Annotated in this window: 96 protein-coding genes and 1 tRNA gene (1 of these 97 running past the window's edge); 35 read left to right on the forward strand and 62 right to left on the reverse strand. The window is 53.6% G+C overall.

Features of this window, described 5'->3' with window-relative positions; all coding sequences use genetic code 11:
• Nucleotides 1–53 precede the first annotated feature (53 nt).
• On the reverse strand, nt 54–926 hold the full coding sequence (locus tag ACT3RP_RS00005; protein WP_441685974.1) for an ion transporter: 873 nt from the start codon (nt 924–926) through the stop codon (nt 54–56).
• A 173-nt stretch (nt 927–1,099) separates the two neighbouring features.
• Here ACT3RP_RS00005 and ACT3RP_RS00010 point away from each other — a divergent pair, with 173 nt between their 5' ends.
• The 6 genes from ACT3RP_RS00010 to ACT3RP_RS00035 are packed head-to-tail and all read left to right on the forward strand — an operon-like array spanning nt 1,100 to nt 6,973.
• The gene (locus tag ACT3RP_RS00010; RefSeq protein WP_483392998.1) at nt 1,100–3,940 is read left to right on the forward strand and encodes a monovalent cation/H+ antiporter subunit A; all 2,841 of its coding nucleotides are present in this window, start codon (nt 1,100–1,102) and stop codon (nt 3,938–3,940) included.
• Nucleotides 3,940–4,272 carry a Na+/H+ antiporter subunit C gene (locus ACT3RP_RS00015; RefSeq protein WP_096280926.1) on the forward strand — a complete coding sequence of 111 codons (333 nt, stop codon included), beginning with the start codon at nt 3,940–3,942 and terminating at the stop codon, nt 4,270–4,272. Before ACT3RP_RS00010 ends, ACT3RP_RS00015 begins: the two co-directional genes overlap by 1 nt.
• The gene (locus tag ACT3RP_RS00020) at nt 4,269–5,792 is read left to right on the forward strand and encodes a monovalent cation/H+ antiporter subunit D (RefSeq protein WP_096280928.1); all 1,524 of its coding nucleotides are present in this window, start codon (nt 4,269–4,271) and stop codon (nt 5,790–5,792) included. Before ACT3RP_RS00015 ends, ACT3RP_RS00020 begins: the two co-directional genes overlap by 4 nt.
• Entirely contained in the window at nt 5,789–6,286 is a 498-nt protein-coding gene (locus ACT3RP_RS00025; RefSeq protein WP_096280930.1) for a Na+/H+ antiporter subunit E, read from the forward strand. The genes ACT3RP_RS00020 and ACT3RP_RS00025 overlap by 4 nt, the downstream gene beginning before the upstream one ends.
• Nucleotides 6,280–6,549 carry a K+/H+ antiporter subunit F gene (locus ACT3RP_RS00030; RefSeq protein WP_096280932.1) on the forward strand — a complete coding sequence of 90 codons (270 nt, stop codon included), beginning with the start codon at nt 6,280–6,282 and terminating at the stop codon, nt 6,547–6,549. The genes ACT3RP_RS00025 and ACT3RP_RS00030 overlap by 7 nt, the downstream gene beginning before the upstream one ends.
• Nucleotides 6,550–6,586: 37 nt before the next feature.
• Entirely contained in the window at nt 6,587–6,973 is a 387-nt protein-coding gene (locus ACT3RP_RS00035) for a Na+/H+ antiporter subunit G (RefSeq protein ID WP_441685969.1), read from the forward strand.
• 68 nt (nt 6,974–7,041) lie between these two features.
• Here ACT3RP_RS00035 and serB read toward each other — a convergent pair whose 3' ends face one another.
• The 4 genes from serB to pgi form a co-directional block, all read right to left on the reverse strand.
• The gene (serB, locus tag ACT3RP_RS00040) at nt 7,042–7,971 is read right to left on the reverse strand and encodes a phosphoserine phosphatase SerB (protein ID WP_483392999.1); all 930 of its coding nucleotides are present in this window, start codon (nt 7,969–7,971) and stop codon (nt 7,042–7,044) included.
• A 3-nt stretch (nt 7,972–7,974) separates the two neighbouring features.
• On the reverse strand, nt 7,975–10,227 hold the full coding sequence (gene parC, locus ACT3RP_RS00045) for a DNA topoisomerase IV subunit A (protein ID WP_193062458.1): 2,253 nt from the start codon (nt 10,225–10,227) through the stop codon (nt 7,975–7,977).
• Nucleotides 10,228–10,233: 6 nt separating this feature from the next.
• The gene (parE, locus tag ACT3RP_RS00050) at nt 10,234–12,129 is read right to left on the reverse strand and encodes a DNA topoisomerase IV subunit B (protein ID WP_441685963.1); all 1,896 of its coding nucleotides are present in this window, start codon (nt 12,127–12,129) and stop codon (nt 10,234–10,236) included.
• A 138-nt stretch (nt 12,130–12,267) separates the two neighbouring features.
• Nucleotides 12,268–13,950 (reverse strand): glucose-6-phosphate isomerase, encoded by a 1,683-nt coding sequence (gene pgi / locus ACT3RP_RS00055; RefSeq protein ID WP_444624765.1) that lies wholly within the window; start codon nt 13,948–13,950, stop codon nt 12,268–12,270.
• Nucleotides 13,951–14,048: 98 nt separating this feature from the next.
• Here pgi and cmoA point away from each other — a divergent pair, with 98 nt between their 5' ends.
• Together cmoA and cmoB are read left to right on the forward strand one after the other, a co-directional pair.
• Nucleotides 14,049–14,792 (forward strand): carboxy-S-adenosyl-L-methionine synthase CmoA, encoded by a 744-nt coding sequence (gene cmoA, locus ACT3RP_RS00060; protein ID WP_444624764.1) that lies wholly within the window; start codon nt 14,049–14,051, stop codon nt 14,790–14,792.
• 1 nt (nt 14,793) lies between these two features.
• A complete protein-coding gene (gene cmoB, locus ACT3RP_RS00065; RefSeq protein ID WP_483393000.1) occupies nt 14,794–15,801 on the forward strand; it encodes a tRNA 5-methoxyuridine(34)/uridine 5-oxyacetic acid(34) synthase CmoB in 1,008 nt (335 codons plus the stop codon).
• 58 nt (nt 15,802–15,859) lie between these two features.
• On the opposite strand, the gene ACT3RP_RS00070 is transcribed toward cmoB, so the two are convergent.
• Both ACT3RP_RS00070 and ACT3RP_RS00075 read right to left on the reverse strand, forming a co-directional pair.
• On the reverse strand, nt 15,860–16,534 hold the full coding sequence (locus tag ACT3RP_RS00070) for a zinc metallopeptidase (protein ID WP_483393001.1): 675 nt from the start codon (nt 16,532–16,534) through the stop codon (nt 15,860–15,862).
• A gap of 46 nt (nt 16,535–16,580) precedes the next feature.
• Entirely contained in the window at nt 16,581–17,696 is a 1,116-nt protein-coding gene (locus ACT3RP_RS00075; RefSeq protein WP_483393346.1) for an App1 family protein phosphatidate phosphatase, read from the reverse strand.
• A 267-nt stretch (nt 17,697–17,963) separates the two neighbouring features.
• Here ACT3RP_RS00075 and ACT3RP_RS00080 point away from each other — a divergent pair, with 267 nt between their 5' ends.
• The 3 genes from ACT3RP_RS00080 (at nt 17,964) to ACT3RP_RS00090 (ending at nt 20,322) form a co-directional block, all read left to right on the forward strand.
• Nucleotides 17,964–18,668: an ABC transporter permease gene (locus tag ACT3RP_RS00080; RefSeq protein WP_483393002.1), complete on the forward strand. Its 705-nt coding sequence runs from the start codon at nt 17,964–17,966 to the stop codon at nt 18,666–18,668.
• Nucleotides 18,665–19,411: an ATP-binding cassette domain-containing protein gene (locus tag ACT3RP_RS00085; RefSeq protein WP_483393003.1), complete on the forward strand. Its 747-nt coding sequence runs from the start codon at nt 18,665–18,667 to the stop codon at nt 19,409–19,411. The genes ACT3RP_RS00080 and ACT3RP_RS00085 overlap by 4 nt, the downstream gene beginning before the upstream one ends.
• Nucleotides 19,412–19,512: 101 nt before the next feature.
• Nucleotides 19,513–20,322: an ABC transporter substrate-binding protein gene (locus ACT3RP_RS00090; RefSeq protein ID WP_441686556.1), complete on the forward strand. Its 810-nt coding sequence runs from the start codon at nt 19,513–19,515 to the stop codon at nt 20,320–20,322.
• 107 nt (nt 20,323–20,429) lie between these two features.
• Here the strand turns inward: ACT3RP_RS00090 and cysN are convergent, their stop codons facing one another.
• The 6 genes from cysN to ACT3RP_RS00120 all read right to left on the reverse strand — a co-directional run bounded on the left by cysN (nt 20,430) and on the right by ACT3RP_RS00120 (nt 25,734).
• Nucleotides 20,430–21,872 carry a sulfate adenylyltransferase subunit CysN gene (gene cysN, locus ACT3RP_RS00095; RefSeq protein ID WP_483393004.1) on the reverse strand — a complete coding sequence of 481 codons (1,443 nt, stop codon included), beginning with the start codon at nt 21,870–21,872 and terminating at the stop codon, nt 20,430–20,432.
• 26 nt (nt 21,873–21,898) lie between these two features.
• Nucleotides 21,899–22,891, reverse strand: coding sequence for a sulfate adenylyltransferase subunit CysD (gene cysD / locus ACT3RP_RS00100; RefSeq protein WP_412767929.1), 993 nt, complete (start codon nt 22,889–22,891; stop codon nt 21,899–21,901).
• Nucleotides 22,892–23,067: 176 nt separating this feature from the next.
• Complete coding sequence (locus tag ACT3RP_RS00105) at nt 23,068–23,817, reverse strand: phosphodiesterase (protein ID WP_444671717.1); 750 nt, start codon at nt 23,815–23,817, stop codon at nt 23,068–23,070.
• A complete protein-coding gene (locus ACT3RP_RS00110; RefSeq protein WP_096280962.1) occupies nt 23,817–24,263 on the reverse strand; it encodes a DUF1249 domain-containing protein in 447 nt (148 codons plus the stop codon). The genes ACT3RP_RS00105 and ACT3RP_RS00110 overlap by 1 nt, the downstream gene beginning before the upstream one ends.
• A 40-nt stretch (nt 24,264–24,303) precedes the next feature.
• The gene (locus ACT3RP_RS00115) at nt 24,304–25,002 is read right to left on the reverse strand and encodes an NUDIX domain-containing protein (RefSeq protein WP_441686553.1); all 699 of its coding nucleotides are present in this window, start codon (nt 25,000–25,002) and stop codon (nt 24,304–24,306) included.
• 72 nt (nt 25,003–25,074) lie between these two features.
• Nucleotides 25,075–25,734 (reverse strand): TRAP transporter TatT component family protein, encoded by a 660-nt coding sequence (locus ACT3RP_RS00120; protein WP_444671716.1) that lies wholly within the window; start codon nt 25,732–25,734, stop codon nt 25,075–25,077.
• Nucleotides 25,735–25,894: 160 nt separating this feature from the next.
• On the opposite strand from ACT3RP_RS00120, the gene greB reads away from it, so the two are divergent.
• Entirely contained in the window at nt 25,895–26,425 is a 531-nt protein-coding gene (gene greB / locus ACT3RP_RS00125; RefSeq protein WP_441686551.1) for a transcription elongation factor GreB, read from the forward strand.
• An 18-nt stretch (nt 26,426–26,443) separates the two neighbouring features.
• Here the strand turns inward: greB and ACT3RP_RS00130 are convergent, their stop codons facing one another.
• From ACT3RP_RS00130 to ACT3RP_RS00170, 9 genes are all read right to left on the reverse strand, one after another.
• A complete protein-coding gene (locus ACT3RP_RS00130) occupies nt 26,444–27,172 on the reverse strand; it encodes an SIMPL domain-containing protein (RefSeq protein ID WP_441686550.1) in 729 nt (242 codons plus the stop codon).
• A gap of 170 nt (nt 27,173–27,342) precedes the next feature.
• Complete coding sequence (locus tag ACT3RP_RS00135) at nt 27,343–28,626, reverse strand: TRAP transporter large permease (RefSeq protein ID WP_096280972.1); 1,284 nt, start codon at nt 28,624–28,626, stop codon at nt 27,343–27,345.
• Nucleotides 28,627–28,638: 12 nt separating this feature from the next.
• Nucleotides 28,639–29,112: a TRAP transporter small permease gene (locus ACT3RP_RS00140; protein WP_096280974.1), complete on the reverse strand. Its 474-nt coding sequence runs from the start codon at nt 29,110–29,112 to the stop codon at nt 28,639–28,641.
• A gap of 58 nt (nt 29,113–29,170) precedes the next feature.
• A complete protein-coding gene (locus ACT3RP_RS00145; RefSeq protein ID WP_444671715.1) occupies nt 29,171–30,157 on the reverse strand; it encodes a C4-dicarboxylate TRAP transporter substrate-binding protein in 987 nt (328 codons plus the stop codon).
• A 75-nt stretch (nt 30,158–30,232) separates the two neighbouring features.
• A complete protein-coding gene (locus ACT3RP_RS00150; RefSeq protein ID WP_441686549.1) occupies nt 30,233–31,345 on the reverse strand; it encodes a mannitol dehydrogenase family protein in 1,113 nt (370 codons plus the stop codon).
• Nucleotides 31,342–32,979 (reverse strand): UxaA family hydrolase, encoded by a 1,638-nt coding sequence (locus ACT3RP_RS00155; RefSeq protein WP_444671714.1) that lies wholly within the window; start codon nt 32,977–32,979, stop codon nt 31,342–31,344. Before ACT3RP_RS00155 ends, ACT3RP_RS00150 begins: the two co-directional genes overlap by 4 nt.
• On the reverse strand, nt 32,976–34,013 hold the full coding sequence (locus ACT3RP_RS00160) for a zinc-binding alcohol dehydrogenase family protein (protein ID WP_444671713.1): 1,038 nt from the start codon (nt 34,011–34,013) through the stop codon (nt 32,976–32,978). Before ACT3RP_RS00160 ends, ACT3RP_RS00155 begins: the two co-directional genes overlap by 4 nt.
• Nucleotides 34,014–34,282: 269 nt before the next feature.
• Nucleotides 34,283–35,125: a fumarylacetoacetate hydrolase family protein gene (locus ACT3RP_RS00165; RefSeq protein WP_193062437.1), complete on the reverse strand. Its 843-nt coding sequence runs from the start codon at nt 35,123–35,125 to the stop codon at nt 34,283–34,285.
• 22 nt (nt 35,126–35,147) lie between these two features.
• A complete protein-coding gene (locus ACT3RP_RS00170) occupies nt 35,148–35,888 on the reverse strand; it encodes an SDR family oxidoreductase (RefSeq protein ID WP_193062435.1) in 741 nt (246 codons plus the stop codon).
• Nucleotides 35,889–36,197: 309 nt separating this feature from the next.
• On the opposite strand from ACT3RP_RS00170, the gene ACT3RP_RS00175 reads away from it, so the two are divergent.
• Entirely contained in the window at nt 36,198–36,953 is a 756-nt protein-coding gene (locus tag ACT3RP_RS00175) for a FadR/GntR family transcriptional regulator (RefSeq protein ID WP_193062433.1), read from the forward strand.
• Nucleotides 36,954–36,976: 23 nt separating this feature from the next.
• On the opposite strand, the gene ACT3RP_RS00180 is transcribed toward ACT3RP_RS00175, so the two are convergent.
• Nucleotides 36,977–37,996 (reverse strand): methyltransferase, encoded by a 1,020-nt coding sequence (locus ACT3RP_RS00180; RefSeq protein WP_444671712.1) that lies wholly within the window; start codon nt 37,994–37,996, stop codon nt 36,977–36,979.
• Nucleotides 37,993–38,832 (reverse strand): methyltransferase domain-containing protein, encoded by an 840-nt coding sequence (locus ACT3RP_RS00185; protein ID WP_441685039.1) that lies wholly within the window; start codon nt 38,830–38,832, stop codon nt 37,993–37,995. The genes ACT3RP_RS00180 and ACT3RP_RS00185 overlap by 4 nt, the downstream gene beginning before the upstream one ends.
• Before the next feature lie 136 nt (nt 38,833–38,968).
• Here ACT3RP_RS00185 and ACT3RP_RS00190 point away from each other — a divergent pair, with 136 nt between their 5' ends.
• From ACT3RP_RS00190 to ACT3RP_RS00205, 4 genes are all read left to right on the forward strand, one after another.
• Complete coding sequence (locus tag ACT3RP_RS00190) at nt 38,969–39,985, forward strand: LacI family DNA-binding transcriptional regulator (RefSeq protein WP_444671711.1); 1,017 nt, start codon at nt 38,969–38,971, stop codon at nt 39,983–39,985.
• 104 nt (nt 39,986–40,089) lie between these two features.
• The gene (locus tag ACT3RP_RS00195; RefSeq protein ID WP_483393005.1) at nt 40,090–41,073 is read left to right on the forward strand and encodes a sugar kinase; all 984 of its coding nucleotides are present in this window, start codon (nt 40,090–40,092) and stop codon (nt 41,071–41,073) included.
• Between the two features lie 29 nt (nt 41,074–41,102).
• Nucleotides 41,103–42,077 (forward strand): 2-hydroxyacid dehydrogenase, encoded by a 975-nt coding sequence (locus tag ACT3RP_RS00200; RefSeq protein WP_441685035.1) that lies wholly within the window; start codon nt 41,103–41,105, stop codon nt 42,075–42,077.
• Nucleotides 42,068–42,763, forward strand: a complete 696-nt coding sequence (locus tag ACT3RP_RS00205; protein ID WP_441685033.1) for an HAD-IA family hydrolase — start codon at nt 42,068–42,070, stop codon at nt 42,761–42,763. Before ACT3RP_RS00200 ends, ACT3RP_RS00205 begins: the two co-directional genes overlap by 10 nt.
• Nucleotides 42,764–42,788: 25 nt before the next feature.
• Here ACT3RP_RS00205 and ACT3RP_RS00210 read toward each other — a convergent pair whose 3' ends face one another.
• The gene (locus tag ACT3RP_RS00210; RefSeq protein WP_441685032.1) at nt 42,789–43,997 is read right to left on the reverse strand and encodes an amino acid deaminase; all 1,209 of its coding nucleotides are present in this window, start codon (nt 43,995–43,997) and stop codon (nt 42,789–42,791) included.
• A 137-nt stretch (nt 43,998–44,134) separates the two neighbouring features.
• Here ACT3RP_RS00210 and ACT3RP_RS00215 point away from each other — a divergent pair, with 137 nt between their 5' ends.
• From ACT3RP_RS00215 to ACT3RP_RS00230, 4 genes are all read left to right on the forward strand, one after another.
• Complete coding sequence (locus tag ACT3RP_RS00215; RefSeq protein ID WP_096282385.1) at nt 44,135–44,998, forward strand: MurR/RpiR family transcriptional regulator; 864 nt, start codon at nt 44,135–44,137, stop codon at nt 44,996–44,998.
• Nucleotide 44,999: 1 nt separating this feature from the next.
• Nucleotides 45,000–46,487, forward strand: a complete 1,488-nt coding sequence (locus ACT3RP_RS00220) for an N-acyl-D-amino-acid deacylase family protein (protein ID WP_441685030.1) — start codon at nt 45,000–45,002, stop codon at nt 46,485–46,487.
• Entirely contained in the window at nt 46,484–46,876 is a 393-nt protein-coding gene (locus ACT3RP_RS00225) for a RidA family protein (RefSeq protein WP_096281009.1), read from the forward strand. The genes ACT3RP_RS00220 and ACT3RP_RS00225 overlap by 4 nt, the downstream gene beginning before the upstream one ends.
• Before the next feature lie 143 nt (nt 46,877–47,019).
• Nucleotides 47,020–48,516, forward strand: a complete 1,497-nt coding sequence (locus ACT3RP_RS00230) for a sodium:solute symporter family protein (RefSeq protein WP_444671709.1) — start codon at nt 47,020–47,022, stop codon at nt 48,514–48,516.
• Between the two features lie 71 nt (nt 48,517–48,587).
• Here the strand turns inward: ACT3RP_RS00230 and uxuA are convergent, their stop codons facing one another.
• The 8 genes from uxuA to ACT3RP_RS00270 form a co-directional block, all read right to left on the reverse strand.
• Nucleotides 48,588–49,766, reverse strand: a complete 1,179-nt coding sequence (gene uxuA / locus ACT3RP_RS00235) for a mannonate dehydratase (RefSeq protein ID WP_444624739.1) — start codon at nt 49,764–49,766, stop codon at nt 48,588–48,590.
• A 10-nt stretch (nt 49,767–49,776) separates the two neighbouring features.
• Nucleotides 49,777–51,249: a mannitol dehydrogenase family protein gene (locus tag ACT3RP_RS00240; RefSeq protein ID WP_444671708.1), complete on the reverse strand. Its 1,473-nt coding sequence runs from the start codon at nt 51,247–51,249 to the stop codon at nt 49,777–49,779.
• Between the two features lie 2 nt (nt 51,250–51,251).
• The gene (locus ACT3RP_RS00245) at nt 51,252–52,535 is read right to left on the reverse strand and encodes a TRAP transporter large permease (protein WP_096281017.1); all 1,284 of its coding nucleotides are present in this window, start codon (nt 52,533–52,535) and stop codon (nt 51,252–51,254) included.
• A gap of 2 nt (nt 52,536–52,537) precedes the next feature.
• On the reverse strand, nt 52,538–53,254 hold the full coding sequence (locus tag ACT3RP_RS00250) for a TRAP transporter small permease (protein WP_483393006.1): 717 nt from the start codon (nt 53,252–53,254) through the stop codon (nt 52,538–52,540).
• Entirely contained in the window at nt 53,223–54,191 is a 969-nt protein-coding gene (locus ACT3RP_RS00255; protein ID WP_483393007.1) for a TRAP transporter substrate-binding protein, read from the reverse strand. Before ACT3RP_RS00255 ends, ACT3RP_RS00250 begins: the two co-directional genes overlap by 32 nt.
• A 142-nt stretch (nt 54,192–54,333) precedes the next feature.
• Complete coding sequence (locus ACT3RP_RS00260) at nt 54,334–55,356, reverse strand: Zn-dependent oxidoreductase (RefSeq protein WP_483393008.1); 1,023 nt, start codon at nt 55,354–55,356, stop codon at nt 54,334–54,336.
• Between the two features lie 46 nt (nt 55,357–55,402).
• Nucleotides 55,403–56,614 (reverse strand): D-mannonate dehydratase ManD, encoded by a 1,212-nt coding sequence (manD, locus tag ACT3RP_RS00265; protein ID WP_483393009.1) that lies wholly within the window; start codon nt 56,612–56,614, stop codon nt 55,403–55,405.
• Nucleotides 56,615–56,630: 16 nt separating this feature from the next.
• Nucleotides 56,631–57,365 (reverse strand): GntR family transcriptional regulator, encoded by a 735-nt coding sequence (locus ACT3RP_RS00270; protein WP_483393010.1) that lies wholly within the window; start codon nt 57,363–57,365, stop codon nt 56,631–56,633.
• 249 nt (nt 57,366–57,614) lie between these two features.
• Between ACT3RP_RS00270 and ACT3RP_RS00275 the strand changes: the two genes are divergently transcribed.
• Genes ACT3RP_RS00275 through ACT3RP_RS00290 form a run of 4 tightly spaced genes read left to right on the forward strand, consistent with a single transcriptional unit; the run spans nt 57,615 to nt 60,764 of the window.
• On the forward strand, nt 57,615–58,508 hold the full coding sequence (locus ACT3RP_RS00275) for a beta-keto acid cleavage family enzyme (protein WP_483393011.1): 894 nt from the start codon (nt 57,615–57,617) through the stop codon (nt 58,506–58,508).
• The gene (locus tag ACT3RP_RS00280; RefSeq protein ID WP_483393012.1) at nt 58,505–59,458 is read left to right on the forward strand and encodes an L-carnitine dehydrogenase; all 954 of its coding nucleotides are present in this window, start codon (nt 58,505–58,507) and stop codon (nt 59,456–59,458) included. The genes ACT3RP_RS00275 and ACT3RP_RS00280 overlap by 4 nt, the downstream gene beginning before the upstream one ends.
• A complete protein-coding gene (locus ACT3RP_RS00285) occupies nt 59,458–59,913 on the forward strand; it encodes a thioesterase family protein (RefSeq protein ID WP_096281040.1) in 456 nt (151 codons plus the stop codon). Before ACT3RP_RS00280 ends, ACT3RP_RS00285 begins: the two co-directional genes overlap by 1 nt.
• Nucleotides 59,914–59,942: 29 nt before the next feature.
• Nucleotides 59,943–60,764 carry an alpha/beta hydrolase fold domain-containing protein gene (locus ACT3RP_RS00290; protein ID WP_483393013.1) on the forward strand — a complete coding sequence of 274 codons (822 nt, stop codon included), beginning with the start codon at nt 59,943–59,945 and terminating at the stop codon, nt 60,762–60,764.
• A gap of 57 nt (nt 60,765–60,821) precedes the next feature.
• On the opposite strand, the gene ACT3RP_RS00295 is transcribed toward ACT3RP_RS00290, so the two are convergent.
• The gene (locus tag ACT3RP_RS00295) at nt 60,822–61,760 is read right to left on the reverse strand and encodes an ABC transporter substrate-binding protein (RefSeq protein WP_483393014.1); all 939 of its coding nucleotides are present in this window, start codon (nt 61,758–61,760) and stop codon (nt 60,822–60,824) included.
• Nucleotides 61,761–61,911: 151 nt separating this feature from the next.
• Entirely contained in the window at nt 61,912–62,874 is a 963-nt protein-coding gene (locus tag ACT3RP_RS00300) for a GlxA family transcriptional regulator (protein ID WP_483393015.1), read from the reverse strand.
• Nucleotides 62,875–63,019: 145 nt separating this feature from the next.
• On the opposite strand from ACT3RP_RS00300, the gene ACT3RP_RS00305 reads away from it, so the two are divergent.
• Complete coding sequence (locus tag ACT3RP_RS00305) at nt 63,020–63,337, forward strand: hypothetical protein (RefSeq protein ID WP_483393016.1); 318 nt, start codon at nt 63,020–63,022, stop codon at nt 63,335–63,337.
• 77 nt (nt 63,338–63,414) lie between these two features.
• Here the strand turns inward: ACT3RP_RS00305 and ACT3RP_RS00310 are convergent, their stop codons facing one another.
• Nucleotides 63,415–63,714: a DUF333 domain-containing protein gene (locus ACT3RP_RS00310; RefSeq protein WP_225734260.1), complete on the reverse strand. Its 300-nt coding sequence runs from the start codon at nt 63,712–63,714 to the stop codon at nt 63,415–63,417.
• A gap of 239 nt (nt 63,715–63,953) precedes the next feature.
• Here ACT3RP_RS00310 and ACT3RP_RS00315 point away from each other — a divergent pair, with 239 nt between their 5' ends.
• Nucleotides 63,954–64,442, forward strand: coding sequence for a pyridoxamine 5'-phosphate oxidase family protein (locus ACT3RP_RS00315; protein ID WP_193062404.1), 489 nt, complete (start codon nt 63,954–63,956; stop codon nt 64,440–64,442).
• Nucleotides 64,443–64,553: 111 nt separating this feature from the next.
• Here the strand turns inward: ACT3RP_RS00315 and ACT3RP_RS00320 are convergent, their stop codons facing one another.
• The 6 genes from ACT3RP_RS00320 to hutI form a co-directional block, all read right to left on the reverse strand.
• The gene (locus ACT3RP_RS00320) at nt 64,554–65,027 is read right to left on the reverse strand and encodes a CreA family protein (protein WP_483393017.1); all 474 of its coding nucleotides are present in this window, start codon (nt 65,025–65,027) and stop codon (nt 64,554–64,556) included.
• A 234-nt stretch (nt 65,028–65,261) separates the two neighbouring features.
• The gene (locus tag ACT3RP_RS00325) at nt 65,262–66,806 is read right to left on the reverse strand and encodes an HAL/PAL/TAL family ammonia-lyase (protein WP_483393018.1); all 1,545 of its coding nucleotides are present in this window, start codon (nt 66,804–66,806) and stop codon (nt 65,262–65,264) included.
• Entirely contained in the window at nt 66,799–68,394 is a 1,596-nt protein-coding gene (locus ACT3RP_RS00330) for a BCCT family transporter (RefSeq protein WP_441684994.1), read from the reverse strand. The genes ACT3RP_RS00325 and ACT3RP_RS00330 overlap by 8 nt, the downstream gene beginning before the upstream one ends.
• Nucleotides 68,395–68,519: 125 nt before the next feature.
• On the reverse strand, nt 68,520–70,196 hold the full coding sequence (gene hutU / locus ACT3RP_RS00335; protein WP_483393019.1) for a urocanate hydratase: 1,677 nt from the start codon (nt 70,194–70,196) through the stop codon (nt 68,520–68,522).
• Between the two features lie 78 nt (nt 70,197–70,274).
• A complete protein-coding gene (gene hutG / locus ACT3RP_RS00340) occupies nt 70,275–71,273 on the reverse strand; it encodes a formimidoylglutamase (RefSeq protein ID WP_441684991.1) in 999 nt (332 codons plus the stop codon).
• Nucleotides 71,263–72,477 (reverse strand): imidazolonepropionase, encoded by a 1,215-nt coding sequence (hutI, locus tag ACT3RP_RS00345; RefSeq protein ID WP_441684989.1) that lies wholly within the window; start codon nt 72,475–72,477, stop codon nt 71,263–71,265. Before hutI ends, hutG begins: the two co-directional genes overlap by 11 nt.
• Before the next feature lie 311 nt (nt 72,478–72,788).
• Here hutI and ACT3RP_RS00350 point away from each other — a divergent pair, with 311 nt between their 5' ends.
• Nucleotides 72,789–74,111 carry a YjiH family protein gene (locus ACT3RP_RS00350; RefSeq protein WP_483393020.1) on the forward strand — a complete coding sequence of 441 codons (1,323 nt, stop codon included), beginning with the start codon at nt 72,789–72,791 and terminating at the stop codon, nt 74,109–74,111.
• Between the two features lie 71 nt (nt 74,112–74,182).
• Here the strand turns inward: ACT3RP_RS00350 and hutC are convergent, their stop codons facing one another.
• From hutC to ACT3RP_RS00370, 4 genes are all read right to left on the reverse strand, one after another.
• Nucleotides 74,183–74,896 (reverse strand): histidine utilization transcriptional repressor HutC, encoded by a 714-nt coding sequence (gene hutC / locus ACT3RP_RS00355; protein WP_441684986.1) that lies wholly within the window; start codon nt 74,894–74,896, stop codon nt 74,183–74,185.
• Nucleotides 74,897–75,613: 717 nt separating this feature from the next.
• Nucleotides 75,614–75,690 (reverse strand) — tRNA-Arg (locus ACT3RP_RS00360).
• Nucleotides 75,691–75,755: 65 nt separating this feature from the next.
• Nucleotides 75,756–76,703, reverse strand: coding sequence for an AEC family transporter (locus ACT3RP_RS00365; protein ID WP_441684984.1), 948 nt, complete (start codon nt 76,701–76,703; stop codon nt 75,756–75,758).
• Between the two features lie 149 nt (nt 76,704–76,852).
• Complete coding sequence (locus ACT3RP_RS00370; protein WP_483393347.1) at nt 76,853–78,760, reverse strand: sensor domain-containing diguanylate cyclase; 1,908 nt, start codon at nt 78,758–78,760, stop codon at nt 76,853–76,855.
• Nucleotides 78,761–79,154: 394 nt separating this feature from the next.
• Between ACT3RP_RS00370 and ACT3RP_RS00375 the strand changes: the two genes are divergently transcribed.
• The 7 genes from ACT3RP_RS00375 to rfaH are packed head-to-tail and all read left to right on the forward strand — an operon-like array spanning nt 79,155 to nt 94,152.
• Nucleotides 79,155–81,170 (forward strand): capsule polysaccharide biogenesis protein, encoded by a 2,016-nt coding sequence (locus ACT3RP_RS00375; RefSeq protein ID WP_193062398.1) that lies wholly within the window; start codon nt 79,155–79,157, stop codon nt 81,168–81,170.
• Nucleotide 81,171: 1 nt separating this feature from the next.
• On the forward strand, nt 81,172–82,410 hold the full coding sequence (locus ACT3RP_RS00380; RefSeq protein ID WP_193062396.1) for a capsule polysaccharide biogenesis protein: 1,239 nt from the start codon (nt 81,172–81,174) through the stop codon (nt 82,408–82,410).
• Complete coding sequence (locus ACT3RP_RS00385; protein WP_483393021.1) at nt 82,407–83,219, forward strand: SDR family NAD(P)-dependent oxidoreductase; 813 nt, start codon at nt 82,407–82,409, stop codon at nt 83,217–83,219. Before ACT3RP_RS00380 ends, ACT3RP_RS00385 begins: the two co-directional genes overlap by 4 nt.
• The gene (locus ACT3RP_RS00390) at nt 83,212–84,837 is read left to right on the forward strand and encodes an LTA synthase family protein (RefSeq protein WP_483393022.1); all 1,626 of its coding nucleotides are present in this window, start codon (nt 83,212–83,214) and stop codon (nt 84,835–84,837) included. Before ACT3RP_RS00385 ends, ACT3RP_RS00390 begins: the two co-directional genes overlap by 8 nt.
• Nucleotides 84,834–92,276 (forward strand): SDR family NAD(P)-dependent oxidoreductase, encoded by a 7,443-nt coding sequence (locus ACT3RP_RS00395; protein ID WP_483393023.1) that lies wholly within the window; start codon nt 84,834–84,836, stop codon nt 92,274–92,276. The genes ACT3RP_RS00390 and ACT3RP_RS00395 overlap by 4 nt, the downstream gene beginning before the upstream one ends.
• Complete coding sequence (locus ACT3RP_RS00400; protein WP_444671692.1) at nt 92,273–93,586, forward strand: aminotransferase class I/II-fold pyridoxal phosphate-dependent enzyme; 1,314 nt, start codon at nt 92,273–92,275, stop codon at nt 93,584–93,586. Before ACT3RP_RS00395 ends, ACT3RP_RS00400 begins: the two co-directional genes overlap by 4 nt.
• A 32-nt stretch (nt 93,587–93,618) precedes the next feature.
• Nucleotides 93,619–94,152 carry a transcription/translation regulatory transformer protein RfaH gene (rfaH, locus tag ACT3RP_RS00405; RefSeq protein ID WP_483393024.1) on the forward strand — a complete coding sequence of 178 codons (534 nt, stop codon included), beginning with the start codon at nt 93,619–93,621 and terminating at the stop codon, nt 94,150–94,152.
• A 6-nt stretch (nt 94,153–94,158) separates the two neighbouring features.
• On the opposite strand, the gene rnk is transcribed toward rfaH, so the two are convergent.
• From rnk to ACT3RP_RS00485, 16 genes are all read right to left on the reverse strand, one after another.
• The gene (gene rnk / locus ACT3RP_RS00410) at nt 94,159–94,572 is read right to left on the reverse strand and encodes a nucleoside diphosphate kinase regulator (RefSeq protein WP_096281131.1); all 414 of its coding nucleotides are present in this window, start codon (nt 94,570–94,572) and stop codon (nt 94,159–94,161) included.
• A gap of 151 nt (nt 94,573–94,723) precedes the next feature.
• Nucleotides 94,724–96,076: an NADP-specific glutamate dehydrogenase gene (gene gdhA, locus ACT3RP_RS00415; protein WP_483393348.1), complete on the reverse strand. Its 1,353-nt coding sequence runs from the start codon at nt 96,074–96,076 to the stop codon at nt 94,724–94,726.
• A 283-nt stretch (nt 96,077–96,359) separates the two neighbouring features.
• Nucleotides 96,360–97,220 (reverse strand): UTP--glucose-1-phosphate uridylyltransferase, encoded by an 861-nt coding sequence (locus tag ACT3RP_RS00420; protein WP_096281133.1) that lies wholly within the window; start codon nt 97,218–97,220, stop codon nt 96,360–96,362.
• Nucleotides 97,221–97,319: 99 nt separating this feature from the next.
• The gene (gene rfbC, locus ACT3RP_RS00425; RefSeq protein ID WP_192535888.1) at nt 97,320–97,874 is read right to left on the reverse strand and encodes a dTDP-4-dehydrorhamnose 3,5-epimerase; all 555 of its coding nucleotides are present in this window, start codon (nt 97,872–97,874) and stop codon (nt 97,320–97,322) included.
• 59 nt (nt 97,875–97,933) lie between these two features.
• A complete protein-coding gene (rfbA, locus tag ACT3RP_RS00430; RefSeq protein WP_096281137.1) occupies nt 97,934–98,863 on the reverse strand; it encodes a glucose-1-phosphate thymidylyltransferase RfbA in 930 nt (309 codons plus the stop codon).
• A gap of 84 nt (nt 98,864–98,947) precedes the next feature.
• Nucleotides 98,948–99,841: a dTDP-4-dehydrorhamnose reductase gene (gene rfbD, locus ACT3RP_RS00435; protein ID WP_442346141.1), complete on the reverse strand. Its 894-nt coding sequence runs from the start codon at nt 99,839–99,841 to the stop codon at nt 98,948–98,950.
• 138 nt (nt 99,842–99,979) lie between these two features.
• Nucleotides 99,980–101,044: a dTDP-glucose 4,6-dehydratase gene (gene rfbB, locus ACT3RP_RS00440; protein ID WP_483393025.1), complete on the reverse strand. Its 1,065-nt coding sequence runs from the start codon at nt 101,042–101,044 to the stop codon at nt 99,980–99,982.
• On the reverse strand, nt 101,037–102,641 hold the full coding sequence (gene pgm, locus ACT3RP_RS00445; protein ID WP_483393026.1) for a phosphoglucomutase (alpha-D-glucose-1,6-bisphosphate-dependent): 1,605 nt from the start codon (nt 102,639–102,641) through the stop codon (nt 101,037–101,039). Before pgm ends, rfbB begins: the two co-directional genes overlap by 8 nt.
• Nucleotides 102,642–102,782: 141 nt before the next feature.
• On the reverse strand, nt 102,783–103,949 hold the full coding sequence (locus ACT3RP_RS00450; RefSeq protein WP_193062382.1) for a nucleotide sugar dehydrogenase: 1,167 nt from the start codon (nt 103,947–103,949) through the stop codon (nt 102,783–102,785).
• 40 nt (nt 103,950–103,989) lie between these two features.
• The gene (locus ACT3RP_RS00455; RefSeq protein WP_427047016.1) at nt 103,990–105,084 is read right to left on the reverse strand and encodes a glycosyltransferase family protein; all 1,095 of its coding nucleotides are present in this window, start codon (nt 105,082–105,084) and stop codon (nt 103,990–103,992) included.
• Nucleotides 105,081–107,288, reverse strand: a complete 2,208-nt coding sequence (locus ACT3RP_RS00460) for a glycosyltransferase family 2 protein (protein ID WP_427047015.1) — start codon at nt 107,286–107,288, stop codon at nt 105,081–105,083. The genes ACT3RP_RS00455 and ACT3RP_RS00460 overlap by 4 nt, the downstream gene beginning before the upstream one ends.
• Nucleotides 107,285–109,552 (reverse strand): alginate O-acetyltransferase AlgX-related protein, encoded by a 2,268-nt coding sequence (locus ACT3RP_RS00465; RefSeq protein WP_483393027.1) that lies wholly within the window; start codon nt 109,550–109,552, stop codon nt 107,285–107,287. Before ACT3RP_RS00465 ends, ACT3RP_RS00460 begins: the two co-directional genes overlap by 4 nt.
• Before the next feature lie 79 nt (nt 109,553–109,631).
• Complete coding sequence (locus ACT3RP_RS00470) at nt 109,632–111,068, reverse strand: glycosyltransferase family 4 protein (protein WP_483393028.1); 1,437 nt, start codon at nt 111,066–111,068, stop codon at nt 109,632–109,634.
• 122 nt (nt 111,069–111,190) lie between these two features.
• Nucleotides 111,191–113,116 carry a glycosyltransferase gene (locus tag ACT3RP_RS00475; protein ID WP_427047013.1) on the reverse strand — a complete coding sequence of 642 codons (1,926 nt, stop codon included), beginning with the start codon at nt 113,114–113,116 and terminating at the stop codon, nt 111,191–111,193.
• Nucleotides 113,117–113,313: 197 nt separating this feature from the next.
• Nucleotides 113,314–114,681, reverse strand: a complete 1,368-nt coding sequence (locus tag ACT3RP_RS00480) for an acylphosphatase (protein ID WP_483393029.1) — start codon at nt 114,679–114,681, stop codon at nt 113,314–113,316.
• 74 nt (nt 114,682–114,755) lie between these two features.
• Nucleotides 114,756–115,343 carry the 3' portion of an ATP-grasp fold amidoligase family protein gene (locus ACT3RP_RS00485; RefSeq protein ID WP_483393030.1) on the reverse strand. The gene runs 300 nt beyond the window's last position, so 588 of the gene's 888 nt are visible here — the last part of the coding sequence; the start codon falls outside the window, past its right edge — the gene reads right to left on this strand; it ends in the stop codon at nt 114,756–114,758.

Raw genomic sequence — 115,343 nt, forward strand, 5'->3', positions numbered from 1 at the left:
TTTTCATTCAAACGCCCCACCCCGCTTTGCTTTCAAACGGCAAAAAAATATCATCAATGGTCAGTATGGTTACTAACTGAATCCTTCTGTGGCGAGTGCCCGTCGCGCTGAGCCAGCGCTGATTCCATTCGGTCAAGCTGCGCGCGTAAATCCCGCACATCGCTACGCAGCCCCTTCATTTGGGCAGCATCACCGTCATCATTCTCTAAATCGAGTAGCGCACTCTCCTTCTGCATCACGTCCAACACGATGCCAATCATCATGTTGAGGAAAATAAAGGCATTCAGAAAGATAAACGTTAAAAAGAAGATCCAGGCATAGGGATAAACTTCCATGGTGGGATAAAGCACGGCCGTCGCCCAGCTTTCAAAGGTCGCCACCTGGAACAGCGTTAGCATCGCCAGCGAAATATTGCCCCACAGCCCCTCATCAACGGTATGAAATAGAAAGCTGCCAATGGCGGCATAAATATAGAAAATGATAAACATCAGCAGAACGACATAGCCCATCCGCGGCACCGACTTCACCAGGGCATTGAGCAGCATCTGCAGTTCAGGAATCATCGACACCAATCGCAGCACTCTGAAAATACGCAGCAGCCGCGCCAACAGGACCATTTCAGAGTCATCCATAGGGATTAAACTGGCGGTCACAATCAGAAAATCAAAAACGTTCCAGCCCTTTTTGAAGAAGCTCAGAAGAGTGCGCTCAGCGGCCATCCTGATTAAAATTTCTATCAAAAAGAAGATAGTGACGGCGACATCTAAATACAGCAGCCACTGCTCAATCCGAGAGGTTTCTTCATAGGTTTTGGCCCCTATCACTAAGGCCGAAATAACGATAATGGCAATCACTACGGCTTCGAAAAGCTTGTTTGATCGCAGCTTTTCAAAACGGGCTTGCCAGGTATTAAAGGGTTCACTCATGGAACAAAAAATCTCTCATCGGTTGACCGGCACACTTTATACTAAAATTACACAGCTACTGCACAAGTGATATCCTCTTGTTCCACTTGATGTATCCTGCACCACCAGAACCCTCTCCAGGCGCTCAGGAGGTGTTCTTTTGACTTTTTTAACTTAGCCGCTGGATGACACCCATGACATTGCTTTGGATAGCCTTGTTGCCTTTGCTAGGCGTACTGGTGCCGCTACTCACCGCACGATTTGGTCGCAGTGTCTGTTCACTGACAACCGCCGTGCTACCAGCGACCGCGCTAGCAATGACGCTACTCAACGTGCCGGCGCTACAAGATGGCGAGCAGCTGCGTTTTTCAGCCACCTGGATGCCGGAACTAGCGCTAAACTTAGCGTTTCGGCTGGACGGGTTATCGCTGCTGTTTAACCTGCTGATACTGGGCATTGGGCTACTGATTATACTTTATGCCCATTACTATCTCGCAAAAGATGAGCCGTTTGGCCGATTTTACGCCTTCTTGATGCTATTTATGGCATCAATGGTGGGCATTTCAATGTCGGACAATTTGATTCTGCTCTGGTTTTTCTGGGAGTTAACCAGCCTCTCGTCATTCTTACTTATTGGTTATTGGTCACATCAATCAGATGCTCGTAAGGGCGCCCGAATGGCGCTAACGATCACTGGTGCCGGTGGGCTTGCCCTGTTGGCGGGCTTGCTACTGCTTGGCAACATGGCGGGCAGTTTCAGCATGGGCGACGTATTAGCAAGCGGCGACGCAATTCTTGCCGACCCGCGCTACCCACTGATGCTGTGCTTAGTATTACTCGGCGCGTTTACCAAATCAGCGCAGTTTCCTTTTCATTTTTGGCTGCCCCACGCAATGGCCGCTCCCACGCCGGTGTCGGCCTACCTACACTCTGCCACCATGGTTAAAGCGGGCATTTTCCTGATGGCGCGACTGCATCCTGCGATTGCCGGCAGCGAGCTATGGAGCGTGGTTGTCTCGCTGGTCGGCATTATAACGATGCTGTATGGCGCGTGGTTTGCACTGATCAAGAGCGACCTGAAAGGCATATTAGCGTTTTCCACGGTTAGCCATCTCGGCTTGATTACCGTGCTACTGGGCATTGGCAGCCCAATGGCAATTTTGGCGGCCCTTTTTCATATTCTCAATCACGCCACTTTCAAAGCCGCACTGTTTATGAGTGCGGGCATCATCGATCACGAAGCCGGCACCCGCGAACTTAAGCAGTTGGGCGGGCTGAGAAAAGCCATGCCGGTCACGGCGCTATTAACCACTCTAGCGGCAGCGTCCATGGCGGGCGTCCCTCTTTTCAACGGTTTCTTATCCAAAGAAATGTTCTTTACCGAGACGTTGGCGACCCCCGTGTTCGGCGGAATAAGCTGGCTATTACCCGCGCTAGCAACAATCGGCGGCATTCTATCGGTCGCCTACTCGCTGCGCTTGGTTCACGCGGTCTTCTTCAAGCCCGCTCGCGAAGCACCGCCTAAATCACCTCATGAGCCGCCTCATTTGATGCGCCTGCCGATGGAAATACTGGTTGCCTTGTGCGTAGTGGTGGGATTATTTCCCGCAGTGATGGCCACCAACATCTTAGAACTTGCCAGTATGGCCGTGATTGGCAGCCCTCTGGATATCCACCTGGCGATCTGGCATGGCGTCAACCTGCCGCTGATGATGAGTGTGCTCGCTTTTGTAGCCGGCATTGCGCTTTATTGGCGCTACGGCAACGTTCAACGTTTTACCCAGCAGTTTGTGGGCGTGGATGCTCGCCGCATATTTGAACGTATTCTTATTGCCATTAGCTTCCGCGCCGAACAGCTTATTACTACGCTCGACAGCAACTCCTTACAGCGCTATGTAGGCTGGCTATGGTTAGCGGCGCTATTAATGGGCGGCATAGGCCTCGTTCAAATACCCGATTTAACTGGCGCGGCGGGCAATCAACCCTTAGACGGCGTGCTGATTTTAGGTGCGGGAATGCTGATGTTCGGTGGCATAGCGACCGCTGCCACTCACCGCTATCGGCTTATTTCGCTGCTAATGCTATCGGTGGTGGGCCTGTTTGTTGCTCTCACCTTTGCCCGTTTCTCAGCGCCCGACCTTGCCCTGACACAGCTTTCGGTCGAAGTTGTGACCATGATTCTGCTGATGCTGGCGCTATTTTTCTTACCGCAGAAAACCCCCAGAGAATCCAGCCCGCTGCGTAATATTCGCGATATGCTGCTGGCGGGGTCGCTAGGGTTAGTCGTTGCTAGCCTTAACTATGCGGTCATGACCCATGATACCCAGTCAATTTCTAGCTTCTTTTTAGAAAACAGTAAGCCTGGCGGCGGTGGCTATAACGTAGTCAACGTTATATTGGTCGACTTCCGTGGCTTCGATACCCTGGGTGAAATTACCGTGCTGGCCATCGCGGGCTTAGCGATATTTAAGCTATTGAATCGCCTGCGTCTGTTTATGCCGCACAGCGACGGCGAAGGCCGTGTATGGTCCCCTGACCGTTACCCTGCGGTGCTTACCTCCATTTCAATGACGCTGCTTCCGTTGGCGCTGCTGGTCTCTGCGTTTATTTTCTTGCGCGGCCACAACCAGCCAGGCGGCGGGTTTATTGCCGGCTTAATTACCGCCGTGGCGCTTATTCTGCTGTATATGGCGCGTGGCGTGGCGTGGGCACAGGAACGTTTGGATTTCCCATTCCAACCAGTGGCGGTTATCGGGGTGGCCGTGGCCACGCTCACCGGACTAGGCAGCTGGCTGTTTGGGCATCCGTTCTTAACCTCCGCTTTCGGCTATTTTAGTCTTCCACTGATCGGCACGTTTGAGCTGGCCACCGCACTGCTGTTTGATCTGGGCGTGTACTTGGCCGTCGTCGGGGCCACGCTGATGATTCTTGCCAACCTTGGTAAAGTCACCACCGCGCATCGCCCGGTGACCGAAGCGACGGAAAAAGATATCGACGCCCCCCCAGCCTCTTCAGCTACTCAGGAGCCCCGTTAATGGAATTGCTTTACGCGATGACCACCGGTGTATTGACCGCTTCTGGTCTCTATCTCACGTTAAGAGGCCGTACCTTTCCCGTCGTGGTGGGCCTTACGCTGCTCTCTTACGCGGTAAACCTGTTTCTGTTTTCGATGGGCGGACTGACTACTGACGGCGCTGCGATTGTGTCCGAGGGCGGAAACGTTGCCGACCCTCTTCCTCAAGCGCTGGTGCTTACCGCCATCGTTATCGGCTTTGCAATGACGGCTTTTGTGGTGATCCTGGCAATGCGGGCACGCAGCGAAGTGGGCAACGACCACGTCGACGGCAATAAGGAAGACCGAGAATGATGCAGCACCTGATTGTTTTTCCTGTTGTCCTGCCACTGATTGCGGGCATCTTAATGCTCTATCAGCGCCAAGGATTAGTGCGCTATAAGCGCACGGTTAGCGTGGCGGCTACGCTGCTGTTACTACTGGTGGCAATAGGCTTAGTACGCCAAGCCGCCAGCGGCGACGTGACTTACTACGCGCTGGGCGATTGGCAGGCACCCTTTGGTATCGTGCTGGTGCTGGATCGCCTCTCTGCGTTAATGGTGCTGTTAACCGCCACCCTAGCAGTGGGTGCCGTGGTGTTTGCCTGCGCGGGTGACGACGAAAAAGGCAGCAATTTCCATGGTCTTTTTCAATGGCAACTGCTGGGGATAAACGGCGCCTTTTTAACCGGCGACCTATTCAATCTTTTCGTCTTTTTCGAAGTACTGCTGCTGGCGTCTTACGCGCTGCTGCTGCACGGCGGTGGCAAAGCGCGCATTCAAGCCAGCGTGCACTATGTGGTGCTCAACCTAGCGGGTTCTTCGCTGTTTTTAATCGCAGTGGGCATACTCTATGGCGCAACGGGCACCCTCAATATGGCCGATATGGCGATTCGGGTGGCTGACCTGCCGGTTGAGCGCGAAGGCTTAGTCACCGCTGGCGCACTAATGCTGCTGGTCGTTTTTGCTTTAAAATCCGCTATGCTGCCGCTGTATTTTTGGCTGCCCAAAGCCTATGCGTCAGCGCCGGCACCGGTCGCCGCCCTTTTCGCCATTATGACGAAGGTGGGTGTTTACGCCATCCTACGTGTCTATTCGTTAATTTTTGGTGATAGTGCGGGCGATTTGGAAGCACTGGAGCAGCCCTGGGTTTGGTGGCTGTCGCTGGCCACTATTGCAGCCGCAGGCGCTGGCGTAATGGCCGCACGCGACTTACGCCTATTGGTTGCGTATTTAGTGCTGGTATCAGTGGGTACGCTGCTGGCCGGCATCGGCATAGGCACGCCTCAAGCGATCTCGGCACTCTTGTACTACTTGATACATACGACGCTGATTACCGGCGGACTGTTTCTGTTAGCAGAAATGATCGGCCTGCAGCGTGGCAAAGCCGGTACCCGACTAGTTAAGGGCCGCCCCATGGTGCAAGGTACCGCGCTAGGGATTCTTTTTTTTGCAGGCGCGATCGCCGTAGCGGGCATGCCGCCACTGTCAGGCGCCATTGGCAAAGCTCTGATGCTCAATTCAGCAGAAGGCACTCAGCGGCTATGGCTATGGCCGCTGTTACTGGTCGCGGGGCTGTGTTCCATGGTCGCCCTGGCGCGCGCTGGGTCTACGTTGTTTTGGCGCAGCTACCGCGGCAACATTAGCGGCAGTCCGCTACCGTATCGCCAGTGGTTTGGCGTTATCTGGCTACTTAGCGCGGCTCCCCTGTTAGTGGCATTGGCTGGGCCAGTGAGTAGCTATACACAGGCCACGGCTGAGCAACTCGCTAATCCGCAGGTGCTTATCCGCACGCTACTGCCTGATCAAGCTACTGATGCAGGAGAAGCACAATGATTGCTCCACGCGCCTGGCTGCCCACGCCTGTTTTATCCCTATTACTGCTGGTAGTTTGGTTGCTGTTAGTGCGCAGCTACGCCATTGGTCAGTTTGTGTTAGGTGGCTCCTTAGCCATTTTGATTCCCCTGCTGACCCACCGCTTTTGGGATGCACGCCCAAGGATCGCCAAGCCTTTCGCTCTACTGCGCTTTTTCTTTCGAGTGCTCGGCGATATCGTCATCGCCAACTTTGAAGTGGCTTACTTAATTACCAACCCTTGGCGCAAGCTTCGCCCCCATTTTATTGAATACCCGCTGATACTTGAAGAACGATTCACCATCACCCTACTGGCCAGCACTATTAGCCTGACGCCGGGCACCGTCTCGGCTAACTTACGCCTGGACGGTAAATCACTGCTGATTCACGCCTTAGACGTGGATGATGAAGAGGTGCTGATCGAGCAAATACGCGAGCGCTATGAACGCCCCCTTAAGGAGATTTACGAATGTTAAGTATTGCACTCTACATCACCTTAACCCTGGTCGTGATGGCACTACTGCTGAACCTTTATCGGCTCACCATCGGTCCTAGCCTGCCTGATCGGGTATTAGCGCTGGATACCATGTACGTAAACTCAATTGCGCTCATTGTGCTCTTGGGGCTATGGCTTAACAGCAAAACGTATTTCGAGTCAGCGCTATTGATCGCCATGCTAGGGTTCATCAGTACTGTGGCAGTGTGTAAATATATTTTGCGCGGAGATATTATCGAATGACGCACATAATGGACGCCGACAACAGGGAGCAGTGGCTATGTCGATAATAGTGGAAGGGATTATTTCACTGCTGTTGATCGCGGGCGGTGTGTTCGTTTTTATCGGTTCGCTGGGCATGGCTCACCTACACGATTTTTATATGCGCCTGCACGGCCCTACCAAAGCCACCACGCTAGGTATCGGCTGCATGCTGATTGCTTCGATGCTGTATTTCTGGAGCGTGGACGGTAAGCCGGATATTCAAGAGATGCTCATTACGCTATTTTTGTTTATCACTGCCCCCGTGAGCGCCCACCTGCTGGCTAAATCCGGCCTGCACATGCGCTTAAAACATACCGATAAAACCCAGGGCAAACCGTTGGAACTGAAGACCGAAGAAGTCGGCGAAAAACCGGTGCCACATCCCGACAAGGGCCATGGTTAAAAGCAATCCCATAGCGTCTCGCACCAACGACATAAGGCGGTGCTGAAAAGCACCGTCTTATATGCATTTTAAGGCGTTAAATCCTGCTGACGATAGCCCATCACGTACAGCAACGCATCAATGCCTAGCGTTGAGATTGCCTGACGTGCCTGGGCACGCACCACGGGTTTGGCATGAAACGCGACGCCCAAGCCAGCACTAGCGAGCATTTTTAGATCGTTCGCACCATCGCCCACCGCAATGGTTTGATTCAAGGTAAAGCCTTCACGCTCCGCAATGGCGGCTAATAGCTCCGCTTTGCGCTCGGCATCGACAATAGGCTCGCGAACGTCGCCGGTCACCTTGCCTTTCTCAATCACCAGTTCGTTAGCATGGATTTCGTCGAAGCCTAACGTCTCCTGCAAGTAGCGAGCAAAGTAGGTAAAGCCGCCGGAGAGAATCGCCGTGCGGTAACCCAAGCGCTTTAGGTTGGCCATCAAACGTACAACGCCATCCATCAGCGGCAGTTCTTTAGCGATATCCGCCAGCACCGACTCATCCAAACCGGCTAGCTTACTCATGCGCTCGCGAAAGCTCTGCTGAAAATCTAGCTCACCACGCATGGCGCGCTCGGTAATCGCAGCGACTTCGTCTCCTACCCCGTGACGACGCGCAAGCTCGTCAATCACTTCGGCTTTGATAAGCGTGGAGTCCATGTCAAAGCAGATCAAGCGTGGTTGAACCTGGCCACGCAGATCATCCTGGATAACGACATCCACGCCTAGAGTCTCACCCAGTGCTAATGCTGCTTTACGTACCGCCTCAATATCAACGCTGTCACCGACCAAACGGTACTCGATGCAATCAATTATGTCGCTCTGTAGCAGTGAGGCATCGGCAAGCCGCTGGGTACTTTTCTGCTCAAGGCCAAATTGTGCCACTAAAGCGTCTACTTGCGTTTGAATATCCACAGTCAAACGCGACCCTAAGGCGGTTAGAATAAAATTACCGCGTGCCATTACTTATTCCCCTGCCTCTAAACGATCTACTTTTTGGAAACCCCGCGGTAGTTTACTGCCACGCCGTCCGCGCTCACCGCGGTAATAGGCCAAGTCATCGGCTTTAAGCGTCAGTTTGCGCTTACCGGCATGCAGCATCAGTGCATCGCTGGCAGCTAATACCACAATCCCACATACAAACTCTTCCCGGCGTGCCGCTCTAGGGCCAGGTATATCCAGCATTTTATTGCCTTTGCCTTTGGACATCTCGGGCAATTGAGCCAAGGGGAAGAGCAGTAAACGTCCTTCATTTGATACCGAAGCAACCCACAGCTCCTCACCTTCCGGCACTTCAATCGGCGCCATCACGTTACAGCCCTTGGGCAGGCTCAGTACCGCTTTACCGGCTTTGTTTTTACCGGTGAGCGTATCGAGCCTAGCGACAAAACCATAGCCGCCGTCAGTGGCCAGCACGAAACGCCGCTCGGGCGGTGCAAACATCAACCCCGCCATTTTCGCCCCAGCCGCCACATTGGCGCGCCCAGTCACCGGCTCACCCTGGCCCCGAGCACTGGGAAGATTATGCGCTGACAGCGTATAGGCACGGCCGGTATCATCCAGCAAGACCAGCGGCTGATTGGTTTTGCCCCGCGCCGCAAGCTGGAAACTATCACCCGCTTTATAGGAAAGCCCCTCGGGATCGATATCATGCCCTTTGGCTGCTCGAATCCAGCCTTTGTCTGATAACACCACGGTAATGGGGTCAGCGCCCAGCAGCTCTACTTCCGAAAGCGCTCTGGATTCTTCACGCTCAACGAGCGGTGAGCGGCGCGCATCGCCGTGCTCTTTACCGGCGGCGCGAATTTCTTTTTCAATTAGCGTGGTGAGCTTAGCTTCGCTGCCCAGCAAGCCCTGCAAGTACTTACGCTCTTTTTCCAGCTCATCCTGCTCGCCACGAATTTTCATCTCTTCGAGCTTGGCCAGATGACGCAGGCGCAGCTCTAAAATGGCTTCTGCTTGTCGATCAGAAAGACTAAACGTGGAAATTAGCGAAGCCTTGGGATCATCCTCCTCACGAATGATGCGGATTACTTCATCGAGATCCAGATAGGCAGTCAGCAGGCCTTCCAAGATGTGCAGGCGGTCTTCGACTTTACCTAATCGATGCTCTAAACGCCGACGTACGGTGCTGCGACGAAACTGCAGCCATTCGCCGAGCATTTCAGGCAGCGGCATCACCCGTGGCCGACCATCCAGGCCGATCACGTTCATATTCACGCGTACATTCTTTTCTAAATCGGTCGTGGCGAACAGGTGCGCCATCAGCGACTCAACGTCAATGCGGCTGGAGCGCGGTTCAATCACCAGGCGCGTTGGCTCTTCATGGGTCGATTCATCGCGCAGGTCGGCCACCATGGGCAGCTTTTTAGCCTGCATTTGAGCGGCAATCTGCTCAAGCACCTTGGCGCCACTAACCTGATAAGGCACCGAGGTAATAACGATATTGGCTTCTTCACGAATATAGCGCGCGCGCAGTTTCACCGAGCCACGGCCTGATTCATAGAGCTTACGCAGGTCCGCAGGCGGGGTGATAATTTCCGCGTCAGTAGGAAAGTCAGGCGCGGGCACGAATGCCATTAAATCAGCGGTGGTCGCCTTTGGATTACGCAGCAGATGACAGGTCGCCTCGACAATTTCAGCTACGTTATGCGGCGGAATATCGGTGGCCATACCCACCGCAATGCCCGTACCGCCGTTTAGCAATACGTGCGGCAATTTGGCGGGCAGCACCAGCGGCTCCTGCATGGTGCCATCAAAGTTGGGCGCCCAATCAACGGTGCCTTGGCCTAGCTCGCCTAACAGCACTTCGGCAAACTTGGAAAGCTTCGCTTCGGTGTAACGCATGGCGGCAAACGACTTAGGGTCATCGGGGCTGCCCCAGTTGCCCTGACCATCTACCAGCGGATAGCGATAGCTAAACGACTGTGCCATGAGCACCATGGCTTCATAGCAAGCGCTGTCGCCATGAGGGTGAAACTTACCCAGCACGTCGCCGACGGTACGCGCCGACTTTTTATACTTAGCACTAGCGTGCAGCGCCAGCTCGCGCATGGCGTAAATAATTCGCCGCTGCACGGGTTTCATGCCGTCGCCGACATTGGGCAACGCACGGTCGAGAATCACGTACATCGAATAATCGAGGTAGGCTTTTTCGGTATAGTCGCGCAGGGACAAACGTTCGACGTCGCCCTCTGCTACTTGAATATCCATGGTCATCGGGGGTTATACCTCAATGTCTGCGAGGTTGCCGTAATCTTCCAGCCACTTTTTGCGGTCACCGGCACGCTTTTTGGCCAGCAGCATATCCATAATTTCCATGGTGCCGTCACCTTCGGTCAACGTGAGCTGAACCAGTCGACGGGTTTCCACCGCCATCGTCGTTTCACGTAGCTGTAACGGGTTCATTTCACCCAGGCCTTTAAAACGCTGCACGTTAGGCGTACCGCGCTTACTGGCCAGCTGTTTAAGAATCGCGGCTTTTTCGCTTTCATCTAGCGCGTAATGCACTTCTTTACCTAGATCGATGCGGTAAAGCGGCGGCATCGCGACATAAACGTGCCCGGCGTCTACCAGGCTTGGGAAATGACGAACAAAAAGCGCACACAGCAGCGTGGCAATGTGCAGGCCGTCGGAGTCGGCATCGGCGAGAATACAAATTTTGTGGTAGCGAAGTTTATCCAGGCCGTCGCTGCCGGGGTCAGCACCAATGGCGACCGCAATATCGTGGACTTCCTGAGAGCTGTAGATGTCATGAGTCTCGACTTCCCAGGTATTCAGAATTTTACCGCGCAGCGGCAGGATTGCCTGAGTTTCACGGTTGCGCGCCTGTTTGGCACTACCGCCGGCAGAGTCGCCTTCCACTAAAAACAGCTCGCTTTGCGCGGGGTCTTGCCCGGAACAGTCGGCCAGCTTACCAGGCAGTGCGGGGCCGGACGTGACCTTTTTACGCAGCACTTTTTTGGCTTTTTTCTGGCGATTTTGCGCTGCGCTAATCACCATTTCGGCAATCGCTTCGGCTTGATCGACGTGGTGGTTTAGCCACAGTGAGAAAGCGTCTTTGACAACGCCCGACACAAAGCCTGCAATGGTTCGCGAAGACAGCCGCTCTTTGGTTTGTCCGGCAAACTGCGGGTCGAGCATTTTCACCGAGAGCACAAACGAGGTGCGTTCCCACAAATCATCAGCGGTAAGTTTGATGCCACGAGGCAGCAGGCTGCGGTATTCGCAAAACTCGCGCAGCGCGTCCAGCAGGCCGGAACGAAACCCGTTTACGTGGGTGCCGCCTTGGGGCGTGGGTATCAAGTTCACGTAGCTTTCCAACAGCGCCTCCCCGCCTTCGGGTAGCCACTGAATTGCCCAGTCAACGCCGTGCTCATCATCATTGAAGTGGCCAACAAAAGGCTCGCGGGGCAGCACTTCATAACCGTCCGTTGCTTCTACCAAATAATCACGCAGGCCGTCAGCAAACTCCCACTCGGAGGACGTGCCATCCGGCTCTACTAGCGTAACTTTTAGCCCTGGGCAAAGCACCGCTTTGGCACGCAGCAAATGTTTCAGCCGCGTTAGGGCTAATTTGGGGCTATCGAAATAGCTTTCATCTGGCCAGAAACGCACCAAAGTGCCGCTCGCCCTCTTTGGCGCTTTGCCAATTTCATGCAGCTCTTCGACCTTCTCACCAAACTCAAAGGCCATGGCGTGGCGCGCGCCATTACGGGTCACTTCTACGTCTAATCGACGAGAGAGCGCGTTAACCACCGACACCCCAACGCCGTGCAGGCCACCCGAGAAGCGATAGCTTGTGGAGGAAAACTTACCCCCTGAGTGAAGCTTGGTAAATATCAGTTCAACGCCCGATACGCCGTGTTCTGGATGCAGGTCGATAGGCATACCTCGGCCGTTATCCTGCACTTCAATCCCGCCATCGCTTTGCAGCACAACGTTGATGATTGAGGCGTGACCTGCCAGCGCTTCGTCGACGCTATTATCAATGACTTCCTGAACAAGATGGTTGGGGCGTGAGGTGTCGGTATACATACCGGGACGCTTACGTACCGGTTCGAGCCCGGACAGGACTTCGATGGAACTCGCACCGTACTGAGAGGCATCAAACTGGGTCATGTAACGTCGATTCCTGAAAAAAGTGCTGGCAGCTGGCAAAGAAACACAGGATAGCTGAAAAGCAAAAAGCTGTATATCTAGCCATGCTTATTGGCAAAGCGTCAGAGTAGCCCTGCCGCACGGTGGCAGGGCCATTACTTATTCTTGCTCAGCGGCCCAAAACGCCTCAATCAGGCCGCGGCTAGAAGCATCCATGAGCGAAATATCACCTTGATGATCAATAATTTTTTGCGTATCCGTGGCAATTTTCTTACCTAATTCTACGCCCCACTGGTCAAAGGGATTGATATCCCAAATCACCGCTTGAACAAATACTTTGTGCTCGTAGAGCGCGATGAGCGCCCCCAGCGTGAACGGTGTTAGCTGGTCAAGCAGCACCGTAGTCGAAGGCTGGTTGCCACGATAGCGTTTGTGCTCCGGACGCGGCCCATCGTCTTCTAAAGCGTCGTCACCCAGCATCAGCACACGCGACTGAGCAAAGCAGTTAGCCAGCGATAAACGGTGCTGGGTTTTAAGGTCACGACGGGTATCCGGGTCTTCTACTTCATCATAGCGCTTAAGCGGCGCAATGAAGTCGCATACCACAGGCTGAGTGCCCTGATGTAGCAATTGATAAAACGCATGCTGAGCATTAGGACCTAGCTGACCCCAGAGCACTGGGCAGGTGGAGTAGTTAACTGGCTGGCCTTGGCGGGTCACCGACTTACCGTTGGATTCCATTTCTAACTGTTCGAGATAGGCCGCGAAATATTCCAGCCGCCCGTCGTAGGGCAAAATAGAGTGCGCGCGAATGTCCAGAAAATTGACATTCCAGATGCCGGCCAGCCCAAGCAGTATGGGCAAGTTATCTTCCATAGGCGCTTCGGCAAAATGCCGATCCATGGCATGGGCACCGGCTAGGAGTTCGCGAAAATTATCCATCCCCACTACGAGTGCAATCGGCAGTCCAATGGTGCCCCACAGCGAATAGCGGCCGCCGACCCACTCCCAGAAGGTTAGCTGATGGTCTGGCGTAATGCCCCATTCGGTCATTTTATCCGGGCTCGCCGAAACGCCAATAAAGTGTTGGCGCACAACCATCTCAGCACTAATAGGCGTCGAACCATGCTGCGTTAACCGACCCAAGAGCCACTCACGGGCAGTATTGGCGTTAGACAGTGTGTCGATCGTCGTAAACGACTTAGAGGACAAAACAAAAATGGTCGTTTCAGGATTTAAGCGGCTTAAGCAGTCGGCAAGCTGCGAGCCATCCATCGTGGAAGCAAAGTGCACTTCTACGGGATGAATACCTTTGGGGCGAAAGTCAGCCAGAGCGTGGGTTACCATCAATGGGCCTAAGTCAGAGCCGCCCACACCTAGATTGACGACATCGCGAATCGGCTTGCCGGTCGCGCCACGCCACTGCCCGGCGTGCAAACGGCTGACTAGGCTTTCCATTTGGGCAAGGCTTTCCTGCACCGCGGCAACGATATCATCCCCTTCTACGTCCAGCGTTGCATCGGCGGGCAAGCGCAACGCCGTATGCAAAGCGGGCCGATTTTCACTGACGTTCACACGCTTGCCGCTAAGCAATGCCTCTATCGCCGAAGGCACGCCCGCTTCAGTGGCCAGCGTAAAGAGATGCTCTAGGGTATCGTCATCCCAACGCTGCTTGGAAAGATCCAGCGTTAAGCCCGCCACTTGGCGAGTGAAGCTTTCCCACCGCGAAGGCTCGGTGCCAAACAGCGTTTTCAAGTGAACGTTCTGCAGCGCTTGCGCATGATGCTTCAACGTCTGCCAAGCGGGTAACGTATCGGGAGTAGCGCTTGATGCTGAGGCCATGTGATATCTCCAGTGGCGTCGATCCATGCAGCAGGGTCTGTTATAGACATATCAGGGCGGGTAAACTATGACGCCCCATCCATGATCCCGGCTTGCCCATGAGTGATGCATCTTACCGTGACGCTATCTTTTCGACACCCCTTGACCGAGTAGCGCGGTTTTCATTCGATGAAAAGGTGGTCGCGTGCTTTCCTGACATGATTCGTCGATCGGTGCCTGGCTACGGGCAAATTCTGGGCATGCTGAGTCTGATTGCCCAGCGCCATTTGCGCCATGGCGCCCACGTTTATGACTTAGGCTGCTCACTTGGCGCTTCAGGGCTTGCCCTGGCAGGCACGCTGGAACCAGACGCTTTTCGCTATACCGGGGTCGATCTTTCACCCGCCATGGTAAGCCAGGCACGCCAAACCTTCCTTGCAGAGTGCTCTGATCACGCCATGCAGGTGGAAGAGGCCGATATTCGCACGCTTGAGTATGCGCCATCTGGGTTGATCATTCTCAACTTTACGCTGCAGTTTCTTCCTGCGGCTGATCGCGATGCCCTGTTGGCTAAACTGTACGCAGCGCTTGAGCCCGGCGGCGTGCTAATTCTTTCAGAAAAAACCGTGGACGCAGACGAACGCGACAACGCCTGGCGCGTTGAACGCTACCACGACTTTAAACGTGCCAACGGTTACAGCGACTTAGAAATCAGCCAGAAGCGCACCGCGCTTGAGAACGTGCTGGTACCCGATACGCTGGATGCGCTTCACGGGCGTTTAGCAAACGCAGGATTTCCCCGCTCGGTAACGTGGTTTCAGTACCTGAACTTTGCCTCGCTGATCGCGTTTAAGGAGGGCTGAGGTGGATTTACCCGAGCATCATCGCGCCCTTTACCAAGCTTTTTTGGATCAAGCGGTCATAGACCCGTCGCTCACCGCCTGGCTCGCCAAACTGCCCGAGCAGCTTGCCCAGGGGCTTGACCGCAACCGCCACGGCGATCTTCCCGCCTGGGAGAAGGCCGTTGCCAAACTGCCCGCGCTGCCTCGCGAGCGTAACGTTGATCTCAACAGCGATACCGTCAGCGTTGAGCTCGCACTCAATGATAGCCAACAGCGCCAATGCTTTAATCTACTTAAAAAGCTCGCGCCATGGCGCAAAGGCCCTTTTCAGCTGGGCGGGATTCATATTGATACAGAGTGGCGTTCAGACTGGAAGTGGCAAAGAGTCTTACCGCATTTGGCGCCGCTAAAGTATCGCAAGGTGCTGGATGTCGGAGGGGGTAGCGGTTATCACGCGTGGCGGATGGCCGGTGCCGGCGCAGCGTTCGTACTCGTTATCGATCCATCGCCGCGTTTTTATTGGCAGTTTCAGGCGGTTCGCCACTTTGTAGGCGATGCCGACAGCGGGAGAACGCAGTTTTTACCCGTCGGCATAGAAGATGTGCCCGAGAACCTAGGCTTTTTCGACACGGTATTCTCTATGGGCGTGCTCTATCACCGCCCCGCCCCGCTTGAACATCTTCAGCAGCTTAAAGCAGCCTTGGCGCCTGGCGGCGAACTGGTGCTGGAAACACTGATCGTGGAAGGCGATGAGCAAACGGTGTTTGTTCCCGGCGAGCGATACGCCGCGATGCCCAACGTCTACTTTCTGCCTTCATCAAAAGCGCTGTGCCACTGGCTGGAGCGCTGCGGCTTTACCAATGTGCGGGTGGTCGATGAAGCCATCACAACACTGGATGAGCAGCGTTCAACCGAGTGGATGACTTACCAGTCGCTGGCGGATTTTCTTGACCCCAACGACCGCACCCGAACCATCGAAGGCTACCCCGCGCCTCGCAGAGCGGTGATTTTGGCTAATAAGCCTTTCTAGGCATGTCATTTTCAACAAGCCCTTTTTAATAAACTATTATCAAGAAAGCCGGCTAATCTCAGCGTCTTAAAATCACCAGCCAGCGGCCTAGATTCATGACGCTGGCGAGTGATGCCGCGACATAAGTAAAGGCACAGGCGGTAAGCACGTGCCGCGCGCTGGCCATGTCATAAGGCGGCACGTATTCCTTCAGCAGCGGCAGCGCGCGGTTAAAACTTGCGTCAAACTCCACTGGAAGCGTCACTAGATGCACCAGCGCGGCGGTACCGAAACTGATCACCGCCAATACAACCACGATTGCCAGCCCGCCAGGCAGCCGCGTTAATAGAAATAGAAAAGGCGCGGCCATCATTAAAATAGCGCCAAGTTTCTCAGCCTTTTGGGCGACCCCCACTAAACGGCTGCGCGCCAGCAGCGGTGAATAGCCTTGATGATGCTGAATAGCATGACCAACCTCATGGGCAGCCACTGTCACCGCCGTTAGCGATCGGCCATCATAATGATCAGGCGAAAGACGCACACAGCGCGCTTCTGGGTCGTAATGATCCCCATATTCAGTGCGTTCCACGTTAACGCCCTGAACGCCTAGTCGACGCAGCAAGTGTTCAGCAAGTTCAGCCCCCGTTCCAGGGTAGTCATCCCGGCCACGCGTATGTCGTTTGAGCACCCATTTAGCCCATACATTGGGGAGCACAAAAATAGCCAGCGCCAGCACGATTAACACAACGACCATGGCAATTCACCGCAAATGAAGGGGCAGACTCAGTGCCCCAAGCTGTTTAGGTAGGATCAGGATCGTTGCGATGTTCTTCAACATCGCGCTTCACCGCCGCTAAGCCATGGGCTGAGATATCGCCCTGAGCGTAGGCATGCTCAGCGATAAGCACGCTGTCGGCAGCTAGCACCAAATCACACTCGGTACCGGCCAGCTCATCACGCAGCCGCTGAATAGCTTTTTCACGCTCAGGGTCTTTATCAACTCGCCGGATGTAAATAGCCTTAATACGATGCGGGTAGGCTTTCACGATCTCGATATAAACCTCTGGATCGTGCTGCCCACTGTCGCCGATTAAAATACACGGCATATCATTGTAAAGGGTAAGCATTCGGTCGATCAGATCACGCTTATGGTCTTCTGCACGACGCGGCCAGGGGCGGTGCCAAGAGACCCCCCACTCGCGAAGAAACAGAATAGGACCGACGGGGATACGGTTAATCTGAAAAAAGATTTCAAGCATTTCGTAAATTGCCCAAGGTCCGCGGGAGACATACAAAATGGGCCTTTCGATGCGTTCACTAGCGCCACGATGAAGCGCTTGATAAAGCGCCGCTACGCCGGGAAATGCAGTACGGCGGTGAGGTTTTTTTACAAACAGGCGATAAAGCATTTTAAGCTTTTCCGCCACGCCGGTGAACATGACTGTGTCGTCGATATCACTGATCACTAGTAAGTCCGCTTCAGGCGGTGGTACGTAGACTTCAACGTGAGTACGTACCGGCGTCTCGCCCTGGCAATGGACCAGAATATCGGCACGATGCCACGATACATCAATAGGCAGGGTATGACTGATCGGCAGATGCATGTCGAAGTAGCCATCCCGATCGGTGCCGACACAGAGTTGATTTTCGCCAAGATGAATTTCAACCTGGGCATTGGCCAGGCCGCGACGAAAAATCCGGCGTGCAACGTCGGCAGTATCACGCAGCATTCCATGCCGAGGGATAGCGCGGCCTAAGGCAGCCTGACGAAAGACTCGCCCCATGACAAACACTTCATTCTGCGAGCCATAACCTCGATAGGGGTGAACCACCATGCCACCACGGCCACTGTCGCCCTTAATAGGCTTGGCAATAATGTGCACTACCCTTTTTACAAAGCTTGCCCACCGGCGCATTAAGCCCATCAAGCGTGTTGACCAGCGTAAACGGGGCCATTCAATGATTGATTCATCATGCATTCCTTTTCGTGATGATAGACGGCAGCCGTCCAATATCAGTTTGGCGTATATAGTAACAGCGTCAAGCACTCCTGCTAATCGCTTAACGCTGATGAATAACGATGCACAATTAATGCCCGTCGGGTGTGCAATTATGGGCTGTTCAGTACATCATGCTTAATTACACATAAGAATGATGCCTACGTTCCATGCCAACCAGCCACTATGCTAACCAGTGACAATGCCTTTAGCACTGCCCTCGCTCTCATTCTGAGTATGGACAGCGCGCTCATTTCCATCGTGATGCTGTCACTGCAGGTATCACTCATGGCGGTAGTGATCGCCGGCCTATTAGCGCTGCCCTTAGGTGCGGCTCTCGCCCTTTGGCGGTTCCCAGGGCGTAATGCCGTTATCATCGTTCTCAATGCATTAATGGGACTGCCACCCGTCGTAGCCGGGCTGTGCGTGTATCTACTGCTTTCACGCGCCGGCCCATTAGGCAGCTGGGGGCTGCTATTTACGCCCACCGCCATGGTCATCGCCCAGGTCATTTTAGTACTGCCCATCATCGCCGCACTGACCCGCCAGCAGATTGAAACGCTGCATAGCGAGTATGCCGAGCAGCTGCAATCATTAGGACTGACCCGCCCACGCATGATTCCAACGCTGCTGTGGGATGCGCGCTTTGGGCTTCTAACAGTCATTCTGGCGGGCTTTGGCCGCGCCAGCGCAGAGGTAGGCGCGGTCATGATTGTAGGTGGCAATATCGATGGCGTCACTCGCGTGATGACTACCAGCATTGTCTTAGAAACCAGCAAGGGCAATCTGCCCATGGCGCTCGGCTTAGGGATTATTTTACTCATCCTGGTGACGATGATTAACGCTATCGCGCACATGATCGGCGAAACGGCCAAAAAGAGGTTGGGATGAATGCAAGCCAACCGCCTCCGGTGGCGACGCTTGCATTTGACGGCGCTGCGTTCACGCATCGTGGCCATACGTTACTAAAGCCCACCACGCTTCGCCTATCGGGCTGCCAGCGTACGCTGATCATGGGCCCTAACGGTGCAGGAAAAAGCCTGCTAATGCGCCTAGCTCATGGCTTACTGCCCCCCACCAGCGGTGCTGTGGGTTGGCAAGGCACAGCCCCTGATCAGGCCATGGTATTTCAGCGCCCAGTGCTGCTGCGTCGCTCAGCGCTTGATAATCTCACCTATGTCCTCGCCATTAACAAAACGTTGCGGCCAGCGCTCAACCGCACAGCAGGTCACAGTATTTCTCGCAAAGCCCAGGCCATGCAGGCACTGGATACGTTTGGTTTAGCGCATTTAGCGCAGCGCCCTGCGCGGGTACTATCTGGCGGGGAGCAGCAACGACTAGCGCTAGCGCGGGCCTGGCTGCTGAATCCGCAGGTACTGTTTCTCGATGAGCCTACCTCCGCACTAGACCCCGCGGCCATCAAGGCCGTTGAAGATGCAGTGCTCGAGTTTCATCGCCGAGGCACACGCATCGTGATGTCCACCCATGACCTGCACCAAGCACGCCGCTTAGCCGATGACGTCGTGTTTCTGCATAATGGGCATTTGCTTGAACACACCCCCGCCAAGCAGTTTTTTTCCGCACCCGCCTCCCGCGAAGCAAGCGCGTTTATTCGCGGCGAGCTGGTCTGGTAACGCTGGCTTTGCTTCACATTAGCACTGATGAACCATAGCATTGATGAAATACAGCATGGATAAATCCTGGCAATGATGAGCAGCGCTCAAGGAGCACTACAATGAATAAGACTACCGCACTGATAACCGCTGGCGCTCTAAGCCTAACGTGGAGCGGCACGCTGCTAGCAGACGATGACTACATTACGCTGGCCTCGACGACCTCTACTGAAAACTCGGGCCTGTTTGGCGCCATTATTCCCGCGTTTACTGAAAAAACCGGAATTGACGTACGCGTCGTGGCCGTAGGCACCGGTCAAGCATTCGAAATAGGTCGTCGTGGCGATGCCGATAGCCTGTTGGTTCACGACACGGCAGGTGAAGAGCAGTTTGTGGCCGACGGTTACGCCACGGAACGCCTGAATGTGATGTACAACGATTTCGTGATTGTGGGCCCCAGTGATGACCCCGCCGGCATTAGTGACAGCGAAACGGTTGTCGATGCCATGCAGCAAATCGCTGAAAGCGAATCTCCTTTCGCCTCGCGCGGTGACGATAGCGGAACCAACCGCGCAGAGCTACGGTTGTGGGAAGACGCTGGAATAACACCGCAAGGTGAGTGGTATCGTGAGCTGGGCAGCGGCATGGGGCCCACGCTAAACACCGCCGCGGGAATGGATGCTTACACCTTCACCGATCGCGCTACCTGGGTTGCGTTTGAAAACCCGCAGGACTTAACGCTGCTGTTTGAAGGTGACGAGGCGCTGTTCAACCAATACGGTAGCCTGCTGCTTTCAGCAGAACGTCACCCGCACTTGAAGCATGATCTCGCCGCGCAGTGGCACGAATGGCTGGTCTCTAAAGAAGGTCAGCAAGCGATTGCCGATTTCGAAGTCGATGGGCAGCAACTGTTTTTCCCTAACGCTGAGTAGCCCTTTCCCGCCTAAACAAAACGGCACGCCCTCAGGGCGTGCCGTTTTGCTGTATGCCGCTTTTAAAAACTGCACTTTAGAGCTATTTATTAATAGCCCATGGCGGTTTATCGCGTTAACAGCTTACTAATATCGTTAGCTTCCCAATGGGGAAAATGCTTTCGAACCAGCGCATTGAGGTCGTGTTCAAAGGCCGCCCAGTCGGTTGCATTGGCCGCAACGCTAGGTTCACCGGCGGCTCCCCTAATCATTCCAGCACCGACAGTCACGTTGGTCAGCCGATCAATGATGATAAAGCTGCCGGTACCAGGGCTGGTGCGATAATCATCAACTGGAATAGCGGCGGTCAATTCAACATCACAACGAGCGATAGCATTGAGCCCGAGCGAGTCCGTGGCATGCTTTTCTAGCGTATTCACATCGATTTGATAATCAATGGTACTGACTTGGCCGGAAAGATCGCGCGTTGCTAGTTTGAAATCGTAAAGCTTGCCGGGGGTTAATGCCTCTTCCTGCATCCAGACAATATCGGCTTTAAAGGTATTTGAGAGCGGCAGCTCGCTTTCCGCGGCCACGATCCAGTCGCCGCGTGAAATATCGATCTCATCTTCCAAGGTAACGGTAATTGCCTGGCCTGGATAAGCCGTCGCGAGATCGCCATCAAAGGTCACGATTCTTGTCACCGTGGACACTTTACCCGAAGGCAGCACTTTAATAGCTTGCCCAGAGTGCAATACGCCCGCCGCTAAGGTGCCGCAGTAGCCGCGAAAATCAAGATTTGGACGGTTCACGTACTGGACTGGCAAGCGCAGATCACTGAGGTTCTGATCACGGCTGATTTCAACGCTTTCAAGTAGCTCAATCAGCGTTTTCCCTTGGTAGTCGGCGGTGAAGTACCAGGGCGTTTGCTCGCTGCGATTCACCACGTTATCGCCATTAAGCGCGGACATAGGCACAAAGCGAATGTCCGGCGCCTGAAGATTCGTGGCAAACGCGCGGTATTCAGCCACTATTTCGTTAAAACGCTGCTCCGAAAAACCCACCAAATCCATTTTATTGACCGCAATCACCAAGTGCTGGATACCCAGCAGGTCGGCAATAAAGCTATGGCGACGAGTTTGCGTCTGCACGCCGTAGCGGGCATCGATTAAAATAATCGCCAGACTCGCCGTTGAGGCACCGGTGGCCATGTTGCGCGTGTACTGCTCGTGCCCCGGCGTATCGGCGATAATAAACTTGCGTTTATCGGTGGAGAAAAAACGGTACGCCACATCGATCGTGATGCCCTGCTCGCGCTCTGACTGCAAGCCATCCACTAACAACGCCAAATCGACGGTATCACCGGTGGTGCCATTGATTTTAGAGGCTTGGGTAATGGCAGCCAGCTGATCTTCGAAGATCATTTTCGAATCGTGTAGCAAACGCCCAATCAGGGTAGATTTTCCGTCGTCGACACTGCCGCAGGTGATGAAACGCAGCAGGTCTTTGTTTTCGTGCTCGTGCAGATACTGCTCGATATTGTCAGCGATTAAATTCGATTGATGTGACATTGGCCCTACTCCTTTAGAAATAGCCTTTAGAAATAGCCTTCGCGCTTTTTCTTCTCCATCGAACCGACTTGATCGCGGTCAATAGCACGGCCACTTCGCTCGCTCGTTCGGGTCAGCAGCATCTCTTGAATTATTTCTGGAAGCGTCGCGGCTTCGGATTCCACGGCACCGGTCAGTGGATAGCAGCCAAGCGTTCTAAACCGCACGGACTTTTCTTCCGGCACTTCACCTGGCGCCAGCGGCAGGCGATCGTCGTCAACCATCACCTGCATACCGTCGCGCTCGACCACCGGGCGCTTGGCCGAGTAGTACAGCGGCACAATAGGGATCGACTCTAGGTAGATGTACTGCCAGATATCCAGCTCGGTCCAGTTGGAAAGCGGAAACACACGGATTGACTCGCCTTTATTGACCTTGGCGTTATACACATTCCACAGCTCAGGGCGCTGATTTTTAGGATCCCAGCGATGATATTTGTCGCGAAATGAGTAAACGCGCTCTTTGGCCCGCGACGCCTCTTCATCGCGGCGCGCGCCGCCAAAAGCGGCATCAAATCCATGCTTGTCTAGCGCCTGCTTGAGCGCCTGAGTTTTCATGATGTCGGTGTATTTGGCGCTGCCGTGATCGAACGGGTTGATATTGGCAGCCCGCCCCTCTTCATTGGTATGCACGATCAGCTCCATACCCGCTTCTGCCGCCATGCGGTTACGAAACTCGATCATCTCGCGAAATTTCCACGTGGTGTCCACGTGCATCAGCGGGAATGGCGGCGTACCGGGATAAAAAGCTTTGCGCGCTAGATGCAGCATGACCGAAGAGTCTTTGCCGATCGAGTACATCATGACCGGATTGGAAAACTCAGCCGCAACTTCGCGAATGATATGGATAGACTCAGCTTCTAATTGCTTAAGGTGGGTCAAGCGCGCGGCGTCAGGTGTAACAGAAACCTCGCGCAGCGGCGCTGAAGATACCGTCTTGGAAGACGGCATCTCTGAGGACAGTGTAGAAAATTGGGTCATGGCCCATACCTCGCAAGAACTAGCTCGTCGTACAAGCTATTAAATACAGTGTACGTTCTTAAAATGTACGTTCGAATGCAGGTAGGGTAACGCCGAGCCCATAATAACCCAAAAGAATTAATAACTATCTTTTTATATCTTTATCGCCTATCGAGATATTCATAGCCATAAATTAGCTATACCGCGACTCGCTCGACCCAGGTCTGCCACTCACTTCCGTCTAGGTCGATCACCCGATAGCCGGGCCGCGACGCTTCATCAATCGCAAAATGCTCAGCCCCCGGTAAAAACTGATCGGCCATTGCCGGGCAGCCGTATACGCCTATTTCATGGTGGCCCACTTCATGGCTACTTATTTCATGACGCCGAGCATAGGCTTGGTGTACATGGCCAAACAGGATGATCCTAACCTGAGGATACGCGCTCAACAGCTGCCAAAAAGCTTCTCTATCTTGCAGGCCAATGGCGTCCATCCACGCGGCGCCAACGTCCACCGGCGGGTGGTGCATCACAATCAGCGTCGGCCGATCATCTGCTTTTAGCTGCTCATCTAATGCCGCTAGCCGCTCGTTGCCCAGCTCCCCAAAAGGCTTGCCCTCCACGTGTGTATCAAGCAGCAGCAAACGCCACGAACCACACGCTAGGTCGTCAATCAGCGGGCGCTCGGCGGTCATTAACACCAGCTGATCATGATTGCCTGGCAGCCAATACCAGGGGCACGGCAGTGTGTCCATTGCCTGAACCGCTAAGGCATAAGAAGCGGCGGACTCGTCTTGGCTGATATCGCCACTGAATAGCACGATATCAGGCTGCTCATCCGTCACCGCACTGAGCACCTGCTGAAACTGCCGCCAGGGCACGCCCGCCCGAGAGCGCGCATTGATATCAGCGTAAAGATGGGCATCGGTAATTTGCACTAGGCGCATTAGGGAATCTCCGGCACGTCAATGCTGTGGCCGTGGGCAAGGCCATGGGCCAACCATTCACCTAAAAAGCGATTTAGCTGAAGCTTTTCATCCGGTTGATGCATGCGGGCATTGGGATACCGATAGCGGCCGTTAAAATGACGCTCGCGTTGAAAATCGGTCACTTCCGCCATGCGTACATCGTGATAAAGATGCACACGCATACGCGGGCTTTCCATGACGGTATCTAACGGCCCGCTTTGAAAAACATCCACCATCGTGGTGTAAGGCGCCTGCTCGTGAATATAAAGATGCAAGTCGCCAAAATGCTGCTTATCTCCCCGCAGGGCGATATCACGGCGCTGGCCGGCCTCCATATCGCCGACCAGCCGCACCAAACGTAAGTAGTTGGCGCTGCACTCCCCCTGGAGCGATTTTAAATCGGTGACATAGGCCGTTCTCGCCATGTTCACTCCTCATTTTTTTCGCTTTTGCATGTATTTTACGTTAAGTCGACGCCCGCTGTGACGCGGCGCGCAGTGACGCTCGTTGGCTATTTAACCAATGTAGCCCAATCAAACACATGGCGTTGTCGAGTCTTCCCAGGCCCAAGAGTTCCCAAGCATTAGCAAAAGGCACCACGTGGACACGAATATCTTCATGCTCTTCATCTAACCCATGAATGCCGCCTAATCCTTGGGTATCTACCAAACCACAAAATAGTGTCACTTGCTCGTTGCAGGCACCGGGGCTGGGGTAGTAAGTATGCAGTTTGGTTAGCTCCGTCACTTTACAGCCGGCCTCTTCCCACGCCTCTCGGCGGGCAACGTCTTCCAGCGACTCGCCTTTTTCCACTAAGCCAGCCACAAATTCTAACTTCCAGGGCGATAAAGCATCATCAATAGCGCCCGCACGAAACTGCTCGATTAACACCAATGAATCGCGCTCTGGGTCGTAGAGCAGCACCCCTACAGCATCAAAGCGGCTATGCACTTCTCTGCGCATAGGCTCGCTCCAACCGCCTTCAAATAGGCGGTGGCGAAGCTCTAGCCCATCGAGACGAAAAAACCCCTGGTGCAGCGTTTCACGCTTGAACAACTGAACATCGGCGCTATTTAACAGCGCAACGCTAAGCGTGGTGTTTTTAAAAGGAGCGGCTGGCTGCGCGGAGCCTGGAGAAGATACGTTCTTAGAGCGGGTCGCCATGAGGCACTCCCAGTGATGATAATGCCGCTATTATCAATGCTTGCCACTGGGAATGCCAATTCAGCCGGTAGGTTAAAGATCGCTTAGTATTGCCTGCGCATCACGACGCAAGGCTTCATCAGACGCCTGTCGGCTATCGCGGGCCGTGCCCTCCACCGCGCGCTGAGCATGCTCCCGCGCGGCCTGTTCATTGCCCTCTTCTTTTAGAAAAGCAGCGTAATAATAATTAACATCAATGCCGTCTGGGCGTATCTCTAAAGCACGTTGGAACATCCGCTCGGCGGTATCGCTATTACCAAAACCGATGGGGCGCCCCGGCGCACGGTCGTATAAAGCACCCAGGGTGACATAAGCCGAGCCATTGCTACCCTGGGGATCAATCTCAATTGCCCGTTCAAGCACATCACGAGCATCCCCCGCGGTGCCCAGCGCACCTAAACCGCCCCGTTCACGGGCATAAGACGCCAATATAATGCCCTGCCAGACCAGCACGTCGGCGTTATCGCGCTGTTGCTCCGCCAGCTGCCCCGCTTCTACTGCCAGCGCCTTCAGCGTGCTTTCCCGCTCATTCGCCGGCATGTCGGTAACGGTATGTTCCCAGCGATTCTTCAGCGAGAACAGCTCGTCTTCAAAGGCCGTGGCGGCAAGGGGTGACAGCGTAAGCGCGCTGCCAATGAGGATAGCCATTAATGAACGCTTTAAAGATAGACGTGAAAAAGACAGAGTTTGCATACATGCTCCTAAATTATTGTTGTCCCGTTGAGACCTAACAACGGCGGGCCTCTCCAACAATGTAACGAACGTTTGAATGATTCGCCAGTAGCATGTTGCTTGGTATGCTTCCCGCAATTAACGTAAGGTAGATAGCTCGATACATAATAGGGAACCGGTAATGAAAGGCCGCAACATGACCCGCTGGCGCGATCCAGCAAAAGATCCGCGTCAAGCCCCTAAGAGCAACCTGATTACCAGCGAGGGCGCTTCACGCTTACGCGCTATTTTAGATCACCTGTCACGCGTTAAACGCCCGGAAATTTCTGCCAAAGTCGGCGAAGCCGCAGCCCAGGGCGATCGCAGTGAAAACGCTGATTACACCTACAATAAGAAAGAGCTAAATCGCGTGATTGCGCGTATTAGTTACCTGACGACGCGTTTGGATGAGCTGCAAATTGTTGATCGTCTCCCCGCCGACACCAGCAAAGTGTTTTTTGGTGCCTACGTGAGCCTGGAAGATGAAAACGGTGAGCAGGTACATCTTAGAATTGTTGGCCACGATGAGATCGATACCAAAAAGCGCTGGATCAGTATCGATGCCCCCATGGCCAAAGCACTGCTAGGTAAACAGGTCGGTGAAGAAGCAAAAGTGCTTACGCCTAACGGCTATACGTTTTATACCATCACCGTCATCGATTACACCGCCTAAATAGCGACGCTGTAAGGCTCAATCCTGGAGCGAGTAGTCGACCGTCGTCACAACGCGCACCCGCTTGGTTTGCGGCGTGTAGCTATCTAGATCATCAATCGAAAAGTAGCCCTGGGTCGCTTGGCGTATCTGACCCACTTGGCTACCCGAATCTTCAGCAAACTGCTGTGCAGCGTTACGTGCATCTGCCGTTGCGGCCGCAATCATTTCTGGCTTAATGGCATCAAGGCCCGTAAACAGAAATTCCGTGCGGTATTCGTAGCTAGGTGAAAGCAGTACGCCTTCTCGCACTAACGAGGTCGCGTTAGGAATCGCTTCAATCACGCCCTCAACGTCGGGTGAGCGCAGCAGCAGCGTCGCTTCTGCGCGATAGCGTTCATCCGGGCGCTGAGCACCATACTGATTGCTGAATTGATCGGTAATTCTCGGCGGTGTCGAGCTCACATGCTCTGGGGCAAAGCCTTGAGCCTGAAGAAAATCTCGAATCGCCCCTTCGCCATTGCTTAGCTGCTGCTCTAGATCGCTTAAACTATTGGCGCTCACCGTGTAGTTAAACGGCCACAATACCAAGTCGGCCTCGACGTCTCGCTCGGCCAACCCCCGCACGGTGACGCTACGCGACGACTGCTGCCATACCTCAGCCGCACCTTTGATGTAGCTGCCGCTCCACACTAGCCCCAATGCGAGCAGTCCGCCTAGCAAAACGGCACTTCCCAACACTGCAGTATTTCGAACGTTTCCTGTCATAACGGCCACCTCGACTCACGTCTGTCAAATCGCCCAATGCTTGTGACACATTATAGACCCGAACGGCTGTCTCGTCGGTGACTGAATGTGGCAATTTCAAGGATAAAGGCGCAGAAGAATCTTCTGCGCCTTTATCTATTTAGACAAGCGGAGGGATATAAACAGAACGGTTAGAAAACTAACGCGGGCAGAGCAAGAGAGATCGCTGGCACAAAGGTTGTCAGCAGCAGTATGCCTACCATCACCATCCAGAATGGCATGACCGCACGTATAAAGTCCGCAACCTTGACGCCTGTGATGCTGCAGGTAGTGAACATGACCGTGCCCAAGGGCGGCGTTATGGTTCCAATCGTGGCATTAATGATAAAAATGATACCAAAGTGAACCGGATCGATGCCGAACTGAGCGGCCACAGGGGCTAATAACGGAGACAGCACAATCAATATCGCGTTGCCCTCCAGGAACATTCCCAGCACCAGCAGCAGCAAGTTGGCCAAAAGCAGGAAGACAATGGCACTACCCACCTCTGAAGACAACAGCATAGCGATTTCTTGAGGGATCTGCTCCCAGGTAAGAAAACGCGCAAAGCCCGAAGCGACAGCGATGATAAATAGCACATTGACCGATGCCAACAGTGACTCATTGGTGGCCAGCGCAATGCTCTTGACCGACATCTGCTTGTAAACAAAGACACCCACAATCAGCGCATAGAGCACCGCAATAGCGCCAGCTTCAGTTGGCGTGAAGACACCAATACGAATACCCCCGATCACAACCAGCGGCAGCATTAAAGCGATGATGCCAGCCCGTGTGACGCTAACCCATTCATGGCGCGTCACTTTGCTGCGCTCAGGCGGCTGGTAGTTATTCCGACGGCATAAATAAGATACCAAGACCATTAAACTGATGGCCATCAATACGCCGGGCACTACCCCCGCTAGAAATAACCTCCCAATCGATACGTTATTGACGTAGCCATAGACGATCAATGCAATACCGGGGGGGATAGTAGAAGTAATTAACGACGAAGCTGCCGTTACTGCACTGGAAAAAGGCTTGGGATAGCCTTTAGCGGTCATGCTAGGCACCAGCAGTTTTGAGTTCATCGCGGCATCGGCAATGTTAGAGCCAGATAGCCCACCCATAAAGGTACTTAGCAGGACGTTGGCCTGCGCCAACCCACCGTGCATACGCCGCGTAAGCAGCTCTGCTAATTTAAGCAGCCGGTCCGTAATGCCGGAATAGTTCATGAATACGCCGGCCATAATGAAAAACGGTATCGCTAATAACGATACGGATTCCAAGCCTCCTGCCAGACGTTGAATCAGCAACATCGTCGGCTGATCGGCCCCGACAATGAAGTACAGAAAAGTAGAAAAAAACAGCGCGAAGGCGACGGGTGTCCCTACAAGAAACAGCAAAAACAGTGCGCCAATAGCAATACTCACAGCCATTTGATTGAGCTCCTATGGTGTATGTCGCTGAATCAGCCGGACCACACAGTGATAAATCATCACCACCGCGCTGACAGGGATGGCTACGTGAATCCAGTAATAGGGAATTTGCAGCATCGGCGTGCTGCGAAACGCTGAGAAGCTAAGCAGCTGAGTTCCCCAATACAGCATGACCAAGGCACTGATCAAAATGATGCCAACGCTGAACACCTGCTCATTCCAATGCGCTAAGCGAGGTGGAAGCTTGTCGGTAACGAAGCTGATAAACACATGCTCACGGCGCCTTACCAGCGCACTGGCGCCTAAAAAGGTGGCCCAGACCAGCAGCAATTGGAGTATCTCTTCTGTCCATGCCAGCGGCGAACCAAATAGATAGCGCATAAATATGTTGCTAATAGCCACCAGGAAAAGAGCAAAAACAGCGGCGGTGGCGATAACCTCATCAAGGCGCATGACCCGATCCAGCCACGTAAAAATACGCTTCATACCAGCCTCCTCGATTAGGCTCCCCGGCACGCCGGGGAGCCATAAAATCACACGCTAATCAGCCGTTGATAATCTTGTAGACGTTGTCGTAAAGACCGTCGGTCCACTGCGGAAAAGCGGAGGGAATTTGCTCGGCTGCCCGCTCACGGAAAGGAGTGGTATCTATTTCGTGAATCTCCACGCCTTCGCTACGCAGCTTCTCAAGCGCCTGCTCACTATCTTCAGCGACAAGCTCAGCCAGGTATTCAGCCATTTGCTGGCCTGTATCGGTCAGAATTTGCTGCTGCTCTTCATCCAGCTGTTCCCAGAAGGCCTGGCCGGTAACGAAAGGCGCGACGGTGTGCATATGCGCCGTTAAGCTCAGGTGCTTGATCACTTCATAAAATTTTCCGCCGTAAAGCACGGCAGCCGGGTTTTCGACACCATCGACCATTCCCTGAGCCAAGGCGGGATAGACATCACCCAGCGACATAGGCGTCGGCGTTGCGCCCATGGCGCGAACCGCTTCGACATACATCTGCGAGTTCTGCACGCGCACGCCTACACCGTCGAGGTCTTCCGGCGTATTAACCGGCTCACGCGTGAGCAGATGGCGAACGCCATACACCGCGTTAGGGATGACAATGTGGTAACCGGACGACTGCAGCAGGGTCATTTGCTCAGCAAACCACTCGGAGTCAAAAACCTTGAGTTTAGAGTCGAAGTCTTCGCTTAAATACGGCGCATCTAAAACCGCAAGATCAGGCACCGAGTCAAGAAAATTACTGTAGGCGGTAATCGAAATAATGGCTGAGCCAAACCGCGCCTGCTCCATTACATCGGTTTCCGAGCCTAGCTGGCTGGCGGGGAACGCTTTCAGCTCCAGCTCACCGTTACTAGCCTCGTTCACCCATTCGGCCCACTGGTTGACAGCAACGTCCACCGGCTCGCCGGGCTGGTTGCCATAAGCCACGCGAATGACCGTGCTGGCATTCGCGGTGCTAACAATGCCAATACTGGTTGCGGTCGCAAGCGTAATAGCAAGAGTGAGTTTATTAAGGCGCATGTAGTACTCCACTTTTTTTGTTTAACTGCAGTAATAGTGACGGCCAAACACGTGGTAAGCCGCGGTTGCCAATGCTTATCGCTCAAGCGCCTTTTCAAGCCGAGGCGTTAGAATGTTGTGTTGTTTAGCCATGCTCACCACGGGTTTCAAACGACGTTCCAGCTTGTCGTGGTGATAGTTCGCGATATCTTCTAAGCGGTGATCCAGATATGGATTATCGAATCGCTCCAGCGTGCTCTGCCAGTAGCTTTGTAAGTCCATGTCGGGCAGCTCACGGGATAATGTGGGCAGCACCTCCTCTGCTATCACCTCATTAAGCGCCGTACGCAGCCGCGGCTCCTGCATGGCTTCTCTTACGTAGGTTATTGATTCACCCAAACCCAGATAGCGCCACTGATCTATCAGGTAACTGTGCGCCAGATTGAGAATATGCAGTTTGCGTAATTCATAAGGCTGCAGTGAGTTCACCACTTGCACGGCAGAATGTTCAAACGGCATGACTAGGCCTGGCGTTTGTTGCACGGCCCAAAGCGCGTAGGGTTCGGCAACGGCGCCGACGGGTTCAAGCGGCGCTGAAACGATACGATCCACCAGCGTATTGACCCAGCAGCACTGGGACACCAGCCATGCGTCAAAGTCGGTATCTTGATAGTCCAGTCGAGCCAAGGTAGCGACAAGCTCCTTTAGTACGTCACCGTTGCGGCTAATCAACTCGCAAGGAAGCATCGTCAGCCCTGGCCGCCCTGCCTGAAAACGCGCATAAAGCAGCTTGGTAAGTTTGCCTGGGAAACTTGAAGGCACGTCCGCCAAGCTGGAATCATTGGCGACCTGATAGCCGCTATCGCCCGTATTGGACACCACCCAGCGGGCCGTTTCGATAAAGTGGCGCGCTAATGACGCCCACTCTTGTGCAGCCACCATACAGCCGGCCACACTGACAACGGCATACTGCTCATCGACAGGTAAGCCGTCGCGCAAGCCTTTAACATGTAAAGGGTAGCTAGCCTGCTGCGCCAAGGCCGAGGCTTTGGCTTTGCCTTCCGGACGATCAGAGGTCTGCACTACCAGTACGGCCTCTTGGCTAACCCCTTGAGCTATGGCCTCGCCAGCAAAGGCGGCCACGTGGCCTAGCAGAAACCGGCTGGTGCCAAACTGAACGATGCTTGCTTGATGCAGCGAGAGACTCACAGCGAGACGCCCCGCTTCCAGGGAATAAAGTCCAACTGTGAAAGCCGCACTGCTTTGGTGACATAGCGCCCCGATGCGGTGTCGATACACATCGTCAGCAGCTCATCAGCCAGTGTCGCGATATCGGTTTCACCGCGAATAATAGGACCGGCATCAAAATCGATTACGTCGCTCATACGGCTAGCGAGCTCGCTGTTGCTGGCAATTTTCAGCACCGGCGCAACTGGGTTCCCGGTCGGCGTACCCAATCCGGTCGTAAACAGTACAAGGTTGGCGCCGGAGCCCACTAAGCCTGTCGTCGACTCCACGTCATTGCCTGGGGTGCACAGTAGATTAAGCCCCTTACGCGTCATGGGCTCGGTGTAATCAAGTACGTCAACCACCGGGCTATCGCCACCCTTTTTGGCAGCCCCGGCTGACTTCATCGCATCGGTGATCAAGCCATCACGCACGTTGCCCGGCGAAGGGTTCATAGAGAAATCTGCGCCGACCGCATGGGCATGACGCTGATAGGCCGCCATCAGCGAGCTAAACCGCTCGGCAACGTTTGGATCACTACAGCGCGCCAGCAGCTCATGCTCGACACCGCACAGCTCAGGAAACTCACTCAAAATACCGCTGCCACCCAGCGCCACTAAACGATCAACAACTGCGCCCACTAGCGGATTGGCAGAAAGCCCGGAAAAACCATCCGAACCGCCGCACTCAACGCCTAGCGTGAGCTCAGAAAGCGGTGCGGGCTGCCGGGTGACTTGATTGGCCTGCTTGAGGCCATCAAAAATAGCCGTTAACGCATCACGAATTAACACTTCTTCACTCTCAGAGCGCTGCTGTTCGAAATAGCTAACGGTCTTGTAGACCGCTGGGTCACGCTCTGCGATAGCATTTTGTAGCATGGTGATCTGCGCTTTCTGACAGCCCAGGCTCAGCACCGTTGCTCCCGCTACGTTGGGGTGACAAATATAGCCTGCCAGCAGCTGACAGAGCGCCTCGGCATCGCCGTCCGTACCACCACAGCCCAACTGATGAACCAGAAAACGCACGCCATCAACGTTAGGAAATAAACGCTCATTTGAAGACGTCGTAGACTCAGCCGCACTGTCGCCATGCAATAACTGGCGCGCCATGCGCTTGTAGTCTTGAAAAGGATCATCACCCAGCGCGTCAGCGACACACTGGCGAAGCACCTCAATATTACGGTTTTCACAAAACACCAACGGCACTACGAGCCACACATTGGCCGTTCCAACTCGGCCATCGGGGCGGTGGTAGCCGTCGAACGTGGTCTTCTCGAATGCGGTGACCGCCGGCGGCTGCCACGCGGTTTGCTGGCTATTCGCAGGCAAATCATCCGTTGAATGCACTAGGTTTTCGGTGGTAATAGCGCCGCCTGCGGCAATAGGCTGAGTCACTTTACCCACCGTGACGCCGTACATGACAACCAAATCACCAACCGCCATGTCACCCAGTACGAACTTGTGCTTATGGCGCACGGGGCCAGGGAGAGTAATCTGTGTGTCTTGATCTTCAACCACCGTGCCTGCAGGCAGGTCGGTGAGTGCCACTCGGACATTATCCAGCGCGTGGACCCGCAGGGTGAGATGGGGCGTTTGCGTCGCAATCAGGTCACTCATGAGTGCGCCTCGTCAGTATCGATGGTGATCATGGCTTTAATGACGTGATTGGCAGGATCACACCACTGCGGCATTTTGGCGGGCACATCCCTGAGCGGTGCACGATGCGTAATCATCGCATCGGCATTGATAGCGCCACTTTCCATGAGCGACACGACACAGGCAAAGTCCTCAGGCGTCGCATTGCGGCTGCCCATCAGCGTCAGTTCTTTCTTATGGAAATCAGGATCATTAAATGCAATGTCGGCTTTGACGATACTGACCAGCACATAGCGGCCGCCATGGCCGGCAAGATCGAAACCTGCCTCCATCGCACGAGGATTGCCGGTTGCATCGAAAACAACCTCTGCCAGCGCCCCGCCGTTCAATTGGCTGATGCGTTCAGCAACATCATCTTCCAAGGGATTCGCAACGGCATCGGCGCCCAGCACATCGCGGCAAAAAGCTAACCGTGAGGCATTAGTGTCTACCATCAGCGTACGTGCGCCACGGCTCTTAGCTACCTGCAGCACGCCCATTCCAATAGGACCGGCGCCAACGACGACGGCCAGCTCATCCGCCTGCAGCTGACTACGTCGTACCGCATGCGCGCCAATAGCCATACATTCCACTAGCGCTAGCTGATCAAGGCTCAACGTTTTTGAGACCACAAGGTGGCTGGTTGGAACGGCTAAGTACTCCGCCATACCACCGTCTCGATGCACACCAATGACCTGCATGTGCTGGCAGCAGTTGGTTTTTTCCTGCAGGCAAGCGCGACATTCACCACAATGTAGATAAGGAATCACGTAAACATTCTTACCGACCCAATGCTGCGATTGCTCGTCCCCGGTCTCGATCACTTCCCCCGCCAGTTCGTGGCCTAATACCCGTGGATATTCAAAATAGGGCTGGTTGCCACCGTAGGCGTGAATATCCGTACCGCAAATACCGATACGGCGAATACGAACAACCGCGTGGCCAGGGGTGCATGCTGGGCGGCTGGCCTGGCTTAGCTCGAGGTGATGCGGTTTTGAACAAACGAGAACTTGCATTAGTGCGCTCCTTTTCGCAAAGCACTGGCCACCAAGCGCAGACCATGAGCCATACAACCTGATAGGTACATTAACGTTATAAGTACTTGGACTTGATAAGTACTTGGACTTGATAGATACGTTAAATTAATAGGTACATTGATCCAGTGGTCAGACCTTTGGCGGCGCAATACCCCGCCATCTAGTGGTCTGACAATCTTATTGAGTGAAGCGCCAGCGGCAAATTAAGCCGCTGGCGCCGACGTTAGATCTAACTGACCATTTTCATCTTATGCTTGAACAACGCGCTGGAGCTGTTCACCCAGGCCATCGATGCCTAAGCGCATCTGCTGCCCGTCGCGAAGATAAATCGCTGGCTGCTGGCCCATGCCCACACCTGGGGGTGTTCCGGTAGAAATAACGTCACCGGGCTGGAGGCTCATGAACTGGCTCAAGTAGCTGATCAGAAAAGGCACCTGATACACCATCGTGCGGGTGTTGCCGTTCTGATAGCGGTGGCCATCGACCTCAAGCCACATATTAAGCTGATGAGGGTCAGCAACGTCATCGCGTGATACAAGCCAGGGGCCCAAGGGGCCAAACGTATCGCAGCCTTTACCTTTATCCCAGGTGCCGCTTCGCTCCAGCTGATACGCGCGCTCAGAGACATCGTTAACCACACAAAAACCCGCCACATGAGACATGGCATCGGCTTCATCAATGTAGCGGCCGCCCTTACCGACAATAACGCCAAGCTCTACTTCCCAATCGGTTTTCTGAGAGCCGCGGGGAATTTCCACGTTATCGTTGGGGCCACACACCGCGCTGGTCCATTTGTTAAAAATGACTGGCTCTGGCGGCACTTCAGCACCGGTTTCCGCAGCGTGATCAGAATAGTTAAGACCAATGCAAATAAACTTACCAATGCGGCCAACGCAGGGCCCTAGGCGAGTATCCGCCGCGACTTCTGGCAATGTCGAAAGATCCAGGTCGCGCAGTGCCTGTAGCCCTTCATCGCTGAGCACATCGCCGGCAATATCATCAACGATGGCGGAAAGGTCACGCACAGCGCCCTGGCTGTCGATAATGCCCGGCTTCTCTTGGCCCGGCTGTCCAAAACGTACGAGTTTCATATTGTTATGACTCCTATAATGATCAGTTGGCCCAGCCACCATCAATTAACTGAGTGGTGCCGGTAATGAACTGCGACTCATCGCAGGCCAAAAATGTCGCTAGCGCTGCCACTTCTTCAACGCGCCCTAGTCTGCCCATCGGCTGCCGCGCCTTGAACGCCTCAAGCACGTCGGCATCGCTGCGCCCTTCTTGGCGGGCCTGTTCAGCGATACGCTGCTTCAACGAGGGTGACTCAACGGTGCCAGGACAAATCGCATTACAGCGAATGCCTTGGGTCATAAAGTCGGCGGCTACCGACTTGGTTAGCCCAATCACCGCCGCCTTAGAGGTGCCATATGCGCAGCGATTGGGCACACCTTTAATGCTAGATGCCAGTGACGCCATGTTGATAACGCTGCCGCCACCGTTTTTTAGCATACCGGGCAGGAAAGCCTGCAGGGTATGAAACATCGAGGTGACGTTCAGGTCCATGGAGCGCTGCCACGAGGCTTCGTCGCACTCCAGAATGTTGCCACCGGGAACCATGCCTGCGCAGTTAAACAGTATGTCCAATGCTGGCAGCGAGCTAGCCAACTCATGGATCGCTTGGCTGTCCGTTACGTCCAGGCGATACGCTTCCACACCCGGCATATTTTCTAGGCTGCTAATATCGATATCTGTGGCGAATACGCGCGCGCCTTCGGCCACAAAGCGTTCAACGCTGGCACGCCCAATACCGTTCGCAGCGGCGGTGATCAGTGCAGTTTTATTCTTGAGTCTCATGCTATATCACACCTTTAATAGCGATGGCACGTCTCTGAAAATCATGGGAACATACATAAGGCCAAATCATCCAGATATCCAATGGCCTGACCAATGAACCGAGTATGAGCGAACTTCTTTCATCCTGGCAAGCCACAAAAAGACCAAATGTCGGTTTTTTAAGATGAACTTTAGTCGCTATAAACTTTAGTCTTTATAAGCTGTGTTCTTTATAGGCTTTAGTCTTTATAAGCTTTAGTCGTTACCTCTTTTTAGTCGCTACGCCTTGTAGCCGCAAACCATCGACAAAATGGACGGGAAGCACCACGAATGCCGATTCAAGCCATCCGCTCACAGCGCCTCTATCGTCAGATTGCTGATCAGCTTCAGCAGCTTATCAGTGAAGGAGAATTCCCTCCGGGAACGCTGCTCCCTCCTGAGCGCGAGCTTGCCCTATCACTTGGCGTTAGTCGCGCATCCGTTAGAGAGGCTTTGATTGCCCTGGAAGTAGTAGGCCAAGTGGCCGTGCGTGTTGGCTATGGTGTGGTGGTGCTCGACGCTCGCTATACGTCTATCGAACCGGTGATGCGTGCAGCCGCACGCACCGAACCCTGGGCGCTGGACCCTGAGTTCGAGAGCGAAATCGAGCTCAATTTAAATGAAGAAATTCCGCCCTTTTCTCTCCTTCAGACACGCCGCTACCTGGAGCCAGAAATTGCTGCCTTGGCAGCCCAGAATGCATCTGAAGAAGATCTGAAAGCGATGCGCTTAGCGTATAAGCGCAACGTGTCCGACAACGCCAACGGCGGGCGCAACTGCGCGGGGGATCGCCTGCTGCATATCCGCATTGCCGAAGCATCGGGCAATGCGGCCTATGCGCTGTTGATCAAGCACCTACTCGGGCATAAATACGGTCCCATGTTCCGCCGCCTCCAAGACTTATTTATGGAAACGGACATGCCGCAGCGCTCTCAGGACGACCACGAACGAATCGTTGAGGCCATTGAAGCACGTGACCCCGATGCGGCTCGCCATGCGATGGAAGTACATCTCGACCATGTGCTCAACGTTTTCTTTGCAGAGTGAGCCGCCGTACTTAAGCCACCGCACTAGCGTGATGGCTTGATCGCTGAATACACTTTGAAGCGACGGTTATCCGCTAGGGTTTGAAAGTCTTGGAACGCACGCTGCAAGTGCTCTGGATAAGGCAAAAAGCCATTGGCGACAATCACTAAACGACCGCCTGCGCTTAGATGCTCTGGCGCTCCGTTTATTAAGCGCTGGCTAGGACCATAGCTAATATCACGCTCTTTGTGAAACGGTGGATTGCTGATAATCCAGTCAAACTGCTCGCCTTCCAATGCACTAAAGACATCACTATGCAGCACACGCCCTGCTAGCCCATTAGCGGCCAACGTACGCTTACAGGCCTCTATTGCAAAAGCGCTGACGTCGATAGCGGTCACATGATGGCCACGCTGCGCCAGCCAAGCGCTCACAATGCCGTCACCACAGCCCATATCGAGCACTTTAAGCGGCTTGTTTGGCAAACAACTGTCGATACTTTCCAGCATCAGCAGCGTGCCCTCGTCCACTTTGCCATGACCAAACACGCCTGGATGGCTCTCCAGCGTTACTCCGACGGCCTCAAAACGTTGCCAAGCGCTATCGCTGGCTCCATTCCCACTGGCTAAGTCTAGCGCCGCAGTGCGAGTGACAAAAAGCGAGCAGCGCCGCGCATTATCTCGCTTATCGCATGGCATACCCAGCTCAGCCAATATTTTAGGAACTCGCTTAATGCCCCCCTGATGCTCACCCACTATTTCAATGGATGTACCGGTGGGTAGCTGCTCGCATAGCCACTTAAGCCACCAGATACCCAGCTGGTGCGCTTTGGGCCAAAATAATACGACCTCTTTGCCCAACGGCTCACCGACAGCTCTTTCAAAGGGATTGTGGGCTTGCTTGCCTTTGGCGGCCCACTCGTTCAGCACGCCCTGATTGCCACTGACCACGCCCTCTGACTGGTCAGCCAGCCAGCTATCCATGGGAGGGTCGATGACCCACAGCGCGGCATAATTATCCTGCTGACGTTCTAGTAACTGACACGCGGGCACTCTTGCGCTCATTCAGTGATCTCCGGTTTGCTTAATGTGTAAAGTAGATAGCGGCCTAGGCGCCAATGCGGATCTTGGCGACAGTACTGTTTTTCCAACTCCAGCAGTGTTTCACGCTCAACGGGTGTCGTAGGCGGCTGGCGCAAATAATCTTGGAACACACGAATACCGGCAACGGCCTCTATTCGCAGCCCGTTCTCAGCGCTCCACTGCTCAATATCAGCGTGGGTCACGGGTGAAATGGGCGTCAATCGTTGGCGCTTACCTTTGCCCGCTAAGCGATCGCTCAAGGCCTTTTCTAGATTGCCTTTGACCGCGTTCGAAAAACGCAGCGCGTCGCGATTGAATACCATCAAACTCAGCTGCCCGCCGGGCGCTAATAAAGTGCTCAAAGCAGCGACTGCCGCCCGCGGATCGCCCAGCCACTCCAGCACCGCATGACAGGTAATCAGCGCCCATGGTCCGGGTGCCTGATCGACTAATGACTGCAGCGGCGCCTGCACATAGGTAACGGCCTCTTCCGGTAGCGATTTCGCGTCACGATGCCAATGCTTAGCGTAATTCAGCATATCCTCTGAAGGCTCAGACATGGTCACCGCGTGCCCTCGCTCAGCAAACCACGCCGCTTGCTGACCTAATCCCCCGCCCACATCTAGCACCTTTTGGCCGTTTAGCTGCAGCATGGTGGGTAGCAAATAGTCGAGCATGGCTAAGCGCAGCTCGCCTCGGGGCGCTTGATAAAGAGAGCGGGAAAATTTGTCGGCTAAACCGTCAAAATAGCGATCGCCAGCCTGCGTTAATTCATAACTATTTATGAGGTTGTTCTTCGACATATCGTTGGGGTGCATACCGCAGGCGTCGCTTTAGGCATAAAGGGGCCCGTAGTTTACCTTCCTTAGCCGTCAAACGCTTGCTTGTAAATCGGTTGCTCCCACGCGCTAAACCTTTTATCGTGGGAACGTTCCCATTTCGCAGTCGATCGCTATGTCTACCGCCGCTCGCCGCTCCACCCTTCTTGAAGTCGCTCGCTTAGCCGGCGCGTCTAAAACCAGCGTTTCACGTTACTTCGGCGATGAGCGCGAACGGCTGTCTCCGTCACTACAGGCACGTATTGCCGAAGCGGCAGAGCGGCTGGGCTATCAGCCCAACCAAATGGCACGCGGCTTAAAAGGCGGCCACTCCAAGCTAATCGGTATGCTGGTAGCGGATATACGCAACCCTTTTTCGGTCGCGATTACGCATGGAGTTGAACAAGCATGCCGCCAGCATGGCTATTCGCTACTGATGTGTAACACAGATAATGACCCCGAGCAGGAACGTCAGCACCTAGCATTGCTGGGTGCTTATCAGGTGGCAGGCTTGGTGGTGAATGCCGCCGGTAGTCCCGAGCGCCAGCTGCATCGATTTATCAGCCAGGGAACACCGGTTGTCTTGCTCGACCGTGAAGTAAATCACGTCGATACAGAGGTGGTGGGCCTCGACAATCAGCGAGCCATAGCGCTGGCGCTCGACCATCTCACTGCCCAAGGATATCAAGCCCTGCTGTATGTCAGCGAAGCGCCTGAGCGGTCGAGTAGCCGACAGCAGCGATTAACCCACTTTATCCACGACGCCACACAGCGCGAATTGACGCACGCCACGCTGCTGCTGCCAGCCGATGGCGATACCGCTGCGCTTGAGACGCTTCGCCGCTTTCTCAGCGAGCACAGTTCGCTATGCTGCGCAGTTCTATGCGCTAACGGCAACGTGACGTTAGACGTCGCACGGCTGTTTCAAAAACTCGGGTTACGCCTGGGCGAGGTAGGCCTAATGGGCATTGATGAACTCGACTGGTGTGCACTCGTCGCCCCGGGCATCACAACACTAGCGCAGCCCACCAATACGATCGGCAAAACTGCGATGCACTGTTTAATGCACCGCATTACGCCTACCAAAGTGGCCATGCCCAAGCAGCTCAGCTTTCCACCCAAACTGATGGCACGCGGCTCTACGCAGCGCTAATATTTTTGCAGTACAAATCAATCACAGGTATCACGAATTAATCATTGCGGTCACAAATGGTATCGTTCCCATATCGGGCTAATCACAACATTACGAGATGACTTATGCCTCCTTCATTTTCAAATCATCCGGAAATTCTCACCTTTGGCGAGGCCATGACCATGTTTGTGGCGCAGTCGCCGGGCAAACTTTCGGCAATAGAACATTTTCAGCGCCGCATTGCAGGAGCAGACACTAATGTCGCGATCGGCTTGGCGCGACTAGGGTTTCATGTTGGCTGGTTGAGCCGGGTGGGCAGTGACAGTTTTGGCGACTTTATTCGCCAAACGCTAGAGCATGAAGGGCTCGACTGCCGCTATCTGCATAACGATAGCGAGCACCCTACAGGGCTGCTTTTCAAAGAGCGTGCGCTGGATGGAGCCGACCCTAGCGTTGAGTATTTTCGTCGCGGCAGCGCCGCCAGCCACCTAACCTCGCAAGACGCTAGCAATGTCGATTTCGCGGCGCTTCGCCATGTGCACGCGACCGGCATTCCCCCGGCGCTGTCTGCCAGCGCCCGCGAGCTTTCCTATCACATGCTCAAAGAGGCACGCGCGGGCGGTGCCAGCATCTCCTTTGATCCCAATTTACGCCCCAGCCTGTGGGCCAGTGAATCTGACATGCGCGAGACGCTCAATGCCCTTGCCGCCTTGTCTGACTGGGTATTGCCAGGGCTTTCAGAAGGCCAGCTACTCACCGGTCAGAAGACGCCCTATGACGTAGCAGGTTACTATCTTGACCAAGGCGCCAGCGCCGTCATTATCAAGCTGGGGCCGGAAGGCAGCTATTATCGCGGCCATTTAGACGGTCAAGAAGAGAGCTTTACTGTAGACGGTTGCCAAGTAGACGAGGTTGTGGATACCGTAGGTGCCGGCGATGGCTTCGCAGTGGGTGTTGTCAGCGCCTTGTTAGACGGCCGCTCGGCACGCCAAGCGGCCATGCGCGGCAATCTGATCGGCGCTCAAGCGATTCAGGTCATTGGCGATATGGAAGGCCTGCCTGATCGCGAGCGGCTAAGCACGCTTGAAGCCGACCAGCCAACTGCTTAACTCGACACAATTTTAATAAGGAAGTATCAGTGAAAAAACGCTTAGTGGTTCAAGGACGTCTTAACGATGCTCAGCTATCAGAACTTAGCGGCTTGTTTGAGGTAGACGTACTGCCTAAATCAGCCAAGCTTGATGCCCCAGAGAGCCGCGCATTATTAGCCCAGGCCCATGGCATTGTGGGTTCTGGCCTGCCGATTACGGCAAAGATTTTGGATGCTGCGCCCAATCTTGCCGTCATCGCGACCATCTCTGTTGGCTATGACAGCATCCCCGTTGATGAGCTCACTAAGCGCGGCATTATGCTGTGTAATACGCCTGACGTACTCACCGAGACCACCGCTGATACGGGCTTTACGCTTATTATGGCCACCGCACGCCGCGTGGTTGAATTAGCCCAATGGGTCAAAGATGGCCACTGGCAGGCTGGCGTTGGCCCTGAACAGTTCGGTAGCGATGTGCACGGCAAAACGCTGGGCATGGTCGGCTTTGGACGCATTGGCCAGGCCGTCGCTCGGCGCGGTGCCCTGGGATTTGGCATGAAGGTGCTTTACGCTAAAGCCTCTGCCAAGCCTGAATTAGACCGTGAGCTGGGTGCCCAGCACCGCGAACTTAGCGAGCTGCTGGCTGAATCCGATTTTGTCTGCGTGACGGTTCCTCTTACCGCTGAAACCGAGCGTCTGATCGGCGCCCAAGAGTTTGCACTGATGAAGCCGTCTGGCATCTTCATCAATATCGCCCGCGGCAAAGTGGTCGATGAAAATGCGCTGATCCAGGCACTCGAAAACGGCGTGATTAAAGCGGCCGGCCTGGATGTGTTTGAGCAAGAACCGCTGCCAGCTTCATCACCGCTAGCCACGATGGCCAATGTCGTGGCCTTGCCTCATATTGGCTCTGCCACTCATGAAACGCGCGATGCGATGGCCCAACGTGCGGTGGATAATATCCGCCTGGCGCTGCAGGGCGAGCGGCCCATTAGCCTGGTCAACGAAGAAACATGGCGATGAGCAGCGCGACGCCAGCAGCGGCGCCTTTCTGCCTGCTTTTTGACTGCGACGGCACGCTGGTTGATAGCGAGGTGCTGCTCGCCGATGTCATGGGGACGATTCTTCCCGAATTCGGTTTGCCGTTTTCCGCCCAGCAGTACATGGAGGAATTTCGGGGGGTGCGTTTCCAGACCATCGTTCAAACGCTGGAAAGCCGCTTTCAAGCACTCACTGACAGCGAGTTTTCGGCGCTTGAAGCAGGCATGCGCGCACGCATGGAGACACGCATGCGCTCAGAACTTGAAGCTATTCCCGGCATGCCCGCCGCGCTGGAAAAGCTAGGAGCCCACCCTAAAGCGGTGGTTTCCAATGGCCCTGAACCCAAAATCCGCTGTGCGCTAGAAAGCACTGAGCTTGGCCATCATTTTGGCGACCGCCTATTCAGCGCCTATACCCTTAATGTGTGGAAGCCCGACCCTGAGCTGTATCGCCAAGCGGCCGCTGCCATGGGCTACGCCCCCCAGGCGTGCATCGTTATTGATGACGCGGCCGTGGGCGTAGAAGCGGGACTAAAAGCAGGTATGCACGTAGTGCATCTCAATCACTTTCCAGAAGAAGAGCGCACGCCTGAAGGCGCGGTGGGCATTCATCATGCCAGTGAATTGCCCGCCGCTATCGCGCGCTTATCTCTGCAAGCAACCGTCTAGCCATTGACGGTGGTTGGCTCGCTCGCTAAAAGCAGGTAGCCAAGCGCTCCTTAACGTTGAGGTCGGCGTCTATCAGCATCAGTTGGCGCCATTTATCGAACGTTAAGCAAGGATGGGAGGCGCCAAAAGCGAGAATGTCCCCCACCTTGATATCCGATACCCCTTCGGGAAGCTTTATAAAGGTGTGCTGATCCATAATGTTCGTCACCTCCCAGCCGGCCACTGACAAAAGCTGCGCTGGGTCACCGCCTTCCCGATAGCGGCGTAAGACCACCGGTAACGGGTCATAGCCAATATCGCGTTTTCCTAGCGCAACGATGGCAAGCCCCTGCTCAGGAAGCGACTGTACCTGGGCAAAGACTTCCAGCGCTGGCTCCAGTCCTTGATGCAAATCAGGGCGGCGTTCTAGCACCGCAGATTGCGCTTCACGGTATAGCCCGTGATCGTGTACGACGTAACAACCGGGGCGCAGTACGGGGGTAAACTTCTCCTGAAGCAGGGATGTTTGAAAGGCTTCAGCAATAACGTCGTACCAGGCAGAACCCGACGCCGTCACAATGGGGTTGGGCTCTGAAAAGCGCTGTTCAGCCTCAAGCTCTAGAGCAACATCCACTAAATACTTGGCATAGGCACGAATGCCCGCCTCTGGATTATCACCGTGAACAACGCCTTCATAGCCTTCTAAACCCGCTAATGACAGAGCCGGCTCACCGGCGATGGCTTCCGCCAGCGAGAGAATTTCCTGCTGATTGCGGCAACCACAGCGCCCCCCCGCTACGCCCACTTCAATGAGAACCGATAACGTCAAGCCACGTTCGGCAAAGAAGCGCCCTAATTCGCGCACGTTGTCATGATTATCAACCACACAGTAAAACGTAGCCCCCTGCCCGATCAGGCCCGCGACAATCGCCATATTCGCCTGCCCAACTAACTGGTTGGCCATTAATAATCGCGTGGCGCCGTGAGTGAAAGCGGCACGACACTGTGGCGCGGTCGCCAGGGTTATGCCCCACGCCCCCGCCTGAAGCTGGCGACGAAACAGTGCTGGCGTCATGGTGGTCTTGCCGTGGGGCGCTAAGCGAGCACCGTGGGCCTCTGCAAACCGTTGCATCCAAGCCAGGTTATGGTTAAGCGGCCCTTCATGCACTACGGCGGCGGGCAGGCTGACACCGGACAAAAGATTGGGACCCAGTTCCACGCTGCCTTTTTCCATTGCTAACGTCACTACTTCCATGCGCCCATCTCCTCGCTCTTTGCCTGCGCCTCATCATCATGAATGACAAAGCGGCAATGTTAGATACTTTCACACTCATTGACTTCAAGTTAGAAACTAACATACTTTTAAGGCAAGGCAACCTTCAGGAGCCCACGGTGAGCCAAGAAATAGATATTTTATCCCGTATTACGACTGACGTTAGCGCGCTTCGTGATGCGGAAAAAAAAGTGGCTGAGCTTATCTTCGCCGATATCGATTTTGTCACCGAAGCAAGTATCGGTGAGATTGCCCAGCGCGCCGGGGTTAGCGATGCAAGTGTGACTCGCTTTGCACGCGCCGTCGGCTGCACCAACGTACGCGACTTAAAAACACGCTTAAATCGAGCGTTGGCAGCAGGCCGACGCTTTATTCAAGAAGCGACCCCTGACGATAGCTCAAGCGTGGTGTATGACATTGCTATGCAGACGCTGGCGTTTAACCGAGATCTTCTCGCTCAGGCGGATATACCCGGAGCCGTTGAGCAGCTGGATAAAGCGCGACAGATCCTCGTTTTTGGCGCGGGAGGTGGCTCTAGCATTCTCTCGCAGGAGCTTCAGTTTCGCCTAGTGCGTCTTGGCTATGCAGTGTGCGCCTACCCTCAAGCGCTGTTGCCTCGCATGGTGGCATCGACGCTTGAGCCGGACGATGTGGTGGTCGTGCTGTCCGCCACCGGCTACACCCCTGAAATGGTGGAGTCTGCGCAAATTGCCAAGCAGTACGGCGCCACCGTTATCGCTATTACGGCGATGAACTCGCCACTCGCCAACACTGCCGACATTGTGCTGCCGGTGACCTCGCGTGAAACCGACTTTATCTATCATCCTTCGGCATCACGCTACGCCATGCTTGCCGTCATCGATGTCTTGGCACTTGAGCTTGCTATGCGCCATCGCGAGCGCTCGCGCACTAAGCTGCGCCGGCTCAAGCTGAGCCTAGATGACCATCGCGGTGGTGATAATCGCCAGCCATTAGGAGACTAAAATGGTCTATGACCTGCTAATTCGTAATGCCAATGTGCTCGATGGCTCTGGCGCCCCACATTTTCGTGCTGATGTTGCTATTCAAGGCGAACGCATCTGCGCCATCGGCAATATGCCCGATGCAACGGCCACCACCATTATTGATGCGCAAGAGCGCTACCTAGCGCCGGGTTTTATCGACGTTCATACCCACGACGATACGAATGTCGTGCGTACTCCAGCAATGCTGCCAAAACTAACCCAGGGAATAACCACCGTGGTCGTGGGTAACTGCGGCATTAGTGCCAGCCCCGTCACACTAACCCATGACGTTCCCGACCCGATGAACCTATTGGGCGATTTAGAAGACTTCCGCTATTCAAGCTTTGCAGCCTATGCCAACGCGGTAGACGCCGCGATGCCCAGTATTAACGTGGCGGCATTAGTGGGACACACCAGTTTGCGTAGCCAGGTCATGGATAGTTTCTCGCGACCTGCCAGCGAAGACGAGATCCATTCGATGGCTTCACGTCTGCGCCAAGCGCTTGATGAGGGCGCGCTTGGGCTAAGTTCAGGACTTGCTTATCGTAATGCGATCCACGCGCCGAGCGCAGAGATGGCCCCGCTAGTAGCGGTCGTCGGGGAATCGGGTGGCGTTTACACCACTCACCTTCGCGATGAGTTTGCCGGCTTACTGGATGCGATGGACGAGGCCTTTAGCACTGCTCGCAATGGCAAAGTGCCACTAGTGATCTCACATCTAAAATGCGCCGGCGCAGGCAACTGGGGCGGTGCTGGGAAAGCACTTAATAAACTTGAAATCGCCGCACAGCATCAACATGTTCACTGTGACTGCTACCCCTACACGGCGGGTTCTTCTACTCTCGACCTGGGCCAAGTGACCGATGAAATTGAGATTACGATTACCTGGTCACACCCCCACCCAGAACAGGCGCGGCGCCCGCTGAAAGACATCGCTGCCGAGTGGAACTTGTCATTACTGGACGCTGCAAAGCAGCTGCAGCCTGCAGGGGCGGTTTACCACAACATGAGTGAGGCGGATATGCAGCAAGTGCTCGCGCATCCGCTCTCCATGGTGGGCTCCGATGGCCTGCCCAACGACCCGCACCCGCATCCACGGCTATGGGGCGCCTTCCCGCGCGTTCTTGCCCATTACAGCCGTGATTTAAACCTAATGCCACTGGCAGAAGCGGTGCGCAAGATGACCAGTCTTTCAGCGGCCAACTTTGGCTTAACGGATCGCGGCACTGTGCGCATCGGCGCCTACGCCGATCTCACTCTCTTTGATCTCGACGCATTAGAAGATACCGCCAATTACGAAACCCCCATCGCGGCGGCCAAAGGCATCGATATGGTCGTGGTCAATGGCAGGATCGCTTATTACCAAGGCGCTATTACCGACCAGCGCCACGGGCGAATGTTACGCCGCACTGAGCGTATTCCTCAAAACAATTTCATCGTTCAACCCAACCAGGAGCAAACACCATGAGCATTACTCGATACGGCACTGAAGGCGGCGTAGGCACCGGCGGACAAAAGCTACCCTTTGCACGCGCCGTAGAAGCAGGCGGCTGGCTATATGTATCTGGCCAAACGCCTATGACCGACGGTGAAGTCGTTGAAGGCAGCATCGTTGAGCAGACCCGCCTCGCGTTCGATAACTGCATCGCCATCATGCAAGAAGCCGGATATGGCGTCGAAGATGTCGTTCATGTCACCACCGTGCTAACGGATGCACGCTATTTTAGCTCTTTCAATAAAGTCTTTAAGGAGATATTTGGCGATAACCCGCCGGCGCGCATCTGTAGCGTTCAGGACTTAGTGGTGGACTGCAAAGTGGAAGTAGACGTGAAATGTTACCGCGCTGACCGCGCCTAAACGCCATAAAGAAAACGCCGCACCCCGGCAAGGGTGCGGCGCCAGATTACCGCGTGATTAGGAGAAAAAGCCTCGCGATAGTCGCTTCCATTGCCTACTGACGGCCGCGGCAACGGCCGGATAAACAACGATAAGAGGTTACCATGAACAGTCAAATATTCCTCACCACCTTTGTGCTCTACATTGTCGCGATGGTGGTATTTGGATGGTGGGTTTCAAGACACAAACGCGGCAGTGGCGACGACTTTTTACTTGGCGGGCGCAGCGTTCCCCTCTTTCTGACGGTGGGCACGACGGTGGCTACTATGGTGGGTACCGGTTCCAGTATGGGTGCCGTCGGTTTCGGCTACGCCAATGGATGGGCCGGTGCGCTATACGGGCTCGGCGGCGCTGTGGGCATCCTATTGCTAGCCGTTTGTTTTGCGCCGGTTCGTAAGTTTCGGTTTATGACCATGAGTGAAGAATTGGCCTACTACGTTGGCGCTAACCGTCTAGTACGCAACGTCGTTGCCCTGCTGATCTATATCGCCTGCATCGGCTGGCTGGGCGCGCATATTCTGGGGGGCGGTCTGTATCTTTCCTGGATGGCAGGGATTGATCTAACCACTGCCCGCATTCTCGTCGCCTTAGGCTTCGGCATTTATTGCGTTGTGGGAGGATATTTTGCGGTTATCTGGACCGACACCATTCAAGCCGTTGTGCTCTTCGCGGGCTTCATTTTAATGGCGGTGCTTGCCTTGATCGAAGTCGGCGGTTTCTCAGGGTTAACGGCAGGCATGGAGGTCAGTGCCACAAGCTTTCTAGGCATTGATAAAATAGGCGCGCTCCCCGCCCTTTCGTTAGCGGCCGTTATTGCTATTGGCGTGTTGGCAACACCGTCTTTCCGCCAGCGTATTTATTCTGGCGAGTCAGTGAAGTCAGTCCGTCGCTCGTTCTTGATTACCGGGGTGCTCTACCTAGGCTTTTCTATCATCCCCGCGATCATTGGCATGGCCACTCACGCCCTTAATCCTGGGCTTGATAATAGTAACTACGCGTTCCCCTTTCTGGCGACTGAAATCATGCCACTCGGGCTAGGGTTATTGTTATTAGTCGCCGGCCTTTCTGCGACCATGTCGAGTGCAAGCTCAGATGCCCTTGCCGGTGTTTCCACGCTGATTCGTGATTTATATGTGCTCGTAGCGGGACGCACACCTTCAGCACGCAACGTCGTGCGTTTTTCACGTATTGCGCTCGTCGCCACTATTGGCCTGGCGCTACTCTTCGCGCTTGCCTCAGACAATGTGATCACCTACATCACCCGCATGATCTCAACGATACTGTCAGGCCTGTTTGTGACAGCCATGCTGGGTCGTTTTTGGCCACGCTATAACTGGCAAGGCGCGATCGCTACGCTAATTTTCGCTTCAGCAACCTCACTAATCATTATTGCTAACAGCGAATGGACGGCTTTCTGGGGTAATCCGAGCATTCCCGCAGTGCTAGCCGCCTTGGCCGCTGGGGTGATCGTTACTCTCATCACACCCGCCTCACGCGTCACTTCAGAGCAGGCGCTGGCGATTCTAGACCAGGAGCGCCAACGTATGGAGCAAGTGCCTGAGCCAACCTTGACGAATACGGAAACATCCGCGAATAGTTAGCGGCTAACCGAGTAAAAAAGCCCCGCTGGTGACAAACATCAGCGGGGCTTTTTGCATTGCGCATTAAGCGACTAACTTAGGGCTAACTGCCGCACGGCAAGCTCTACACCGCGAAGCTCGGCTAGGCCACGCATGCGCCCGTAAAGCGGGTAACCGGGTGCCGTATTACGCTGCTGATCATCCAGAATGTGATGGCCGTGATCGGGGCGGAGCGGCAAACGCCCGCCACCCTCTTTTTCACGGCGGGACTCCTCTTCCACCAGCGCCTTTATGACGCCGACCATATCCACGTCGCCATTGAGATGCGGCGCCTCGTGAAACGAGCGCGCATCTTCTTCGCGCTGCGTGGCGCGCAGGTGGATAAAGTGAATATGCGGGGCAAAGTGGCGCGTCATGGCAATCAAATCATTGTCTTCACGAACGCCGTAAGAACCCGTACACAGCGTCAAACCATTGGCCGGGCTTGGCAGGCGATCAATGATCCACTGGGCATCGTCACGAGTTGAGACAACCCGAGGTAGCCCCAGCAGCGGCCGAGGCGGATCATCCGGATGAATCGCCATACGAATACCCACTTCTTCAGCCACAGGGATAATGGCCTGCAGAAAATAGCCTAGATTATCCCGCAGTCGCGTCGCATCAATCTCAGCGTACTCGGCCAGCACGCCTCGAAACTGCTCCAGCGTATAGTGCTCTTCAGCACCGGGCAGCCCTGCAATCAATGTATTGACGAGCTTGTCGCGGCCACCGCTATCCAATCCTTCAAGATAGCGGCTCGCCTGAGCCTTATCTTCATCGCTGTACTCTTGTTCGGCACCTGGGCGCTGAAGCAGATACAGATCAAACGCCGCAAAGGCCACCTGATCAAAGCGCAACGCCAGCGCACCATCCGGCAATGCATAGGTAAGGTCCGTACGCGTCCAGTCGAGCACCGGCATAAAGTTGTAGCAAACGGTATCGATTCCGCAGGCCGCCAGGTTGCGCAGCGTTTGGCAATACGTTGCTATCAGCGCATCGCGCTCGGGCAGGCCTTTTTTGATAGCTTCATTTACCGGCACGCTTTCAACCACCGACCAGCGCAGCCCGGCGGCTTCAATCATAGCCTTGCGCGCTTGAATGGCCGCTACCGGCCACACCTGATCATTGGGTATCTCATGCAATGCCGTGACAATGCCGGTCGCACCTGTTTGGCGTACTTCCTCAAGCCGGATTGCATCATTAGGGCCAAACCAGCGCCACGTATGCTCCATTACTTTCTCCCTATTGTTCGCTGTTTAGCGCGGCTAGCGCCCCGTTCAGCCCGCCTTGTTTCAGCACGCGATACGCTGACACTACCGCGTCAACAAATGGCTGATTCGCGGCAAGCTGTGCAGGCACTATTTCATCGATTGCCAAAAACGCGCCAACCAGCGCATCCGGATGATCACCGTGAATGTGATGCAGCTCAGCAAAAAGTTTAGCCATCGGGTCATCGACAGAATATGCCTGCCCGTTTAAATCATAGCCCGCGGTATAGTGGATCCATGCCGCCACCCCCAGCGCCACACACGGCGAAGCCTGCCCCGCATTAGCGCGAGTCAAGGCACCGGTTAACCAGCGCTGAGGCAGCTTTTGACTGGCATCCATAGCAATTTGCTGTAGGCGATGACGCAGGCTGTCATTAGTAAATCGCGCCAGCAGCGAATCCGCATAGACGACAAGGTCAGCCCCTTCCGGCATATCAAGCGTAGGGGCTGCCTCTTCGAGCATATAGCGACGCAACAGCGCACGCAGCGCTGGATGGCCTACGCCCTCAACCACCGTTTCGATACCGGCTAATGCGCCAAGGTAAGCCAGCAGTGAGTGGCTGCCGTTCAACATGCGCAGCTTCATGGTTTCAAACGGCGCGACGTCACGCACCATCTCAACCCCTTCAGTTTCCCAGCGGGGCCGGCCTGTGGGGAAGTTATCCTCTACGACCCACTGTGAAAATTCCTCGCCCACGACGGCGTTGGGGTCGTTAACATCTAATGCCGCAAGGCGCTCGAAATCCGCGTCGGTCATGGCGGGCACAATACGGTCAACCATGCTGCTGGGAAACGCGACTCGCTGATCAATCCAGCGAGCCAGCTCAGCGCTACGCTGTTCGGCAAGCCGCAAAACGGCCATTCGCGTACGCTGGCCGTTTTGCGGCATGTTGTCACAAGAAAGCACCGTGAACGGCGCAGTGCCCGCGCTATAGCGTCGTGCTAACGCTTCTACCAACAGCCCTGGCGCCGTACGGGGCTGCCGAGGCGAGGCAATGTCGCCCGCCACCATCGGGTCATCAATGCGCAGCTCGCCGGTAGCCGGATTAAGGAAGTAGCCTTTTTCCGTAACGGTTAACGTCACAATACGGGTCGTCGGCGCGGCTAGCCGAGTAAGCAGCGCTTCTCGATCACGCCCCCAGTTACCTGCGGCATCACAGCCAGAAAATAGCGTTTCTTCGATAACTCCGATTTCGCGTAGCGTTAGCGTTTGTGCATCGGCATATTCAGCCACATGGTAGCGATAATCGGCCCCGCGCAAGCTATCAACTAATGCAATACTTGAGCGTAAGTTTGCGCTGCATACGCCCCACTCACCGTCGCCGCTACGCCGTCGATAGCGCTCAAGGTAAACCGCCTGATGCGCACGATGAAAGGCACCTAAACCTAAATGCACAATCCCAATCTGGCCCGTTTTAGGCATCGCGTCTATGCGCTGTGTCGCCATTGTTAATTACTCCCCATCAATAGATTAGGCAGCCAAAGCGAAATGGCAGGCACGTAGGTCACGAGGAACAGCACAGCTAAATTGCACAGCAGAAACGGTACGATCGCTCTGGCGACCGTTAGCATCGGCAGCTTGCCAATCCCGGCGACGACAAATAGGCAGACGCCCACCGGCGGCGTTGTCAGTCCTATCATCAGGTTCATAACGGCGATCACCGCAAAGTGCACCGGATCGACGCCAACGCCCGTCGCCACGCCGACCAGCGCGGGGAACAGAATGATCAGTGCTGCAATGGTTTCCATAAAGGCACCCACAAACAGCAAAATTAAATTCAAAATCAAAAGTACAATCAGTGGATTATCGCTGATGGATAGAATCAGGCTCGCAATCATCTGAGGAATTTGCTCGCTGGTCAGTATCCAGCCAAACAAGTTTGCCAACCCCACCATTAGCAGCAGCGCCGACGAGGTTAAAACGGTGTCGGCTAAGATCGAGGGAAGCTTTCTCCACGTCAGTCCTTTATAAACGTACATCCCGACTACCAGCGCATAAAGGCAGGCGACAATCGATGCTTCGGTCGGCGTGAAAAAACCGCCGATAATGCCGTAAAGAATAATCACGGTCATCAAGAGTGCCCAGAACGCCGTTTTGGCTTCTTTAAGCAGCTGCATTACCGGTACGCGCTTCTCTTTTGGATAGCCGCGACGCACGGCCAGAACGTAAACCGTGATCATCATGGCAAGCCCCATCAGCAGGCCTGGAATGGCACCTGCGAGGAACATGCGGCCCACTGAAATGCCACTCAGAGAGCCCGCAATAATCATTGGCACGCTGGGGGGAATAATCGGCCCTACGGTAGACGATGCAGCGGTGACCGCCGCCGCAAACGGCTTGTCATAGCCTGAGCGCGCCATGCCCGGAATCATTACCGCGCCAATGCTCGCTGAGTCCGCGACAGCCGTGCCGGAAATACCGCCAAAAATCATTGAGCCGCCTACGTTGGCAAGCCCCAAGCCACCACGGATATGGCCTAGTAACGCATTCGCAAAACGCACAATATGCTCAGTGATATTGCCTACATTCATCAAATTGCCTGCCAGCACAAAGCCGGGAATACACAGCAATACAAAGGTGTCGATGCCCGCATACATACGTTGCGGCACAATCGTTAACGAAATACCTTCCAACAGTAGATAAGACAAGGACGCGATGCCGAGCGCAAACGCGATGGGCATTCCCACTACCAGTAAGACTAAAAAGACGCTAAAGAGGATAATAACTTCCATGCTTACAACTCCTGATCAAGCGAGGCAGAGGAGCGACACATTGCGATAATTCCTTCAAGGCATCCTAGCAAGCTGTAAACCAGGAGCAGCGCAAAGGTGACTACCGTTGAGAAAAAGATATACAGCATAGGTACACGCAGCGTTGGCGAGGTCTGCCATGCGCCGTTTTGTGCATACTGCCAAGCGTACGGCAGTACTAGAAAAGCAAATAAACCCACCATTAGGTAAATCAGTGCCTGAAACCCAGCCTTGGCGCGTGGGCCCAGCATGTGATGAAAAAGCTCAACGCTGATGTTTCGGTTCTGACGCAGTACAACACCTGCCGACAAAGCCACCATATAAATAAACAAATAGCGCGAGAGCTCTTCAGTCCAGGCAATGGAAAACGGTAGAAACAGCCGTGAACAAACTTGCAGCAGTACCGTGGCAGCAATGGCAATTAATGCCATGACCGACAGGGTCAGAAAACAGGTATCCACCCAGCCAATCATGCGCCCAATGGGGCCTTGGATCTTTGGCACCGACGACATCGAATCCAGACTGTCTAACGCTTCCTGTTCAAGCGCTTTTTGATCCGAGCTCATAAACGTATCCTCATGGGCAAGCTGTTCTTGCAGATGGCCGATGGGCTGGCACGAAACCAGCCCACCCGCATTACCAATTACTACAAATTTATTACCAACGGCCTTACAGGTCTTGGATAGCGTCGAAAAGCTCACGCTGCTCTTCGTTTAACGCCTCAAGTACCGCTGGGCGCGCTTTTTCGGCGAACGCATCAAGATCGACTTCCACAAATTCCATACCGCGTTCCTGTAGGGCCTGCTCCAGACGAGCCTGGTCCTCGATGAACAGCTCAGATTCATAAGTCTGCATGGTTTGCGCCGCATCGCGCACTACTTGTTGAAGCTCGTCAGGCATGTCTTCAAGCTGATTACGTCCGATTACGACGTAGATCCAGCTACGCACGTGCCCGGTCATGTTGACGTAGTCCTGCACCTCATTGAAGCTGGCACTTTCAATCAAACTAAGCGGATTTTCCTGGCCTTCCAGCGTGTTTTGCTGAAGTGCGGTAAACACTTCGCTAAACGCCATGGGGGTAGGACGAGCGCCCATTGCCTGCCAGGTATCAACGAACAGCGGCACGTTAGGCACACGCAGGCGTAGGCCATCCAGTTCATCCGGCGTGCGGATAGGACGGTTAGATGTCAACTCACGCGGGCCGCGCTCAAACCACGCCAACGGAACCAGGTTTGTCCGCTCAGTGATCTGCTCTTCAATCTGAGCGCCTACATCGCCGTTAATGGCGGCCTGCATATGCTCAGAGTCCCTGAAGGCATAAGGAACGGCCATCATGGCGGCCTTGGGCGCCCAGTTTTGCAGGCTCTCGCCGGTAATCGTCATATCCGCTGTTCCCAGCTGGATACTGTTAATCACGTCCAGCTCACTCCCCAGCTGTTCACTGGGATAAAGACGAACTTCAATACGACCGTCGGAATTGGCCTCAACCTCTTCCTTAAACTTCTCCGCCGCCTGGTGCCAAATATTTTGCTCGTTGGCTAAGTGACCAAAACGCAGCGTGTAGTCTGCCGCTAATGCCGCTTGGCTACTCAGCAGCACCGTTCCCAGTACCGCCGTTGTTAACAGTTGTTTAATCATTTTCTGCTCCTGCACATTTGCATTGTTTATTGTTAGTCGAACGTGGTTGAACGTGAGTTGGCATGCGCCGCTAGGTACTAATTTGAAGCTCAGTACTAATTTGAAGCTCAGTACTAATCTGAAGTTAAGTACTAGTTTGAAGCTAAGTGCTAATTTGAATAAGTACCTTTCGGGCTTCTTCAGGACGGTGGTCAAGCATGTCTATGGCGCTAGGCATGTCGCTAAGCGGTAGTCGATGGCTGACTAGCGCCAATGGATCGAGCTGGCCACTGGCCATTAGCCCAAGCACTTCAGGAAACTTGCGGTTATTAAGACGCGACCCCACCAAAGTCAGCTCTTTCTTAATAACCTCTAGCTGCACAAGGTCGCTGGGCTGAACGCTAAAGCCGAGCAGACCAATACGCCCGGCAGCTGACGCTAGGCGCAGCATTTGAGGTAAAAGCGCGGGAACACAGGCCGCATCGGCAATCAGCGGCACACCCTCGCCTTGCGTCAAGGCGAGCACTTCTTTTTCAACATCGTGTTCACGGCTATTAAATATGTGCGTGGCACCCAGCTCTTTAGCCGCTGCCAAGCGCTCGTTAATCACATCCGTGACGATGACGTCTTTAATACCCTTCGCTAAGGCCATCTGTAGAATCGTCATACCAATAACGCCCGCACCAAGAATCATCAGGCGATCGCCAGGATGCGGCTGCATGCGATCAAGCACGTTGGCCGCGATGGTGTAAGGCTCAACCAAAGCAGCGGCATCGAGCCCGATGTGATCCGGCAAACGGTGCACGTTAGCAGCGGGAACGGCCACCAACTCTTCAAAACCACCGTCACGATGCACACCGATGACTTCCAGCGAGCTGCACACGTTAGGGCGGCCAATTCTGCAGGGATAACACTCACCGCAGCTGATTACGGGATCAACGCATACGCGATCACCAACAGCCACTCCCTCGACGTTGTCGCCTAGGGATTCAACGACGCCAGCAAACTCATGGCCGGTAATACGCGGAAAGCGGACGAAGGCATTATCGCCATGGATGATGTGCATGTCAGAGCCGCAGATACCGGCAAACGCCACTCGCACCAGGACTTCTCCCGTGTTCGCCGTGGGCGTATCAATATCGACAACCTGATAATCGTGCGGCGCCTTAACTTGAAATGCTTTCATTGACAGAACCTCCTTACCCGTTCTTTAAGTTACCTATGCCACGCATTTACCAATGCCATAGAGTGCCGTCTTCTAACCGGTTAACCGGCAAGCTCGCGCGCTTATAGGGGTATTGTTTGGCTAACTGTTCGTCAATATCGACGCCATGGCCTGGCGTTTCACCCACGATAAAGTGACCGTCTTCGAACCGGTAATCGTGTGGAAATACCTGATCAGTGGCGATGGTGTGAGGCATATATTCCTGGATACCAAAGTTGGGCACCCAGGTATCAAAATGAATCGCGGCGCCCAGGCACACCGGCGAAAGATCCGTTGGTCCGTGAAAACCGGTGCGCACGTGATAAAGACCCGCCAGATCAGCGATGCGACGCACGTGAGTAATGCCGCCCGCATGAGTGAGCGTGGCGCGAATATAGTCAATCCATTGGTTTTCAATCAGCGCTTTGGCGTCATAAATGCTGTTAAACACCTCGCCTACCGCCAGCGGCGTAGTGGTGTGCTGCCGGATAAGCCCAAAGGCTTCCTGATTTTCAGCCGGTACGCAGTCTTCAAGCCAAAACAGATGATAAGGCTCTACTTCTTTACCTAACCGCGCGGCCTCAATGGGTGTCAGGCGATGGTGCACATCATGAAGGACGTGCAAATCTTCACCAAAACGCTCGCGCACGGCGGCAAATAGCTTAGGCACATGGTTGAGATATTTGCTGGTGCTCCACACGTGCTCTGCGGGTAAGTCGGCATCTGCGGGCTCGTAAGGCTCGCCATCTTTTTTAGCGACGCCATAGATGCTGGCAATACCGGGCACGCCAGCCTGGACGCGTACCGCTTTATAGCCTTCATCTACATGACGAGCGACTTCTTCCAGGCACGCTTCAATATCACGCCCCGTCGCGTGGCCATACACCATGACGCGATCACGGCTTTTGCCACCCAGCAATTGATACAGCGGCATGCCTGCAAGCTTGGATTTAATGTCCCAAAGTGCCATGTCTACGGCGGCAATCGCGCTCATAGTGACGGGACCACGACGCCAGTAAGCACCGCGATAAAGGTAGTGCCAGATATCTTCAATTCGCTGAGGATCGCGCCCTATCAAAGCAGGAATGACATGCTCATCAAGATACGCAACGACGGCCATTTCCCGGCCGTTCAAGGTGGCATCACCAATGCCGTAAGTACCTTGATCCGTTACTATTTTCAAGGTGACGAAGTTACGTCCCGGCGAGGTCACAATGGTGTAAGCATGCTCGATCTTCATTGGATCGCCTCCTGCATCAGGGTTGGGGTGGTTGTGCGTCGAACGCTTCTCGACCTTCAAACATGGCGGGGAAACGGCGTACTAAATCAGGCATAGACACTAGTATTTCGCGTAAATGAAGGCACATTGCCTGCTCTGCTTGCTCGACATTACGCGCTTCAATAGCCGCAACGATGTTGGTATGTTGATCCACCAGCCGTTCCAGCGGAGTGCTGTGCGGCACACTCAGGTAGCGTACGCGGTCAAGCTGCGCCTTAACTTCTTCAATGACCTTCCAGGCAGTCTGCTGTTTTACGCCCAGTGAAAGCGTGCGATGAAAGGCTTCATCCAGCCGATAAAAACGGTCGTGATCATGCGGCTCCACACAGCGCCGTTGCCGCGCTAACAAATCATGCAGCTCCGTTAAAATGGCTGCATCAATGCCTTTTTCTGCTGCCAACTTCACGACCGCCACTTCCACCGATTCGCGAACAAAGCGCGCTTCTAACACCGCTCGCTGCGATATCTTAACCACGTAGGTGCCGCGCTGAGGCTTCACTTCCACCAAGCCAGCCTCAGATAGCCTTATAAAGGCTTCCCGCACTGGCTGGCGGCTGACAGAGAACGTGTCAGCGATTTCTTTTTCCGACAGCGCTTGGCCAGGGGCCAGCACCATTTGAATGATCGACTGCCTTAATACTTGAAATAGCCGCTGGCGAACTGAATCGCTGTCACGGGTTTCCTGCCATAGCGTTTGTAATGTCGTCTGCATAAACCTGAATCCGGATATGAAAGCTTGCCGGCCGTGGCGGCACCTTCTGACATGACTAGTATGGTAGTATGGATGAGATAGAGAAAGCCCCCACCGCTTATACTTTAGTCGCTCGACACTAGCGTAGCGCGCTGTCTTTTTCTGACCAAGCTGCACGTTATGTATATTGAACGGCGCTTTACGACAACTTTTTTGCTGCTCACGACGACACACTAGTAGGCGAACAAACTGCTTATTAGAGAGCACGCTATGAATCGCAATGTCATCCTTACCTGTGCCGTCACTGGCGCAGGTGATACCACCGCTAAAAATCCCAATGTTCCCATTACGCCCAAGGCCATCGCAGCCTCTTGTATTGAGGCTGCCCATGCTGGGGCCAGCATCGCGCACATCCACGTTCGCGATTTGGAAACCGGCGGCATTAGCCACTCTACAGAGCAGTTTCGTGAAGTGATGGAGCGCGTACGCGAGGCCGATGTGGATATCGTCATGAACATCACAGCGGGCGGTGGCGGTGACTGGATACCGGATGTGCAAGACCCCTCTCGCGGCGGCCCGGGCACTGATATTCAAACACCGGCAGAACGCCATGCACCGGTGGGCGAGCTACTTCCTGAGCTTTGTACCCTAGACTGCGGCAGCCTCAACTTTGGCGACATGGTGTACGTAAACCCTGCCGATTGGCTGCGTGAACATGCTCGTCTCGTTCAAGCCGCTGGCGTTAAGCCGGAACTAGAATGCTTTGACCTAGGCCACGTCTGGTTTGCCCGCCAGCTTCAGCAAGAAGGCTTGATCGACGGCGATCCGCTTTACCAGCTCTGCCTGGGCATTCCCTGGGGCGCCGAAGCCGATACCGAAACGATGCTTGCCATGCGCAACAAGCTACCCGACAACGCTAACTGGGCAGCTTTTGGTATAGGCCGCCATCAAATGCCGATGGTTGCTCAAGCGGTGCTGCTGGGTGGCCACGCACGGGTTGGCTTGGAAGATAACCTGTTTTTGGAAAAAGGCGTGCTGGCCAATAACGGCCAACTGGTCGAGAAAGCCGCGACCATCATTGATAATCTTGGCGCTCGGGTGATGACGCCTGCTGAAACCCGCGCCCATCTTAAATTACGTGACCCTGCCGGAGGTGGCCTATGAATCGCTTAGCCATTATCGGTACCGGCGTGATTGGCAACGGCTGGATTGCCCGCGCACTCGCACAGGGTTGGAATGTGGTTGCCTTTGATCCTGATTCGAACGCGCCAGCGCGCACCCAAGCGTTTATTGACAACGCTTGGCCCTCGCTAACACAGCTTGGCCTGGCACCCAACGCCAGCCCGGAGCGACTGACGTTTGCAGCGACGATTGAAGAGGCAGTTAACGGCGCGGACCTGATTCAGGAAAACGTTCCTGAGCGACTAGAGCTTAAGCAAGAAATCCTGGCCGCCATTGACGCCGCCGCAGCACCCGATGTCATTATTGGCTCGTCCACCTCTGGCTTCAAACCTACCGACCTGCAGCAAAACTGCCAGCAAGCGCCGGGGCGTGTCATCGTCGCCCACCCCTTCAACCCAGTATATTTATTGCCGCTGGTTGAGCTTGTCGGGGGCGAAGCCACACAGCCCGCGCAGATTGCTAGCGCCCAAGCGCTTTATCAGTCGCTCGCCATGCGACCACTGGTGGTTCGTCGTGAAATTGAGGGCCACATCGCCGACCGCTTAATGGAAGCGCTGTGGCGCGAAGCCTTACACTTAATCAACGATGGTGTGGCCACCACTGAAGAAATCGATGCCGCCGTGGTTTATGGCTGTGGTCTGCGCTGGCCGCTGATGGGCACGTTCCTCACTTTCCACTTAGCCGGTGGCGAGCCTGGCATGCGCCATATGCTGGAACAATTCGGCCCTGCGCTAAAACTCCCCTGGACCAAACTGGAGGCCCCAGAACTCACCGATGAGCTAATCGACAAAGTGGTCGAGGGCTGTGAGCACCAAGCCGCCGGGCGCTCAGTAGCCACGCTGGACCGGCGTCGGGATGACTTTTTAGTCGAACTGTTGGAGGTAGTGCAAAAATACTGGCCGGAAGCCGAAGGGCTAAAGGGACGCATTTAATGATCATCCATGAAACCCACGTCGCACCCGAGTGGGTCGACTACAACGGGCACATGAACGACGCGGAGTACGCCCGCGTCTTTTCCCAAGCCTGTGAATCGTTGATTGACCACATAGGTTTAGATGAAGCGGGCCGTGAGCACTATGGCTATACGATTTATACCCTGGAAACCCACCTGTGTTATCGCCGCGAAGCGCAGCAAGGCCAACCGCTCAATATTGACCTAACGCTGCTTGATAGCGATGCAAAACGCCTGCACGTGTTTTTCGCCATGTTCGACGATGAAGGCAACCTATTAGCGACCAGCGAACAAATGCTGATGGGCATGGCACAGGACTCTGGGCGACCAAGCCCGTTTCCCGAAGCAGTCGCACATCTTGTAGCAGCACTGCCACGAGCAAGCAGCGATGCCTGGCCGGAACTTGCTGGCCGCACCATTGGCATTCGCCGCTAAGGGTTACGACGCTAATAGGGACAGGAAAGATGAACATAGAGGCCTTTATTCAGCACTTTAGCGCAGGACTGGCGGCGATGGATGAGCTGCCCTTGCCACAAGCGCGCAGCGCCTACGATAAGCTTTGCCGCACGTTCGCCCCACCTGACCCGCTGGGAATGAGAATTGAAAATACCGTTTTGAGCGGCGTTAGCGTGCGCCGCTTTATTCCCCAGCAGCTAGCACCGGGCTGTGTGCTGTTTATCCATGGCGGCGGATTTACCATCGGCTCAGTGGAGAGCCATCACGGCCCCGCCGCAAGCCTAGCTCAAGCGCTAGGGCGTGAAGTGGTCAGCGTCAACTATCGGCTGGCGCCAGAGGTAGATTACGCGGCTATGTTGGCAGACTGCCAAACGATACTAATGGCCGTTCAACCTATTGCGTTAGTGGGTGACAGCGCTGGCGGGAGGTTAGCTATCGACCTTGCACGTTCACTTATCGAGGCGCCGCCGTTAGGGTTGATTTACCCGCCGGTTGGCGAACTGTTGCTGGAATATATCGGTGAAGATGCACCGCTGCTGTCACGTAGTGACGTACTCGGCATTCGAAAATACTGCCCAGAAATCAATGCACATCAGTTTGATCGACGCCCTCCTAGCACGTGCATTGAAGTATTGACGGTAGCGCACGACCCGCTAACGCTGCCAATGGAAGCTGCCGTTACTGGCTGGCGTAAAGCGGGGGCCTCAGTTGGCTATCGATGTGCACCGCAAATGGTGCACGCCGCTCTTCACGCCCAATCCCAACTGCCCGCAATGGGCGCGGCATGGCAGGACTTTTGCCTTAAACTAAAACAGCGCCTTACTGAATAAGGCGCTGTTTTAAGAACAATCGTTTCAAGAACAACCGTTTTAAGATCAGCCGATACGTTAAGAGCCGAACTGCGCACGCACCTGATCAATAGCGGGTTCGCCATCGCGGGTTTTAACGCCGTCTAGCCATTGGGCTACAGTGTCTAAGTTATTACTAATCCACTCCTGCGCGACATCATCCGCCGCACGCTCTTCATAGCTATACTCATGCACCCAGTCATTTTGGTCTTCAATATCGATCACGTATTGTGACAAAAAGCGGTGAACCTCGGGGGCTTCCTCAGCTAGGCTGGCAGGTGTGACCGTCCAGACGGTGCTTTCAATTGAGGCTACGCCTGCATCATCACTATCGGCTAAATACGCCAAATCAAAGCTCACGTTCATCCAGTGAGGCTCCCAGCCGACAAACGTCACCCACTCTTCATCGGCTATTTTTTGTTCAGCTTGGGCCAGCATGGCCGAGGTTGAGCTTTCACTCAGTTGCCAATCCCCCAGGCCTGCAATGTCGTTATCAATGGCGTTAAGGATCGCCTCGTTAATGCCGGTACCCGCTTCAATGCCTTGGATTTCGCCATCGAACTGATCACGATGTTCGGCCAACTCAGCCACGGTGGTCACCCCCGCATCATAAACATACTGCGGCACGACGAGCCCTGAATTGGCGCCTTTGATATTGGAAACCACTTTTTCTACTTTTCCGTCAGCCACCAGAGGCTCGATCATGTCAGTCTGGACGGGGTACCAGCCGCCTAAGTAAATATCCAGATCGTTACGCGATAAGCCGCCCAGAATAATGCTCACGGCTAAATCTTGCTGGCGCGTTTTATACCCCATTGTCTCAAGTAGTTGAGCAGCCACTTCCGATTTCACGGTAACGCCAGGCCACGGCGGCACGCCAAAACGCAGCTCATCAAGCTCCGCCATCGCTGGGGCGGCAGCGAACGCAGAAAGTAAAAAACCCGCTGTAAGTGACAACGACTTGGTAGTGTAAGACATGAGGCTAAACCTTTTATTAACTGGATTATGTTATTAACTGGATTAAACCAGTATGCGCCGCTACCTGCAGGTCACTAAGCATGAAGCGACACTTACCAACCACAAGGCGCCACTTCTTATTTAAAGGGCTTTTCTACAACGGGGTTGAAAATCACCGGTAGCGAACGGCTCTTGGTGAGTAGCCGTAATGGGCACGAAACGTGCGCGCAAAGCTTGATGACGAACTAAACCCACAGGCCAGCCCCACCGCCAGCACTGCTAAATCGGTCTCGACCAGCAGCCGCTTGGCGCGCTTAACGCGCAGCTGCAAGTACCACTGGCGAGGCGTCATGCTTAGCTCTTGCTCAAACAAGCGCTGCAACTGGCGAACCGACACCTCAACGCGGCTTGCCACTTCTTCCAGGCTGAGCGGCTCTTCAATGTTCTGCTCCATTAGCGCAACCGCTTCTACCACGTGCCGGTTATGAGTGCTTAGCCGCTTTACCAACGCCGTGCGCTGCTGGTCGCTGCGCGTTCTAATACGGTCATGAATAAGCTGCTCAGAGACATCAATCGCCAGCGTCACTCCATGGCGGCGCGCAATCACTTCTAGCGCCATATCCATGGCTGCCGCCCCACCCGCGCAGGAAAAACGCCGTTCGCCTAGTTCGTACAGTTCGTCAGTTGTCTCGATACCCGGGAAGCGTTCGCGAAACGCAGGCAGGCTCTCCCAGTGCAGCGCCACCCGTTCATGCGTTAGCAACCCGGTGGACGCGAGCAAGAATGCCCCAGTATCAATACCGCCTAAACAGCAGCCCGCCTGATCTAACTGATGCAGCCATGCCATTAAGGGCCGAGTAAGATGGGCTTCTGGCGTGAAACCGCTGCACACTGCCAGTGAGGGCAAATGGTGCACCTGGCCAGTTGATTGATCCGCCATTAGCGTCATGCCGTTCGACGCCGTTACCGGCCCACCGTCAGCGCTAATCAGCGTCCAATCAAACAGTGGGCGATCAGAAATACGATTCGCAATCCGTAACGGCTCAACCGCTGCGAAGAAGGCCATCATGGAAAACTGCGGTAACAATAAAAACCCCACCATTTCAGGTAAAGGGCCTTGGTAATCAAGACGCATAGCATTGCCTAGAATTGAAACGTTTTATAGAAAAGCGGCTCTACCATAGCGTGTTCGGCTCTCAAGATCGGCAATCCATCGAAAATAATGGCGTCGTATATTTAATATCGGCTAACCAAAACAGTGCCGCATAGAGGACGTAACCATGAACATTACACATTTAGAGCACGTCATTATTGCGTTGATGATTCAGTGCGCCTTGCTGTGGCTAGTCTCGGCGAAGATGGGAGGCACTATCGCCATTGCGCTGCTACTGGGAAGAGAGATTGCACAGCACGAATATCGGTTGGGTATTCAACGCGGCTGGGAATGGGGTGAAACATTACCGGTTGGCATGTTCGAGGGCGTTTGCCGCGGCTGGACCCTCGACTCAGCGCTCGACGTACTGCTACCAGCAGCAGCCTGTGCCGTACTAGCCACTGCCATTAGCGTTTGGCGTAGAAAAAGCAGCGCGCTCAAATAGCCATGTTTATGGCTCCTGAACTCTGGCTCCTGACCTCTGAGTTTAAACACGCTTAAACTGGCAGCACCGAGCGCTGATCAGTCATTCTCCATCCGCTCGTTACGATAGAGCTGCCCCTGATTTTCTACTCGCCCATCGGGTAAGCGGCAGTATCTTCCGGTGCCCAGGCTGGTTTCTTGAACCTCCGTCTCACCGCCAATACTTTCGCAGTATTGAGCTGCGCGCTGGGTCATATAGTTTTGCGTGTTATCGCCCCCACCCTCGCTTGCACAACCTGCCAGCAACAGCAAAGCGCTCATTAAAAAAACCTGACGGCCCTCACGCATCAGCCTTTTAACGTTACACCCTGCCTCTACCGGCGTTGAAATCATCCGCATGGCGGCCTCCTTATATGTTTCGAACACTCATTCATTACCTTAGCGCCGCACGCTATCAATGGCTATCTTATTGATGCCACCATTTGCTGTTATCAAAAATGGTAGCTAAGCTGTAATCAGCCTCGCATATGTATAGCTCTTGTAGATAGACATGAGCTGTACCGGCGGGCAGTACCCTGATCATAAGGCCAAGATCGAATTCAGACGGCCAATATCGAATTCATAAGGAGAGTGAAGCTATGTCCAGCCCTGAACATAAGCAAAAGATCTGGAAGATGATCAAAGATATCAAAGTTGGCATGCTGGTGACGTTAGACAACGACACCCCGCGCGCCCGGCCAATGCACTTAGTGCAAGAAGAGTATGGCGGCACCCTGTGGTTTTTTACTCGGCGCAGCGCCGAAAAGGTGTTTGAAGCCAAACGAGATCATGATGTATGCCTTAGTTTTTCTGATCAAGAAGATGGCGTGTACGTTTCGCTTTCCGGAAAAGCTAACCTTACCAATGATCGCGATCTGATCGAGAAATACTGGAACTCTTTCATTGCAGCCTGGTTTCCTGAAGGCAAAGACGACCCGGATGTTGCGCTGCTGGAAATTAAAGTAGAGATGGGCGAGCACTGGAAATCAAAAGAGAGCAAAGCCTTCCAGCTTTACGAAATTGCGAAAGCTAACCTGAAAAAAGACGCCACGCCGAACCTCGGTGAAAACGAAAAGTTCGGCGGTTAACGTCATACCCAAGCGCCCTACTACGGGGCGCTTATTCCGATACGCCGTTACATCTACACTTTTATATCGCATAGCCGACCTGAACCGCGTCAAGGCCAGAAGGGTTGACTATCAATCACCGTAATGAACGGCCGTAATAGCATTTTTAGGCGACCCATCCACCAGCCGAGTACTGTAGGTAAGGTAAACAAAGGTTTGCGTTTCGGTGTCGTGCATACGCACAACGCGCAGATTTTTGAACAATGCTGAGCGGCGCTGGGTAAAAATCACCTCTTGCTCCTCCACATCAGCTGGGTTAAACACTATCTCTCCCGTTTGCCGGCATACCACGCTGGCCTCACTTGCCTCTTCAGCCAGCCCAACCGCCCCGGAAATGCCGCCAACCTGCGAATAGGAAATGTAGCAGGAAATACCCTGCACCTTCGGGTCATCAAAACGCTCTACTTCAATGGTGTTATTGGGCCCGAGCATACGGAACTCGGTACGCACGCTGCCAATATGAGCATCCTGAGCAAATAGCGTGGGCGGTAGTAGCGCCAATATAAAAATGAGCAATGTGAGGGCAAGGCGTTTAGGAAAAAACATGGGGTACTTCCTTGGCAATAGTTAACCACGTGAGAGGCAAACAGAGAGCATACCTGATACGTGCAATATGATAGCCTCTCTTTACAGCCATCCACACATCTGTCCCTCACCAAGAATCCCTACCGCAGCGCATATAATGGTATAGAGCCCGCAGTTGTTGTCGCCTGGCGCGTTGCACCAGAGCTGTTTCATGCTGCCTCCCTTAAGAACTGTGTGTCTTCAAAATTATATTGGTTAACTGCCAGGCAGTAAGTTCGGAGCTATAGGCAGCATGTTTTCCAGCGAGTGGTCATTTCGCAACCATTCGTAGACCGCCTGAATATCTAAGTGCAGAGCATGCTCTTCCTGGTAAGCAGGAAGAATCTCACGGAGTGATCTCCAGGCCAATAAAGTACCCACGGCGAAGTCTTCACCGTCTATCAAATCAAAGGCCTGTGCGGCCAATAGATATTCGATAGCAAGGACGTAGAAAGCATTGTCGATGGCCTGATCAAGCTTTAAAGCTGCGCTTTCACCCAAACTTAGATGGTCTTCCTGCAGCCCCGAGGTAACAAAGTTGTCAGTCACTGCAGGCTGAGCCAAACGCTTGTTATCAGCGACCAATGAGGCAGCCGAATAGTGAGCTATCATCATGCCGGATTTGACGCCACTTTCGACAGTCAAGAAAGGCGGTAAATGATTTGCCTGAGGTGATACTAATCGATAAGCGCGCCGCTCGGAGATTGAGCTCCATTCGCAGACAGCGATGGTAAGTAGATCGCATGCCATCGCCACCGAAGCACCGTGAGGATTGGCTTGCGACACAATTTGATAGCCGCCGTTATATGGAATAACTAATGGATTATCGGTCGCTGAGTGAAGCTCTTTCTCTATCTGCCGGGATGCGTGGTCGAACTGATCTCGACAGGCTCCATGCACCTGAGGCATTGAGCGCAGACTCAGCGCATCCTGCAATCGCTGGCCTTTATGGCGCATGAGATGCGGACTATCGGCGAGAAGCCGACGTAAATTATCGCCCGTTTGCTGAACGCCTGGGTGGCGTTTTAGAGCCGTCACCTCCGCCATAAAGGCATTCATTTGCCCGCCCAATGCTTCAAAACTCATAGCGCCGATAATATCCGCCCACGCCGATAGGCGGGCGGCATCGGCAAGCGCCAGGCAAGCCAATCCCGTCATAGCGGGGGTACCATTAACGAGGCTCAGGCCATCCTTGGGGCCAAGCGTTATCGTCGGCATACCGATGACATCCAGCGCTTGCTTGGCAGGCATGCGTTGTCCGCGAAATTCAACATCGCCATGACCTATCAGAGCCAGCCCAATGTGCGCCATGTGAGTAAGGTAACCCACCGAGCCGCGCGAGGGCACGATCGGAGTCACCTGCTCATTCAACAATTTGATCAGCCCCTCCAGCACGGCCAGACTAATACCGGAGTAACCATGACTATAGTTGATCACCGCGCAGCATATGATCGCCCGAACTTGTTCCGTTCGCAGCGGTGTGCCAACGCCACAGGCATGGCTCATCAGGGTGTGGTGTGAAAGGCGCTGCAGCTCATCTTGCTTAAGCACCACATCGCATAGCGCACCCAAACCGGTATTAATGCCGTAATGGGGCACGCTTGAAGCGGCAATCTTTTCGACAGCCTCGCGCGCGCAGCTCACCCTTTCCCAAGCTTGAGGCGACAGCGATAACTGATGCCCATGGCGGGCGACCTTGACCACCTCCAGCCAAGCAGGAGGCGTAGGGCCGATTTCAAGATACCCAGATAACTCACTCATGTGCATCTCCGGTCTTCTCAACAGAAAGCGCTGGCTTATTTGCAGGCTCACCAGCTCCTTGAATAATAAAAACCTTCACTGCAGAAGCCACAATCAGAGTAAACAGAAACAGCACGACAAAACCTCCCGCTGCCGCCAGGAACTTAATACCGTCGACACCCTGAGCACCACCCCCAAAGGCCACCATCACATAGGCGATAATCGCAATTGAAAGCCCCCAGAGAATTTTCTGCTTACGAGGAGCCTCTTCTTCCGCTGTCATGTCTTTAGTGCAGATGGTCGCAATGGTTGAGGACATTGAGTCAGCTGAAGTGGAGAAAGAAATGACCAGCGTCACAATGGCTAACGGAATGAGCAAGGAGGACAATGGTAAATGTTGTAGAAAGCCCCAAAGCCCAGATACCGCACCGTTCTCGGTCACCACGCTAACAAGGTCGAGGGTGCCATCCATCTGCCACTTAATGGCTGACCCGCCCCATATTGCGAACCAAACGATGCCGAACACAGAAGGCAGAATCCAGTTAATCACCAGGAACTCACGTAGCGTTCTGCCATAGGAGATCCGCGCCAAAAAAAGGCCCATCAAAGGTGCGTAGGCTATCCAGATCGACCAGTCATACATGGTCCACCAAGTGACCAGCGCTTCACCTCCGGACTCTTTGGTGTCGAATGACCAAAGGAAGAAGTTATCGAACCAGTAACCCAAGCTGGTTACCGATAAACTTAGGATGTAATTCAATGGGCCAATAATTAACAGAATGGCTACAAAAGCGTAAAAGATATAAGCATTGACTGATGATAAAAGTCGGATGCCCCGTTTGAGACCGGACACCGCCGAAGTAATAAAGATCGCCGCAATCACCAACGTTAAAATCAGCCAAGTAGTAGGATTAGAAGCGATACCGTACTCAGCTTCAATGCCAGAGCTAATCAGCGCTAGGCCAGCCCCTAAAGAGGATGCAAGACCCAGTGCGATGGCAAGTATTGAAATAATATCGACCACGGCGCGTACGAAGGGGCTTTGCTCGCGACTACCAAGTAGCGGGGAGAGTGTTGAAGAGATAGAAAAGCGTTCTTTGCGATTAAAGTGCATATACCCAATCATCAAGCCAACAATGGAGTACATGGCGTAGGGTATAAAGCTCCAATTATGGAAGCTCCTGGCCAAAGCGAAAATCGCCGCTTCACCACTGTTGGGTTCAAATGACTGATTGGCGATCTCGCCATAAATATTGCCCAGGTAGATAATGGGCTCATTGACAGAGTAAGTAACAACCCCAGTCGCTATTCCACCGGTTAACGCCATGGCAAAGGTAGCCGCCAACGAGAACGTAGGCTTAGCATTTACCCCACCCAATCGAATATTGCCCGCCTTGGAAAAGAATATAAACGCTGTCACTCCGAGCGTCGAAATGGCCAGTAACTGATAAAGCCAACCAAAATCGGATAGCGAGAGATAAAATAACTGCCTAGCCACGCTGACCAGCAGTTCGTTATTAACTAAGCCAATGATGACGGCCAACAGAACAATCACGAAGGCGGGTATAAAGACGCTTCGCTTTAACTGTTTCCTGTCTGTTAGTGACATTTTATGTCTCCTGTTGAAGTTTATTGTTATAGCGCTTTTTTATCAGGTGCCGACATGCTGTCTGTCGACACCTTTATCTTTGTGTCCAGAGAAGCTAAAGGTATTAAGGTTGTTAATGGGGATTCTTACTTGACCATCGGCAAATCAAGACCGTTTTCGCTGGCACACTGTTTAGCAATGTCATAGCCAGCATCGGCATGGCGCATCACACCAGTGCCTGGGTCGTTGCGCAGCACACGGCCTAAGCGGGCGTGGGCATCATCGCTGCCGTCACACACGATCACCACGCCAGAATGCTGGGAATAGCCCATGCCTACCCCACCGCCATGGTGTAACGACACCCATGTGGCTCCACCGGCAGTGTTTAGCAGCGCATTAAGTAATGGCCAGTCCGAGACAGCATCTGAGCCATCCATCATCGCCTCTGTTTCACGGTTGGGGCTGGCAACGGAACCAGAATCGAGATGATCGCGACCAATCACGATCGGCGCTTTTAGCTCGCCACTTTTAACCATTTCGTTGAAGGCCTGCCCCAGGCGAGCACGATCTTTAAGCCCCACCCAGCAAATGCGTGCAGGCAACCCCTGGAAGCTAATGCGCTCACGCGCCATATCGAGCCAGTTATGCAGGTGAGGATCATCAGGAATAAGTTCTTTGACCTTCTGGTCGGTCTTATAAATATCCTCAGGATCCCCAGAGAGCGCAACCCAGCGGAACGGGCCGATGCCCTGGCAAAAGAGCGGACGGATATAAGCGGGCACAAAACCAGGAAAATCAAACGCGTTCGCAACCCCCTCTTCCATTGCCATCTGGCGAATGTTATTGCCGTAATCAAAGGTGGGTACGCCCATCTTCTGGAAGTTGAGCATCGCTTGCACGTGCACTGCCATTGATTGCTTGGCCGCCTTTACGGTGGTTTCAGGCTCACTCTTACCGCGCGCCACGTACTCTTCCCATGTCCAGCCAGAAGGCAGGTAGCCATGCAATGGATCGTGGGCACTGGTTTGGTCAGTGACCATGTCAGGCTTGATGCCGCGTTTAATCAGCTCGGGCAGTACATCGGCGGCATTACCACATAAGCCGATAGAAATAGCCTTACCTTCGGCGGTATATCGCTTAATACGCGCCAATGCATCATCAAGGTTCTCAGCCTGCTCATCCAGGTAGCGGGTACGCAAGCGGAAGTCGAGGCTCGCCTGCCGACACTCAATATTCAGCGAACAGGCACCGGCCAACGTAGCCGCCAACGGCTGAGCGCCCCCCATACCACCAAGTCCGGCGGTCAAAATCCAACGCCCCTTAAGCTCGCCGCCGTAGTGCTGCCGACCCGCCTCAACGAAGGTTTCATAGGTACCCTGCACAATGCCTTGGGAACCGATATAGATCCAGGAACCAGCGGTCATCTGGCCGTACATCATCAAGCCTTTACGATCCAGCTCGTTAAAGTGCTCCCAGTTAGCCCAGGCCGGCACCAAGTTGGAATTGGCGATCAGTACTCGGGGTGCATCTTTATGGGTTTCAAAGACGCCGACGGGTTTACCGGACTGCACGAGCAGCGTTTGAGTATCTTCCAAGCGCTGTAACGTTTCGACGATTTTGTCATAGCATGCCCAGTCACGAGCAGCACGACCAATGCCGCCGTAAACCACCAAGTCCTCTGGGCTTTCGGCCACATCCGGATGAAGATTGTTCATCAACATGCGTAGCGGCGCTTCGGTCAGCCAGCTCTTACAGCTGAGTTTAGTGCCGGTCGGCGCAATGATTTTACGTGAAGCATCGTGACGTTTATCGTTGGGTAACATGGCGTCATTCCTTATGTTTCTGTTCATTATTAAGTGAGCAGGATGAGCCCCTGTCAGTTATCCAGGGCTAGCTAGCTTTCAAAGTTCGGTTTTAAACGTTCGGTTATCAAAGGTCAGCAAGTGCACGAGACGAGCCGCCGCTCTGGCGGTGCGGCTATCAATATCAAGGCTGGGATTAAGCTCAGCTAGATCAGCGAGGCGAAGCTTTCCGCTGTCACGCACCACTTCAACAAGCGGCTCTATCAAGGCAAGCGACACACCACGCGCGGCGGGGGCGCTCACGCCAGGCGCTTCGGCGGCAGGCAGTACGTCCAGATCGATGGTCAGATAAAGGTGGTCGCATTTGGCGATGAAGTGCTGCACGTCTCTGACAATAGAGCCAAGGTGTAGCGCATCGATCTCGCGATCTTCACGAATCAATGTTCTGAGTGCGGTGGCGCGCGAAAATAAAGCGCGCGTATTAGCCACGCGGCTTACCCCCAGGCAGGCGTATCGAAACGACCAATCCCACTCTTGGCACTTATCGGCAATCTGGGCGAAGGGGGTGCCTGAGGAGCGAATATGCGCTGGATCGCGCAAATCGAAGTGCGCATCCAGGTTGATAATGCCGATCCGCGGTGGTGTTTCTTTTGTTGCCTGATCGTTGGGCGCTGAGGCTTTTTGCTTAATGAATTGTGCCAAACCACTCCAACTGCCATACGCCACTTCATGCCCCCCGCCTAACACAATAGGCAGATGGCCAGCCGTTAGTATTGACGTCAGGCGATCAGCGAGTGTTTGTTGTGCAGCTTCTAAAGCATCATCGATACATCTCACATTACCTGCCTCGTAAGCAGGCGCTTTGCGATGCCACGCCAGCGGCGCCAGTGCACGGCGTAACGCATTAGGGCCTTCAGCAGCACCAATGCGGCCTTGATTACGCGCAACGCCTGCGTCACTTTCAAAGCCCAGCAAGACACACCCCGGAACCGCACTGCCCGTTAGCGGCTCAATACGCTGGTGCCACCGGTCACTATCGGGTTCAGGATCGGTGCGCCCCTGCCACAGCGACATATCAATAGATGTATCAGCGGCCATGGGTTAACTCCCCCTGATAGAGGCGCTGCCGTAGGCGACCTGGCTGCACCGCGTAGGCCAGTTCAGCTGGCGTCTCAATATCCCAGATACATAGATCGGCCACAGCGCCTTCATGAATCTGGCCCTGCCCTTTCAACCCTAGCGCGGCAGCGCCATTGGCGGTCATCCCTGCCAACGCTTCTTGGGGCGTCATGCGAAACAGCGTGCAAGCCAGGTTGAGCATTAACGTGGGCATGAATATCGGCGAGCTGCCTGGGTTGGCGTCGGTGGCAACAGCCATCGGCACGCCCGCTTCGCGCAGCCCCGCAATGGGCGGCTGCTGCGTTTCACGCAGGGTGTGGAAAGCACCGGGGAGAATGACGGCCACACTACCCGCTTCGCGCATGGCAGCAATACCGGCGTCATCAAGATACTCAATGTGGTCAGCTGACAATGCGCCGTGGCGCGCTGCCATCGCAGCGCCCCCCAAATTTGATAGCTGCTCGGCATGTGCTTTGATGGGCAAACCATGAGCTTGGGCGGCTTTGAAAACCCGCTCACATTGCGCTACTGAAAAGGCGATTTTTTCACAAAAGACATCGACGGCATCGGCTAAACCTTCGGCTGCTGCGGCAGGAATCATTTCATTGCAGACCAGATCGATATAGCTGTCGCTGTTGTTCTCATACTCTGGTGGCAGCGCATGGGCACCTAGCAGTGTCGTTACCACACGTACAGGCAATTCCTCTCCCAGGCGCCGAGCGACACGCAACATCTTAAGTTCAGTGGGCACGTCCAACCCATAGCCTGACTTGATCTCTACCGTGGTGACCCCATCTTCGACCAGCGCGTTGAGACGTGGCAAGGCAGCGTTGAAGAGCGCTTGCTCACTCGCTGCACGCGTCGCGGAAACGGTACGCAGAATACCGCCGCCACGGCGCGCAATGTCTTCATAACTGGCGCCTTCCAAACGCGCTTCGAACTCATCGGCACGCGCGCCACCAAAGACCAAATGCGTATGGCAATCCACCAGCCCGGGCGTCATGACACCGCCCCGCCCCATCTCATGGCAACCATCAGCCAGTGACTCATCGAAGCCATCCATGGGCGTTACGGTGACAACACGTTCACCTTGAGTAATGACGGCCATGGCTGTCGGCAACGTTTTCAGACCATCAAAGACACTGATATCACGCCAAATGTAGCGCCGCTTGTTGTTGGGCATGGAGGCCTTCTCCGAGCAAACATAATGTATATACAATTAAGCCCACCACCTGCCCTTTCGTCAAGCAGTGAAGTGATAAAGCAAGAAACAAGTGGAGTAAATTAAATCGTTATTAACATAACTATAATCATTTAAATAACAATTACTTAAATATTAAAAAGGAAATAAAAAGCATCGAAAACTAATTGCCAAATTAGACTAATGTCTATCTATAAGCGCTATACGGATACGTCAGGTAGGTTTAATTTATTGTATATACATAAATACAGCACGGTGATATCGATGATAACCACACCATTAGAGGCACGCCCATGAGCGCTATACGCCCGCCCACCGAGCAGCGAACCAGCACTTCCACCATCTTGAAGCTCTTTATACCTAGTATCCTGGGCATTCTTATTTTCTTTGTTCCCATCGAGATAGGCGGAAGGCGTACTATCCTGCTCGATCATATGGTCACAGGGCTACGCTCATTAATGGGGGAATACAGCGGCATCTACGCTTTAGCCATGATCGTGGCAGGCGCCGCCTACCCACTCCTCAAAGGCTATTGGCGACGAACGCTGACCGAAGACATCTTCACCGTGCTGAAAATCTGCGGCGTTGCGGTGGCAGTCATGGCGTTAACGGGCTGGGGTCCCGCTTTTCTGCACGAACCGGACATGCTGCCCTTTTTGTTTGAAAAGCTGGTCATTCCGGTAGGTTTAATCGTACCGCTAGGGGCTATTTTCCTGGCACTGTTGATCAGCTATGGCTTGCTGGAATTGATTGGCGTACTTGTTCAGCCGGTAATGCGCCCTATCTGGCGAACCCCTGGGCGCTCGGCAATTGATGCCGTTGCCTCGTTTGTGGGCAGCTACTCTATCGGGCTATTGATCACTAATCGCGTTTACCAAGCAGGGCAATACTCAGCCCGGGAAGCCGCCATCATTGCCACTGGTTTTTCCACGGTGTCGGCAACATTCATGATCATCGTGGCCCGTACGCTGGATCTGATGAGCATTTGGAACTTGTACTTCTGGCTCACCCTGGTGATTACGTTCATCGTCACAGCTATCACGGTGCGGCTGCCGCCTCTGGCAAACATGGATGACCAAAAAAGTGATGGGGAGCCTGAGCCACAACCTGGAAAACGCTTGAGCACGGCCTGGCAAGCAGGCACGGAGATTGCTGCCAACGCGCCCAGCCTTCACCGCAGCGTAGCGCTCAACTTTAAAGAAGGGTTGATAATGGCCATCAGCATCCTACCGTCGATAATGTCAGTAGGTCTGCTCGGTCTGATCGTCGCGAAGTACACGCCATTATTTGAATGGTTGGGATGGCTGTTCTATCCCTTTGTCGCCATTTGGGGGCTAGATGACGCTGCAGCGCTAGCGCAGGCATCTGCTTCTGGGCTGGCGGAAATGTTCCTACCGGCTCTGCTGATGGCTGAAGCTGAATTCGTCGCCCGTTTCGCTGCAGGCGTGGTTTCCGTCTCCGCCGTGCTGTTCTTTTCTGCGTCGATTCCGTGCATCCTTTCTACCAGCATTCCTCTTTCTGTGGGCCGCATGCTGGTAGTGTGGTTTATCCGAGTAGCCTTGAGCTTGCTCCTAGCTGTGCCCGCGGGCTATCTGGTTCAATCGCTGATCAGTTGAACCCAAGCGCTCACCACAGCCCAACGAGGTCGGTATCTCGACCTCGTTGGGCTGGAATCTCCCTCTCACATTTAAGCGGTTTTCCTTAGCAGAGAAGAGCGCAACTTGTAGCGGTTTCCAGGGTGGATGAGGCGCGCATAGCTAATTAAGTGCTCTTGAGACCAAGTACGACGCACCATGCTCAAGCAAGGAGTTTGCGTATCAATACTTAGCCATTTAGCCGTTTGCTCATCGACGAGTACCGCTTCAACGATGTGCTCCATATCCGTCATTGGACAGGCGGCGACTAGCACCTCATTAGGCGTATGGCGTGAAAAATCGGTGTCCAGATAATTAGGTACCCAGCGCGGGTTAACGTAGCGGTTCTCAAGCTGAATCGGAATGTCATTCTCATGGTGAACTAATAACGTATGAAAAACTCGGCTGCCCAGCCTCACTCCTAATCGAAGCGCGACTTCATCGTCAGCTTCTATCGCCTCTTGAAAAATCACCTCGTTGCTATATCGATGCCCCCGAGAAAGCACTTCCTCGGCAATGTTGTAGACCTCGACTAAAGAGGACTCGACCTTACGGTCCGTCACGAACGTTCCAACACCCGATTGGCGCACCAAGTACCCTTGCTGCACTAAGTCTCTAATGGCTTTATTGGCCGTCATTCGGCTTACGCCAAAGTCCTTCGCCAGCCGCTCTTCCGTGGGGATCTGATGATTCAGTTGCCAATCACCACACTGAATTCTATCCAGCAGATGTTGACGGATCTGCTGGTAGAGAGGAGGACTAGTCATGAAGCTCCTTTTCGATGAAAACAGATTGTCTATACAGATATATTACTAGCCTTGGGTAACAAAGCACACTGCTACCCAATCAACACTTTACCCGCCATGTGTGTAAGACAAACGCCACGCACGTTTACCGTTGGGCGAGATCCTAAGCCCTAATTTCTGAGCTCTCATTTCTAAGCGCTAAGTGCACCAACCGAAAGACCAATAGTGCTGGCCCCTCCCCCATAACGAGAAAGCCCCGCATATGTGTGGGCGGGGCTTACAAAATTATCTCAGCCTTCACCTAACCATCACAAGCACACCCTCTGGGTTGATGGCAGGTATTGCTACGGCTAATACACGAGTTGCCACATGCTTTTCCTTTGGAGCACATGCGACAACATCCGCCTTGGGCAATCAACAACGTGTCGGGTATCGCATCAAACACTAAGTCGTTGCACACGATTTCTTCACCACTCACAACAAGCTCGGCTTGGGTTGTCCATCCACTGGATTGGTCAAGCGATTTCTCAGCACTGGCCACGCTCGCGAAACAGAGCACCAGCATCAACATCATTACCTTAATAAGCACGGGCTTTCCTTTTAATTATTATTTGTCCGTGCATTATGGGTGCGTAGAGCAGGAACGAGTAGCGATGAAGCACCAAGGCAGGCAAATAATTGCCCAAGTATGTGATCGCTAGGTATTAAGAATAGTAAATAAGGTCACAGAATGGCCGTTGGCGTCCCTGGCAGGAGTCGAACCTGCGACCTGCCGCTTAGGAGGCGGCTGCTCTATCCTACTGAGCTACAGGGACTTAAGCTTTCTAAAATAAGCGGGCGGCAGTATAACGCGTCAGCCCAGGTAGGGCCACCGAGGAGGCTAAATCCAACCCAGCAAGCGTAGGGCAAAAACGCCGACCGTCACGGTGACGCTCGCCATGAGTGTGGTGATCGCGATGATATTGGCCGCTAATGCCACATTACCCCCAATCGCTTTAACCATTACGAAACTTGCCGCAGCGGTTGGGCTGGCAAAGAATAGGAACAATAAACCTAGCTGCTCGCCCGAAAAGCCCACCATCCACGCCGCTAAGGTGGAGAGCACCGGCAATGTCACCATCTTCATCCAGCTTGCGCCTAGGGCTACCTGGCTACCGGCACGCATACTCGATACTGAGAGCGTTGCACCGATACAAATCAATGCTAGAGGCAGTGTTAAAGACGCAAAGTAATCGCCTGAGGTAATCAGCCAGCTAGGTAACGGGATCGCAAATACGGTAAAAGGCAGTGCCGCAAATACGGAAATAATCAGCGGATTGGTGGCTATGTGTTTTAACAGACTGCGCCAGTCGGTCGACTGGCCCGGCTGATAGAATGCCAGTACGACGACCGAAAATGCGTTGTACATCACAATCACCACGCCTAGCAGCAGGCTACCCGCTGAAATGCCATAGTTACCGTACATGCCGGCTGCCAGCGCCAGCCCCACCACGCCGCAATTGCCTCGAAACGCCCCTTGCACATAAATGCCGCGATCTTTACGTGGTACACGAAAATGCGCCCACAGCCAGCTGAGTAGAAACTGGCCCAGCGTGGCAGCAGCAAAGAACACCATGAGCGATACGTCCAGCGCAACGCTTAAGTCGGCTTTTATCAAACTGAGGAAAATCAGGGTAGGCAGCGTAGCTCTAAACACAAGCGCAGAAGCGGTTGACACAAACGTACTATCGATCCACTTCAACCGTTTTAGCACTAGACCAACAAATACCATCGCAAACACAGGCAGCGTGATATCAAGCGTGCGGGCAAACAGTTCAAGTAGGTTCACAACAAGATCTCGGTCAGTTAAGCACCTGCTTATACTCTACTGCCAAACGTGATTTGTCGACTGGCTAAGCCACGAATGATCGATAGTAGAGGGCTGAGAGCTAACATAAAACGTCATTTCGCTACGTTTTTTTTGCGCAGTAATCACCGTTAATCGAATAACGCTGACGAATCACGATCGTTAGAAGAAACATTCACTACGATATTATCCCGGCCAAGATTTTTAGCTTCATAACTGGCTACATCAGCACGCACAAGTACGTCAGCCACATTGGTATCGCTTTCATTAAACGTCGTGACGCCAATACTCATTGTCACTCTGTGCTCCTTACTTTCATGAATAACAGAAACAGCGCTAACTGCGCGGCGCAACGTGTCTGCAATTTTTTCTGCTTGCGATAGAGTGCACCTTGAGAGCAGCACACCAAATTCATCACCGCCCTGGCGCGCCACATGGTCGCTACGACGAACTTTCAAGACCACCACTTGGGCGACTCGTCGTAACATTTCATCGCCCAGAGCATGGCCACCTTGATCATTAATAGGCTTAAAGTGGTCTAAATCAAACAGTAGCAATGCCGAAGAGGTATTGGTTTTTTTAAATTCAACAAACGCCTCTTCGAGACGTCGTTCAAAGCCTCGCCGGTTCAATAGGCCGGTCAGTGGATCGTGCTCGGCTTCCCAGCGCTGAATAGCTTCTCTTTCGCGACGCTCAGTGATGTTCTTCACAACACCGACCCAACCTAGCGCCTGCCCACCCCGCTTGAGCACAACCGCTCGCGCATGAAAATCCAGCCAATACGTTTCGCTATCACTGCGCATAAAGCGCAATTGCCTAACGAAATCACTGCCATTCTTCAAGCTATGCCGCCACATGTCTTTAGCGCCAGCACGATCCTCATGATGGATATGCTGCAGCAACTCCTCTACTTGGAAGGCGCTATCAATTCCGAGCATTTCCAGCAACGTCGGGTTCATGTAGGTGATAGCACCACCATAATTGGTAATAAACATTCCTTGAGGCGTAGCATTGAGCACAGAATCTAAAAAGGCTTGACGCTCTTGTAAATGTTCGACGAGTAGTTGACGCTCGCTTTCGACCCTATTAAAGGTGGTAGCAACCTTCTGCAGCTCTTCCATGGTCGTAGCTAAAGCAACCTGCTCCCGCTGGCCTACCCCCACCTCACCAATTTGGATCTCTAAATGCTTCAACGGCGTTAAAACGCGCGCAAGCACCCACCACATTAACGGCATCATTAAGATGGCAAGCGTCAACCACGTCCACCACAGCCGATAAATAAATTCTGATAGCGGAAGCTGGGCCTGATCGATAGGCAGATAGAGCCCCACTACCCAACTGGCCGGCCATACCTGGGCGTATGATTGCAGCGCCATTTGACCATCTCGCAGCATTCCAATGCTATCGCCTTCCCATCCATCCAGTGCCAAGTCCAACCAAGGGTTAAATGTCGCACTGGGTACAAAAGAATTAATCAGCGATTTATTTGGGTGATATAAAACTTTGCCCGAAGCCGTAGCGACAGCCGCATAGCCTTTCTCGCCTAACCGAACCTTTGACAACCGGTCAAACAAGCCACCAGAGCTGAGGCTCACAATGCCGCCAATCAAACCGATGAATTCACCCTCTTCGTTGAGGCGAGGAACGCTCACCAGCACCATTTGCACGCCACTCACAGCCCCCACAAAGGGTTCGCTGACGTAAGGCTGACGGGTACCACGCAGCATACCAAAGTGCTCACGGCCCGAGGTTTCAAGTCCAACACGCCCGCCAATGGCAGGCCAATCAGCCACCACCCGCCCAGTAGCATTTACCACTATTACACCCTCAAACCATGCGATTAAAGCATCATTCACTCGCAGCTGTTCGCTTAACCATTGCGTATCGTCATTATTACCAATAATGGTGTCTAAACGGTTAAGCGCTTGAAAGCGCGTCTCTATTTGTTGGGTAACTTCATCGGCTAATAATGTTGCTTCGTAGCGCAGATGAACCATATTGGTCTCCTGCACCATAACTTTGCCTGCTTGCCAAGCCATGCCAAGCACTAACGTCACGACTAACAGCCAGGTAAAAGCCAGGCCCAGCAGGAGCCGACCTTTTAAAGAATGAAAGCGAGGAAATCGCTTTAATGTTAAACGTTGCGCTAATGGCACCGGACTACCTTGCTATAGATCACATTCATTCGCTGCAACTAAAGCCTCAGTATTATTAATTATATTCACATCATGAGGTTATCAAAAAAGAGCATTGCGCGCGCGTTAAAACCTGCAAGCTACACGGACATTTACTACTATTAAATAATCGCGTTCAGCATCGCATTGCAGGTTTTTGTCAGCAGCATTCACAATCAGCAGTGCTGAATTGATACCTACCGTTATTTCACGTATGTTCGCCCGCCTACTCTTTTGTCACCTCACCGCGGCCTTATTTATGGCGAAACGAACAGCAGGCTACACGTCATCAGGTATCCGTAAGGTTAGCGCCCTGCCTGCACTGCTGACCGAATTTGATCGTTTTGAACGTATCCATCCCGTGAAACGCAAACCTGACGCGGTGGTCGGCTGGGGATTAAAGCCCACCAGCGTGCGTGCTCGGGGGTATGCCCAACGCCACCAATTGCCCTATATCGCCCTAGAGGATGGCTTCCTGCGTTCGCTAGGCCTGGGTGTTAATGGCTTTCAGCCGCATAGTCTCGTCGTCGACCATACCGGCATTTATTACGATGCCTCGCGCCCCTCTGACTTAGAAAACTGGCTCAACACCGATACCTTTGATGATGAAGAGCTAGACCAAGCAACGCGCTGTATGGCGTTGATTGCCCGCTATCGGCTATCCAAATATAACCACGCCGCGGACCACCCTCTTCAGGCATCACACCAGGCACGTGTATTAGTTGTTGATCAAACCGCTGGCGATGCGTCCATTCATTATGGCGGCGCAAGTGCTGAAAGCTTTGAGCAGATGCTTGAAGCGGCCTTAAGCGAGCATCCCGATGCTGACATTTTGGTTAAAATTCATCCGGACGTCATCGCGGGTAAAAAACAAGGCCACCTGCTAAAAGCCGCTGAGCATCCTCGTTGTCATGTTATCAGTGAAGACCTCAATCCTTGGGCGCTTTTTGATCACGTGGATCACGTCTATGTGGTGACCAGCCAACTCGGCTTTGAAGCCCTGCTAGCGGGCAAGCAGGTCAACTGTTTCGGCATACCATTTTACGCAGGCTGGGGATTAACACAGGATCAAATTCCCTGCCATCGACGCCGCCAAGCGCGTACGCTCACAGAAGTGTTTGCCGCAGCCTATTTGCGCTACTGCCGCTACGCTAACCCTTACACCCAGCAGCCCACCACGCTGGAAGAAACTATCGCTCTGATCACCGATCAAAAGCGCCAGCAGGAACGCTACCGAGGCACATGGTTAGCCTGTGGCTTTTCATCTTGGAAGCGTCGCTTTATTGGCAATTTTCTAGGCGCCGCCGCTCAGATCGAATATCAGCCAAAGCTACCTTGTGCACTAAATGCTGAGCCTGGTTCAAAGCGGCTACTGGTCTGGTCAAGCCGCATTGATGCGAATTTTAAACGCCAATATGCCCAGCACATGGAAACATTATGGCGGATGGAAGATGGCTTTATTCGCTCGGTGGGCCTGGGGGTCGACTTAACTCAGCCGCTGTCACTCGTCATTGATTCCCAGGGCATTTACTACGACCCCGGCCAGCCCAGTGACTTAGAGACACTGCTCAACAGCACCACGTTTAGCGATGACCTGCTGCTTCGCGCCCAGCAGCTGCGTGAGCGGCTCGTGGCGCTCAAGCTCTCTAAATACAACGTGCGTGGCCAAACAGACATTGATCTACCTCAGGATCGTTATACGATCCTGGTACCCGGCCAGGTGGAAAGTGACGCCTCTATTGCTACAGGCTCGCCCCATATCACCACCAATAGCGGGTTATTAAGTGCCGTGCGTAGCGCCCATCCAGATGCCTTTATCATTTATAAAGCTCACCCTGACGTATTGAGCGGAGCGCGCATCGGTAAACTCGATACCAATGCCAAACGCCTGTATGATCTAGAGGCCAGTGATATCGATATCGCGGCGTTATTAGAGCGTGTTGACGCCGTTCACACGATGAGTTCCTTAACAGGGTTTGAAGCACTGCTGCGCAAGCGTGAAGTGTGCACGTATGGCTTGCCATTTTATGCTGGCTGGGGGTTAACACAGGATTCGCTTAGCTGCCCACGCCGCACGCGATCACTCTCGTTAAACGCGCTGGTTGCAGGCACGCTGATTTTGTATCCCGGCTATGTGGACCCAGCGTCCGGGCAGCTATGCAATGCTGAAACGGTCATTAGCCTGTTGGAACAGGCAAGAGCACAACATTCTACCCTTACATGGAAACAGCATCTTTACCGCTGTTATCGTAACTTGTTGATTAAAAGGCATTGAGTTGAAGCATCCGAAGCGTGCATTCTTATTTTTGCAGGGCGTTTGCTCACCGTTTTATCCTCGCTTAGCCAAGCGCTTGGTGAATGACGGGCATCGCGTTGTAAAGGTCAACTTCAATGCGGGCGATATCGCCTACTGGCAGCGCACCCATGGAGAAAACCACCTCTTTCGCGGCGCTGAAGACGAGCTACCCGGTTACATCAAAGCACTTTGGCAAAAATATGCCATTACTGATCAAGTGATGTTTGGTGATCGTCGGCCTATTCACCGCCCCGCGGTCGATAATGCGGAGGCAGCTGGCGTACGCACTCATGTCTTTGAGGAAGGCTACTTTCGCCCCTTTTGGATTACCTTAGAGCGTGACGGCGTTAATGGTCATTCGCTGCTGCCCCGTGATCCACGCTGGTTTTACGAGACAGGCAAAGCGTTGCCCGAGCTGCCCGCCCCGGTACGCTTTCGATCCTCCTTTAAGATTCGCGCGATGCATGACGTTAGCTATCATTTGGCTGGCCTGGCGAACCCGCTAGTCGCGCCCCGCTACCGCAATCACGCGCCGATTAACGCCCCCGTTGAGTATGCAGGCTACGTTAAGCGCTTCACCCAGCTAAAATTCTGGAAAAAACGCGACGCCCAGCGTATCAAACAACTGATTGAGAGCGGCCGCCCCTACTTTATGCTGCCACTGCAATTAAACAGCGATGCCCAGATCCGCCACCACTCTCCCTACGCCGATATGCAGGAAGTGATGGAGCATGTCATGGGCTCATTTGCGAAGTACGCACCCAGCGATGCGATGCTGTGCATTAAGAATCACCCACTGGATATGGGCCTTGCCAACTACCCTAAAATCATCAGCCGGCTCGCTGATCATTACGGCTTGCAAGGGCGCATTGTGTACCTGGAATCTGGCGACCTTAACGCGCTGCTCAAGCACGCCAAAGGCAACGTAACCGTTAATAGTACGGTGGGTATCGTTTCGCTTGAAAAACATTGCCCAACGTTCGCACTAAGCGACCCCATCTACAATCTCGCGGGGCTCACCGACCAAGGCATCCTTGAAGATTTCTGGCAGCAGCCACAGCCGCCTAGCGCAGAGCTGTTTGGCTATTTTCAGAAAACGGTGATGCATGCGGTTCAAATCAATGGCGGCTATTACTGCCAGCCTAGCATCGATTTAGCCGTCGACAACGCCGCGCGGGTGCTCGAAGCCTGCCCGTCGCCGCTGGAGGAACTGCTATGACCACCCTTCAGAAAACGGCTGCAAACCACCACCGGTGCGTCCTGATCACCGGCGCGACCGGTGCCATTGGCGGCGCCCTGGCGCGTGCCTACGCAGCTCCGAATACGCAGCTAATTCTGCACGGGCGACAGCAGGATAAACTAGAGGCCCTGGCCGAGATTTGCCGCCATCAGGGTGCAAAGGTCACGCTTTCGACCATCAATCTAACCGATGATCATGCTCTAAAGGCGTGGCTGGACGAACTATGCGCCAAGCAAGTTCCGGATATCGTCATCGCTAATGCGGGCAAAAACACCCACCCCCAAGGAGCCGAAATGTTAGAGCCCTGGGGAGAAGTACAAGCGCTGCTAGACCTTAACCTCAAGACGCCTATCGCGATGGCACAGCATTTAGTACCGGCTATGCAAAGCCGCGGCAGCGGCCAGCTGGTCTTTATTAGCTCGCTTGCCGCATGGCACGGCTTGCCCACTACGCCGAGCTACAGCGCTAGCAAAGCAGGCATAAAAGCCTACGGCGAAGGCCTTCGCGGGCGGCTTGCCCCTCACGGCATTGGCGTGACAGTGGTGATGCCCGGCTATGTTACCTCCCCCATGTGTGACGCCATGCCTGGGCCCAAACCTTGGGAGTGGCCACCCGAGCGCGCCGCTAAGGTGATTAAGCACGGCATAACGGCTAATCGCTCGCGCATCAGCTTTCCATTCCCGCTCAACTTTGGCACCTGGTGGCTTGCCGTACTGCCCGCTGGCATTTCTCAGTGGCTAATTCAACGTCTGGGCTTTAATGATCACGGGGAGACACCTCATGATTAGTGCACTTATGTGGCCACTCCTTGTGGGCCTGATAATTTGCAGCGCCTTTGAAGCCTTGCTTAACCCGCGAACGCGCCCATTTTGGCAGCGCAGCATAGCGGTTAATGTCACCCATATCGGCTCTTGGCTGCTGCTCTTTGGGCTGCTGGCATTGCTCCTACAGCGCCCCTGGTTTGCGGTAGTGGTGGTGCTTTCGCTGCAGTTGGTTGTTATTCAGTCGAGCAATAGCAAATCACGCACGCTCAACGAGCCGTTTATCTGCCACGATTTTGAATACTTTTGGGACGCCATGTTGCACCCACGCTTATACGTCCCTTTCTTTGGCGTTGGGCTAGCGATTGCCGCCAGCAGCGCAGGGGCTGTGGCTATTGGCGCTTTTTTCTATTGGGAAACGTCGCTTGTCACAAGCGAAGGCGCGAGCCGCTTTTTAATCGGTGCGTTTGAGATCATTGCGATAGGCGTGCTGCTCCTGTCATTTAGCCTGCCCAAGCAGCCTGCCATCACGTTGCAACCCGTACACGACATGCACCAGCTAGGACTATTTGCTAGCCTCTGGGCCTACGGCGTGGCGCTTATGCGCGCCCCCGTGCCTAAGCCTGAGCAATCGCCCTTTCATGCATTAACAGAGGTAGCGAAAGCGCATCCAACTGAGCAATCACTACCCAATGTGGTATTAATTCAGAGCGAGTCATTCTTTGACCCACGTTCGTGGTGTGACGGCGTTGACAGCGGTCTTCTGCATCATTTTGATACCACCCGCGCAAACGCTACGCTTCACGGCCCGCTAAACGTGCCTGCCTGGGGCGCCAATACTGTTCGCACTGAATGCGCTGTGCTAACGGGCATCGCACCTGAGGAATGGGGCGCGCGCCAATTCAATCCTTACCGTACGTTATCACGCCACACGCTTCCCAGCTTGGCAAGTTCTTTTAAAGCAGCAGGTTACCGTACGGTCTGCGTGCATCCCTACCTGGCAAGTTTCTATTTTCGCCACAAAGTGATACCGCAAATGGGCTTTGACCAGTTCATTGATATCAGTGCATTTGAGAGCAATGACAAAGCAGGTCAATATATCAGTGACCAAGCGGTGGCACGAAAGATTGGACGCCTGCTTGAAGATGACGATAATAGGCCGCTATTTGTTTTTGTGATCACCATGGAGAATCACGGCCCGCTGCATCTAGAAACGCCCAGTCAAGACACGCTAGCCTCGACCATGCCCGGCGCGCCTTGGCCATTACCGGATCATTTACGCGATCTTGCTGTCTATTTGCACCATCTTGGTGAATCGGACAAGATGCTAGCGAGCGTTAAGAATGCATTAAGTACAGCAAATAGGCAGGGGCTGCTAGGCTGGTATGGTGACCATGTGCCCATTCTACCGGAGGCCTATGAATATTTTACGCCGCCGGATAGCCGCACCCCCTACATGATATGGTCAACGCAGGGCCCGGAAGCACAGCACTTGTTAGCAGCAGGCGAACGGTTGGCAAGCGCCAACGAACCTTACGAATTAGCCGCAAACGAACTTGGCGTCCAGTTATTCAAACAAGTGTTTGGACACGATATAAGTAGCGTTATGATCAAGGCAGAACCAGAACCTCAGGAGCAAGAATGACTAAACGCGTTGCCATTATCGGCGCCGCCCATCGTTTCCCCGGCACCACCCCTGAAACGTTCTGGCAGGACCTGCAAGCCGAAAAAGATTTAGTCACTGAAGTGGCAGCCGACCGCTGGAGCCATGAAGCTTTCCAGCACCCTGACAAACGCCACCCCGGCACCAGCGTGACGTTTGCCGCCGGTAGCTTGGGTGATATCAGCGGGTTTGACGCTGAGTTTTTTGGCATTTCGCCTCGCGAAGCGGCCAATATGGATCCTCAGCAGCGCATGCTGTTAGAGCTCGCCTGGGAGGCCATGGAAGATGCCAGCATTACACCCAGCTCCCTGCGCGGTAGCCAGTGCGGGGTATTTTTAGGCGTCGCAAGCTTAGACTATTCCTATCGCATCGCAGACGATATGGCGGCGATTGATGCCTCAACCGCCACTGGCAATACGTCGAGCATTGCATCGAACCGTCTATCATATGTGTTCGATTTACATGGTCCCAGCATGTCGCTGGATACCGCCTGCTCGTCTTCCATGGTGGCCTTTCACCAGGCCTGCCAATCGATTCGCAGTGGTGAAACTAATATGGCGCTGGCAGGTGGCATTAGCCTGCACCTGCACCCTTACGGTTTTATTATTTTCTCCAAAGCCAGCATGCTCTCGCCGACGGGCCGCTGTCAGGTATTCGATGACTCCGGAAATGGCTATGTGCGCTCGGAAGGCGCCGGCATTTTCCTGCTCAAAGAGTATGATCAAGCGGTTGCCGATGGCGACAATATTATGGCCGTTGTGGCAGGTTCTGCGGTTAACACCGACGGTCACAAATCCGGCCTGACCGTCCCTAACCCCAGCGCCCAGATTGACTTGATGAAGCGCGCCTATCAGCAGGCGGGCATAGCACCCGATGAGATCGACTACTTAGAAGCTCATGGCACAGGCACCGCGGTGGGCGATCCTATTGAAGCTCGCGCCATTGGCGAGGCGCTCGGTCAGTACCGTAAAACACCGCTACTGATTGGCTCGGTTAAAAGCAACCTTGGCCACTTGGAAACCGCCTCTGGCGTTGCTGGGTTAGCAAAAGCGCTTTATAGCATTCAGCACCGTGAAGTACCGGCCACCATTGGGATTCGCAAACTCAATTCGCGCATCAAATTTGATGAGTGGAATCTGTCGGTGGTCACCAAGGGCCAAGCGCTAAAAAAACAGGGCCGTCTGGTTATTGGCATTAACTCTTTCGGTTTTGGCGGGGCCAATGCCCACGTTATTTTAGAAAGCCCGCCTGAGCGAACTCAGCAAACGCCGCAAACACCCGGCGCACGGCTACCCATTCGCCTTAGCGCACGCAGCGAAGCCGCCCTCACACAAAGCGCCGATGCACTGGCCAGCTATTTGCGCGAAAACGGCACTACGCCGCTGTACGATATCGCCCATACCCTGTTTAACCGCCGCGACCAGCATAGCCATGGCGCCCTGTTTTTTGCTCAGACGTCAGAAGAAGCGGCTATCGCGCTGAGTAAATTTGCAGCGGGTGAAACCACAAGCACCACCCTACTTACGCGCTTATCCAACGCGGCGGGGCCAGTTTTTGTTTACGACGGCAACGGCTGCCAGTGGGAAACCATGGGGCGCGACCTGCTACAGGATTCACAGGTCTTCGCTGAGGCGATCGACCGTGTTGATGCATTATTCCAGCAGTACGGTGATTTCTCTTTACGCGCAGAGCTTGAAGGTCGCAATACTGAAAACCCGCTGGTCGAAGCCCAGGCGGAGCAAGACCGTTTTGCGCTGACTGAGATAGCCCAGCCCGCCCTATTTGCGCTGCAGGTAGCGCTCACAGAGTGGCTTCGCCATCAAGGCATTACGCCCACCGCGGTTTTCGGCCATAGCGTCGGTGAAGTTGCCGCCGCCTGGGCCAGCGGTGCGCTAAGCCTGGAAGATGCGGTCAAAGTCATTTACTTCCGTAGCGACTATCAGGGTAAAACCCGCGGCCAAGGCGTCATGACCGCCGTCGCTATCAGCGCCGACGACATTGCTGAGTGGCTGGCAAATCCAGCGTACGATAACGTTTGCTTGGCCGGCATTAATAGCCCGAAAGGCATTACGTTGGCAGGCGACAGCGCACAGCTAGGTGCATTGGAAGCGGCCCTGAGCGACAAGAGCATCTTCGCTAAGCGTTTGCCACTGGATTACGCCTTCCATAGCCCGGCGATGGATAGCATTGAGGCTGGCGTCATTCATGCACTGGCCGACATAGCCCCGCAGGCCACGCAAATTCCCTACTATTCCACCGTGACCGGCACACTAATTGATGGTCGTGATCTAGATGCCATCTACTGGTGGAAAAATATCCGTGAACCGGTGCTGTTTGACGATGCTGCCAGCGCATTGATTCAGCAGGGCCATAACGTGTTTATCGAGATCGGCGCACATCCTATCTTGCGGCGTTATCTCAACGACTCTCTGCGCCAGTTAGAATGCCCGGGCCTCGTTTTTGGCACCATTGAGCGCCATAAGTCAGGGCTTGACGGATTACAGCGCTGCTTAAGCCAGCTGCTGCTAAGCGGCCTTGCTCTAGACAGCAACTTTTTCCCCGTTGAGGGTAAGCGCGTACCGTTACCGCGCTATGCCTGGCAACGTGAGCATCACTGGGTGCAAAGCACCAGCGACAGCCAAGGCCTGCTCGGCCGTTATTATCAGCACCCACTGCTGGGCTACTCGCTGTCTCAGCATGAACACACGTGGGAAAGCCAGCTCGACACCCAGCGCCAGCCCTGGCTTGCAGACCACGTCGTTGGCGAAGGGGCAGTCTTCCCCGGCGCCGGGTTTGTCGAGCTCATGCTCGCGGCAGCGCTGCAGCTAAAAGATACTCCGCTGCTGGATATAGAAGAGCTAGAAATTCGCGCCCCGCTGCTGCTAGATGGCACTCATGGTCGCACCATGCGCCTTGCCTATCTGCCCGAAGACGGTCGCCTAGAAATTCACTCGCGCGAACCAGCTACCAGCAGTGAATGGCAGTTGAATGCCGTGGCACGCACAATGCGTGAGAGCCGTGGCTTCCTGCTTAATCGCAAAGCACCTGCGCTCCCCAGTCGCGCGCCGGACTACACGCTAAACGATCATCTGCAAATGGCCGAGCGCATTGGCCTTCACTACGGCCCTTCTTTTCAAGCCATTTCACGCGGATGGATTGAAGGCGATGCGGTCATCGGCGAAATTGCCCTGTCGGAGGCGGTTCAAGCGCAGCTCACCACGCTGCACGTACACCCCGGTATTCTGGACAGCGCCTTTCAAATGTTTATACCGCTGCTCGCGCAGCACAGCGAGTTTGCCGCACAGCTGGCCTTTGTGCCGGTACGCGTTGGGCGCATTCAGGTAAATACCCAGGCAGGCGCGCCCGTATTAGCCCGTGCGGTGATGGGCAAGCGTGCACCGCACTCGTTTACCGCTGATTTTGAGCTGTATGACGCGGCCGGGAACGCTGTTGCCGTACTGAGCAAAACTCGCTTTAAAGCAATTCGCCTCAACCGCGCCCATCATCAGCACTTTAGCTATCTTGATATTGAGCTTACGCCAGCGCCACTTCAGGCCAAACCGCTGACATTACCAGCCGAAGCACTGGCGCAACTGGCCAATATCGTCAGTATTTACACTGAACGAACCGGCCAGCGCTATGGCAATGAAGTAGCGCCGTTGCTTGATAGCCTGAGCGATGCGTTTGCCCAGCAAAGCTTGGCTCAAGAAACAGGTCAAGAAACGTCGCAAGAAGCAGATCAAGCACAGCATTCGCCAGACGTTATCTGGCAACTGCTGGTGCAAGACTACCCGGACTACTTTGCCCCGATTCACCTCGTAGGCCGTTTAGGACTACATCAAAATGCACTGCGCAGCGGCACTAGCGACTTAGACTCTTTAGGCATTAGCCATGACCACTTAGCGCGCTTAAATCGTGTTCTAGTGGGTGAAAGCGGTTGGCAAGCCATCGCGGGCGAGCTAGGGCTGCTGGTAGATACACTGTTAGCGTCCCTACCCGCCGGGCAGCGTCTGCAGCTTCTGGAAGCCGGCCCTAGTGCGCCCGCGCTGGGCGAGCGTTTACTGGAACGCAGCAGGCATGCGGCCAATAGCGACCTCAGCCATTATCGTGTGATTACCACCCACGACACCGCCCGTCATCAGGCAGAGCAGCTGCAAGAACGCTTCCCGCTGATGGACGTACAGCACCTGAGTCAAGAAGGTTTTTCCTCGCTTACTGAGCCCGCTTGCGCTGAAAAAGCACAGCTGGCATTCGTCAGCGTCAATGTCACTCAGCCCGCAGCCACGCGCCAGTTAATTGAAGCGCTACCCACGCAGCTCGCCCCTGGCGCTCAATTAATGCTTATTGGCATTGTTCCCAGCCGCTGGCTTGATGATCTGCTGGCCACACCGGATATTGATCAAACCGCGCTGGAACAAGATACGTTGATCGGCTGGCTAAACGATCAAGGCTTTGTCGTTTCTGCGCCTATGGCACTAGAAGAAAGCGGCAGCGGTGCTTATCTTCTGCATGCGCATTATCCCGAAAAATCAGTTGAAACAATTTCCAGTGCACTCTCACGTCGCCACTTAGTGGTCGCTGATTCAGCTAGCGAAACAGTAGCTGCAAGCTTGGTTGAAACACTACAGCAACTGGGCGCGTCTGCCCTGCTCAGCATCAGCCAAAAAGTGCCTGCTGCGCTATTGGCCGATGCGCTGTCCGAACCAATGTTAGCGAATCATAGTGACCTAACGCTTAATGTGATCGACTTACGTGGGCTAGGCGCTAGCAGCACAGCCGAGCAAACTGCACGCTGCGAGCACGCCTTGCAGTGGACGCTGGCATTAGAGCAGCAGTCGCTCGCGGCCTCGCTATGGCTGGTCACCCGAGGCCTTAGCTCGCTTTGGCAAAGCGCTAGCCACACACCAGATGATCACGATGCGCCCGGTGATGCTGTGCTATGGGGCTTTGGCCGCTCGCTTGCCAATGAAGCCGTAGGGCACAGCGTTTATCTGCTGGATATACCGGCGGCCATTAGCGTGCCGGCTCTTGATACATGGGCGAAGCTACTCAGCCAGCCCGATAGCGAAAACGAGGCGCTGATCGACAGCCAAGGCCACCGCTTTGCCACACGGCTACGTACGCTACCTGCGCCGCAGCCTGAAACGGCAACCTCAAGCGAGCAGCCCCGCCAGGCGATGACGCTGGGCTTTGCTATGCCCGGCCAGCTACGCCAGCTAGCATGGCGCCCGCGCCCTCTGCCGGCAGCCAGTGCTGACGAAGTGGAAATTCGCGTTAAAGCCACTGGGCTGAACTTTCGCGATGTCATGTATACCCTGGGCCTGCTTTCTGATGAAGCGATTGAAAACGGCTTTGCCGGGCCAACGCTAGGCCTTGAGTTTTCGGGCGTGGTTGAAGCCGTGGGCAGCAACGTGACGCACGTGACACCGGGGCAAGCCGTAGTGGGCTTCGGCCCGGCCAGTTTCAGTGACTGCGTCATCGCTAGCCAGCATGCCGTTGCGCCATTACCGGAAGGCATTAGCTTTGCCGCCGCGGCCACCATTCCCACCACTTTCTTCACGGTCTATTACGCGCTCAAGCATTTGGCCCGGGTAGAGCCAGGCGAAAAAGTGCTGATTCACGGCGCAGCAGGCGGTGTGGGCATCGCGGCTATACAAATCGCTCAGTGGCTGGGAGCGGAAATTTACGCCACGGTCGGCTCTGACGAAAAACGTGATTTTCTGCGTCTGATGGGCATCGAGCGGCTTTACGATTCACGCTCGCTCACCTTCGCAGAAGAGATTCTCGAAGATACCCAGGGCGAAGGTGTTGACGTAGTGCTTAACTCGCTAGCCGGGGAAGCAATCAATCAGAACCTACGCGCGCTGCGCCCGTTTGGTCGCTTTTTAGAACTAGGTAAGCGCGACTTCTATGAAAATACTCACATTGGCCTGCGCCCTTTCCGCAACAACCTGAGCTACTTCGGCATCGATTCGGACCAGCTCATGAAGGTACAGCCTGCGCTCACCCAGCGCCTGTTTGGCGAAATGATGGCACTGTTCAATGACGGCACGCTGAGCCCTCTGCCGTTTACCTCGTTCAGCCACAGCCAAGTGATCGATGCCTTCCGCTATATGCAGCAGGCGCGTCAGATTGGCAAAGTGGTGGTGACTTACGAACAGTCCATTGCACCGCCCAAGCACGACTTATTAGGCACGGCGACAATGGGGCTCCCTGAACAGGCCAGCTACTTAGTGACGGGCGGACTCGGCGGCTTTGGCTTAAAAACGGCTCAGTGGCTGGTAGCAAAAGGCGCGCGGCAGCTGATTCTGCTTAGCCGCAGCGGCCCCGCCACAGAAGAGGCTCAAGCAGCTATCGCGGCGTTTGAGCAGCAAGGCATTAAGGTACTCGCCTTGGCCTGCGACATTACCGACCGCTCCGCACTGGCAGCGGTACTTGAGCGGGCGAAAAGCGAGCTCGCGCCTCTGCGTGGCATTGTTCACGCCGCCACGGTGATTGACGATGGATTGATTCGCAACTTAGATGCCGAACGGATCCAGAAGGTATTGGCACCCAAAATCGACGGCGCCCGTCATTTAGATGCGCTGACTCACGAGGCGGCGCTGGACTTCTTCATTCTCTATTCTTCTGCCACTACGCTGTTCGGCAACCCGGGCCAAGCCAACTACGTGGCTGCTAACCACTGGCTAGAAGGCTTTGCCGCTAACCGCCGTGCGGCTGGATTGCCAGCAACCTGTGTCCGCTGGGGCGCGATTGACGATGTCGGCTTTTTGGCCCGCAACACCCGCACTCGGGACGCGCTGCAAGAACGTCTAGGCGGTTCGGCGCTGCATTCAGATGACGCGCTTAACGTGCTCGAACAAATGCTGTTAACGCCAGGGCCAAGCCTGGGCGTGCTAGAGCTTGAGTGGGGTGCGCTTGCTCGCTTCCTGCCAACAGCTGACGCGCCTCGCTTTAACGAAATTGCCCGCGCCAGCGACGACGATAGCAGCGCGGACGCAGACGATGACATCAGTGCCCTGCTGGCCGACCTTTCCCCTGAGGAGCTGCACAGCACGGTAACGGAGCTACTGCGCACCGAATTGGCCAGCATTTTGCTGATTGATGAAGAGAAGCTCGATATTCATCGCTCGGTTTACGACATGGGCTTTGACTCGCTGATGGGTGTTGAGCTAATGACGGCCATTGAGAACCGTTTGGGCGTCCAGGTGTCAGTCATGGTGCTCAGTGAAGCATCGACATTGGATAAATTGGCGGGTGTGTTGATTCAAAAAATGCACCAGCACGACGACGTTGACGACGACTCGCAGAATGCGATTGCTTCGCTGGCTGCACAGCACGGCACGGAGGGTTTCGGCAGTGAAGAATTGACCGACGAGCCTGTGCCCGCGACATCATCATCGACAACCGAGACATCATGACCGCTAAGCGCTCTGACCTGAAACAACAGCTTCTAGAACAAGCACGCAGACGTTCCACGTCGCGTGCTAGCAATGCCCCTTCATCTGAAGGAGCCGAGCAGCGCTCGGTGCCCGAGCGTTTCACACGCTTTGATGCCCAGCCTGGCTATCAGCAAATTGCCATGATGCGTCAAGCTGCAGAGCAGTTGGGCCTGATCGATCCGTTCTTTAAAGTGCATGAAGGCACCGCAGGAGCGACCAGCGTCATCAATGGACAAACCTGCATTAATTTTGCCAGCTACAACTACCTTGGTTTCTCCGGCGATCCGCGGATTAACCAGGCCGCCTGTGATGCCGTAGCACGCTATGGCACATCGGTTTCTGCCAGTCGCGTGGTTTCCGGTGAGCGGCCCATTCATCAGGAATTGGAACAGGCTATTGCTAAGGCGTATGACGTTGAAGATGCCGTTGCCTTTGTTAGCGGCCACGCGACCAATGTGTCAACGCTTGGCTACCTGCTTGGCCCGAAAGACCTGGTACTTCACGATGAATATATTCACAACAGCTCGTTAGTCGGTGCGCAGCTATCAGGCGCCAAACGCATGTCGTTTAGCCATAACGACCCTGCTGCGCTGGAAGCCCTGCTAGCCCGTCATCGGCATCAGTTTGAACGTGTTCTGGTGGTGATTGAAGGGCTTTATAGCATGGATGGCGATGTCCCTGAGCTACCCCGTTTTATCGAGCTTAAGCAGCGCTACCAGGCATGGCTAATGGTTGATGAAGCACATTCTTTTGGCGTGATGGGGGACACCGGCCTGGGGTTACGCGAATACTTTGATATCGACTCGCGGGACGTGGATATCTGGATGGGCACCATGAGTAAATCCATGGCAGGCTGCGGAGGCTATATTGCCGGCAGCAAACCGCTGGTCGAAATGCTTCGCTACCTCGCGCCAGGTTTTCTCTACAGCGTTGGGATGCCTGCCCAGGTGGCTGCGCCTTCATTGATGGCCTTGGAGCTCCTTCAGCAGGAGCCGGAACGCGTACAGCGACTTCACAGCATTTCGCGCTACTTCCTTGAACAGGCAAAAGCACGCGGGCTGGATACGGGTAAAAGCATCGGTGCGGCGGTCGTACCGGTGATTATTGGCAGCTCTGCCGCCGCCGCCCGGCTTTCCCACGGGCTACTAGCCGAGCACATCAACGTACAACCGATTTTGCACCCGGCGGTTCCTGAAAAAAGCGCACGGCTACGTTTTTTCCTTTCGTGTGATCACACTCGGTCGCAGGTTGATCAAACGCTAGATGCACTCGCCAAGCTGCTGCCTTAATAAATCAGCATGTTAAGGCTAAGGATGATCGTATGGACGTCGACGAAAGCTCTGAAAACCTGGTCTCCAAAAAACCAGTCTCCTCCTGGTATGTTATTCAGTGTAAAGGAGGCGAGTCATTTCGCGCTGCGGAGCACCTCGCTAACCAAGGTTATGAGGTGTTCCACCCGGTACTGAATGCCCAACGTAAACGTCAAGGCAAGCTAACCACTGTCGTTGAGCCCCTGTTTCCTTATTACCTGTTTATCTGTTTAGACCAGATAGTCAGCAACTGGCGACCCATTCGCTCCACCCGTGGTGTCCTTCGGTTGCTAACTTTCGGCGACAGGCCAGTGTCTGTGCCCGCATCGCTGGTCGAAACGTTACGTGCACAGCCACATCGCCAGGAAGGCATTCATAGCCACTTCTGCGCCGGAGAGAAAGTCACCATTACCGACGGCCCATTTAAAGACTTAGAAGCTATCTTCTCACGCTGCAAAGGCGAAGAGCGCGCTATCGTTTTACTCAATGTTTTGCAGCGCCCTCAGCACATCGAACTGCCTGTGGATAACTTGGTGAAATCCTAGCGTCGCCTAGCGATGAAACTGCTTTTCGCGCTCTGGCTGCCAAACGATAGCATCGATACGCAGGCGCACTTCGGTGTTATTAGGTAATGGCCACTCGATGACACTGCCGACCTTGAGGCCAATCAACGCTGCACCGATGGGGGCCATCACTGAAATTCCATCAGCCACACTGTCCAGCAAGTGTGGGTACACTAAGGTGCGAACCATGCTGCGCTCCCTAGACAAATCGGTAAAACGCACCTGGCTATTCATACTGACAACATCGTCAGGAATTTCTTGAGGATCGATAACTTCCCCACGAGACAACTCTTCTTCGAGTAGTTCCGCCACCATCAAGTCCTTGTCAGATGCATTATCAATCAGGCGCTGAAGGCGCTCGGCATCAAGACGGTTAATGGTAATAGGAGGACGCTGCCCCATGCTTACTCTCCTTAGAAAGCAACAAAATCAAAAAACTTAATTTGTTTTGAAGATGAATTAACGGTATGAAAAGCTACCAACAAAAACAGCCCTCCCCCAGAAGGGAAGGACTGTCTGCCACCAGTATAGGCGATTCACATGAGAAAGGCGATTAGGTGACGCCTTGCTCAATCATGGCATCAGCGACTTTTCGGAAGCCGGCTATATTAGCCCCTAGGACTAAATTGGTCGGCTCACCAAACTCTTCCGCCGTAATAGCGCACTGCTGATAAATATCACTCATGATTTGCTTGAGCTTTTGATCGACTTTTTCCATCGGCCAACGCTCCATGCTGCTATTCTGCGCCATTTCCAGCTGGCTCGTCGCGACACCCCCGGCATTAGCCGCCTTACCCGGGCCATAGTCAATCTTTGCTTCCAAGAAGAGGTCTACCGCCTCTGTAGTAGAGGGCATGTTGGCCCCTTCACTCACACAGCGCACGCCGTTGGCTAGCATTACCCGCGCATCGATTTCCGTTAGCTCATTTTGAGTGGCGGAAGGGAAAGCCACATCACCTTGCAGATGCCATACAGCATGACCACCCTTAGGATAATCACGCACGGAAATATAGTGCGCATCAGGCCGCTCATTGACATACGCTTCTAAAGAAACCCGCTTAACTTCTTTAAGCTCCTTCAGCAAATCAAGGTCAATACCGTCGGGGTCATGAATAGTCCCCTGAGAGTCGCTGCACGTGATTGGCTTGGCGCCTAGCTCGTAGAGTTTCTCGATGGTATAGATAGCGACATTGCCTGCCCCAGACACCAAGCAGGTTTTGCCACTTAGTGTTTCATCTCGCGCCGCCAGCATATTCTGGGCAAAGTAGACGGCGCCATAGCCCGTCGCTTCTTTGCGGCCAAGCGAGCCGCCCCAGCTAAGCCCTTTACCCGTTAGCACGCCTTCATAACGGCCTGTCAGGCGTTTGTATTGGCCAAAAAGGTAACCTATCTCACGTGTTCCCACGCCGATATCACCAGCAGGAACATCGCTATTAGGACCTATATGCCGATACAGCTCCGACATGAAAGACTGGCAAAACCGCATAATCTCATTATCGGACTTACCTTTGGGGTCAAAATCGGAGCCCCCTTTTCCCCCACCGATGGGCAAACCCGTCAGAGCGTTCTTGAAGATTTGCTCAAACCCCAAAAATTTGATGGTGCCCGAAGTAACGCTAGGGTGAAAGCGCAAGCCGCCTTTATAGGGCCCAAGCGCAGAGTTGAACTGGACGCGGTAGCCTTTATTAACCTTGACCTGACCAGCATCGTTTAACCAGCTAACGCGAAACATCACCTGGCGTTCCGGCTCAACTATTCGCTCGATAATACTGTGATCAAGATAGTGCGGAGAGCGTTCAAACAGCGGCCGCAGGCACTCAAGCACTTCTTCTGTGGCTTGATAAAATTCTGATTGGGCAGGGCTGCTTTTGGCAAGCCGAGTAAGCGTGTCGTGAACGTAAGGCATAGAGCGACATACCCTTGCAGTTTCAAAAATCAGTGGGCTGGCCAGAGCGTTGTCGTATTTAACTGCGGGCGCGTCTTCCTGCATACCCTATGCCGGTTTGGTATAACGTGTTTATGCGCAAAATTAAGACCAAAGTCTATAATATTTTGCACAAAGCTGGTGCGCAGGATAAATCAAATAAACCTTTTTTAAACGAAGAGCAGTGAAATTAAAGGCTTTCAATAATCTTCTGTTAGTATTTGGCGCTGCCTAAAAGGCAGCGCCAATGTGTGTGGCAAGAGGCCTATACGTCGTAACCTGCTTCTCGAGCGAGAACAGTATTCGCTTTCAACCAGCCCTCAATGTGACCGCAATCAAAGGTGCGGCCGGTCATGCGGAAAGCCTGCACTGAATGCCCCTCCTGCATTAAACGGTCAATCGCATCGGTCAGTTGGATCTCGTTACCGGCACCGGGTGACTGGTCACTCAATAGCTCCATCACACGGAAAGGCAACACGTAGCGCCCAATGACAGACAGGCGCGAAGGCGCTTCTTCTGGCTTAGGCTTTTCAACCACGCCACGCATATCAGCACTTTCACCAGCATTCGGTTCGCTGCCGCCACAGTCCACAATGCCGTAGCGATACACTTCATTCTCCGGCACGGCTTCCACCATGATTTGCGCGGCGCTGTTCGCATCCCAACGCATCACCATGTCACCAAGATCACAGCGAGCATCACCCGCCTGTGGCTTGACCAGCACATCGGGCAGAATCACAGCGAAAGGCTCGTTCTGGCTTAATAAATGAGCTGCGCAAAACACCGCATGCCCAAGGCCTTTTGCATTAGGCTGACGCACGCTGGTGATTTTTAACTGCGGTGGCGCGATGGCTGCCAATACTTCCAGCAACGCATCTTTACCTTTGCTAGCCAGTGAGTCTTCAAGCTCGGCATGCGCATCGAAGTGATCTTCAATGGCGGACTTTCCGGATCGCGTTACCAGGATAATCTCATTAATACCCGCCGCCAGCGCCTCTTCCACCACATGCTGAATCAAGGGGCGGTCGACTACCGGCACCATCTCTTTGGGAATTGCCTTACTGATCGGCAATAAACGGGTACCAAAACCTGCCACGGGAATAATCGCTTTACGCACCTGCGTCATTTATAGCCTCCTTGATTAAATTACAAGTTACTTGATTCGTGAACTAGTCGAATGCCTTGCTGATACCATTTATTGGGTTACCCAGCGATAACACGCTATTCAACCATGCGAAAAGCAAGGAGCGTCAGAAAATGCCAGCCCGTCAGCATCCTTACCTGATAGTGTTGGCAGCTTACCATCCGCTAGCGGCCAATTAATCGCTAAGTCAGCATCTTGCCAATGCACGGATACCTCATCACCCGGCGCGTAATAATCCGTACACTTGTACTGAAACTCAGCTTCATTGCTGGTGACGTAGAAGCCATGCGCAAAGCCAGGAGGAACCCACAGCATATGTTTGTTTTCTGCGCTTAGCAGCACTCCTACCCATTGGCCAAATGTAGATGAGTTTGTGCGCATATCGACTGCAACATCAAACACTTCGCCACTAATAACGCGCACCAATTTTCCCTGGGGCTTCTGATATTGGTAGTGCAAACCCCGTAATATACCCTGCACAGATTTACTATGATTGTCTTGCACAAACTGATAGTTGCCACAGTTAGTTTCAAATTCACTTTGGCGAAAGGTTTCCATAAAGAAACCGCGCTCGTCGCCGAAAACTTGCGGCGTGAGCAGAACCACATCAGAGATGGCGAGCTTCTCGTACTTCATTATTAAACCGTCAATGGTGAATAGTGAGTTATGAGTGTCGAGGGATGGTAGCCATTGACTTACTTCTCGCCCGGCACTGTGTGCTTTTTACCTTTCAAAAGGCGCTGGAGATATTGACCATACTGGGTTTTGGCAAGGGGTGCTGCAAGCAAACCTAGGTGGTCGTCGTCAATCCAGCCCTGCTGCCAAGCGATCTCTTCCAGGCATGCAATTTTAAGCCCTTGCCGATGCTCAATCGTCTGAACGTACTGGCTGGCCTCAAGAAGACTGTCATGAGTGCCTGTATCTAACCAAGCAAAGCCACGCCCTAAGCGTTCTACGCGAAGACGGCCCTGCTTTAAATAGGCATTATTAACACTGGTAATTTCTAGTTCACCGCGCTCGGAGGGCTTCACGGCCTTGGCAATTTCCACAACGTCATTATCGTAAAAGTAGAGCCCGGTAACAGCATAGGTAGATTTTGGCTTTTGAGGCTTCTCTTCAATGGATATGGCTTTACCCGTCTCATCAAATTCAACGACCCCGAAGCGTTCAGGATCTTTCACCAAATAGCCAAATACTGTCGCTCCCTTCGCATGACCACTGGCACGCCTTAACTGATCAGAGAAGTGCTGGCCGTGAAAAATATTATCGCCAAGCACTAAGCAAACAGAGCTATCACCGATAAATTCCTCACCAAGAATAAATGCTTGGGCCAATCCATCGGGGCTAGGCTGCTCAAGATACTCAATGCTCAACCCAAAATCTTCACCGCTACCCAGTAAATTTTTATACTGAGGAAGGTCTTCAGGCGTGGAAATAACCAGAATTTCTCTGATGCCAGCCAGCATCAGCACCGATATCGGGTAGTAAATCATCGGTTTGTCATAAATTGGCAGCAGCTGTTTGGAAACACCCCGTGTAATGGGATGTAGCCGTGTACCAGAGCCACCCGCAAGAATAATGCCCTTCCTATATGCAGCGTTATGATTAATGGGAGAGGTGTTCATGGGCTAATTATCCGTCAGTATTAAGGTGTGAAAGATAAAGCGGGACTGATGAAGTTGAAGTAAGTTGCTTCTGATGCTCACTATTCACTTCTCATAAAGCTCTTTCAGCGTTAGCGATAGCTGGCTTTGCCAAGTGGGCATGGTGATGCCCAGTGCAGCTTCGAGCTTACCAAGCGCCATGCGTGAATTGAGCGGGCGCTGTGCTGGTGTAGGATAAGCTGCCGTGGCTATACTCGCTACGCGCTCAGACTTAATAGCCAGCTTTTTACCTAATAAAAGAGCATGCTCAAAAATTTCGCATGCAAATCCATGCCAGCTTGTCTCGCCTTGCGGAGACAGATGGTAAATGCCGGTTGGGATGCCAATAACGGGTGGCGAGTGGTGAGTAATTAAGGCAAGACGCGTTATCTGAGCAATAAGGCGCGCAGGAGTCGGTGCACCGACTTGATCATTGACGATGCTCAGGCCCTCGCGCTCGCAACCCAGGCGCAGCATTGTTTTCATAAAATTGTTACCGCGGGCAGCGTAAACCCAGCTAGTGCGAAAAATCAAGCAGCTTGCACCACTTTGACTAACCGCTTGGTCACCTTCTAGCTTGGTTTGGCCATAAACGCTTAACGGTGCGGTAGAACTATCTTCCCGCCAAGGAATAACACCATCCCCTGGATAGACGTAGTCGGTTGAGTAATGCACTAACGGGATATCGTGTTTAGCAGCATATCCAGCAAGCTGTTTCGGTAGCTTAGCATTAAGACATTTGGCGAGCGCAGGTTCACTTTCGGCTTTATCAACCGCTGTGTAAGCAGCTGCGTTAAGAATTAGCTCGGGTCTGTGCTCGTTTAAGTAGGCATCCACTGCATGGGCATTAGTTAAATCAAGCTCATGTCGTGTCGGTGCCAGAATAGGACCGAAGAGCGAGAACTCACGCTGAAGTTCAAAGCCGACCTGGCCGCTGCCGCCGGTTATTAAGATAGCCATAGAAACCTTATTGCTAAATGTGAGAGCGTCTTGCTAAGCAAGCTTCCTGGGAAGCCGCTATGTATCTTCTCCACGAATGTACTAGCAGAGCAGCTAAGTTAATTTACCTACAGGACATGAGGTAGCCACATACAAGTGTTAAAGGCTGCCTAGTCGTTGACCTTGATAGCTGCCATCTTGGACGCGCTTCCACCAAGTTTCATTTGCTAAATACCATTGCACCGTTTTGCGCAGGCCGGTTTCGAACGTTTCATTTGGTACCCAGCCTAGCTCACGCTCAACTTTACTAGCATCAATGGCATATCGGACATCATGGCCTGGTCGGTCAGTGACGAACGTGATCAAGTCACGGTATGAGCTTTTGCGCGGCACAAGCTCTTGCAGCAGGTCACACAGTGTTTCCACTACGGTAAGATTGGCTTTCTCGTTGTGACCTCCAATGTTATAGGTTTCGCCTACCTGACCTTCGTTAGCTACTTTAATCAACGCGCGTGCATGGTCTTCAACAAAAAGCCAATCACGAATCTGCTGCCCATCACCGTATATCGGCAGTGGCTTACCGGCTAAGGCGTTAAGAATCATCAGAGGAATAAGCTTTTCTGGAAAATGAAACGGGCCGTAATTGTTCGAGCAGTTAGTGACTAACGTTGGCAGGCTGTAAGTGCGCTGCCAAGCACGTACTAAATGATCGGAGCTGGCTTTGCTAGCCGAGTAGGGCGAGCTCGGCGCGTAGGAAGTATCTTCCGTGAAGAGGTCATCGGTACCGTCTAAATCACCATACACTTCATCGGTCGAGATATGATGAAAACGGAAGGCGTTAGCTTTGACAGCATCTTGTTGTTGCAAGCCGTTCCAGTAGCTCCGCGCAGCTTCCAGTAGAACAGCGGTACCAACCACATTGGTTTGAATAAATTCTGACGGGCCATCAATAGAACGATCGACATGACTCTCTGCGGCAAGGTGCATCACCACATCAGGCTGATACTGCTCAAACAGTTGCTGCATGATATTAACATCGCAAATATCAGCCTGAACAAAAGCATAATGTCCACTGGCCTCAACGTTCGCCAGCGATTCTAAATTACCAGCATAAGTGAGCTTGTCTACGTTCACTACACGGTGATTTGTATTCTGAATAAGCTCGCGTATAACTGCAGAACCAATAAATCCAGCGCCGCCGGTAATTAAAAACATTTTACTCATCAACGGATCTCAACACACTCGACAATAACACCAGGGCACTCTCAATCAGCTCATCTAAGTGCTGCTCGCCTTTAAAGCTTTCTGCATAAACTTTGTAAAGTGACTCAGTGCCACTGGGGCGTGCGGCAAACCAGCCGCTTTCAGTCGTGACCTTAATACCGCCAATAGAAGCGCCGTTACCCGGTGCAGCGCTTAGCACAGCAGTAATAGCATCACCTGCCAGATTTTTTTCGTTCACGCTCTTTGCGCTTAACTTTTTAAACGCAGCTTTCTCTTCAGGCGAGCAAGTAGTGTCAACACGCTTGTAGAAAGGCTCGCCAAAACGCTCAGTGAGCGCACGGTAATACTCACTAGGCGTCTTGCCCGTTACCGCCATGATCTCAGCCGCTAAAAGACACAACACAATGCCGTCTTTATCGGTAGACCATGCACTTCCATCGCAAGTCAGCAAGCTGGCGCCAGCACTTTCTTCGCCACCAAAGGCCAACCAACCTTCATGCAGGCCTTCCACAAACCACTTAAAACCTACCGGCACTTCATAAAGCTCGCGCTGATGGGAAGCCACCACGCGATCAATCATGGAAGATGAGACCAGCGTTTTACCTATTTTCAAGGTGGCTGCCCACTCTGGGCGATGCATGATCAGATAATCAATACACACGGCTAAAAAGTGGTTGGGGTTCATCAGTCCACTTGCATCGACAATGCCGTGACGATCCGCATCAGGATCATTACCAAAGGCGATATCGAAGCGGTCTTTAACCTTTAATAGATTGGCCATGGCAGCGGGGCTTGAGCAATCCATACGGATCTTACCGTCGTGATCCGGCGGCATAAACGCAAAATCAGGATCAATGGTGGTATTCACCACCTCAAGATTCAATTGGTAATGCGCCGCGACCGCCTGCCATACCGGCAGCGCCGTGCCGCCCATCGGGTCAGCACCCAGCGTTAGGTTCGCCTTCTGAATCGCGCTCATATCCACCACGGTGCCAAGCTGAGTCACATAATGCGCGGTGTAATCGTACTCTTGAGCGTGGGCAATTGCCTCTTCGATAGAGACGGTGAGAACATCGTCTAACTGGCGAAGCAGATATTCATTTGCGCGTTGCTCTATCCAGCCCGTCGCATCCGTATCAGCGGGGCCGCCATGGTAGGGATTGTACTTAATGCCACCATCTTCAGGAGGATTATGTGATGGGGTAATGATCAAGCCATCGGCCAATGCGGTACTAGGCTCAATCTGACCTTGAGGACGATTATGTTGCAAAATGGCGTGGCTAACTAAGGGTGTCGCGGTGTAGCCGTGAGCTTTCTCCACAAAGACCGCCACCTTGTTAGCGGCCAGCACCTGGAGCACGCACTCCCATGCCGGGCGGGAAAGCGCATGAGTATCAAAGCCTAAAAACAGCGGCCCTTGATAGCCCTCTTCACGTCGATAGTCAACGATCGCTTGGGTGATCGCATAAATATGTGATGCATTAAACGTTCGCTCAAGTGAGCGGCCACGGTGACCGGATGTGCCAAACGAGACTAGCTCTTTAGCCACGCTAGCATCGGGCCGTTGTTCGTAAAACGCCTTTAAAATGGCTTCCATGTGTAAACTCCTTTTAACAACAAGACCCGCAAGCGATGACCACAAGTGTCAAGTCTATAATAACGAGAACCATAATAACTAAAGCCCCTGAACAAGGGGCCATACCATCATTAATGCTGCCATTTCAACGCTGCCTGTTTTTCAATCACTGCCAAACAGGTCGCGGGTATATACTTTCGCTTCTACGTCACTAAGCTCAGCCACCATTCGGTTAGTCAAGATGACGTCACACTTGTCTTTAAAGGCGGCTAAATCACGCATCACGGTTGAGCCGAAGAACTTGTCGTCTTGCAATACCGGTTCATAAACAACCACCTCTACACCTTTTGCCTTAATACGCTTCATAACACCCTGCATAGCGCTGGCACGAAAATTATCCGAGCCTGTTTTCATGATAAGCCGATAAACGCCTACCACGGTCGGATTGCGGCGCAGCACTGATTCAGCAATAAAATCTTTGCGCGTGCGATTAGCATCCACAATCGCTTGTACCATATTACTCGGCACATCCGCATAATTGGCGAGCAGCTGCTTAGTATCCTTCGGCAAGCAATAACCGCCATATCCAAAGCTTGGGTTGTTGTAATGCTTACCAATTCGCGGGTCGAGACCAACACCTTGAATAATCTGCTTGGCATCTAAGCCGTGAGTTTCCGCATAAGTGTCTAATTCATTGAAATAAGCCACCCGCATTGCCAGATACGTGTTCGCAAATAGCTTAATTGCCTCGGCCTCGGTGCTATTAGTCAGCAGCACCTCAACCTCTGCTGCCAGCGCCCCTTGCTTGAGAAGGCCAGCAAAAGTCTCGCCCCGCTCAGAGCGCTCACCGACAATGATGCGCGAGGGGTAAAGGTTGTCGTAAAGTGCCTTGCCTTCACGCAAAAACTCAGGCGAAAAAATAAGATTTTGGGTACTAAAACGCTCCGAAGCACCCTTGGTGTATCCCACCGGCACGGTGGATTTAATCACCATCACTGCCTCAGGGTTAATACGCATGACTTGCTCAATAACAGCTTCGACGCTTTTAGTATTAAAATAATGAGTGTCCGCGTCGTAGTCCGTGGGGGTTGCGATAATCACGAACTGAGCACCCGCGTAGGCCTGTTCAGCATCCAACGTAGCCGTAAAGTGCAGATCGTTGCGACTTAAAAAATCTGATATTTCAGCGTCTTCAACCGGCGAGAGACGATTATTCAGCAACTCGACTTTCTCCGGCACAATATCCACTGCGACCACCTCGTGGTGTTGTGCTAACAGCATCGCGTTGGAAAGCCCTACATAGCCGGTTCCTGCAACGGCAATTTTCATACTGATAGCCCCTAAAAAACTAACCCAGAAAAGACATAAATCACTCGAAAGCGCCGTCCACTGAACGGCTGCGGCTCATCCAGAATGCCTCTGTTTTGAGCGGATCACCGATGAGCTGAGCATCTAATGCAGCCTGCTGAGCCATACGAGCCGTCGCTATTGGGTTGTCCAGTAACTGCTGTAGGCTATCGCACCATGCTGCGAGTGAGTCTTCCACCAATAGACCGTTTTCACCATGGCGTACCACCTCAGTATAGGGATAGCGATTGGAGTAAAGACCCACCCCACCCATCGCGGCAATATCCAAAAACTTAATAAACGATTTTCCTTGGTTGAACGGCGTTTCTAATAGCGGCGCCAAACCAATATGAAAGCGGTGCTGGCGTTGGTACTGTTTGAACGCTTCCCAGGGCAACGGCGCCGGTGCCCTTACCCGCGGCAGCGCTGCCAATCGTTTCGGGATATGCTGACCCAACATCACCTCAAGCTGGGTATCATCACGCTGCTGTTGGAGTGCTTCCAAGGCTGGCATGATGTGCAGTAAATCTTGAAGATGCGCCCGCGTACCGTGAAAGCCTATTTGCCAGGGCAATTGCGCAGAAGGAGAACCCGCAAAATGTTCGAGGCCTGGCAACGGCGCCAGCAACGGTGGTGTGAGTACTGAAACGTTAGGATGGCGAGGCGTAAAGTAACGAGCGAGCTGGTCGCTACAGACCACCACTTCATCGGCCAATGCCAATAAGCGCGGCTGAAGGCTAGCAATACGCGCCATGCGTTTGCGGTAGCTGCCGGGCAGCATGTTGTCAGTAGCGGCAGCGGAAATGTCATCATCAACCAGATAGACAATATAGCCAAATGCATTACGGTTACGCTCTAAACAGCGCAGCCAGCTAAGGGGAAGCGAACGGCACAGCAGCAGGTTAGCCCCAGCATAGTTGCGCATAAATGAACGCCCATGCAGCCACGCAGCGCCAAAAGCACGAGAAGCAGGAAAACGTTCGGTTCGCACGCCCTGATGATGCATGGCAGTCGCGGCCGACTCATAAAAATAGATATCCTCAGTTGGCCTTGCGCCATCGCTAAGCACCAGCCAATGCGTATCTGGCCGCTCTCGACGCCTTCCCCCTAAAATCATCGTAACGAAAAATCCTCATTTGCCAACGTCAAATTAGGATTATAGGCAGGGTCCTTATCGAGCAACGGCCCCCACTGCTCTCGCATATAGCGAGCTTCTTTCAAAGCACGGGCACGCTTTTTAGGCGTATCATCAGCACCACGGGAAATGGACTCATGGTGGTAAAGCTCAGCAAACGGTGTCCACAAATTGCGCAATCCCAGCTTATGCACCTTTAAGCACAAATCTACGTCGTTGTAAGCGACCGCTAAATCAGGTTCGTTAAGGCCACCTACTTGCTCAAACACCTCACGACGCAGTAGCAAGCATGCTGCCGTTACAGCCGTTAGGTTTTGAACAAGCTGTAGGCGACCCGCATAGCCTTCTTCGTTGTGTTGGAAAAACCGGTGCGCATGCCCCGCCACTCCGCCTATCCCTAATATGACCCCACCATGCTGAATGGTCCCATTTGGGTAATAGAGCTTCGCACCCACACACCCCACTTCCGGCCGGGATGCTTGGCTAACCATTTCTGTTAACCATTCGCCATCGATAGGCTCAACATCATTGTTAATCAGACCGATGATATCGCCTTTAGAATGCTGGGCGCCAAAATTATTAATTGCAGAATAATTAAAATCGTGGTTCCAGCGCATGACTTTTACCCGCGAATCACGTTGTTCCACTTCTTCCATATAAGCCAGTGTTTTAGCGCAGCTGGACTGGTTATCTAGAATCAATAATTCAAAATGCCGGTAAGCGGTTCTCTCCAAGATAGCATCCACACATGGCTTCAGTATTTCAACACCATCACGAGTGGGTACTAACAAACTAACGAGAGGCTGAGGCGAAGGGACTGGCCACATAACCCGCGCTGAATTCACCACACGCCCAGGAACAACCTGAGCAGAGCAGCCCATCTCATTGAGGCTAAGAGACACTAGAGCCGCATAATCGTTAGCAAGCGAAAGCGGGCTCGAAACTGCACGATGAAGCAGAATGCGCCCAATACTTTGTATTTTTCTAACATTACTGGCTAACACGTTAAGCGCCAGCTTAGCCTGCCAGCTGCCGATTGATGTAGCGCAAGGTAAGCCGCCGGCCGGCATTATCTCTGAGAATTTATCGCCACGTACCCATATCGCACATCCAATATAGGGCTGCGAAAGCAACAAGTCTGGGTTCCATTGGGGTTTAAAAAGCGGAGAATGTCGCATGCCTTCAGCATCTAACTGATCCTCATCGCTATAAAGCAACTCTGCATCAGGATAACCTGCCAACATGTAAAGCGCATGGGCTGATAGCTTATCGCCAGGGCTAAGAACAGACACCCACATGGAGGCAGAGAGTGTCATTTTTCGAGGCTCAGATTTTGTATCTGATATCGTAATGCGTGGGTCTTCCGCCACCATTTTTTCAAGATACGGGAGCACATCCGCGGCGCAGCCTACCGAGGGTAAAAGCACAGCTCTCCAGCTATCTAGCAATTGGAGCTGAAGGCTTTTTATCGTTTTTACAAGAGAATCAGCATCATGAATACCTGCAACAGGAATATAAAAAAGGTATTCACCTACCAGTTGCCGCGCTTGAATTTTCGTTCTTATTTTAGCCCCATCTGGTTTACTTTCGAACTCACGCACCCAAAGCCTATAATTACGGCGTGAGCACAAGCTAATGTAGGTTGACTCATACTCTCGAATGGCTGTTCGGCGCCATGACTCACCGCTCGCGCGCGCACGCAGGCGAACTTTTCTGGCAGCCTCTTGCTGTGAGATATCGCGATAGTCCTGATGAATGTTAATCAACCGCTGCAGTAAACGATCACGGGCGAACGAAGCAGTGACCCACACAAGGCGAAAGTGTGGCAATGAAAAATGTCCCTTGGCATTCATTGGCCTGAAAGCAAAGGACTTAACTCCCCAAGGCACATGCACTAGGCGCTTACTCAGTTTGCCAACCCGCAAAGGCATATCAATATTGAAGGTCCTACGACCCGCCACAAAACGAAAGCTAGCGGCCACCGAGGTTACCGAGCGGTCTACCATAAGCTCAATCATATACCAGCCGGGTAAATAGACGCCGCCCTGAGCGGTAAACTCCATGGACTCGTCTAGCGCTTCCCAGCGATGGTGATAGGCATCCCATACAACATTATCTTTAGGTGCTAGGGCTTGCTGAAATGTCAGCGTGCCGAGCACCACTTGCATATTGGCTGTGATCGTCACGCGCTAAACCACCCTACAGGAAGAAAATCATTCCACTTCCCCAATCCCCATTCCGCTAATTTCGCCTGGTCGGCTGGCCTGCGCTCAGCAAGCGCGACGGTATGTTCATCCATGCTTACGCCTTCTATTTTTTCAAGAATGGTATCTTGCAACGACCACGTTAGCTGCGGTGCCTCCACCATGAAACGAGCGTTAGTCTGCACTAGCACTACCTGGGCAGCGACAGAACCAACTAGCGATACATCAATATTGCCAGCGCTATGTACAAATACCACGCGGCGGAAAGTGCGCACTAAAAATGGAAACATCATATAGCTTGAAGAGGCACCCATTACCAAGCAGCACTGGTCAAGAAACGCAGCGCTATTTTCCCACACGATGACACGCCCGAAGTTGGGCAATCCGTTGTCATAGCGTTTTAGATCCCGGTGGTCAAACGAGCTCAAGCGCGGGGAAGCGGCCATACGCACAGGATCCAGCTTACTTCCCAAATCCCCGCGTAATCGCACAGTTTTATACTGATCCTCAGTAAACCAACGTTCGATATCTTTCAACGCGGCCAGCTCTAATCGACTCACAACCTCACAGGTAACACGCATGGCAGCTTGCTGGGTCCAATGGGTATCCGTCACGTGGTAAGCGTCATCACCCATCTGCGTTAGCAATGCCTCAGGATATAAACAAAAATCATCAGGCAACACTGTCACGACCTGATCGGCCGGTGAAATAGCGCCCATGGGATAAGGATGATAATCGCTCATCACCCGCTCCTTACTAGGGGCAACTACCATCATCACTTTCGCATTCAGCTGATGAGAAAGCGCCACCACCTGTTCAGCATAGGCAACCCACTGAGCGATAGCATTCTGGCCTAACGACATATAGCCAAGGTGCTGGTAAAGACTTACGTTGGTATCTTGATCAAGAAAAAGCCAGCCCTGCTTTCCAATTAGTGCACTTGCCCGGCGTTCCGGTACTGACACATCAGGCATAAGCGTTAAACGCTCTAGCGGAATACGACGCTCCCCAGCGTCGGTAATCACCACGGCAGACAGCTCCACATTTCCTGAACGAACAGGCAGCTCGATACGAAAGTGAGCGACCTCATCAAGACAACCACTTTTATGGCCATCAATGTGATGAGCAGGAAACACGCACTCCACACCCGCTTGCCAGGTACAAGCGAGCTTCACGTTTTCTTTCTGTACCGATACTCCTACAACACTCAAGCTTGCCTGAAGCAACACACCGCGCTGGGTGAGCATCACGCCCGATCGATGAGGCCATGTCCGCTTCCAGGCAGTAATGGGCGGTTCCAGTGGTAGCGTGTGTGATTGTACAGACACATAATGCGCGCGCTTCCACCAGGATAAAGAAAACGTCAGCGCTTTACGCCACCATGATTGCTCCGGCGCATTAAAAGGGACAGCAAATACGCTTGCATTAGGTAACGATAGCGACTGCAGGTAGACACTACTCGCCCACGCCTGAGCCGCATAGCACTCGCGTGCATTTCGATCAAAGCGCGCGAAATACGCCTCACCATGGGTGGTCGTCAATGTGATGTCAGTGCAATGTAGCATTTGCCCAAGCACAAACTCTTCCACTGATTTAACCGCATAGTGATTAATTCGGGCCCCCTGCCAACATACTCGACGGCTTGCGCCAGGGAGCCCATCAACCAGTTGCAGTGGCGAACCACTGCTATTAACGTAGCGGCCCGTTTTAAGTACCGCATGGCGTTCATTATCAAAATGACTAACCCGCGAAGGCCTAACGACACTTTTGTAGAATCGATTATAGCGAAAGGTACGAGAAGAACGCTGGGTAAAACGCTCAATCACTAAGCCATCGCCACGAAAGCGCTCCCCGGAAGAACCAAAACAGGCAGAGTTCAGTGCCAGAGCGCTCACATCCGAGTCACTGAATATCCCACCAAGCCAGGTACGCAGCTCGTTTGCCGGTGGCGCATTTGCTGAGCTATCTGGCGTACTGCCTTCCTCCAGTGGCAATAAAAACTCGTCCACCTCAATGAAGGCCACAAGATCTAGCGTCTTGGGGCAAGCAGCCAATAAAGAATGGTAAGCGAATAGCTCTCCTGACGCATGATCATCCCCAGAGGAACGCACCAATGTCACCAGGCCAAGACGAGAAAGTTCGCGTAAATAAGCATAAGAGCCATCACTGCTACCGCTGTCTACAATAACAAAATGCTCGACACCCACAGCCAAATGGAACGCAATCCACTCTTGCAGTGCATCCAATTCATTTTTAATAACTGCTGCAACACCTAACCGGGGCAGCGTATTCGACGTTGAAATAGTCCTTCACTCCCAGTCGTTGCTAAAAATCGTTACTAGCCGAATCACCACTAATCTGACCGGCTTCCACCGTAGCCACAGGAAATAGGTAGTTAAGTGCCTGTGCCATTGCCGCCTGATGCGCCTCAGCACCATATAAAGCGTTAGCACGCTGGCGGCCAGCATGCCCCATAGCAGCGAGTAATTTAGGGTCATTGGCTAAAATTACAACCCACTGAGCTACGCGCTGAACATCACCCAATGGGGCTAAAAAACCTGTTTTCCCATGCTCTACAAGCTCAGGCAATGCCCCCCAGTCATAGGCCACCACAGGCCTTGCGGCAGCCATCGCTTCTAATACGGTACGGCCAAAAGACTCCTGAAAATGAGAGAGGTTCACCACAACATCAAGGTTCGCCATCGCGGCCCTGGGTTCTTCTGCATAACCTCGGTGGAACAAGTTAGTTTTTTTGTTGCCCGCGGCACTGCCCACTTCAAAACGCTGCTGAAGCAAAGCATCTAGATCTGGAGTAGCTGCACCGTATAGACAGCATTCAACCTCAATGCTCTCGCATGCCAAGGCGTCAGCAAGCGCTGCAAAATCTACAAGCCCTTTTTTATGAATTAAACTTCCCATCAGCCCCACCCGCAGCGGCCGCTGCGCATCAAGCTGCACAGCAGGTACCGCTTGCCAAGCAGGCATATCCACCATATTAGGCACCACACATACCGGCACGCCTCTACCCTGAAACGCCTCTGCGGTACATTGAGAGTTCACAATTAAGCAATCTGAATGGGCAACAGCGTGCGCCACCACGCCTTCAGCCGAACTATTCAGTGCTTGGCAAAGACCAGGATCATGCGCCGGCAATTCACGAACATGCGTCATTACGGGCAAGCCCAAACGCCTAGCCGCAACCGAGGGCGCGTGCAGCGTTAGTGTGTTCATGTATACAGCGTCAGCGCTTGTGGCCCCAAGCAACGTCTGCATCGACGTTATCGTGGAGGCGTCACTGGCCTCTTTCTCTCGCCACCAGCCATAGGGTAAGACGTACAGTGCACGGCTAACGCGCTGTAACGCTGCTAAATAAGCGGGGTTACTAGCATTAGGCACTATGACCACCGCTGCAATACCCAACTTCTCAAGAGTATTCAGCGCATCCAACAGGCTACGTTCCGCGCCATATAAACGTGGGGTAACCGTATGGGCAAATACTGCCAAGCAAGGCTGCCCAGCCAATGCTGCTTGAGCACCATCACCAGGAATGCAGGGCAGTGGATCTAACCCACGCCACCGCCCCCACCACCAGTAATGAATAACAACAGAGGAAGGCTCCCACGGTCTATCGCCACCATAACAATACCCATAACCGCTTATGCTGATATGTGGCGAGAGCTCTCGGCCTTCCGCAAGGCCGTACAATAGAAAATGGGCGAAGGCATTTCCCCCCGCAGCTGCCACATCAGGATAGTGCTGCAAATACCACTGCCTGTTAAACAAGCGTGCTGCCGCCCAAAATAAAAAGGGGTAGCGCCAGTTATACTGCCGCCACCCCTTCTTGTGCTGCCCCCAATAAAAGCTCCTGAACGCCCCCAAAAACGTCATAACACGTTTCTGCCACCACCAGCCAAATACACGGTTAATGATTCCGCCTTAGCGGCAGGAAGCGGTCTCCCCGTAAGGTCACGCACACCCTCCTGGATAGTAAGCTGCGGCACGCTATCAGGCCAATCTATGGAACCAGCTAGCGCTTGTACACGCACTTCGCGACACCGTAACCTAAAGCCCCCATGGGCAATCGCAATATCCTCTTCATGGCAAAGTTCCCACATGTCGTCTGCTAACCAGCGGGTATTAAAATCATCTGGCCTGCTCCAGGGGCAAACGACAACGTAGTAGCCTTCATGACGCAGCCGTAGAAGCGTATTCAACAGCTCCAATAATCGTGGGTTACGCACAGAAACATCTGCCACGATAGCAATATCGTACTGCATGCAGGGCTGCGGATGGTTACCAAGCGGAGTTGGAAAAAGCCGACGGACGCTGTGGTTAGACATTACGGGCACTACTTGCCTTTCCCGCCACCAAGATGCCGCTTGGTGATACAAGTGGCGCACGCCACAATGAATGGTGCGCACGTGTGTCGCTTTTCGCTGGGTTAGCGAAGCTGCCTGCACTAAGGAAAATGCCAACGGCACGTTGGTCGCTACTTTAAACAGCGCATCAGCGCCATAATGCTTCTGAAGTCGCTCTACAAATTCATTATCTGCTGCTACCGCCACCTCATCCCACATTCCCAGTATACCAAACACCTCTCGGCGAACCATCACAGAGGCAGGGTTTGGTTCTAACCAATCAGCACATAAATGCCATGGCCCCAGCGGCTGTAAGCTCTCATCTACCCGTATCCAAAACGACTGGGTCGCCATCACACTGGCATGTTGCATAAGCGCCAACGCTTGGCGTTCAATCTTTTGCGGATGCGACCAGTCATCGCTGTCATGCACCGTAACAAATGCCCCTCTGGCCGCTCTAACACCGGTATTTCTAGCGCTGTAAGCCCCTTGGTTTTTCTCATGTCGAATCAACGTAAGTCTAGGCTCTAAGCGCGCCCTCTTTTCTACCCGCTTAGCCGTGCCATCGGTACTGGCATCATCCACGACGATAACTTCAAGATTGGACCAGCTCTGTGCCAGTAACGACTTCAACGCCACACCAATCGTATTTTCTGCGTTAAAAGCGGGTACCACCACTGACACCAGCGGCATACGCCGGCTCACCTTGGTTCTCACCCGGCGTGTCTTTAACCGGCCCAAGCCACTTTTCGACTCTAGCGGTAATAACGGCACCAGTTTGCGTCGAGCGAACCACTGGTTAAGCGGTGCTAGCCGCTGCTCTAAGGGTAGATTAACAGACGCCAATGGCAGCATTACCTGATCCAGCCCATTGCCAGAAAAATGCGGTTGATCGCGTAGCGCATCTAGCTCATCTTGCTTACCTAAGCGTACATAACATTTCAGCAACGCCTGCGGAATCCACTGCTGGTAGCGACCAGCATCGCCTTCCGCCAATGTTTGTAAATAAGTAAGCGCTTGTTCGTAACGAGATTGGCCATAATACCAACCGGCCAAATACCACAGCGCTGCCGGCTGCCCCTGGCCTGCCAGTACCTGCAATTTAGGAATAGCTACACCCGCGTGGCCATGCCATGCCTGATGGTGCAACCAAACAGCTTGGTCTTGAAACACGGGAAAATCACTAATATGTCTATTAGCAGCTGGCAAACGCCCTTCGTGAATGCCATAACGTAAGAAGTGCAGCACCGGGTTCACTTTTGCCCGCCCTATGTCCACATAGCGGGAGGTATACCACTGGGCGTCAAACCGCGGGCTAGGGGTTAACCCCGCACGCCAGCCCAAACGCAAGAAATGCAGCTCCGGCCTAACCCATAGCCACCGCTGCCAAGCAGGCATTTGGGTTCGATAATAGCGCCGATCGAATTCGCCATGTTGTGTTAACAAACGCATATCGCTGCGCTCTTTTGCACTGGATAGTGGATAAAGCGCTTTAAAAAAAGAAATAATGGTCACTAATAATCAACAACTCATCAGTAGGTGAACAATGCCCCTATGGGCAATTGACTATTATCCAGCGACATACTGAAATCGCCTCGGGTTTCCCTAGCACTAACGAGTAAGCGCCAGAGGCTTAACAACGCCATGGACTAACGTGTTTTCAGTATTATAAAGCCCGAATGCTTAAGCGAGCGGCTGTGAGAGGTTGCGGATACTTTAGTCACGGATGCAGCTTTGGGTCCGAAATGCAGCTTACCCAATAGTTGTTCAACCTTTGCGCGATCACCTTTAAATACCGCCTGTACAGTACCATTTTGCCGGTTTCGAACCCACCCTTGAACGTTCAGTGCCGCCGCTTCACGACGTAACCACTTACGGTACCCCACACCCTGCACCTTTCCCTCTATAGATACCAGGCGCTGACAAGGGACAGGCGGAGATGTACGTATGGGCGTAATAGAAAACGCAGTGGCCAGCGCCTTCTGCTTTTCATAAGCGCGCCGCCAAATAGGTGTTGCCAAATCTCGTGGCGCGCCACGCATCGGGAAATGGTGACCACCAATACCAGGCCCCGTATTGACTTCAATAATGTAGGCGGCCGGCTCCGACTCATCAGAGGTATCCACCATCACATCAACCCCAGCCCAATCCAAGCCAGGAATAGCCGTAACGGCCTTGACAGCCGCCTGTTTCGCTATTTCTGGAACGCTATCGGTCGCATCAAATGAGTCCGCTCCCAGCGATATATTCGCCTCGTGGCGAAGCACGACCTCCTGCCCTTCAGCGGGGATGCTTTCCCAGGTTAGCAACTGTTTGGACAAGTTCTGCTCCACCCACTCATCTTTGGGGATCAGACTAGTCATTAAACGAGGGTTTAGGGCACGCAGCTCGTTCTTCGCCTCCACCAACTTACTTACCGACCGTGTACCATCGCCTATTACATGGGCAGGTTTTTTACCCAACACAGAAAGCACTTGCCCGCCAAGTACAAAAAAGCGGTACTCAGTGCCAGACACATGCTCTTCCACCAACACGCCAATGGATGATTTCGCCTTATGATAAGCATCAACAATCTCGGTCTTATCACTCAAGCCTAAACTAACGCCACGCCCACGAGTGCCCTTGATAGGCTTCACCACCACAGGCTTAGCAAGCTTTGCAGCAAAATTTGCAGCACCTTCCGCTGAATGAACCACCTTATAGCGGGGTTTAGAGACGTTACCTCGGTCTAAAAAACGGTGTGTAAACAGCTTGTGGGTGGCAATTTTCCCCCCCACAGCGGATTCGTTAGAGCGCACATCCCAAAAAAACACCTGAACATCATTGAGCGTAGCAATAAACATCGCCTTGCTAAACCAAGTGACCTCCGCACCTTCGCTTTCCGCTACACGGGCAATTAACCAAGGCCCAAGTAAATGGGCTTTATGGGCGTTACGCGCTAAATCACTTAATTCATCGGTATAACTATTTAGGGATTCATCACCCATACACTTGGGCAAAACTACAGAATTCGTCATTATCTAACTCTTAAATGCGCGGCATGCTGGCTGTTAATCAGCGATTGCGTTGTCCAGCCCCAACATTGTTCTGGTCAAGCATCGTCCAGCTCAAACATCGCCCCGAGGTAAAGATCGGCTTGCTCACCAAAGGCATGGTAAGTCCCAGGCACCGGCGTGAGTTCTCCTAATACCGGCCCCTGGCGGGCTTCATATAAATCTATTCGACAAAATGGGGTAGGTAACGCCGCCGACACACGCTCTGCAATACTTAATAACGCCTCAGGCGCGCGCGGGGGTAACAATGCGGGATCATTCGCCTCTGCATACTTCCCTGTTTCAACAGGGTGCCAATTACGGTCGTACCAGCGATAATACTGCCCTTCCGGCTGGCGGGCTACCTGTAGGATTAACCCCACACGGCCACGGAAGGCATAAAACTTAAAATCATCAACCGGGCGCAGCAACCCTGAAGGGGGTAGCAATAACTCTTCCAACTGCCAATGATTCGGGAACTGGTGCTCGCGCATTTCCTGATACAGCCGCTCAAGAATATCCACCAAACGCAAGCGGCAGCGCAGCTGCAAGCATTCAAAGGTAATCTCATCCACCCGTTTTAGCGAGAGCACTCCACGGGAGCTATGGGCTTCTTTAGGTTTAATGACACACGCATCAACGCCTTC

Source organism: Halomonas sp. AOP5-B2-8 (genome assembly GCF_052376475.1).
Taxonomy (GTDB): Bacteria; Pseudomonadota; Gammaproteobacteria; order Pseudomonadales; family Halomonadaceae; genus Vreelandella; species Vreelandella casei.

Excerpts from the sequence above, each read along its gene's own strand:
- ACT3RP_RS00005 (WP_441685974.1), bottom strand. The coding sequence starts at position 926 with ATGAGTGAACCCTTTAATACCTGGCAAGCCCGTTTTGAAAAGCTGCGA.
- ACT3RP_RS00010 (WP_483392998.1), top strand. The coding sequence starts at position 1,100 with ATGACATTGCTTTGGATAGCCTTGTTGCCTTTGCTAGGCGTACTGGTG.
- ACT3RP_RS00015 (WP_096280926.1), top strand. The coding sequence starts at position 3,940 with ATGGAATTGCTTTACGCGATGACCACCGGTGTATTGACCGCTTCTGGT.
- ACT3RP_RS00020 (WP_096280928.1), top strand. The coding sequence starts at position 4,269 with ATGATGCAGCACCTGATTGTTTTTCCTGTTGTCCTGCCACTGATTGCG.
- ACT3RP_RS00025 (WP_096280930.1), top strand. The coding sequence starts at position 5,789 with ATGATTGCTCCACGCGCCTGGCTGCCCACGCCTGTTTTATCCCTATTA.
- ACT3RP_RS00030 (WP_096280932.1), top strand. The coding sequence starts at position 6,280 with ATGTTAAGTATTGCACTCTACATCACCTTAACCCTGGTCGTGATGGCA.
- ACT3RP_RS00035 (WP_441685969.1), top strand. The coding sequence starts at position 6,587 with ATGTCGATAATAGTGGAAGGGATTATTTCACTGCTGTTGATCGCGGGC.
- serB (WP_483392999.1), bottom strand. The coding sequence starts at position 7,971 with ATGGCACGCGGTAATTTTATTCTAACCGCCTTAGGGTCGCGTTTGACT.
- parC (WP_193062458.1), bottom strand. The coding sequence starts at position 10,227 with ATGACCATGGATATTCAAGTAGCAGAGGGCGACGTCGAACGTTTGTCC.
- parE (WP_441685963.1), bottom strand. The coding sequence starts at position 12,129 with ATGACCCAGTTTGATGCCTCTCAGTACGGTGCGAGTTCCATCGAAGTC.
- pgi (WP_444624765.1), bottom strand. The coding sequence starts at position 13,950 with ATGGCCTCAGCATCAAGCGCTACTCCCGATACGTTACCCGCTTGGCAG.
- cmoA (WP_444624764.1), top strand. The coding sequence starts at position 14,049 with ATGAGTGATGCATCTTACCGTGACGCTATCTTTTCGACACCCCTTGAC.
- ACT3RP_RS00070 (WP_483393001.1), bottom strand. The coding sequence starts at position 16,534 with ATGGTCGTTGTGTTAATCGTGCTGGCGCTGGCTATTTTTGTGCTCCCC.
- ACT3RP_RS00075 (WP_483393346.1), bottom strand. The coding sequence starts at position 17,696 with ATGCGCCGGTGGGCAAGCTTTGTAAAAAGGGTAGTGCACATTATTGCC.
- ACT3RP_RS00080 (WP_483393002.1), top strand. The coding sequence starts at position 17,964 with ATGCTAACCAGTGACAATGCCTTTAGCACTGCCCTCGCTCTCATTCTG.
- ACT3RP_RS00085 (WP_483393003.1), top strand. The coding sequence starts at position 18,665 with ATGAATGCAAGCCAACCGCCTCCGGTGGCGACGCTTGCATTTGACGGC.
- ACT3RP_RS00090 (WP_441686556.1), top strand. The coding sequence starts at position 19,513 with ATGAATAAGACTACCGCACTGATAACCGCTGGCGCTCTAAGCCTAACG.
- cysN (WP_483393004.1), bottom strand. The coding sequence starts at position 21,872 with ATGTCACATCAATCGAATTTAATCGCTGACAATATCGAGCAGTATCTG.
- cysD (WP_412767929.1), bottom strand. The coding sequence starts at position 22,891 with ATGACCCAATTTTCTACACTGTCCTCAGAGATGCCGTCTTCCAAGACG.
- ACT3RP_RS00105 (WP_444671717.1), bottom strand. The coding sequence starts at position 23,817 with ATGCGCCTAGTGCAAATTACCGATGCCCATCTTTACGCTGATATCAAT.
- ACT3RP_RS00110 (WP_096280962.1), bottom strand. The coding sequence starts at position 24,263 with ATGGCGAGAACGGCCTATGTCACCGATTTAAAATCGCTCCAGGGGGAG.
- ACT3RP_RS00115 (WP_441686553.1), bottom strand. The coding sequence starts at position 25,002 with ATGGCGACCCGCTCTAAGAACGTATCTTCTCCAGGCTCCGCGCAGCCA.
- ACT3RP_RS00120 (WP_444671716.1), bottom strand. The coding sequence starts at position 25,734 with ATGCAAACTCTGTCTTTTTCACGTCTATCTTTAAAGCGTTCATTAATG.
- greB (WP_441686551.1), top strand. The coding sequence starts at position 25,895 with ATGAAAGGCCGCAACATGACCCGCTGGCGCGATCCAGCAAAAGATCCG.
- ACT3RP_RS00130 (WP_441686550.1), bottom strand. The coding sequence starts at position 27,172 with ATGACAGGAAACGTTCGAAATACTGCAGTGTTGGGAAGTGCCGTTTTG.
- ACT3RP_RS00135 (WP_096280972.1), bottom strand. The coding sequence starts at position 28,626 with ATGGCTGTGAGTATTGCTATTGGCGCACTGTTTTTGCTGTTTCTTGTA.
- ACT3RP_RS00140 (WP_096280974.1), bottom strand. The coding sequence starts at position 29,112 with ATGAAGCGTATTTTTACGTGGCTGGATCGGGTCATGCGCCTTGATGAG.
- ACT3RP_RS00145 (WP_444671715.1), bottom strand. The coding sequence starts at position 30,157 with ATGCGCCTTAATAAACTCACTCTTGCTATTACGCTTGCGACCGCAACC.
- ACT3RP_RS00155 (WP_444671714.1), bottom strand. The coding sequence starts at position 32,979 with ATGAGTGACCTGATTGCGACGCAAACGCCCCATCTCACCCTGCGGGTC.
- ACT3RP_RS00160 (WP_444671713.1), bottom strand. The coding sequence starts at position 34,013 with ATGCAAGTTCTCGTTTGTTCAAAACCGCATCACCTCGAGCTAAGCCAG.
- ACT3RP_RS00165 (WP_193062437.1), bottom strand. The coding sequence starts at position 35,125 with ATGAAACTCGTACGTTTTGGACAGCCGGGCCAAGAGAAGCCGGGCATT.
- ACT3RP_RS00170 (WP_193062435.1), bottom strand. The coding sequence starts at position 35,888 with ATGAGACTCAAGAATAAAACTGCACTGATCACCGCCGCTGCGAACGGT.
- ACT3RP_RS00175 (WP_193062433.1), top strand. The coding sequence starts at position 36,198 with ATGCCGATTCAAGCCATCCGCTCACAGCGCCTCTATCGTCAGATTGCT.
- ACT3RP_RS00180 (WP_444671712.1), bottom strand. The coding sequence starts at position 37,996 with ATGAGCGCAAGAGTGCCCGCGTGTCAGTTACTAGAACGTCAGCAGGAT.
- ACT3RP_RS00185 (WP_441685039.1), bottom strand. The coding sequence starts at position 38,832 with ATGCACCCCAACGATATGTCGAAGAACAACCTCATAAATAGTTATGAA.
- ACT3RP_RS00190 (WP_444671711.1), top strand. The coding sequence starts at position 38,969 with ATGTCTACCGCCGCTCGCCGCTCCACCCTTCTTGAAGTCGCTCGCTTA.
- ACT3RP_RS00195 (WP_483393005.1), top strand. The coding sequence starts at position 40,090 with ATGCCTCCTTCATTTTCAAATCATCCGGAAATTCTCACCTTTGGCGAG.
- ACT3RP_RS00205 (WP_441685033.1), top strand. The coding sequence starts at position 42,068 with ATGGCGATGAGCAGCGCGACGCCAGCAGCGGCGCCTTTCTGCCTGCTT.
- ACT3RP_RS00210 (WP_441685032.1), bottom strand. The coding sequence starts at position 43,997 with ATGGAAGTAGTGACGTTAGCAATGGAAAAAGGCAGCGTGGAACTGGGT.
- ACT3RP_RS00220 (WP_441685030.1), top strand. The coding sequence starts at position 45,000 with ATGGTCTATGACCTGCTAATTCGTAATGCCAATGTGCTCGATGGCTCT.
- ACT3RP_RS00225 (WP_096281009.1), top strand. The coding sequence starts at position 46,484 with ATGAGCATTACTCGATACGGCACTGAAGGCGGCGTAGGCACCGGCGGA.
- ACT3RP_RS00230 (WP_444671709.1), top strand. The coding sequence starts at position 47,020 with ATGAACAGTCAAATATTCCTCACCACCTTTGTGCTCTACATTGTCGCG.
- uxuA (WP_444624739.1), bottom strand. The coding sequence starts at position 49,766 with ATGGAGCATACGTGGCGCTGGTTTGGCCCTAATGATGCAATCCGGCTT.
- ACT3RP_RS00240 (WP_444671708.1), bottom strand. The coding sequence starts at position 51,249 with ATGGCGACACAGCGCATAGACGCGATGCCTAAAACGGGCCAGATTGGG.
- ACT3RP_RS00245 (WP_096281017.1), bottom strand. The coding sequence starts at position 52,535 with ATGGAAGTTATTATCCTCTTTAGCGTCTTTTTAGTCTTACTGGTAGTG.
- ACT3RP_RS00255 (WP_483393007.1), bottom strand. The coding sequence starts at position 54,191 with ATGATTAAACAACTGTTAACAACGGCGGTACTGGGAACGGTGCTGCTG.
- ACT3RP_RS00260 (WP_483393008.1), bottom strand. The coding sequence starts at position 55,356 with ATGAAAGCATTTCAAGTTAAGGCGCCGCACGATTATCAGGTTGTCGAT.
- manD (WP_483393009.1), bottom strand. The coding sequence starts at position 56,614 with ATGAAGATCGAGCATGCTTACACCATTGTGACCTCGCCGGGACGTAAC.
- ACT3RP_RS00270 (WP_483393010.1), bottom strand. The coding sequence starts at position 57,365 with ATGCAGACGACATTACAAACGCTATGGCAGGAAACCCGTGACAGCGAT.
- ACT3RP_RS00275 (WP_483393011.1), top strand. The coding sequence starts at position 57,615 with ATGAATCGCAATGTCATCCTTACCTGTGCCGTCACTGGCGCAGGTGAT.
- ACT3RP_RS00280 (WP_483393012.1), top strand. The coding sequence starts at position 58,505 with ATGAATCGCTTAGCCATTATCGGTACCGGCGTGATTGGCAACGGCTGG.
- ACT3RP_RS00285 (WP_096281040.1), top strand. The coding sequence starts at position 59,458 with ATGATCATCCATGAAACCCACGTCGCACCCGAGTGGGTCGACTACAAC.
- ACT3RP_RS00290 (WP_483393013.1), top strand. The coding sequence starts at position 59,943 with ATGAACATAGAGGCCTTTATTCAGCACTTTAGCGCAGGACTGGCGGCG.
- ACT3RP_RS00295 (WP_483393014.1), bottom strand. The coding sequence starts at position 61,760 with ATGTCTTACACTACCAAGTCGTTGTCACTTACAGCGGGTTTTTTACTT.
- ACT3RP_RS00300 (WP_483393015.1), bottom strand. The coding sequence starts at position 62,874 with ATGCGTCTTGATTACCAAGGCCCTTTACCTGAAATGGTGGGGTTTTTA.
- ACT3RP_RS00305 (WP_483393016.1), top strand. The coding sequence starts at position 63,020 with ATGAACATTACACATTTAGAGCACGTCATTATTGCGTTGATGATTCAG.
- ACT3RP_RS00310 (WP_225734260.1), bottom strand. The coding sequence starts at position 63,714 with ATGCGGATGATTTCAACGCCGGTAGAGGCAGGGTGTAACGTTAAAAGG.
- ACT3RP_RS00315 (WP_193062404.1), top strand. The coding sequence starts at position 63,954 with ATGTCCAGCCCTGAACATAAGCAAAAGATCTGGAAGATGATCAAAGAT.
- ACT3RP_RS00320 (WP_483393017.1), bottom strand. The coding sequence starts at position 65,027 with ATGTTTTTTCCTAAACGCCTTGCCCTCACATTGCTCATTTTTATATTG.
- ACT3RP_RS00325 (WP_483393018.1), bottom strand. The coding sequence starts at position 66,806 with ATGAGTGAGTTATCTGGGTATCTTGAAATCGGCCCTACGCCTCCTGCT.
- ACT3RP_RS00330 (WP_441684994.1), bottom strand. The coding sequence starts at position 68,394 with ATGTCACTAACAGACAGGAAACAGTTAAAGCGAAGCGTCTTTATACCC.
- hutU (WP_483393019.1), bottom strand. The coding sequence starts at position 70,196 with ATGTTACCCAACGATAAACGTCACGATGCTTCACGTAAAATCATTGCG.
- hutG (WP_441684991.1), bottom strand. The coding sequence starts at position 71,273 with ATGGCCGCTGATACATCTATTGATATGTCGCTGTGGCAGGGGCGCACC.
- hutI (WP_441684989.1), bottom strand. The coding sequence starts at position 72,477 with ATGCCCAACAACAAGCGGCGCTACATTTGGCGTGATATCAGTGTCTTT.
- ACT3RP_RS00350 (WP_483393020.1), top strand. The coding sequence starts at position 72,789 with ATGAGCGCTATACGCCCGCCCACCGAGCAGCGAACCAGCACTTCCACC.
- hutC (WP_441684986.1), bottom strand. The coding sequence starts at position 74,896 with ATGACTAGTCCTCCTCTCTACCAGCAGATCCGTCAACATCTGCTGGAT.
- ACT3RP_RS00370 (WP_483393347.1), bottom strand. The coding sequence starts at position 78,760 with ATGGCTTGGCAAGCAGGCAAAGTTATGGTGCAGGAGACCAATATGGTT.
- ACT3RP_RS00375 (WP_193062398.1), top strand. The coding sequence starts at position 79,155 with ATGGCGAAACGAACAGCAGGCTACACGTCATCAGGTATCCGTAAGGTT.
- ACT3RP_RS00385 (WP_483393021.1), top strand. The coding sequence starts at position 82,407 with ATGACCACCCTTCAGAAAACGGCTGCAAACCACCACCGGTGCGTCCTG.
- ACT3RP_RS00390 (WP_483393022.1), top strand. The coding sequence starts at position 83,212 with ATGATTAGTGCACTTATGTGGCCACTCCTTGTGGGCCTGATAATTTGC.
- ACT3RP_RS00395 (WP_483393023.1), top strand. The coding sequence starts at position 84,834 with ATGACTAAACGCGTTGCCATTATCGGCGCCGCCCATCGTTTCCCCGGC.
- ACT3RP_RS00400 (WP_444671692.1), top strand. The coding sequence starts at position 92,273 with ATGACCGCTAAGCGCTCTGACCTGAAACAACAGCTTCTAGAACAAGCA.
- rfaH (WP_483393024.1), top strand. The coding sequence starts at position 93,619 with ATGGACGTCGACGAAAGCTCTGAAAACCTGGTCTCCAAAAAACCAGTC.
- rnk (WP_096281131.1), bottom strand. The coding sequence starts at position 94,572 with ATGGGGCAGCGTCCTCCTATTACCATTAACCGTCTTGATGCCGAGCGC.
- gdhA (WP_483393348.1), bottom strand. The coding sequence starts at position 96,076 with ATGCCTTACGTTCACGACACGCTTACTCGGCTTGCCAAAAGCAGCCCT.
- ACT3RP_RS00420 (WP_096281133.1), bottom strand. The coding sequence starts at position 97,220 with ATGACGCAGGTGCGTAAAGCGATTATTCCCGTGGCAGGTTTTGGTACC.
- rfbC (WP_192535888.1), bottom strand. The coding sequence starts at position 97,874 with ATGAAGTACGAGAAGCTCGCCATCTCTGATGTGGTTCTGCTCACGCCG.
- rfbA (WP_096281137.1), bottom strand. The coding sequence starts at position 98,863 with ATGAACACCTCTCCCATTAATCATAACGCTGCATATAGGAAGGGCATT.
- rfbD (WP_442346141.1), bottom strand. The coding sequence starts at position 99,841 with ATGGCTATCTTAATAACCGGCGGCAGCGGCCAGGTCGGCTTTGAACTT.
- rfbB (WP_483393025.1), bottom strand. The coding sequence starts at position 101,044 with ATGAGTAAAATGTTTTTAATTACCGGCGGCGCTGGATTTATTGGTTCT.
- pgm (WP_483393026.1), bottom strand. The coding sequence starts at position 102,641 with ATGGAAGCCATTTTAAAGGCGTTTTACGAACAACGGCCCGATGCTAGC.
- ACT3RP_RS00450 (WP_193062382.1), bottom strand. The coding sequence starts at position 103,949 with ATGAAAATTGCCGTTGCAGGAACCGGCTATGTAGGGCTTTCCAACGCG.
- ACT3RP_RS00455 (WP_427047016.1), bottom strand. The coding sequence starts at position 105,084 with ATGATTTTAGGGGGAAGGCGTCGAGAGCGGCCAGATACGCATTGGCTG.
- ACT3RP_RS00475 (WP_427047013.1), bottom strand. The coding sequence starts at position 113,116 with ATGCGTTTGTTAACACAACATGGCGAATTCGATCGGCGCTATTATCGA.
- ACT3RP_RS00480 (WP_483393029.1), bottom strand. The coding sequence starts at position 114,681 with ATGACGAATTCTGTAGTTTTGCCCAAGTGTATGGGTGATGAATCCCTA.